At 71.1% G+C, this 112,613-nt stretch carries 117 protein-coding genes and 1 pseudogene (2 of these 118 running past the window's edge); 44 read left to right on the top strand and 74 right to left on the bottom strand.

Going from position 1 to position 112,613, the window contains the following annotated elements:
• The 3 genes in view from ABD401_RS04525 to ABD401_RS04515 are tightly spaced (at most 2 nt apart) and all read right to left on the bottom strand, a layout consistent with a single transcriptional unit that may run on beyond the window.
• Positions 1-143: the 5' portion of an acyl-CoA dehydrogenase family protein gene (locus ABD401_RS04525; RefSeq protein WP_344602056.1), read on the bottom strand. 1,009 nt of this gene lie to the left of the window's left edge; only the first 143 of its 1,152 coding nucleotides appear in the window; it begins with the start codon at positions 141-143; its stop codon lies off the left edge, out of view.
• Positions 144-1,340, bottom strand: coding sequence for a thiolase family protein (locus ABD401_RS04520; protein ID WP_344602054.1), 1,197 nt, complete (start codon positions 1,338-1,340; stop codon positions 144-146).
• Between the two features lie 2 nt (positions 1,341-1,342).
• The gene (locus tag ABD401_RS04515) at positions 1,343-1,732 is read right to left on the bottom strand and encodes a Zn-ribbon domain-containing OB-fold protein (RefSeq protein ID WP_344602052.1); all 390 of its coding nucleotides are present in this window, start codon (positions 1,730-1,732) and stop codon (positions 1,343-1,345) included.
• 94 nt (positions 1,733-1,826) lie between these two features.
• Here ABD401_RS04515 and ABD401_RS04510 point away from each other — a divergent pair, with 94 nt between their 5' ends.
• Together ABD401_RS04510 and ABD401_RS04505 are read left to right on the top strand one after the other, a co-directional pair.
• Complete coding sequence (locus tag ABD401_RS04510) at positions 1,827-2,702, top strand: alpha/beta fold hydrolase (protein ID WP_344602050.1); 876 nt, start codon at positions 1,827-1,829, stop codon at positions 2,700-2,702.
• Positions 2,699-3,436, top strand: a complete 738-nt coding sequence (locus ABD401_RS04505) for a tyrosine-protein phosphatase (protein WP_344602048.1) — start codon at positions 2,699-2,701, stop codon at positions 3,434-3,436. The genes ABD401_RS04510 and ABD401_RS04505 overlap by 4 nt, the downstream gene beginning before the upstream one ends.
• 19 nt (positions 3,437-3,455) lie before the next feature.
• Here ABD401_RS04505 and ABD401_RS04500 read toward each other — a convergent pair whose 3' ends face one another.
• Genes ABD401_RS04500 through ABD401_RS04490 form a run of 3 tightly spaced genes read right to left on the bottom strand, consistent with a single transcriptional unit; the run spans position 3,456 to position 7,345 of the window.
• Positions 3,456-4,772 carry a wax ester/triacylglycerol synthase family O-acyltransferase gene (locus ABD401_RS04500; RefSeq protein ID WP_344602046.1) on the bottom strand — a complete coding sequence of 439 codons (1,317 nt, stop codon included), beginning with the start codon at positions 4,770-4,772 and terminating at the stop codon, positions 3,456-3,458.
• Position 4,773: 1 nt separating this feature from the next.
• Positions 4,774-6,189 (bottom strand): wax ester/triacylglycerol synthase family O-acyltransferase, encoded by a 1,416-nt coding sequence (locus tag ABD401_RS04495; RefSeq protein ID WP_344602044.1) that lies wholly within the window; start codon positions 6,187-6,189, stop codon positions 4,774-4,776.
• Entirely contained in the window at positions 6,182-7,345 is a 1,164-nt protein-coding gene (locus tag ABD401_RS04490) for an acyl-CoA dehydrogenase family protein (protein ID WP_344602042.1), read from the bottom strand. The genes ABD401_RS04495 and ABD401_RS04490 overlap by 8 nt, the downstream gene beginning before the upstream one ends.
• 86 nt (positions 7,346-7,431) lie before the next feature.
• On the opposite strand from ABD401_RS04490, the gene ABD401_RS04485 reads away from it, so the two are divergent.
• The 12 genes from ABD401_RS04485 to ABD401_RS04430 all read left to right on the top strand — a co-directional run bounded on the left by ABD401_RS04485 (position 7,432) and on the right by ABD401_RS04430 (position 19,288).
• Positions 7,432-9,171, top strand: coding sequence for a PEP-utilizing enzyme (locus ABD401_RS04485; protein ID WP_344602040.1), 1,740 nt, complete (start codon positions 7,432-7,434; stop codon positions 9,169-9,171).
• Positions 9,171-10,388 carry an Rv3169 family protein gene (locus tag ABD401_RS04480; RefSeq protein ID WP_344602038.1) on the top strand — a complete coding sequence of 406 codons (1,218 nt, stop codon included), beginning with the start codon at positions 9,171-9,173 and terminating at the stop codon, positions 10,386-10,388. The genes ABD401_RS04485 and ABD401_RS04480 overlap by 1 nt, the downstream gene beginning before the upstream one ends.
• Complete coding sequence (locus tag ABD401_RS04475; protein WP_344602036.1) at positions 10,388-10,882, top strand: PaaI family thioesterase; 495 nt, start codon at positions 10,388-10,390, stop codon at positions 10,880-10,882. The genes ABD401_RS04480 and ABD401_RS04475 overlap by 1 nt, the downstream gene beginning before the upstream one ends.
• Positions 10,879-12,300, top strand: a complete 1,422-nt coding sequence (locus tag ABD401_RS04470) for an FAD-dependent oxidoreductase (RefSeq protein WP_344602034.1) — start codon at positions 10,879-10,881, stop codon at positions 12,298-12,300. Before ABD401_RS04475 ends, ABD401_RS04470 begins: the two co-directional genes overlap by 4 nt.
• A complete protein-coding gene (locus tag ABD401_RS04465; RefSeq protein ID WP_344602032.1) occupies positions 12,300-12,680 on the top strand; it encodes a nuclear transport factor 2 family protein in 381 nt (126 codons plus the stop codon). Before ABD401_RS04470 ends, ABD401_RS04465 begins: the two co-directional genes overlap by 1 nt.
• Positions 12,677-14,182 (top strand): AMP-binding protein, encoded by a 1,506-nt coding sequence (locus ABD401_RS04460; RefSeq protein ID WP_344602030.1) that lies wholly within the window; start codon positions 12,677-12,679, stop codon positions 14,180-14,182. Before ABD401_RS04465 ends, ABD401_RS04460 begins: the two co-directional genes overlap by 4 nt.
• Before the next feature lie 37 nt (positions 14,183-14,219).
• A complete protein-coding gene (locus ABD401_RS04455) occupies positions 14,220-15,059 on the top strand; it encodes a M23 family metallopeptidase (protein WP_344602028.1) in 840 nt (279 codons plus the stop codon).
• A gap of 16 nt (positions 15,060-15,075) precedes the next feature.
• Entirely contained in the window at positions 15,076-15,696 is a 621-nt protein-coding gene (locus ABD401_RS04450; protein ID WP_344602026.1) for a class I SAM-dependent methyltransferase, read from the top strand.
• A 209-nt stretch (positions 15,697-15,905) separates the two neighbouring features.
• On the top strand, positions 15,906-17,204 hold the full coding sequence (locus tag ABD401_RS04445) for a peptidase associated/transthyretin-like domain-containing protein (RefSeq protein WP_344602024.1): 1,299 nt from the start codon (positions 15,906-15,908) through the stop codon (positions 17,202-17,204).
• The gene (locus ABD401_RS04440) at positions 17,201-17,863 is read left to right on the top strand and encodes a hypothetical protein (RefSeq protein WP_344602022.1); all 663 of its coding nucleotides are present in this window, start codon (positions 17,201-17,203) and stop codon (positions 17,861-17,863) included. Before ABD401_RS04445 ends, ABD401_RS04440 begins: the two co-directional genes overlap by 4 nt.
• A gap of 31 nt (positions 17,864-17,894) precedes the next feature.
• Positions 17,895-18,599: a hypothetical protein gene (locus ABD401_RS04435; protein ID WP_344602020.1), complete on the top strand. Its 705-nt coding sequence runs from the start codon at positions 17,895-17,897 to the stop codon at positions 18,597-18,599.
• Positions 18,600-18,628: 29 nt separating this feature from the next.
• Positions 18,629-19,288, top strand: coding sequence for a hypothetical protein (locus ABD401_RS04430; protein WP_344602018.1), 660 nt, complete (start codon positions 18,629-18,631; stop codon positions 19,286-19,288).
• A 104-nt stretch (positions 19,289-19,392) separates the two neighbouring features.
• On the opposite strand, the gene ABD401_RS04425 is transcribed toward ABD401_RS04430, so the two are convergent.
• The 3 genes from ABD401_RS04425 to ABD401_RS04415 all read right to left on the bottom strand — a co-directional run bounded on the left by ABD401_RS04425 (position 19,393) and on the right by ABD401_RS04415 (position 22,063).
• Positions 19,393-19,518, bottom strand: a complete 126-nt coding sequence (locus ABD401_RS04425) for a nuclear transport factor 2-like protein (RefSeq protein ID WP_344602016.1) — start codon at positions 19,516-19,518, stop codon at positions 19,393-19,395.
• A gap of 130 nt (positions 19,519-19,648) precedes the next feature.
• On the bottom strand, positions 19,649-21,229 hold the full coding sequence (locus ABD401_RS04420) for a PEP-utilizing enzyme (protein ID WP_344602014.1): 1,581 nt from the start codon (positions 21,227-21,229) through the stop codon (positions 19,649-19,651).
• Between the two features lie 33 nt (positions 21,230-21,262).
• Complete coding sequence (locus ABD401_RS04415) at positions 21,263-22,063, bottom strand: SDR family oxidoreductase (RefSeq protein ID WP_344602012.1); 801 nt, start codon at positions 22,061-22,063, stop codon at positions 21,263-21,265.
• Between the two features lie 72 nt (positions 22,064-22,135).
• Here ABD401_RS04415 and ABD401_RS04410 point away from each other — a divergent pair, with 72 nt between their 5' ends.
• The 3 genes from ABD401_RS04410 to ABD401_RS04400 all read left to right on the top strand — a co-directional run bounded on the left by ABD401_RS04410 (position 22,136) and on the right by ABD401_RS04400 (position 24,567).
• Positions 22,136-23,416: a cytochrome P450 gene (locus ABD401_RS04410; protein WP_344602010.1), complete on the top strand. Its 1,281-nt coding sequence runs from the start codon at positions 22,136-22,138 to the stop codon at positions 23,414-23,416.
• A complete protein-coding gene (locus ABD401_RS04405; protein WP_344602008.1) occupies positions 23,413-23,892 on the top strand; it encodes a nuclear transport factor 2 family protein in 480 nt (159 codons plus the stop codon). The genes ABD401_RS04410 and ABD401_RS04405 overlap by 4 nt, the downstream gene beginning before the upstream one ends.
• 78 nt (positions 23,893-23,970) lie before the next feature.
• Positions 23,971-24,567 (top strand): TetR/AcrR family transcriptional regulator, encoded by a 597-nt coding sequence (locus tag ABD401_RS04400; RefSeq protein WP_344602006.1) that lies wholly within the window; start codon positions 23,971-23,973, stop codon positions 24,565-24,567.
• Between the two features lie 7 nt (positions 24,568-24,574).
• Here the strand turns inward: ABD401_RS04400 and ABD401_RS04395 are convergent, their stop codons facing one another.
• On the bottom strand, positions 24,575-26,173 hold the full coding sequence (locus tag ABD401_RS04395; RefSeq protein ID WP_344602004.1) for a PEP-utilizing enzyme: 1,599 nt from the start codon (positions 26,171-26,173) through the stop codon (positions 24,575-24,577).
• A complete protein-coding gene (locus ABD401_RS04390) occupies positions 26,173-27,192 on the bottom strand; it encodes a hypothetical protein (protein ID WP_344602002.1) in 1,020 nt (339 codons plus the stop codon). The genes ABD401_RS04395 and ABD401_RS04390 overlap by 1 nt, the downstream gene beginning before the upstream one ends.
• 107 nt (positions 27,193-27,299) lie before the next feature.
• On the opposite strand from ABD401_RS04390, the gene ABD401_RS04385 reads away from it, so the two are divergent.
• Genes ABD401_RS04385 through ABD401_RS04375 form a run of 3 tightly spaced genes read left to right on the top strand, consistent with a single transcriptional unit; the run spans position 27,300 to position 29,682 of the window.
• The gene (locus tag ABD401_RS04385; RefSeq protein WP_344602000.1) at positions 27,300-28,310 is read left to right on the top strand and encodes a hypothetical protein; all 1,011 of its coding nucleotides are present in this window, start codon (positions 27,300-27,302) and stop codon (positions 28,308-28,310) included.
• On the top strand, positions 28,307-29,149 hold the full coding sequence (locus tag ABD401_RS04380) for a MaoC family dehydratase (protein ID WP_344601998.1): 843 nt from the start codon (positions 28,307-28,309) through the stop codon (positions 29,147-29,149). Before ABD401_RS04385 ends, ABD401_RS04380 begins: the two co-directional genes overlap by 4 nt.
• Complete coding sequence (locus ABD401_RS04375; RefSeq protein ID WP_344601996.1) at positions 29,146-29,682, top strand: nuclear transport factor 2 family protein; 537 nt, start codon at positions 29,146-29,148, stop codon at positions 29,680-29,682. The genes ABD401_RS04380 and ABD401_RS04375 overlap by 4 nt, the downstream gene beginning before the upstream one ends.
• 8 nt (positions 29,683-29,690) lie before the next feature.
• Here ABD401_RS04375 and ABD401_RS04370 read toward each other — a convergent pair whose 3' ends face one another.
• The 12 genes from ABD401_RS04370 to ABD401_RS04315 all read right to left on the bottom strand — a co-directional run bounded on the left by ABD401_RS04370 (position 29,691) and on the right by ABD401_RS04315 (position 40,504).
• Positions 29,691-30,092, bottom strand: coding sequence for a type II toxin-antitoxin system VapC family toxin (locus tag ABD401_RS04370; protein ID WP_344601994.1), 402 nt, complete (start codon positions 30,090-30,092; stop codon positions 29,691-29,693).
• Entirely contained in the window at positions 30,089-30,322 is a 234-nt protein-coding gene (locus ABD401_RS04365; RefSeq protein WP_344601992.1) for a FitA-like ribbon-helix-helix domain-containing protein, read from the bottom strand. The genes ABD401_RS04370 and ABD401_RS04365 overlap by 4 nt, the downstream gene beginning before the upstream one ends.
• A 40-nt stretch (positions 30,323-30,362) precedes the next feature.
• On the bottom strand, positions 30,363-31,976 hold the full coding sequence (locus ABD401_RS04360; RefSeq protein WP_344601990.1) for an AMP-binding protein: 1,614 nt from the start codon (positions 31,974-31,976) through the stop codon (positions 30,363-30,365).
• A gap of 11 nt (positions 31,977-31,987) precedes the next feature.
• Complete coding sequence (locus ABD401_RS04355) at positions 31,988-33,640, bottom strand: methylmalonyl-CoA mutase family protein (protein ID WP_344601988.1); 1,653 nt, start codon at positions 33,638-33,640, stop codon at positions 31,988-31,990.
• Positions 33,637-34,029: a cobalamin B12-binding domain-containing protein gene (locus ABD401_RS04350; RefSeq protein ID WP_344601986.1), complete on the bottom strand. Its 393-nt coding sequence runs from the start codon at positions 34,027-34,029 to the stop codon at positions 33,637-33,639. Before ABD401_RS04350 ends, ABD401_RS04355 begins: the two co-directional genes overlap by 4 nt.
• Positions 34,026-34,343 (bottom strand): 2Fe-2S iron-sulfur cluster-binding protein, encoded by a 318-nt coding sequence (locus tag ABD401_RS04345; RefSeq protein ID WP_344601984.1) that lies wholly within the window; start codon positions 34,341-34,343, stop codon positions 34,026-34,028. The genes ABD401_RS04350 and ABD401_RS04345 overlap by 4 nt, the downstream gene beginning before the upstream one ends.
• A 4-nt stretch (positions 34,344-34,347) precedes the next feature.
• Complete coding sequence (locus tag ABD401_RS04340) at positions 34,348-34,683, bottom strand: hypothetical protein (protein WP_344601982.1); 336 nt, start codon at positions 34,681-34,683, stop codon at positions 34,348-34,350.
• Positions 34,684-34,782: 99 nt separating this feature from the next.
• Positions 34,783-35,787 carry a hypothetical protein gene (locus ABD401_RS04335; protein WP_344601980.1) on the bottom strand — a complete coding sequence of 335 codons (1,005 nt, stop codon included), beginning with the start codon at positions 35,785-35,787 and terminating at the stop codon, positions 34,783-34,785.
• A 12-nt stretch (positions 35,788-35,799) separates the two neighbouring features.
• A complete protein-coding gene (locus ABD401_RS04330) occupies positions 35,800-37,119 on the bottom strand; it encodes a cytochrome P450 (protein WP_344601978.1) in 1,320 nt (439 codons plus the stop codon).
• Between the two features lie 8 nt (positions 37,120-37,127).
• Positions 37,128-38,702 carry an ABC transporter substrate-binding protein gene (locus ABD401_RS04325; protein ID WP_344601976.1) on the bottom strand — a complete coding sequence of 525 codons (1,575 nt, stop codon included), beginning with the start codon at positions 38,700-38,702 and terminating at the stop codon, positions 37,128-37,130.
• A gap of 164 nt (positions 38,703-38,866) precedes the next feature.
• Positions 38,867-39,697: a hypothetical protein gene (locus ABD401_RS04320; RefSeq protein ID WP_344601974.1), complete on the bottom strand. Its 831-nt coding sequence runs from the start codon at positions 39,695-39,697 to the stop codon at positions 38,867-38,869.
• Between the two features lie 51 nt (positions 39,698-39,748).
• Positions 39,749-40,504 (bottom strand): hypothetical protein, encoded by a 756-nt coding sequence (locus tag ABD401_RS04315; protein ID WP_344601972.1) that lies wholly within the window; start codon positions 40,502-40,504, stop codon positions 39,749-39,751.
• A gap of 200 nt (positions 40,505-40,704) precedes the next feature.
• Here ABD401_RS04315 and ABD401_RS04310 point away from each other — a divergent pair, with 200 nt between their 5' ends.
• Positions 40,705-41,325, top strand: a complete 621-nt coding sequence (locus tag ABD401_RS04310) for a TetR/AcrR family transcriptional regulator C-terminal domain-containing protein (protein WP_344601970.1) — start codon at positions 40,705-40,707, stop codon at positions 41,323-41,325.
• Here ABD401_RS04310 and ABD401_RS04305 read toward each other — a convergent pair.
• From ABD401_RS04305 to ABD401_RS04280, 6 genes are all read right to left on the bottom strand, one after another.
• Positions 41,307-41,540, bottom strand: coding sequence for a transposase (locus ABD401_RS04305; protein WP_344601968.1), 234 nt, complete (start codon positions 41,538-41,540; stop codon positions 41,307-41,309). The two genes, ABD401_RS04310 and ABD401_RS04305, sit on opposite strands and share 19 nt — an antisense overlap.
• A gap of 3 nt (positions 41,541-41,543) precedes the next feature.
• Positions 41,544-42,968, bottom strand: a complete 1,425-nt coding sequence (locus ABD401_RS04300; protein ID WP_344601966.1) for an aromatic ring-hydroxylating oxygenase subunit alpha — start codon at positions 42,966-42,968, stop codon at positions 41,544-41,546.
• Positions 42,965-43,561: a TetR/AcrR family transcriptional regulator gene (locus tag ABD401_RS04295; protein WP_344601964.1), complete on the bottom strand. Its 597-nt coding sequence runs from the start codon at positions 43,559-43,561 to the stop codon at positions 42,965-42,967. The genes ABD401_RS04300 and ABD401_RS04295 overlap by 4 nt, the downstream gene beginning before the upstream one ends.
• Before the next feature lie 194 nt (positions 43,562-43,755).
• The gene (locus ABD401_RS04290; RefSeq protein ID WP_344601962.1) at positions 43,756-44,502 is read right to left on the bottom strand and encodes an SDR family NAD(P)-dependent oxidoreductase; all 747 of its coding nucleotides are present in this window, start codon (positions 44,500-44,502) and stop codon (positions 43,756-43,758) included.
• 1 nt (position 44,503) lies between these two features.
• Entirely contained in the window at positions 44,504-45,526 is a 1,023-nt protein-coding gene (locus ABD401_RS04285; protein WP_344601960.1) for an alpha-ketoacid dehydrogenase subunit beta, read from the bottom strand.
• Positions 45,523-46,515 carry a thiamine pyrophosphate-dependent dehydrogenase E1 component subunit alpha gene (locus ABD401_RS04280; protein WP_344601958.1) on the bottom strand — a complete coding sequence of 331 codons (993 nt, stop codon included), beginning with the start codon at positions 46,513-46,515 and terminating at the stop codon, positions 45,523-45,525. The genes ABD401_RS04285 and ABD401_RS04280 overlap by 4 nt, the downstream gene beginning before the upstream one ends.
• A 58-nt stretch (positions 46,516-46,573) precedes the next feature.
• Between ABD401_RS04280 and ABD401_RS04275 the strand changes: the two genes are divergently transcribed.
• Both ABD401_RS04275 and ABD401_RS04270 read left to right on the top strand, forming a co-directional pair.
• Positions 46,574-47,854, top strand: a complete 1,281-nt coding sequence (locus ABD401_RS04275; protein ID WP_344601956.1) for a cytochrome P450 — start codon at positions 46,574-46,576, stop codon at positions 47,852-47,854.
• 47 nt (positions 47,855-47,901) lie between these two features.
• The gene (locus ABD401_RS04270) at positions 47,902-48,423 is read left to right on the top strand and encodes a MarR family winged helix-turn-helix transcriptional regulator (protein WP_344601954.1); all 522 of its coding nucleotides are present in this window, start codon (positions 47,902-47,904) and stop codon (positions 48,421-48,423) included.
• A 103-nt stretch (positions 48,424-48,526) separates the two neighbouring features.
• On the opposite strand, the gene ABD401_RS04265 is transcribed toward ABD401_RS04270, so the two are convergent.
• Positions 48,527-49,147: a histidine phosphatase family protein gene (locus ABD401_RS04265; protein WP_344601952.1), complete on the bottom strand. Its 621-nt coding sequence runs from the start codon at positions 49,145-49,147 to the stop codon at positions 48,527-48,529.
• On the bottom strand, positions 49,144-49,947 hold the full coding sequence (locus ABD401_RS04260; RefSeq protein ID WP_344601950.1) for an ABC transporter ATP-binding protein: 804 nt from the start codon (positions 49,945-49,947) through the stop codon (positions 49,144-49,146). The genes ABD401_RS04265 and ABD401_RS04260 overlap by 4 nt, the downstream gene beginning before the upstream one ends.
• A gap of 164 nt (positions 49,948-50,111) precedes the next feature.
• Here ABD401_RS04260 and ABD401_RS04255 point away from each other — a divergent pair, with 164 nt between their 5' ends.
• Positions 50,112-50,393 carry a hypothetical protein gene (locus tag ABD401_RS04255; RefSeq protein WP_344601948.1) on the top strand — a complete coding sequence of 94 codons (282 nt, stop codon included), beginning with the start codon at positions 50,112-50,114 and terminating at the stop codon, positions 50,391-50,393.
• A gap of 117 nt (positions 50,394-50,510) precedes the next feature.
• Positions 50,511-51,449, top strand: a complete 939-nt coding sequence (locus ABD401_RS04250; protein ID WP_344601946.1) for an FAD-dependent monooxygenase — start codon at positions 50,511-50,513, stop codon at positions 51,447-51,449.
• A gap of 8 nt (positions 51,450-51,457) precedes the next feature.
• On the opposite strand, the gene ABD401_RS04245 is transcribed toward ABD401_RS04250, so the two are convergent.
• From ABD401_RS04245 to ABD401_RS04205, 9 genes are all read right to left on the bottom strand, one after another.
• Positions 51,458-52,045 carry a histidine phosphatase family protein gene (locus ABD401_RS04245; RefSeq protein ID WP_344601944.1) on the bottom strand — a complete coding sequence of 196 codons (588 nt, stop codon included), beginning with the start codon at positions 52,043-52,045 and terminating at the stop codon, positions 51,458-51,460.
• A 49-nt stretch (positions 52,046-52,094) separates the two neighbouring features.
• Positions 52,095-52,790, bottom strand: a complete 696-nt coding sequence (locus tag ABD401_RS04240; RefSeq protein ID WP_344601942.1) for an ABC transporter ATP-binding protein — start codon at positions 52,788-52,790, stop codon at positions 52,095-52,097.
• On the bottom strand, positions 52,790-54,463 hold the full coding sequence (locus ABD401_RS04235; RefSeq protein WP_344601940.1) for an ABC transporter substrate-binding protein: 1,674 nt from the start codon (positions 54,461-54,463) through the stop codon (positions 52,790-52,792). The genes ABD401_RS04240 and ABD401_RS04235 overlap by 1 nt, the downstream gene beginning before the upstream one ends.
• Positions 54,463-56,355, bottom strand: a complete 1,893-nt coding sequence (locus ABD401_RS04230) for a branched-chain amino acid ABC transporter permease (protein WP_344601938.1) — start codon at positions 56,353-56,355, stop codon at positions 54,463-54,465. Before ABD401_RS04230 ends, ABD401_RS04235 begins: the two co-directional genes overlap by 1 nt.
• The gene (locus ABD401_RS04225; protein WP_344601936.1) at positions 56,352-56,909 is read right to left on the bottom strand and encodes a hypothetical protein; all 558 of its coding nucleotides are present in this window, start codon (positions 56,907-56,909) and stop codon (positions 56,352-56,354) included. Before ABD401_RS04225 ends, ABD401_RS04230 begins: the two co-directional genes overlap by 4 nt.
• Positions 56,910-56,916: 7 nt before the next feature.
• Positions 56,917-57,231, bottom strand: a complete 315-nt coding sequence (locus ABD401_RS04220; protein WP_344601934.1) for a hypothetical protein — start codon at positions 57,229-57,231, stop codon at positions 56,917-56,919.
• Positions 57,228-58,595: a hypothetical protein gene (locus ABD401_RS04215; RefSeq protein ID WP_344601932.1), complete on the bottom strand. Its 1,368-nt coding sequence runs from the start codon at positions 58,593-58,595 to the stop codon at positions 57,228-57,230. The genes ABD401_RS04220 and ABD401_RS04215 overlap by 4 nt, the downstream gene beginning before the upstream one ends.
• Positions 58,596-58,810: 215 nt before the next feature.
• Complete coding sequence (locus tag ABD401_RS04210) at positions 58,811-60,181, bottom strand: FAD-dependent oxidoreductase (RefSeq protein ID WP_344601930.1); 1,371 nt, start codon at positions 60,179-60,181, stop codon at positions 58,811-58,813.
• A 16-nt stretch (positions 60,182-60,197) separates the two neighbouring features.
• Positions 60,198-61,217, bottom strand: coding sequence for a hypothetical protein (locus ABD401_RS04205; protein ID WP_344601928.1), 1,020 nt, complete (start codon positions 61,215-61,217; stop codon positions 60,198-60,200).
• Between the two features lie 94 nt (positions 61,218-61,311).
• Between ABD401_RS04205 and ABD401_RS04200 the strand changes: the two genes are divergently transcribed.
• The 8 genes from ABD401_RS04200 to ABD401_RS04165 all read left to right on the top strand — a co-directional run bounded on the left by ABD401_RS04200 (position 61,312) and on the right by ABD401_RS04165 (position 69,762).
• Positions 61,312-61,758, top strand: coding sequence for a limonene-1,2-epoxide hydrolase family protein (locus tag ABD401_RS04200; RefSeq protein ID WP_344601926.1), 447 nt, complete (start codon positions 61,312-61,314; stop codon positions 61,756-61,758).
• Positions 61,758-62,201, top strand: a complete 444-nt coding sequence (locus ABD401_RS04195) for a nuclear transport factor 2 family protein (protein ID WP_344601924.1) — start codon at positions 61,758-61,760, stop codon at positions 62,199-62,201. The genes ABD401_RS04200 and ABD401_RS04195 overlap by 1 nt, the downstream gene beginning before the upstream one ends.
• Before the next feature lie 85 nt (positions 62,202-62,286).
• Positions 62,287-63,183 (top strand): TIGR03619 family F420-dependent LLM class oxidoreductase, encoded by an 897-nt coding sequence (locus tag ABD401_RS04190; protein WP_344601922.1) that lies wholly within the window; start codon positions 62,287-62,289, stop codon positions 63,181-63,183.
• Positions 63,184-63,200: 17 nt separating this feature from the next.
• Positions 63,201-63,632: a hypothetical protein gene (locus ABD401_RS04185; protein WP_344601920.1), complete on the top strand. Its 432-nt coding sequence runs from the start codon at positions 63,201-63,203 to the stop codon at positions 63,630-63,632.
• Positions 63,633-63,733: 101 nt separating this feature from the next.
• Entirely contained in the window at positions 63,734-65,956 is a 2,223-nt protein-coding gene (locus ABD401_RS04180) for a molybdopterin-containing oxidoreductase family protein (RefSeq protein ID WP_344601918.1), read from the top strand.
• A gap of 53 nt (positions 65,957-66,009) precedes the next feature.
• On the top strand, positions 66,010-67,344 hold the full coding sequence (locus ABD401_RS04175) for a polysaccharide deacetylase family protein (protein WP_344601916.1): 1,335 nt from the start codon (positions 66,010-66,012) through the stop codon (positions 67,342-67,344).
• A 76-nt stretch (positions 67,345-67,420) separates the two neighbouring features.
• The gene (locus ABD401_RS04170) at positions 67,421-69,130 is read left to right on the top strand and encodes an L-lactate permease (RefSeq protein WP_344601914.1); all 1,710 of its coding nucleotides are present in this window, start codon (positions 67,421-67,423) and stop codon (positions 69,128-69,130) included.
• Positions 69,131-69,135: 5 nt separating this feature from the next.
• Complete coding sequence (locus ABD401_RS04165; protein ID WP_344601912.1) at positions 69,136-69,762, top strand: DUF2461 domain-containing protein; 627 nt, start codon at positions 69,136-69,138, stop codon at positions 69,760-69,762.
• Positions 69,763-69,765: 3 nt separating this feature from the next.
• Here ABD401_RS04165 and ABD401_RS04160 read toward each other — a convergent pair whose 3' ends face one another.
• Positions 69,766-70,437, bottom strand: coding sequence for a CBS domain-containing protein (locus ABD401_RS04160; protein ID WP_344601910.1), 672 nt, complete (start codon positions 70,435-70,437; stop codon positions 69,766-69,768).
• A gap of 269 nt (positions 70,438-70,706) precedes the next feature.
• Positions 70,707-71,348, bottom strand: coding sequence for a phosphatase PAP2 family protein (locus tag ABD401_RS04155; protein ID WP_344601908.1), 642 nt, complete (start codon positions 71,346-71,348; stop codon positions 70,707-70,709).
• A 74-nt stretch (positions 71,349-71,422) separates the two neighbouring features.
• Between ABD401_RS04155 and ABD401_RS04150 the strand changes: the two genes are divergently transcribed.
• From ABD401_RS04150 to ABD401_RS04135, 4 genes are all read left to right on the top strand, one after another.
• Positions 71,423-72,016: a TetR/AcrR family transcriptional regulator gene (locus ABD401_RS04150; RefSeq protein WP_344601906.1), complete on the top strand. Its 594-nt coding sequence runs from the start codon at positions 71,423-71,425 to the stop codon at positions 72,014-72,016.
• A gap of 111 nt (positions 72,017-72,127) precedes the next feature.
• Positions 72,128-73,354 (top strand): acetyl-CoA C-acetyltransferase, encoded by a 1,227-nt coding sequence (locus ABD401_RS04145; RefSeq protein ID WP_344601904.1) that lies wholly within the window; start codon positions 72,128-72,130, stop codon positions 73,352-73,354.
• Positions 73,354-73,716 (top strand): DUF4267 domain-containing protein, encoded by a 363-nt coding sequence (locus tag ABD401_RS04140; protein WP_344601902.1) that lies wholly within the window; start codon positions 73,354-73,356, stop codon positions 73,714-73,716. Before ABD401_RS04145 ends, ABD401_RS04140 begins: the two co-directional genes overlap by 1 nt.
• Before the next feature lie 121 nt (positions 73,717-73,837).
• Positions 73,838-74,200 (top strand): MmcQ/YjbR family DNA-binding protein, encoded by a 363-nt coding sequence (locus ABD401_RS04135; protein ID WP_344601900.1) that lies wholly within the window; start codon positions 73,838-73,840, stop codon positions 74,198-74,200.
• Positions 74,201-74,206: 6 nt separating this feature from the next.
• Here ABD401_RS04135 and ABD401_RS04130 read toward each other — a convergent pair whose 3' ends face one another.
• From ABD401_RS04130 to ABD401_RS04085, 10 genes are all read right to left on the bottom strand, one after another.
• A complete protein-coding gene (locus ABD401_RS04130; protein WP_344601898.1) occupies positions 74,207-74,704 on the bottom strand; it encodes a hypothetical protein in 498 nt (165 codons plus the stop codon).
• Between the two features lies 1 nt (position 74,705).
• Entirely contained in the window at positions 74,706-75,506 is an 801-nt protein-coding gene (locus ABD401_RS04125; RefSeq protein ID WP_344601896.1) for an enoyl-CoA hydratase-related protein, read from the bottom strand.
• Positions 75,507-75,737: 231 nt separating this feature from the next.
• The gene (locus ABD401_RS04120; RefSeq protein ID WP_344601892.1) at positions 75,738-76,247 is read right to left on the bottom strand and encodes a hypothetical protein; all 510 of its coding nucleotides are present in this window, start codon (positions 76,245-76,247) and stop codon (positions 75,738-75,740) included.
• Positions 76,248-76,527: 280 nt separating this feature from the next.
• Positions 76,528-76,953, bottom strand: a complete 426-nt coding sequence (locus ABD401_RS04115; RefSeq protein ID WP_344601890.1) for a hypothetical protein — start codon at positions 76,951-76,953, stop codon at positions 76,528-76,530.
• A gap of 64 nt (positions 76,954-77,017) precedes the next feature.
• The gene (locus ABD401_RS04110; RefSeq protein WP_344601888.1) at positions 77,018-77,863 is read right to left on the bottom strand and encodes a GNAT family N-acetyltransferase; all 846 of its coding nucleotides are present in this window, start codon (positions 77,861-77,863) and stop codon (positions 77,018-77,020) included.
• Positions 77,864-77,908: 45 nt separating this feature from the next.
• Entirely contained in the window at positions 77,909-79,027 is a 1,119-nt protein-coding gene (locus ABD401_RS04105; protein WP_344601886.1) for a glycosyltransferase family 4 protein, read from the bottom strand.
• Positions 79,028-79,075: 48 nt separating this feature from the next.
• Positions 79,076-81,190: an amylo-alpha-1,6-glucosidase gene (locus ABD401_RS04100; protein WP_344601884.1), complete on the bottom strand. Its 2,115-nt coding sequence runs from the start codon at positions 81,188-81,190 to the stop codon at positions 79,076-79,078.
• Between the two features lie 92 nt (positions 81,191-81,282).
• Positions 81,283-83,391: a glycogen debranching protein GlgX gene (gene glgX, locus ABD401_RS04095; protein ID WP_344601882.1), complete on the bottom strand. Its 2,109-nt coding sequence runs from the start codon at positions 83,389-83,391 to the stop codon at positions 81,283-81,285.
• A 31-nt stretch (positions 83,392-83,422) separates the two neighbouring features.
• A complete protein-coding gene (locus ABD401_RS04090; RefSeq protein WP_344601880.1) occupies positions 83,423-85,000 on the bottom strand; it encodes a GMC oxidoreductase in 1,578 nt (525 codons plus the stop codon).
• Positions 85,001-85,146: 146 nt separating this feature from the next.
• On the bottom strand, positions 85,147-85,437 hold the full coding sequence (locus ABD401_RS04085) for a UBP-type zinc finger domain-containing protein (RefSeq protein ID WP_344601878.1): 291 nt from the start codon (positions 85,435-85,437) through the stop codon (positions 85,147-85,149).
• Positions 85,438-85,551: 114 nt separating this feature from the next.
• On the opposite strand from ABD401_RS04085, the gene ABD401_RS04080 reads away from it, so the two are divergent.
• Positions 85,552-86,073: a helix-turn-helix domain-containing protein gene (locus ABD401_RS04080; protein ID WP_344601876.1), complete on the top strand. Its 522-nt coding sequence runs from the start codon at positions 85,552-85,554 to the stop codon at positions 86,071-86,073.
• A gap of 9 nt (positions 86,074-86,082) precedes the next feature.
• Here the strand turns inward: ABD401_RS04080 and ABD401_RS04075 are convergent, their stop codons facing one another.
• From ABD401_RS04075 to ABD401_RS04045, 7 genes and pseudogenes are all read right to left on the bottom strand, one after another.
• Positions 86,083-86,490 carry a lipocalin-like domain-containing protein gene (locus ABD401_RS04075; RefSeq protein WP_344601874.1) on the bottom strand — a complete coding sequence of 136 codons (408 nt, stop codon included), beginning with the start codon at positions 86,488-86,490 and terminating at the stop codon, positions 86,083-86,085.
• 32 nt (positions 86,491-86,522) lie between these two features.
• Positions 86,523-87,257, bottom strand: a complete 735-nt coding sequence (locus ABD401_RS04070; RefSeq protein WP_344601873.1) for an MgtC/SapB family protein — start codon at positions 87,255-87,257, stop codon at positions 86,523-86,525.
• 40 nt (positions 87,258-87,297) lie between these two features.
• Positions 87,298-87,978 (bottom strand): LmeA family phospholipid-binding protein, encoded by a 681-nt coding sequence (locus ABD401_RS04065; protein WP_344601871.1) that lies wholly within the window; start codon positions 87,976-87,978, stop codon positions 87,298-87,300.
• 47 nt (positions 87,979-88,025) lie between these two features.
• Entirely contained in the window at positions 88,026-89,603 is a 1,578-nt protein-coding gene (locus tag ABD401_RS04060; RefSeq protein ID WP_344601869.1) for a GMC oxidoreductase, read from the bottom strand.
• 50 nt (positions 89,604-89,653) lie between these two features.
• Entirely contained in the window at positions 89,654-90,208 is a 555-nt protein-coding gene (locus tag ABD401_RS04055; protein WP_344601867.1) for a TetR/AcrR family transcriptional regulator, read from the bottom strand.
• Between the two features lie 29 nt (positions 90,209-90,237).
• The gene (locus ABD401_RS04050; protein WP_344601865.1) at positions 90,238-91,626 is read right to left on the bottom strand and encodes a cytochrome P450; all 1,389 of its coding nucleotides are present in this window, start codon (positions 91,624-91,626) and stop codon (positions 90,238-90,240) included.
• A gap of 247 nt (positions 91,627-91,873) precedes the next feature.
• Positions 91,874-92,320, bottom strand: a pseudogene (locus ABD401_RS04045) (hemerythrin domain-containing protein); the annotation flags it as partial.
• 186 nt (positions 92,321-92,506) lie between these two features.
• On the opposite strand from ABD401_RS04045, the gene ABD401_RS04040 reads away from it, so the two are divergent.
• Positions 92,507-92,932 (top strand): acyl-CoA thioesterase, encoded by a 426-nt coding sequence (locus tag ABD401_RS04040; RefSeq protein WP_344601863.1) that lies wholly within the window; start codon positions 92,507-92,509, stop codon positions 92,930-92,932.
• 7 nt (positions 92,933-92,939) lie between these two features.
• Here ABD401_RS04040 and ABD401_RS04035 read toward each other — a convergent pair whose 3' ends face one another.
• From ABD401_RS04035 to ABD401_RS03985, 11 genes are all read right to left on the bottom strand, one after another.
• Positions 92,940-93,803 carry an SDR family NAD(P)-dependent oxidoreductase gene (locus ABD401_RS04035; RefSeq protein ID WP_344601861.1) on the bottom strand — a complete coding sequence of 288 codons (864 nt, stop codon included), beginning with the start codon at positions 93,801-93,803 and terminating at the stop codon, positions 92,940-92,942.
• 161 nt (positions 93,804-93,964) lie between these two features.
• Entirely contained in the window at positions 93,965-95,029 is a 1,065-nt protein-coding gene (locus ABD401_RS04030) for an Rv3169 family protein (protein WP_344601859.1), read from the bottom strand.
• Positions 95,029-96,225: a cytochrome P450 gene (locus ABD401_RS04025; protein WP_344601857.1), complete on the bottom strand. Its 1,197-nt coding sequence runs from the start codon at positions 96,223-96,225 to the stop codon at positions 95,029-95,031. The genes ABD401_RS04030 and ABD401_RS04025 overlap by 1 nt, the downstream gene beginning before the upstream one ends.
• A gap of 62 nt (positions 96,226-96,287) precedes the next feature.
• On the bottom strand, positions 96,288-97,769 hold the full coding sequence (locus tag ABD401_RS04020; RefSeq protein WP_344601855.1) for an ABC transporter substrate-binding protein: 1,482 nt from the start codon (positions 97,767-97,769) through the stop codon (positions 96,288-96,290).
• A gap of 7 nt (positions 97,770-97,776) precedes the next feature.
• Positions 97,777-98,508, bottom strand: coding sequence for an ABC transporter ATP-binding protein (locus ABD401_RS04015; protein WP_344601853.1), 732 nt, complete (start codon positions 98,506-98,508; stop codon positions 97,777-97,779).
• Complete coding sequence (locus ABD401_RS04010; protein WP_344601851.1) at positions 98,505-100,439, bottom strand: branched-chain amino acid ABC transporter permease; 1,935 nt, start codon at positions 100,437-100,439, stop codon at positions 98,505-98,507. Before ABD401_RS04010 ends, ABD401_RS04015 begins: the two co-directional genes overlap by 4 nt.
• Complete coding sequence (locus ABD401_RS04005; RefSeq protein ID WP_344601849.1) at positions 100,436-100,888, bottom strand: hypothetical protein; 453 nt, start codon at positions 100,886-100,888, stop codon at positions 100,436-100,438. Before ABD401_RS04005 ends, ABD401_RS04010 begins: the two co-directional genes overlap by 4 nt.
• On the bottom strand, positions 100,885-101,172 hold the full coding sequence (locus tag ABD401_RS04000; protein WP_344601847.1) for a hypothetical protein: 288 nt from the start codon (positions 101,170-101,172) through the stop codon (positions 100,885-100,887). Before ABD401_RS04000 ends, ABD401_RS04005 begins: the two co-directional genes overlap by 4 nt.
• Positions 101,172-102,455 carry a hypothetical protein gene (locus tag ABD401_RS03995; protein WP_344601843.1) on the bottom strand — a complete coding sequence of 428 codons (1,284 nt, stop codon included), beginning with the start codon at positions 102,453-102,455 and terminating at the stop codon, positions 101,172-101,174. The genes ABD401_RS04000 and ABD401_RS03995 overlap by 1 nt, the downstream gene beginning before the upstream one ends.
• 230 nt (positions 102,456-102,685) lie before the next feature.
• Positions 102,686-103,456, bottom strand: coding sequence for an SDR family oxidoreductase (locus tag ABD401_RS03990; protein WP_344601841.1), 771 nt, complete (start codon positions 103,454-103,456; stop codon positions 102,686-102,688).
• Positions 103,453-104,808: an aldehyde dehydrogenase family protein gene (locus tag ABD401_RS03985; protein ID WP_344601839.1), complete on the bottom strand. Its 1,356-nt coding sequence runs from the start codon at positions 104,806-104,808 to the stop codon at positions 103,453-103,455. Before ABD401_RS03985 ends, ABD401_RS03990 begins: the two co-directional genes overlap by 4 nt.
• Positions 104,809-104,967: 159 nt before the next feature.
• Between ABD401_RS03985 and ABD401_RS03980 the strand changes: the two genes are divergently transcribed.
• Together ABD401_RS03980 and ABD401_RS03975 are read left to right on the top strand one after the other, a co-directional pair.
• Positions 104,968-105,678, top strand: a complete 711-nt coding sequence (locus ABD401_RS03980) for a TetR/AcrR family transcriptional regulator (protein WP_344601837.1) — start codon at positions 104,968-104,970, stop codon at positions 105,676-105,678.
• Positions 105,679-105,701: 23 nt separating this feature from the next.
• Positions 105,702-107,441: a PEP-utilizing enzyme gene (locus tag ABD401_RS03975; protein WP_344601835.1), complete on the top strand. Its 1,740-nt coding sequence runs from the start codon at positions 105,702-105,704 to the stop codon at positions 107,439-107,441.
• Positions 107,442-107,462: 21 nt separating this feature from the next.
• On the opposite strand, the gene ABD401_RS03970 is transcribed toward ABD401_RS03975, so the two are convergent.
• The 3 genes from ABD401_RS03970 to ABD401_RS03960 form a co-directional block, all read right to left on the bottom strand.
• Complete coding sequence (locus tag ABD401_RS03970) at positions 107,463-108,287, bottom strand: mycofactocin-coupled SDR family oxidoreductase (protein ID WP_344601833.1); 825 nt, start codon at positions 108,285-108,287, stop codon at positions 107,463-107,465.
• Positions 108,288-108,304: 17 nt separating this feature from the next.
• Positions 108,305-108,745, bottom strand: coding sequence for a VOC family protein (locus ABD401_RS03965; RefSeq protein ID WP_344601832.1), 441 nt, complete (start codon positions 108,743-108,745; stop codon positions 108,305-108,307).
• Between the two features lie 68 nt (positions 108,746-108,813).
• Positions 108,814-109,332: a nuclear transport factor 2 family protein gene (locus ABD401_RS03960; protein WP_344601831.1), complete on the bottom strand. Its 519-nt coding sequence runs from the start codon at positions 109,330-109,332 to the stop codon at positions 108,814-108,816.
• Between the two features lie 57 nt (positions 109,333-109,389).
• Here ABD401_RS03960 and ABD401_RS03955 point away from each other — a divergent pair, with 57 nt between their 5' ends.
• On the top strand, positions 109,390-110,370 hold the full coding sequence (locus tag ABD401_RS03955) for a hotdog family protein (protein ID WP_344601829.1): 981 nt from the start codon (positions 109,390-109,392) through the stop codon (positions 110,368-110,370).
• Positions 110,367-111,584, top strand: coding sequence for a CoA transferase (locus tag ABD401_RS03950; RefSeq protein WP_344601827.1), 1,218 nt, complete (start codon positions 110,367-110,369; stop codon positions 111,582-111,584). Before ABD401_RS03955 ends, ABD401_RS03950 begins: the two co-directional genes overlap by 4 nt.
• On the opposite strand, the gene ABD401_RS03945 is transcribed toward ABD401_RS03950, so the two are convergent.
• Positions 111,562-112,191 carry a TetR/AcrR family transcriptional regulator gene (locus ABD401_RS03945; protein WP_344601824.1) on the bottom strand — a complete coding sequence of 210 codons (630 nt, stop codon included), beginning with the start codon at positions 112,189-112,191 and terminating at the stop codon, positions 111,562-111,564. The two genes, ABD401_RS03950 and ABD401_RS03945, sit on opposite strands and share 23 nt — an antisense overlap.
• 133 nt (positions 112,192-112,324) lie before the next feature.
• On the opposite strand from ABD401_RS03945, the gene ABD401_RS03940 reads away from it, so the two are divergent.
• Positions 112,325-112,613: the 5' portion of a hypothetical protein gene (locus tag ABD401_RS03940; protein ID WP_344601822.1), read on the top strand. The gene runs 452 nt beyond the window's last position; only the first 289 of its 741 coding nucleotides appear in the window; its start codon is at positions 112,325-112,327; its stop codon lies beyond the right edge, outside the window.

Below are 112,613 nucleotides of genomic sequence, written 5' to 3'. Positions count from 1 at the left end.
CGCTGGGCGGTGAACGTCGCCGCGACGTCCTGCCCCGGCGCGCACAGCTCCCGCAGGCGGTCGGAGTTCTCGTGCAGCCACACCCCGAACTGCTCGCGGACGTCCGCGATCGTCCCGGGGATGGTGTCGGCCGTGAGAGTCATTCAGGCGCGCTTCTCGAGGATGTGCACGCCGCACGCGGAGGCGAGGCCGATGACGTGGGCGAGCCCGACCTTCGCGCCCTCGATCTGCCGGGCGCCGGCCTCGCCGCGCAGGTGCGTGACGATCTCGTAGATGTTCGCGACCCCGGTCGCCCCGAGCGGGTGGCCCTTGGAGAGCAGACCGCCCGAGACGTTCACCGGGATCCGGCCGTCGCGGTAGGGCGCGCCGGAGTCGATGAACTCCCCCGCGCCGCCCGGCTCGCAGAGGCCGAGGTTGTCGTAGTGCAGCAGCTCGGCCGTCGCGAAGCAGTCGTGCAGCTCGACCAGGTCGAGGTCAGCCGGGCCCACGCCCGCCTTCTCGTAGGCCTGCGCGGCGGCGTTGCGGGTCAGGGTGTTGATGTCCGCCTGCACCTGGCCGCCGTCGACGTACGGGTCGGAGGTGAGCACCGACGCCGAGACCTTCACCGCGCGGCGGCGGACGTCCGGGTCGAGCGTCGCGAGCTTGGCGTCCGAGCAGAGGATCACCGCGGCGGCGCCGTCACCGGTCGGACAGCACATCGGCAGCGTGTTCGGCCAGGCGATGACCTCGGCGGCGAGAATCTCCTCGAGGCTGAACTCCTTCTGGTACTGCGCCAGCGGGTTCAGCGTCGAGTGCAGATGGTTCTTGTGCGCGACCTTCGCGAACTGAGTCTGCGTCACACCGTGCTGGAGGGCGTACTCGGTGCCGGCCTGCGCGAAGACGCCCGGCATCAGGTTCGTGCCGAACGTCCCCTCGGTCTTCACCACCGATCCGTAACGGCCCTTGGGCGTGTAGACCTTCTTCTCGTCGCGGCGCTTGCTGCCGCCGATCAGGCCCATCTTGCCCATCTGCTCGACGCCGACCGCGAGGCCGAGATCGGTCTCACCGGCGAGGATGGACATCATCGCCACGCGCACCGCGGTCGCGCCGGTCGCGCAGGCGTTCACGACGTTGTAGACCGGGATGCCGGTCTGGCCCATCTGGTTCTGCAGCCGCTGGCCGTGGTGCGAGTTGGTCTCGTACACGTTGCCCAGCGCCAGCAGGCCGATCTGGCCGAGGTCGAGGTCGGCGTCCTTGAGCGCGCCCGAGGTGGCCTCGACCGCAAGGTCCATGAGGTCCTTCTCACCGAAGCGCCCGAACCGCGTCATCGAGGTTCCGATGACCCACACGTTGTTGGACATGCTCAGCTCCCCACCGGCTCGAACGCGAACGCGACGGCCTCGGTGCCCTCGTCGTCGGTGCCCACCACGTAGGTGAACATCCGGACCTTGAAGTCGGGCGTGATCAGGTTCGGGTCGTCGACGCCCCGCAGGTTCGCCTTGACGTGGACGCCCTCGCCGAGGTCGACGACCACCGACGTGAACGGCTCCTTCGCCCCGCGCTCGACGCGCGTGAACGCGCGGACGACGCCCTCGCTCGCCACGGGCTGCCGCGTGAACGCGGTGCCGAAGCAGCGGGCGCAGCCGTTGCGGCGGTCGAAGTAGGCCGCGGAGCAGTCGTCGCACCGCCAGACCTGCAGGTGGGGCTCGTTGCCGAGGACCAGGTAGTCCACGGCGGGGATCTGAGCGGGCACGAGGCGGCTCCTCGGAAGATCTCGCAGCGACGATTTCGTCGTCTACTGAATGATAGATTACTAGAGTATTTTCCGGGCGAGGGCAAGGAGCCGGATGAACGTCGCTCGGGCCGCCAACGGCCGTGTCGAGCTGGCCTGGGAGCGGCTCGGACCCGGCACCGGGGAGCCGTTGCTGCTGGTCATGGGCTTCGCGGTGCACCGTCAGTTCTGGCCCGACGGGCTGTGCGAACAGCTCGTCGACGCCGGGTTCGACGTTGTCCGATTCGACAACCGCGACGCCGGGGAGTCGACCCATCTCTCCCACCTCGGGGCGCCGGCCTGGCCCGCGGTGATGACCGTGCCCCGCATGGTCGCGGTCTACGGCCTGGAGGACCTCGCGCACGACGCCGTCGCCGTGATGACCGCCGCGGGCTGGGACTCCGCGCACGTCGTGGGCGTCTCGATGGGCGGGATGATCGCCCAGAAGCTGGCGATCCGGCACCCGGAGAAGGTCCGGTCGCTGACGTCGATCTCCTCCACGCCCGCGCCCCGGATCGGCCGCCCGACGCTCGCGGCCCGGCGCCTGTTCCTGCTGCCGCCGCCGCGCACGCCCGAGCAGGCGGCCGACCGCATCGTGAAGCAGTTCCGCATCATCGGCTCCCCCGGCTTCCCGCTCGACGAGGCCTGGCTGCGCGAGTACGCCGCCTCCGCGTTCCGCCGCAGCCACGACCCGGCGGGGCAGGCACGCCAGCTCGCCGCCGTCATGGCCGGCGGCAGCCGGGTGCGTGCCCTGCGCGGGGTGAAGGCCCCGACGCTCGTGGTGCACGGCGCCGACGACCCCCTGATCCGCGCCGAGGGTGGCCTCGCGACCGCCCGCGCCGTGCCGAACGCCCGCCTCGTCGTGCACACGGGGATGGGGCACGACCTGCCCGAGGCTCTGTGGCCGACAATCACGGCAGACATCGCCACCCTCGCCCAAGGAGCATCGTGACGGGACGCGAGCTGACCTTCGAGCGCCTGTTCAACGTGCGCGACCTCGGCGGTCTGCGCACCGCGGACGGCCGGACCGTCCGCCCCGGCCTCGTCTACCGCTCCGACGACCCGCACCGCGCGACCGAGGCCGACGTCGAGGCCCTGCGCGCGCTCGGCATCACGACGGTGATCGACCTGCGCCTCGACGTCGAGGTCGACGCCCGCGGCTCGCACGTCTGGACCACGCTCGGCCTCGACCCGGTCCGCTGCTCGATCATGTCCAAGGAGCCGGTGCCGGAGAACCTCGCGCGCTACATCGAGCCGGAGTTCGTCCGCGACGAGTACCTCGCTATGATCGCCGACGACGACATCGCCCGCCGCCTCTGGCGCGCCCTCGCCGCCGCCGGCGACCAGCCGCGGCTGATCCACTGCGCGTCGGGCCGCGACCGCACCGCGGTGATCGCCGCGTTCCTGCTCGAGACCCTCGGGGTCTCCCGTGAGGACGTTCTCGACGACTACGAGGCCAGCGGCACCGGCATGGAACGGATGCTCGCCTACATCGACGAGCACGTCCCCGACGCCGTCCCGATGAGCGAGGGCAACCGCTACGCCTTCACCCGCACGCCGCGCGCCTGCATGGCCGCGTTCCTCGACGCCGTCGACGAGCGCTGGGGCTCCCCCGTCTCCTACCTGGAGAAGCTCGGCGTCGGCCCCGAGCTCGACCGCCTCCGCGCGGACCTGCTCACTGACTGACTAGCTGACTGACTGACCGTCAGCCCGAAACGGCGACGAGCGCGGCGAGCTCGGCCCGCATCAGCTCGGCCAGCCGCTCGACGTCGAGGTCGAGGGCCGCGTCGGCGAGGAGGCCGACGTGGAGGGCCCCGGCGTAGCCGAACATCGTGACGTTCAGCCGCTGGCCCTCGGCGACCTGGGAGAGCGGGTAGTACGCGGTGAACGGGACCCCCGCGCAGGAGAGGGTCTCCCGCGGTCCGGGGACGGTCGAGAGCATCAGGTTGAACGGCCGGAGCCGGGAGACCAGGCCGAGCCGCGCGGCGAGGCCCAGGCCCGGGCCGGCGAGGGCCGGGACCGCGAGGGCGGTCAGGTCGGTCAGCGTCGTCGGGGGCAGTGCGCCCTGAGCGGCGCGGGCGGCGCGGATCGACTCCGCGGCGGCCAGGGCGCGGCCGCGAGGGTCGGCGACGTCGGTCGGCAGCGGCGCGACCAGCAGCGTGAAGACGTTGCCGCCACTGCTCTCCGCCGCGCGCAGCGACATCGGCACCGCGGCCACCAGTGGCTCGACCGGGAGTGCGTCGGCCTCCCCCAGCCAGGTCCGCAGCGCCCCCGCGGTGACCGCGACCGCGACGTCGTTCACCGTCAGCCCGAGCGCCTCGCGGACCTTGCGGATCTCCGCGAGGTCGAGCGGGACCAGGGCGAGCTGCCGGTGCGGCGAGACCGGTCCGGAGAGCGGCGTGGCCGGAGCCCGGCGGAGCAGTTCGGCGCCCACGTCGGGCAGACGGCGCACGACGCCGGCGACGGTGCGGACCGTCCGCCCAGTGCGGCCGGGGATCGAGGCGACGCTGCGGACCAGCAGGTGCCGCGCGGACGGGCTCGAGAGCAGCGGCGGGGCGGGCGGCGGGGCGTCGGGCCCGAACAGCGCGAGCAGGAGGTCGTTGCCGCCGACGCCGTCAACCATCGCGTGATGGATCTTCAGATACAGCGCCTGCCGACCTTCGACGCCCGAGATCAGCGTCAGCTCCCACAGCGGCCGGGAGCGGTCGAGCCGTTGGGCGTGCCGGTCCGCGACGAGCGCCGCGAGCTCCGGCAGGCCCGCCCCGGCGGGCAGGGTCTCCTCCTGCACGTGGACGTCGAGATCGGGCACGGCCGCGACCCAGTACGGCAGGTCGAGGCCGAGCGGCACCGGCGCGAGCCGCCGGCACAGCGCCGCGGGCAGCCGGGCCTCGACCTGCGCGACGACGTCGGCGCGCGTCAGCGTCCGGCCCGCGCCGAGGAGCGCCACCGACCCCGAGTGCCCGCTCGAGTTGCCGGTGTCGAGCGCGAGGAACGTGGCGTCGTGTCCGCTGAGCTGCTGCATGTCAGGTGTTCAGCACAGCGGCGCGTTCGAGCAGCTCGTCCATCGAGCGCTGGATGCCAGCCGCGATCCGGTCGACGTCGGGCAGCGACTCGCGGTCGGTGGTGATGCCGAAGACGAGTTCGCCGTTGTAGCTGTAGACGGTGACGGACGACCGCGCCCCGACCGGGAACGGCGGCGCGTAGTTCGCGATCCGCCGCAGCGGTCGGCCGAGCAGGAACAGCGGGATCGTCGGCCCGTGCACGTTCGTCACCGTCGTCTGCAGCGAGCGCTGCGGCATCGCGGAACTGGCCCGCAGGTAGATCGCGTTCAGCGTCCCCGGGAGCACGGCCTGGATCTCGTTCATCGCGCTGACGGCGTCGGCCTGCGCGGTCTGCTTCAGCTCGGCGAGGTGGCCCCGGACGAACTCCAGGCGCTGCACCGGGTCGTCGACGTCGAGCGGCAGCCGGGGCATCAGCGCCGAGGCCTTGGTCTCCATCGTCCCGTCGCCGAGCGGGCGGCCCTCGGCGTCGCGCTCGCGCAGCGCGACAGGGTTCATCAGCCGCAGGTGCTTGCCCGTCACCTTCAGGCCACGGGACTCCAGCAGCTCGCGGAAGCCGTCGAGCACGATCGTCAGCACGACGTCGTTGACGGTGCCGCCGAACGCGCCGCGCACGGTCTTCACGTCGGAGAACGGGATCGCGCAGAAGTCGAACGAGCGCGTCGCGCCGATCGGTCCGGTCAGCGGGCTGCGCAGGTCCGGCATCAGGTTGCGCCGGGTCAGCGCGAGGCCGGCCGCGCCGACCCGGGCGGCCTTGGTCACCGTCGAGGGACGCAGCGAGCGCACCCGGCCGACGGCGTCCTTGCCGAGGCCGGTGACGGCGTCGGTCGTCGAGCGCAGGCGCGAGCGGGGGGCGACGTCCGCGCCGGCGGGCAGGGGCGGCAGCTCGGTGGTCGGGCCGTCCGGGGAGTCGTCGAAGAGGATCGTCAGCAGCTGCGTCCCGGAGACCCCGTCGACCATGCTGTGGTGGATCTTCCAGAAGATCGCGAACTGGCCCTCGGCGACGCCGTCGATCACGACGACCTCCCAGAGGGGCCGCGACCGGTCGAGCTGGACGGAGATCAGGTCGCCCACGACGCGGCAGACGCCGACGTGCCCCGGCTCGGGCGCAGTCACCCTGCGGACGTGCTCGGTGATGTCGAAGTCGGGCGCCGGGACCCACTCCGGGCGGTTCACGTGCAACGGAGCCGGCCGGGCGAGCTGGGTGTACCGCGGGATGCGCGCGATCTTCGGCGCGAGCGCCTTCGCGACCTCCTCGGCACTCGGCGCGGTGCCGTCGGCGAGCGCGAACCCGCCGACGTGCATGTGGTTGCGCCCGTCCTCCTCGGTGTAGAAGAAGAACGCGTCGAGCGCCGACATTCGGTCGGGACCCTCAGGCATGCCGATTCCTCTCGATCAGCTGACGCACGATCACATTCTTCTGGATCTCGTTCGTGCCCTCGCCGACGATCATCAGCGGGGCGTCGCGGAAGTAGCGCTCGACGTCGAACTCGGTCGAATAGCCGTACCCGCCGTGGATGCGGACCGCGTCGAGCGCGATCTTCATCGCCGCCTCGGACGCGAACAGCTTGGCCATGCCGGCCTCGAGGTCGACGCGGTGCCCGGCGTCGAAGCGGCGCGCGGCGTACAGGGTGAGCTGACGCGCCGCCTCCAGCGAGGTCGCCATGTCGGCGAGGTAGTTCCCGATCGACTGGTGCTGCCAGATCGGCTTGCCGAACGTCTCGCGGACCTGGCTGTACGCGAGCGCGTCCTCGTAGGCCGCGCGGCCGACGCCGAGGGCCCGGGCCGCGACCTGCAGGCGCCCGGTCTCCAGGCCCTTCATCATCTGCGCGAACCCGCGCCCGGGCTCGCCGCCGAGGACGTTGGTCGCCGGCGTGCGGTACCCGTCGAAGATCAACTCGCACGCCTCGACGCCCTTGTAGCCGAGCTTGGGCAGGTCCTTCGAGACCGTCAGGCCGGGTCCGGGCTCGCAGAGCAGCACCGAGATCCCCCGCGCGGCGGGCTGGGCGGCCGGGTCGGTCCGGCACAGCAGGGCCGTGAGCCCCGCCCGGCGGGCGTTGCTGATCCACGTCTTGGCGCCGTCGACGACGTACTCGTCGCCCTCGAGTCGCGCGGTCGTCGTCAGGCCCTGCAGGTCGGAGCCGCCGCCGGGCTCGGTGAGGGCCATCGTCGCGCGGACCTCGCCGGTGGCCAGGCGCGGCAGCCACGTCTTCTGCTGCTCCGGCGTCCCGAACTGCGTGAGCAGCTTGACCACGACGGTGTGCCCGCCCATCGCGCCGGCGAGGCTCATCCACCCGCGCGCGAGTTCCTCGGTGACGAGGACGTAGCAGGGCATGCTCACGTCGGTCCCGCCGAACTCCTCGGGCACCGCGAGGCCGTAGATGCCGAGGCGCTTCATCGCCTCGATGAGCGCCTCGGGGTAGGTGTTCGCGTGCTCGAGGTCCCGGACCGCCGGCCGCACCTCGCGGTCGACGAAGTCCGCGACCGTGCGGACGATGTCCCGCTCGGGCAGATCGAGGTCGTCGAGTGAACTCACGCAGTCACTATCTCGGGACGGGGCCTGGCGGAAAAAGCACGAGTGCTCAATGATATATCCCTAGACTAATTTCCCGGGGAGGAACCGTGGTCGACATCGCGCCGCCGTGGGTGGTCGACAGCCCCCTGAGCACCCGGTTCCCGGTCTACACCCGCGCCAACGCGGGCGAGGTCACGCCCTCGGTCGCGACGCCGCTGTTCTGGTCGCAGATCGGCGGCCCGCCCGCCGAGCAGGTGTGGAAGCGGGTGCTCGCCGACTTCGGCGCGTTCGACCTCGACGAGTTCCGCGACGACGCCATCGACATCCAGGGGATGCTCCACGGCTACGTGTACCTGAACCTGTCCAACCTGCGGGTGTTCGGCGCCCGCATGCCCGGCGCCTCGCCGGAACTGATGGACCGCACCTACCTCGGCGAGCGCTCCGACGTCCCGCCCTACGAGCCGCACCCGGACGACGCGAAGCCCGAGTACACCGAGCGGATCCTCGCGACCGTCAACCGGGTCTTCGCGACCGAGCACCGGGGTGACCTCGTCGAGCTCGCCGCGGAGACCGAGCGGAGCCGCGCCGCTCGGCCGGACTACACGACGCTGTCGGACGCCGACCTCGTCGCGCTCCAGCGGGAGCGGATGCAGCAGTACAAGCCGTTCCTCTACGCGCACCTGATGCTGGTCTACGAGGGGTCGCTGGTCACCGGCCTGCTCGAGACGACGCTCGCCCCGCTCGGCGACCCGACGCTGGTCGCGCGCGTGCTCACCGGCCTCGGCAACATCGCCTCGGCCGCGCCGTCGGCGGCGCTCTGGCGGCTCTCCCGCCTGGTCACCGGTTCCCCCGCGCTGACCGCGGCCTTCGACGCCGGACTCGACGGCGTTCTCGACCGCATCGCCGCGCTCGACGAGCCCGCCGCGGCGGAGTTCCGCGCCGGGTGGGACCAGTTCCTCCACGACTTCGGCTCCCGTTCCGCGATGGAGTGGGAGGCGATGCCGCAGACGTGGGAGACCCACCCGCAGATCCCGCTCGGGCTCCTGGAGCGGATGCGCCTGCAGCCCGACGACCGCGACCCGGAGGCCCAGTCACGTCGGCTCGCCGCCGAGCGCGAGGCCCTGACCGCGGACCTGCGCGCCCAGCTCGCCGACCAGCCCGAGGCCGTCGGCTCCCTGGACCTGGCGCTGCGCCTGTCCGGGGTCTTCATGCCGGCGCGGGAGCTGTCGAAGTCGAACCTGATCCGCGTGCTGCACGAGGCGCGTCTGCCGATGCGGGCGCTCGCGCAGCGGTACGTCGCGGCCGACCTGCTTCAGCGGCCGGAGGACATCACGATGCTGCGCGAGGACGAGCTCGACGCGTTCGTCGCCGATCCGGCGTCGACGGTGCCGACGATCCGCGAGCGTTGGGAGTGGCACGCCGCGCTCTCCGAGCGGGAACCGCCGTACATCGTGATGGCGGGCGAGGTCCCGCCGGTGACGTCGTGGCCGTTGCGCTCGGAGCCGAACGTCGCGCCGGCGCGCTCGGGTGACGCGCTCACCGGCCTGCCCGCCTGCCCCGGGGTCGCGACCGGCCGGGCGCGGATCATCTCCGACCCCGCCGACGCGCGCGACCTGGAGCCGGGCGAGATCCTCGTCGCCCCGATGACCGACCCCGGCTGGACGCCGTTGTTCACCTCGGCCGAGGCGGTCGTGGTCGACATCGGCTCGACGATGTCCCACGCCGCGATCGTGTCCCGTGAGCTCGGGATCCCCTGCGTGCTCGGGGTTCAGCACGCGTCGGTACGGATCCCCAACGGCGCCCTGCTGACCGTCGACGGCACCGCCGGGATCGTGACGGTGCACTGATGGCGGACGTGTCGCAGTCGGGCGTCCCGCTCTCGCCCTACGACGAACTGCCGGTCCACCAGACGACCCGGCCACTCTCGGTGGTGGCGAACACCGACCCCGGCTTCGACGACGGCTACTTCTTCGGTGCGTTCTGCGCCGAGCTGCAGACGTTCCTGTTCTGCGGCCTGCGGGTGAACCCGAACACCGACCTCGTCGGCGGGTACGTCGGCCTGAACCGGGCCGGCCGGCAGCGCACCGCGCGGTTCTCGCGGACCTGGCGCGAGCTCTGCGACACCCGGATCGGACCGTTCGAGTTCCGCATCGTCGAGCCCTACCGCGAGATCGTCCTGACGCTGGATCAGAACCCGTCCGGTCTGGCGATGGAACTGCACTGGCTCGGCCTCTCCCCCGCCTACACCGAGGCGCACCATCTCGCGACCAACCGCGGCCGCCCGACCACCGACCAGACCCGCTACGTCCAGGCGGGCACGGTCGCGGGCTGGATCTCCGTCGACGACGAGCGGATCGAGGTCGAGCCTCGCCGCTGGTGGGGCAGCCGCGACCACGCGTGGGGCCTGTACTTCGAACGGCCACCGCTCGCCCCCGACGGCCGGTGGCTCCCGCCTCGCGCCGCGGAGGGTGTGTCGCGCGCCCTCCGGTTCTGGACGCTGTTCGGCGCGGCCGCCGAGGACGGCACCACGCTGTCCGGGTTCTACGCGATCCACGAGGACCCGGACGGCCGGCAGGTCCCGATGAACGACACCTTCGGCACCCCGTTCGAGGGCCGGTTCACGGTCGGCTGGGACGACGAGGTCGTCGACCTGGTCGCGGGCCGGCACGAGCTCACCTTCGTCGCCGGCACCCGCCTGATCTCCGGCGCGCGGATCGTGCTCACCGACGCCGCCGGCGGCGAGTGGGTGCAGACGGTGCGGCCCGCCGGCCCGCCGTGGGTGACGTCGACGATCGGGTATCAGGCCGGCAGCTGGCGCGACGGGGGGTCGATGCGGACCTACCACGGCCCCGGGGTCAGTCTGGAGTTCGACGAGTTCGACTTCTCCGTCCAGCCCGTCGACCACGAGCTGTACGACGGCACGAAGCAGCCGGGCCTGATCGGGAAGGAGTACGTCTCGGAGGTTGTCACCACCGCCCCCGACGGGCGGACCTGGACCGGCGGCGGCCACACCGAGCTGTTTCTGGACGGCCGCTTCTCCCCCTACGGATTCGAAAGTCGCTGATGAGCAACCAGACGCTGGAACCGCTGGAGCCCGAGCTCGAGCACCTGCACAACCGCCCCGGCCCGCAGGCGCCCTCCGCGGAGTGGGCGGAGTGGGCCAACGGCACGCCGCAGCTGCGCGGTCTCGGTATCGAGTGCACGGCGGCGGCGGACGGCACGGCGGAGTTCACGGTCTCGTCGGTGCCGTACGTCCCGAACCCGAACGGCTCGGTCAACGGCGGGATGCTCTCGGCGATCGCGGACCAGGTGATGGGCGTGCTCACCGCGATGGCGTGCCCGCCGGGGTACCTCGCGGCCACCGCGTCCCTGCACATCCAGTTCCACCGCCCGGCCCACGCGCCGCTCGACGTGCGCGGGGCGCTGCTGCCCGGCGGGAGCCGCGTCAAGTTCGTCGAGGTCGTTATCCGCGACCGCACCGGCGAGCACTGCGCGACGGCCCAGGGCACGATGATCGTCGGCGGCGCCGCCCGCCCGGAGTCAGGAGAGAGCCGATGACCGACGTCGACGTCCTCGTGGTGGGGTCCGGCGCGGCCGGGCTGTGCGCGGCGCTGGCCGCGGTCGAGCACGGCGCGCACCGCGTGCTGGTCGCGGAGGGTTCGCCGGAGGTCGGCGGCTCCTCGCGCCTCTCGGGCGGCATCGTGATGGGCAGCCGCAGCGGTGTGCAGCACGCGAACGAGATTTACGAGGAGGAGGACGACCTCTTCCACGACTACCGCTCGCTGATGCGGTGGGACATCGCCGCCGGACCGGTCCGCAAGTTCGCGCGCCGGTCGGGCGAGACCATCGACTGGCTCGCCGCGCACGGCGTCCCGTTCTTCGACCGGCTGATCTTCGGCGGCGAGGAGCGCCGACCGCGGTCGCACGCCGTCGACGGCGGCGGGCAGGCGCTGATCGACGCGCTCCACCGCGCCGCGACGGCCCGTCAGATCGACATCGCGCTCGGGCAGCGGGTCGACCGCCTGCTCGTGGAGGACGGCCGCGTCGTCGGCGTCGCCGTCGGGGACGACGAGATCACCGCGGCCGCCGTCGTTCTCGCCACCGGCGGGTTCGGGGCCGCGCCGGAGAAGATCGCGGAGCTGTTCCCCTCGGCGTGGGACCCCGAGCGCACCTGGTACATCGGGCACGACGGGGCCCGCGGCGACGCCCTCGACCTCGCAGGTGCGCTCGGCGCGCAGGTCACCGGCCACGACCGCGGGCTGCGGACGCTCGGCCCGGGCGGCACGTTCGTCAACGAGGCCCTGCTGCCGGGGTGGGTCGTCCTGCTCGACCCGAACGGCCACCGCTTCGCCGACGAGACCGCGCCCTACGGGATCCTCGACAACGCGGTGCGCGCGCACGGCAACCGGTGCGTCGCGTTCCTCGACGCCGCGGCCCTCGAGCCGCCGGCCGACCTCGCCGACCGCTACCGCGACGCGTACAAGCAGGTGTGGCCGAACCACGCCCCGTTCAAGCCGCGGCACTACAAGACCGAGATGATCGAGTTCCTGCTCGGTCAGAAGACCGCGTTCGTCGCCGACGACATCGCGTCGCTCGCCGTCGAGGTCGGCCTGGACCCGACCGCGGTCGTCGGCGAGATCGACCGCTACAACGCGTTCGCCGACGCGGGGACCGACGCCGACTACGGCAAGGCGGGCAAGTTCCTCGTGCCGCTGCGGACTCCGCCGTTCTACGCGGTGCCGCTGTACCCGATCGCGGTCAACCTCACCGGGGCCGGGCTGCGCATCGACGACTGCGCGCGCGTGGTCGGTGCGGACGGGCGCCCGGTGCCCGGTCTGTTCGCGGCCGGAGAATGTGTCGGCGGCCTGCTCGGGCCGCTCTACATGGGCAGCGGCAACTCGCTCGGCCTCGCGACCGGTGTCGGCCGGATCGCGGGCGAGGAGGCCGCGGCCCTGGCGACGGGAGCACAGCACTGATGACGTACGCGAGCCTTCCCCCGGCGATCGTCGGGTTCCTGGCGGCGCTGGAGCGCCGGGACCTCGACGGAGTCCTCGACCACTTCACCGCCGACGCGACTTACGCCTACGCGATGCCGCTGCCGGCCCTGGAGGGACGGGAGGCGATCGGCGCGATGTTCGGCAAGCTCCTCGTCGAGGCCGAGGCAGTGCGGTGGGACATCGTCGGCTATGCCGTCGACGGCGACCGGGTCTGGACCGAGCGCGTCGACCGCTTCACCTTCGCCGGCCGTGAGGTGCCGATCGAGGTCGCCGGCGTCTTCGAGTTGGAGGGCGAGAAGATCCGCGCCGTGCGCGACTACGTCGACATGGCGACCTGGCGGGAGCGGAAGGAAGCATGACGTTCGCCGCCCGCCTCGCGGCGGAGCGCCCCGACGAGATCGCTCTCCGGGCGCCCGACGGGGACTGGACCTGGGCCCAGGCCGACGCCGCTTTGCGGCCGATGGTGAACGGGCTGCTCTCCGCGCGGTACCGGCCGACCCGGCGGGTCGCGGTCTACGCCGAGAACAGCGGGCGGACCCTGCTCTACTACGCGGCCGCGACCCTGGCCGGGTGCTCGGCGGTGGCGGTGAACTTCCATCTCACGCCTGAGGAGACCGCGTACATCCTGACGCACAGTCAGGCCGACCTGCTCATCGTGGACGACGTCACCGCGGAGCGCGGGATGACGGCCGCCCGGCTGGCGGGCGTCCCCGCCGTGGTGGGTGGGAGCGGCTCGGTCAGCGGCGTCATCTCCCTGGCCGACGCATCGGCGTTCGCGGGCGACGCCGAGCCCCCGACGTCCCAGGAACCCCGGCCGACGATGGTCTACACGTCCGGGACGACCGGGACCCCGAAGGGCGTCGAGCTTCCGCTGACGTCCTGGGTCGGCGGGGCGAACATCGACGAACACCTCGAGCGGCTCGCGCAGAACTCGATGGTCGCGCACGGGCGGCACCTCGTCGTCGGGCCGATGTACCACTCGGGGCCGATCACCGGCACGCGCCTGTTCCTCGGCGGGGCACCCGTCACGGTGCTCGGGCGGTTCGACGCCGAGAACCTGCTCGCGACGATCGAGCGCGACCGCATCGGGTCGTCGATCGTCGTGCCCACACACCTGCAGCGGGTGATGGCGCTGCCGCCCGAGGTGCGCGACCGGTACGACCTGTCGTCGCTGAAGTTCCTGCTCCAGGTCGGCGCGAAGTTCCCGGAGCCGGACAAGCGCGCGACGATCGAGTGGCTCGCCTCGCGGGGGCTGCCCGACGTGCTGTGGGAGTCGTACGGCGCGTCCGAGGTCGGGACGACCTGCATGATCAGCGCCGCCGAGTGGATGGAGCGGCCGGGCTCGGTGGGCCGCGCGATCCCGCCGTTCGAGGCGAGCATCCTCGACGACGACGACAAGCCGGTGCCGCCCGGCACCGAGGGACGCCTGTTCTTCCGGGCGCCGCCCGGCCACGGGCTGCGGTACGTCGACGGGCAGGGCACCGGCGACGGTGAGCCGTTCACCCTCGGCGAGATCGGCGTCATGGACGACGAAGGGTACGTCTGGATCACCGACCGCGCGTCGGACATGGTCGTCTCCGGGGGCGTGAACATCTACCCCGCCGAGTCGGAGAAGGTGCTGCTCGACCACGAGGCCGTCGCCGAGGTCGCGTGCATCGGCGTCCCGCACCCGGACCTGGGCGAGGCGCTGCACGCGGTCGTCGTCGCGACTGCGCCGGTGAGCGCCGACGACCTGCTGGCGTACTGCCGCGACCGCCTGACGCTCTACAAGTGCCCGCGCACGGTGGAGTTCGTCGACGCCCTGCCGCGCACCCCCGTCGGGAAGCTCGACAAGAAGGCGTTGCGAGCCGCACGGCAATAGGTGTTTGCATCCGGCCCCGGTGTGTCAGGGGTTAAGGATGTCGACGACCACGCGATTCCGCCCCGGCCCCCGGTGGGGCGTCGCCGTCGCGCGGCTGCGCATCCCGCTCGCAGCGTTCGCGATCGTGGCGATGCTGTTCGACGCGCTTGTGGGGCTCCCGTTGCCGCGGTTCACCAGCCTCGTGTTGGTGCTCGCCGCTCTGGCGCTGTACTTCCGCGGCGGGCGGGTGCACGCGACGCCGACGCTGCTGGACGCTCCGGTGACCGGTCGCTGGTTCGCGGTGAACAGCCCCGCGGACAAGGTGCCGAGCCACGGGCTGCACGCGTACGGACAGACCTACGCCGTCGACCTGATCAGCCGGCCGACCGGCGAGTGGAAGCTCGACCTGCACTGGCGCGGACCGCACACGCGGCCGCCCGAGGAGTACCCGGGTTTCGGGGCGCCGGTGCTCGCCCCGGCCGACGGGGTCGTGGTGCGGGCGAAGACCTCCCAGCGCGACCACGGGGCGCGGACGTCCTGGCCCGGCGTCCTGCTGATGACCGCCGAGGGCGCGCTGATGGAGGCGACCGGGCGGATTCTCGGCAACCACGTCGTGATCGACATCGGGGAGGGCCGGTACGTGGCGCTCGCGCACCTGCGCCGCGGGTCGGTGACGGTGCGTCCGGGCGACGCGGTGCAGGCCGGTCAGCACATCGGCGAGTGCGGGAATTCGGGCAACTCCAGCGAGCCGCACCTGCACGTTCAGGTCATGGACGCGCCCAGCATCTTCTTCGGCGCGGGCCTGCCGATGCGCTTCCGTGGGCTGGTCACGGAGGCCGGCGACGAGGTCGACGTCCCGGCGAATGAGCAGGCGGTGCTGGCGAGTCCGGTCCACTGACGGCAGGGTGGCTCCCATGAAGGAGCACCGGATCTTCGCCGCGTCCTACGACAGCATCATCGCCTCCGTCGAGAAGAAGGTGCTCGGCCGTCGGCGCCGCGCGCTGCTCGGCCCGCTGACGGGCCGTGTGCTCGACGTCGGCGCGGGCACGGGCGTGAACATCCCGTACTACGAGGCGGCGGCCCGGGTCGTCCTCGCCGAACCCGACGGCGCGATGCGGGCGAAGATGAACGCCAAGCTCGGCTCGGCCCCCGTTCCGGTCGAGGTCTCCGACGCCCCGGCGGAGGATCTCCCGTTCCCCGACGCCTCCTTCGACGCGGTGGTCTGCACGCTGGTGCTGTGCACCGTCGCGGACCCGGAGCGCGCGCTGGCCGAGATCCATCGCGTCCTCGTCCCGGGCGGGACCCTCGTGGTCCTCGAACACGTCGAGGCTTCCCCCGACGCCCGGCTGCACCGCTGGCAGCACCGCATCGGCCCGGTCTGGACCAAACTCGCCGCCGGCTGCGTCCTCACCCGCGACACCGCCATCTCGGTCGAGAAGGCGGGGTTCACCTTCACCTCCCTCGACCGGCTCCGCGAGCTCCCCGCCTGGATGCCCATCAGCCCGATGATCTCCGGCGTCGCCACCAAGCCGTAAGTACGCGCCTCGCCCGGGGACGCGCTTCACTCGCTGGGAACAGCCCTCACTCGCTCGGCCGGGCGAGTGAGGCCTGGCTGCGGCGAGTGAAGCGAAGATCGACTTCCCAAGAAGTTGCTGAGGAAGCGTGACAATTCGGACATCCCGCCGATAGCTTTCAGCTCCGCCGGTCGGGGGGCCGGTGGTTGTGAGATCCGGGGGGATCCGCTGTGAAGCTGCGTGCTCGCAAGTCCGTCGTCAGCACCGTCACCGCCTCGCTCGCTCTGGTCCTCGCCGGACCGGCCCTGTCGGCGAACGCTTCCGCGGAAGCGTCTTCGGCCGTCACCGGCGCCGCGTTGCTGCGGTTCCCGGAGTTCGCGGGCCTGACCGACAGCCGGGCCCTTCAGGACCCGCTGATGCTGCAGGGCCGGCTGACCGACGTCGCGGGCAAGGCCCTCGGCGGGGCGCAGGTCCTGATGGCCGCGTGGCCCTCGAACGACGTCGTCGCGAAGCTCCCGGTCGGCGGCTCGTTCTCCGTCGTCCCCGTCGCCCGCACCGTCGCCGGCAAGGACGGCTCGTACCAGCTGCGGTCGCTCATCACCCCGCTGCTGGCGTCCCTCACCGGCCGCGACGGCCTCGACGTCGAGCTCGACGTCTTCCACGGCGGCCGTCACTACGTCTACCTGACCCAACTCAAGTCCGACCGCGGCACGGCCTGGATCCACGACTTCGTCCGCGGCGTCGACGGCCAGGCCTCCGAGCTCCGCTCCTCCGCCACCAACGCCCTGAATCTCAGTTTCGACCCCGCGCACGGGGAAGGGGTCGAAGACGCCGCTCGACGCGGTTCTCACCTTCGGACTTCCGACAAGCCCATTCCCGGCGGGCCGGCGTGCACCCACTGGAAAAACTTCGCTCTGACCGAGGCCTGGACGACGGCCGCGACGGCGGTAGCCCGGAACAACACGAAGGCCTCCGTTCTCTTCAACACGGGCGCGACCATCACGACGAGCACCGGCGTCGGCATCGGTAACGGCCAGTTCGCGATCAACGGGTCGCGGACGCGAACCTCGGGCGGCGGAGTCGAGTTCGAGTCCTACACAGCCAAGAAGGGCAAGACGATTGCCCGCGACTTCCTGGTCGAGGTTCAGCACCAAACCCTCGAACGCGTCTGCATGGGCGACCGAGTCGGCGAGTACCGCCACTACTACGTCACCAATCCCGTCGAGTTGACCGGCGGCTTCACCGACGCGCCGTCGAAGTACCCGGTGTGGAACTGCCAGCTTCACGACGGGAAGACAACCCTGGGACATGGGAAGGTGTGGACGGAGAACGCTAAGGCCGCGACCTACGAACGAGCTTTCAAGCTGACGCCGTTTGACGGCGCCTCGTTCACCGGCCGCGCAGTCAGCGGCTACAACGAACAGGTGAAGGTCACCTTCGAATTCGCCGGCAGGCATAAAGGCCAGTGGTGCGGCCACACGAAATTTCCGCTTTCGAAGGGGCAGCGTGTGCAAGGGTTCGAGGCATGACGCTGGTCGACCGGCAGAGCCGCCGCGGTCGTTGGCTCGCTCTAGGAATCGGTGCCATCGTGCTGGCCGGAGCCCTCGCCGGTGGGCTGGCTCTGACCGGTATTGAGGAGACACCCGATTTCGGCCCGGCAAGGCCGGAGGCGGGCTACACCATGGAACTCGAAGGACGCGAGCGGGCCTTCACCCTCAGCGCGCTCTATCTGGAGCACCCCGGCGCCGAGCTGCAGGTCCTTGAGGTCGAAGCCCTTACTTCGCCGAATGTGGATTACATCGGCGGAGTCAATGTCTGGCCGCGCGACCACGCGTTCAACGCACTATCAGTCGGCCCCGGATATCCGGCCCCGGAAATCAAACAGCATCACCCGCTGACCGAGGTCATCCCGTCCACGGAGACCGACCTGGAGCCGCTGCCCGGTACGTCAGACCCGCAGCCGCTGTCGCTGGCGCTCGGCTTCCGCCTGACCTCCGGTGAGCTCGGCGCGGTCAACGGCGTCCGAGTCGTCTACAAGGCCGACGGCAAGAAGCGGGAACGCATCTTCCGCTACGCCCTGATCGTGTGCACGAAGACGGCGCTCTGCGAGCCGGCCGGCGGCGAGAACGAATCCGACTACAACAAGCGAGTCCTTCGCCAGTTCGGGTTGTTGCCCGACGGCAACTGACAACGTCACCACGTCGATCCGGGGGGATCACATGAACACGCTCATCGGCATGCCGGAGCCGGCGGTCGACAACGTCGTTGCCGAGGATCCGGTCCGGGCTTGGACCGACCGCTGGCTCGGGTGGGTCTCAGGGGTCAGCGCACTTCTCGTCCTCGTGGCGGCCACCGTCGGGACGACGCTCTGGCTCACCCGGGACACAGACGTTCACCTCGGCATCGAACCGGAATGGCGCTTCGACCCGGTCATCGTGAGCCGAGCTGCTCCGGAGTTCAGCTCAAGCGCGTTGTACCTCGACGAGACCGACCGCGAGATCTCCATCATCAGCGTCACGCCCCTCACCACTGCCAACGTGCAGTACATCGGTGCCCGCGCGATCTGGCCGAACCAGGACGTCTACGGGAACTGGCAGGTCCCCGGCCGCGGATTCCCGCGCCCGCAGGTGAAGGTCAGTCACCCCGTGACGGAGCGCATCCCTGCCCACATCACGGACTTTCATGACGAGAACGGCCTCACCCATTCGGTGCGTCTGGTGGCCGGGTTCCGACTCGTGTCCGGCGACATCGGAGCGGTCAACGGCATCGAGGTCGTCTACCGCGACGGAGATTCCATCGTCCGCAAGGTCTTCCGCGTTGCGGCCCTCGCCTGCTTCGAGCGCGAACACTGCGTGGACGACAATGAGCAGGACCTCGTCTACACACCCACGCTCGATGAGCTCGGACTCGTCCGCTCCGGCTGATCACGACTCACGTCGTCGAACCAGGGGGGGTGACGGTGTACTACGACTATCAGTGGGACGCGCCGACGTGGCTGAACCGTCGGCTCGGCTGGATCGTCGTCGCGTTGTTCACCGCGGCGCTGCTCGTGGCGGGTTCGTCCTGGGCCTGGTCGCACACGCGGGCAGAGGCCTTCGGCCCGCGGAATCCTGAGGTCAGTTACGTCGGCGTGGGGATGGACAAACGCCAGCAGTTCCACGTCGCGTTCGAGTACGTCGAGGCTCCGGGCAAGACCGTCACGTTGCTCGAAGTTGAGCCACTGACGTCGAACAACGTCGAGTTCGTCGGAGCTGTGGCCGCCTTCCCACGTGAGGGCTCCGCCAACATCGGTGTCGGTCCCGCTTTCCCGCCGAGGGCGAAGGCGACATATCCGGTGGGCGCCACGATTCCCGCGACGGCGACCACCTATGTCCCGCGCGGTTGGAATCAGGAAGCCCCAGTCGCGCTCGTCGCCGGCTTCCGACTGACCAACAGTGAGATCGGTGCCCTCAACGGAATCCGCGCCGTGTACACCGTCGACGGCAAGCGCCACACCGTCGTCGCACGTCACGCGGTCATCGCCTGCCCCGGCTCGTGCCGGGCTTATCGGGACCGGGACACGAATTGGCCGAACCTCGTTCTCCGGCGCCTCGGCCTACTTCCCCACGACTGATCCCCCACCCAGCGACCCCGTTGCAACACCCGACGCGGTTACGACCGCCAGGTCGCCTCTTTCGTTGCAACCCTGTCGCTCGCTGGGGCGACGGCTGGCCAACCTCAGAGCTGGAGCCGGGTCCAGAGGGCGTCGAAGGCGTGGGCGTCGGAGAACGCGGTGCCGGCGGCGACGAGACCGTCCTCCATCCGGAGGAACCAGGCGTAGGTGTTCTCGTACGGGACGGGCACCGGGCCTCTGTAATACGCGCAGTGCCAGATTTGGTCCTCCCGCGGGGCGAAATCTGGTCGCCCGCGCATTACAGGCACCGCTCCACTCAGTAATGAGCACACAACGAGGGCGGCGGGGCGGGGCGGGGGGTCAGGCGCGGGCGAGGACGGTGACGGTGCCGGCGGAGCCGTCGACGCGGACGAGGTCGCCGGTGCGGAGGTCGCGGGTGCCGGTGCGGGTGTTGACGACGCAGGGGAGGCCGAGCTCCCGGGCGACGACGGCGGCGTGGGAGAGCGCGCTGCCGATGTCGACGACCAGCGCGGAGGACAGGAACATCACCGAGGACCACGAGGGGTCGGTCGTCGGGGACACGAGAATCTCGTCGGGCTCGACGGCGTCGAAGTCCGGCGTCAGCAGCACGCGCACCCGGCCCTCGACCACGCCGGCACTGGCGCCGATGCCGTTCACGACGTCGGCCGCGGTGTCGGAGGCCGGGATCGGGACCGGGGTGCCCTTCCAGCTGCCCGGCAGGATCAGCTGCTGGTACTCCTCGCGGCGGGCGCGACGCAGCGACACCAGCTCCTTCGCCTCCGGCGGCGGGCCCAGCATCAACTCACGCCACGTCAGGTAGAAGGCGTCGTCGGGGTCGCCCAGCAGCCCTTCCTTCGCCAACAGCTCCCCCAGCCGCCGGGCGGCGGCGCGGGTGCCGTCGAGACCCTGCAGGAACGAGCGCTTGCCGACGCCCCGCATCGGGATCCGCTTCGCGGCCAGGTCGAGCACCGCGGCGACACCGGGACGCTGCCACCGCGGCACCGCCGCCAGCACCTCCGCGCGGGCGGCGCGCTCCTCCTCCACCCGGCGCCGCTCCAGGTGCGCCGGGGACGCCGACTCCGGCTCGTCCGCGTACCGGGAGACCAGCGCGACGAGCGGGCTGCAGTCCTCCCGCCACACCCGGGACGAGATCTCGCCCTCCGCCGGGCCGTGAAAGCCGTGCCGGGCAGTGACCTGATCCAGCGTCAGCTCGTTACGCGACGCCCGCCAGAGATCCGACACCACCGCCATCTCCGCCCCGCCGGAGCCGGACAGCGCCCCGACGTCACCCGCCCCCACCCGGCGGACCAGCGCCGCCAGCAGGTCGTACACCGGCGAGACGCACGTCATCAGGCAGAGCGTGTGCAACGTCAGCGTGCGGCCGAACCACTGCATGCCCGTCCGCAGACCGACGACGGCCTCGCCGCGGTCCCAGCTCGACGCCGCCGTCGTCTGATGCGCCCACCACGCGTCGGCCTCGGTCGCGAGCCGCCGCACCTGGGCCGGCGTCGCGACCGCGACGGCGGGGAGCTTTCCCGCCACCGCGGGGTACCGGCTCCGCGTCGCGGTGTAGTCGAGGTCGTCGGGAACGCGGCCGAAGATCTGTTCGGCGACCTGCTGCCCCGACGTCCCGGGCATGCGGTTGCCGACGGTGGCGAGGAACTGCACCTGCATCGCCATGCGGCCGCAGAAGACGCGCACGATCCGGTCGTGCACGTCCGCCGGCGCGGCCCGCTCCGCAGCGGTCAGCGCTCCGGCGCGGTACAGCGCCTCGCGCGCGGCCCGCTCACCGACGTGCCCCCACACCGACCAGCCCAGCGGGGACAGCACACCGGGCGCGGCCTCGCCCATGTTGTCGGTCGACCACCACAGCGACTCCGCGGTCGGGTCGTTCAGGGTGTCCCAGGGCTCGGAGCTCATAGACGCATTGTCTGGACTGAATGTCCGGTCTGTCTAGTCCCCCGGCCGCGCGGTCTGCCAGGGCATGAGTGACCGCATCTCCAGGCCGCCGTCCACGGGCAGCACGACGCCGGTGACGTAGGCGCTCGCGGGCGAGGCCAGGTACAGCGCGGCGTGCGCGACATCGTCGGGCGCACCCGCCTTCGGTGGCTCCGGACGTCGCCAGGCGTCGGGCCGGGGGTCCGGTTCGACGCCGCGGCGTCGCTCGCCGTCACCGTGGTCGACGCGGATCGAACCGACGCGCACGGCGTTCGCGCGCACCCCGAGATGCCCGTAGCCCGCGGCGAGGGAGCGCGTCATCGCCTCCAGGCCGGCCTTGCCCGCGGAGTACGCGTCGAAGCCCGGCATCGCCTGCGTCGCCGCGATCGAAGAGATGTTGACGATCGCGGACCGCCCCGCGGCGATCAACAGCGGCAGCGCATGATGGGTCGTCAGATAAGCGCCGGTCAGAGTCGCGTCGAGCAGCTTGGCCCAGTTCTCCGGCGTCATCTCGCCGATCGGCCCGTCGACGCTGCGGGTGTGCAGCAGGTCTGTCGGCCCCGCGTTGTTGACCAGCACCGAGAGTCGCCCGCACGCGGCGATCGCCGCCGAGACCTGGACCTCGCTGGTCACGTCGGCGGCGACGAACCGGATCCCCGTCTCGGCCTCGAACGCCTTGCCTCGGTCGACGTTGCGCCCGCACACCACCACCTCGGCGCCGCGGTCGCGGAACAGCAGGGCGACGGCCGCGCCGATCCCGCTCGTTCCCCCGGTGACCAGGGCGGTCTCGCCGTCGAGACGGAAGGGATCACTCACGGGCCCGACCCTACGCACAGAAACTCGCGCACTCAATGGTCTAGTGCCAGACTATTGGGATAACCTCGGGGCGTGACCGAGACCTGCCCCCACGACGGCCTGTTCGCCGCGGCGACGCCCGAGTTGGTCCGCTGCCCGTACCCGGTCTACGAGCACCTGCGCGGCGAGCACCCCGTCCAGTGGATCCCCGCCCTGACGGCGTACGCCGTGACCCGGCACGCCGACATCCTCGACGTCCTACTGCGCCCGGAGGACTTCTCCTCGCGCAAGCAGTCCGGCCCCGGCGCCGCGACCAGCCTCGCGGTCGCGGCGGCCGAGGACCCGCAGTACTCCGACCGCGTCCGCGCCGCGGCGGTGCGCCGCATCGGCATCGCCGAGAAGGGCGCCGCCCTCGTCAACTGCGACCCGCCCCGCCACGGCGAGCAGCGCAAGATGATGAACAAGGTCTTCACGCCGCGTCGCGTCGCGCTCCTGGAGCCGCCGATCCGTGAGCTGGCCGAGGGTCTCGTCGACGCCTTTGTCGCCCGCGGCGAGGCCGATGTCGTCGCCGAACTCGCGACCCCGCTGCCGATGACCGTCATCGCCCGCGCGCTCGGCATCGAGGGCACGGACATCCCGACGCTGAAGCGCTGGTCCGACGCCTTCGTCCGCGCGAACGGCCGGCCGAACCTGTCGGTCGAGGAGATCTCGGCGCTGATCCTCTCCCTCGACGAGTGCTACGACTTCTTCGAGGCACGCATGTCCGAGCGCCTCGCCGACCCGCGTGAGGACCTCGTCACCGACGTCGCGCAGGCCGATCTCTGCCACGAGGAGCGGCTGCAGATGCTGACGCTCTTCCTGATCGGCGGCAACGAGACGACGAACAGCCTGATCGCCTCGTGCATCTGGATGCTCTGCCGACGCCCGGAGCTGCAGGACGAGCTCCGCGCGGACCCCGAGCTGATCCCGCCGTTCGTCGAGGAGACGCTGCGCGTCGAACCGCCGGTGCAGGGCCTGTTCCGCCAGGCGATGCGGGACACCACCGTCGGTGGCGTGCCGATTCGGGCCGGCGACTTCCTCTGGCTCGTCTACGGCTCGGCCAACCGCGACGAGGCGCAGTTCCCCACCCCCGACGAGATCCGGCTCGACCGCGGCGCCGAGGGCCGACGCCACCTCAGTTTCGCGCAGGGGCCGCACTTCTGCCTCGGTGCGCCGCTGGCCCGGGCGGAGGCGCGCATCGCTCTCGAGACCCTGCTCGCGCGCACCCGCAACCTCGCGCTCGCCCCCGACGAGGACGCCGGCCAATGGGCGCCGAACCTCGTCCAGCACAATCTGACGCGACTGAACGTCGTCTTCGACCCGGTGAGCGTATGAGCGAGAAGGTCCGCGCGGACATCACCGAGGCGCTGCACCGGTACTGCCGCGGCATCGACCGGATGGACGCCGACCTGATCCGCTCGGCGTACCACTCCGACGGTTACGACGACCACGGCGACGTCTTCCGCGGCTCGGTCGAGGACTACATCACTTGGGTCCTGAACGTCCTGGCCGAGCGCTTCGACTCGACGATGCACACGCTCACGAACATCACGATCGAGCAGGACGGCGGCGTCGCCCACGTCGAGAGCTACCTGATCGCCTACCACGTCACCAAGGGCGGCGGCTCGCTCAAGGTCTTCGGCGCCCGCTACGTCGACCGCTTCGAGGACCGCCCCGGCGCCGGCTGGCGCATCGCCCACCGGACGCTGGTCTCCGAGTGGCAGACCGAGCAGACCGGCTTCGTCGCCACTCCCCCGGGCACCGCCCCGGCCGCGCGCGACCGCACGGACCCGTCCTACCGCCGCGACTGAACCCGTGCGTCCGGCAAAGTGGGGCCTATAACCCACCGTTGGCCGGACGCAACGGGATGTGCGTGCCACGATGGCCGGGTGACCGTCACGGACCGGCCGTATCGGGGCGTCAGCGCCGACAACCGGCGCAGCGAACGCCGGGAGCAGCTGCTGCAGGCGTGCCTGGACGTCGTCGGACGGTCCGGGGTCGCCGGGACGACCGTCGGCGCGATCTGCGAGCAGGCCGGACTCACCAAGCGCTACTTCTACGAGGCGTTCGCCGACCGGGACGCGATCCTCTGCGCGGCCCTGGACGACCTGCACGTCGCGCTGCTGCAGCGGATCCGCACCGCAATCGCGCACGAACCCGACGCCCGCGAGCGCACGCGCCTCACCGCGCGGATGCTCGCCGACACCATGGACGACCCGCGCCTGGCCCGTCTCTTCGTCGAGGCCGCCGCGCTGCCCTCGCTGCACGACCTGCGGCGCCGCGCCTACGACGTCTACGCCGACCTCGTCGCGCACGAGGTCCTCGGCCTGACCGAGCCGAGCCCCCGGGCCCGGCTCGCCACGCAGGTCCTCGTCGCCGGCGCGACCGAGGCCGTCTCGCGTTGGGTCGAGGGCGGCACCGGTCTGACCCGCGACGAGTTCGTCGAGGTCCTGACCGAGCTCGCCAGCGGGGTCGACCAAGGCTGACGGAACGTCAGGCCAGCACGCGCACCACGTTGTTCTCGCCGTCGACGAGGATGCGGTCGCCGTCGCGGAGGACGCTGGTCCCCCGCTCGGTGCCGATCACGTAAGGGATCCCGAGCTCGCGGGCGACGACCGCGCCGTGCGAGGCGGAGCCTCCGACATCGATGACGAGCGCCTCGGCCAGCGACATCAGTGGCGCCCAGCTGGGGTCGGTGAACCGGCAGACGAGGATGTCACCGTCGTCGAGTGCGATCGCGTCGTTGACGTCGAGCAGCACACGCGCCCGGCCCTCGACCTGACCGCCGCCGGAGGCGGAGCCGGAGATCTCGACCGCACCCCGGTCACCCTCGACGGGTGCCTCGGGCACGATCGGCTCGGGCATGCCGCGGAAGAACACCGGCAGCTCGACCTTGCGGTGCGCCTCCCGGTACCCACGGCGCGCGACGACGATCTCGGCGACGTTCTCCAGCCGCCCGGCGGCGAGTTCCTGGCACTCCTCGATCTGCAGGTAGAACACGTCGTCGACCTGCGCGAGGCGGCCGGCGGCGACCTGTTCGGCACCGAAGTCGCGGGCGGCGCGACGAACTCCGTCGATGCACATCAGGTACGCGGCCTTGCCGACCTGCAGCGTCCGCACGATGTTGCGCGTCCGCTTCATCAGCCAGCGCATGGCCGGACGCTTGGCCGCGGGCGTCGCCGCGAGCAGCGCCTTCTCGGCCTCGGCGCCGGCGGCCACCGAGCGCCCCTCACGGTCGCGGGGCCGCTCGACGTCCGCGCGGCCCTGGTACGACTTCACCAGCGCCCGCACCGGGGCCGGGTCCTCGCGCCAGACGCGCGCGTCGGCGTTGCCCTCGTTCGGGCCGTGGTAGCCCCAGAGGCGGAGAAACTCCGCCTCCTCGAGCTGACCCTGCGCCACCTTCCAGAGGTCGTCGGCCATCTTGGTCTCGAAGACCTCGCCGACCCCGGACATCAAGCGCGTTCCCAGCGCGGGATCGCCGGCCTTCTTCGCCAGGTCGGTGATGGCGCTCTGCGCACCGGAGAAGACGAAGCGCCAGGCGCAGTGGTCGGCGAACACCTTCTCGAACCGGTCCCGCGCCGCGACGAGTCGCTCGATGGCCGGGGCCGTGCCGCCGTCGCCGTAGACCTCGCGCTCCCACCACGCCCGCGTCTCGGCGTAGTTGGCGTGCATGACCTTGCCCTGGCGCAGCAGCGCGCGGGGCGCCTTCACGGCGATCACCGGCAGCCGCGACTTCTTGCCCTTCACCGGCGGCGCGTCGGGGCGAACGCTGCCGCACAGGTCGCGTTCGAAGTCGTCACCGGAGACCCCGGGCAGGCTGACGACGATCCCGCGGATCGCGTCGACGTTCAGCGCCGGGCGGCCGTAGAAGATCGACAGGCCCCAGTCGTTGACGTCCGGCGACGCCTTCGCCGACGGCGGCAGGACGCCGAACACCTTCATCGAGTAGAGCCAGCCGCGTTCGGCAGTCTCGCCCCAGATGCTCATGTCCAGCGGGGAGAGAACGTCGGGCGCCGCCTCCCCGAGGTTGGTGGTCGTCCAGTAGCGGCCCGGCTCGCTGGTGCCGAGCGTGGGGTCGGAGATCTCGGGCACTAGACGCCGACCGTCTCGGAGCGGGCGCTCGGGACGTCGGTGTCGGCGTTCTCCGACAGGTCCCACGGGCGGCTCTCCGGGTCGAAGGGCTGGTAACCGAGGAACAGGTTCATGATGACCGCGATCAGGCCGATACCCAGCGCCCAGGTGCTCAGGCCGGCGAGCTCGGTGAGGAACCAGTTGTAGTCGCCGTTGACGACGATCCAGCTCGGCATGCCGATGAGGGCGTAGACGCCGCCGACGGACGCGGGGACCGCCACGAGCATTGCGCTCGCCTTCCAGCCCTTGAGGTGGTGTTGGTAGCGGTAGGCGAACGCGGCCGGCAGCAGGGCGCAGCCGATGGTGTTGCACGGGGTCCACCAGATCGGCAGCTCGTTCCACCACATGGGCTGGTTGCCGTAGTAGTGGTAGATGCCGTTGGATCCGACCAACAGCTCCTCGAAGATCGTGTAGCTCAGGCCGGTGAAGCCGAGCATGATCCAGACCTGCTTCGCCGTGGGCCGCGTCAGCAGGATCTTGAGCATCGTGACCGCGAACGCACCGGCGCCGAACCAGCCGGCGACGATGAACCAGCCCATCTGACGGCCGAACAGCGTGAACGCGTTGTCGGCGTCGTCGACCGGGTAGTAGACCATCCCGATCACGTCGAGGAAGACCTCGGGCACCACGATGATGACGGTGCCGATGCTGGCGCAGAGCGGCAGCCAGTCGCCCTTCTTGATCAGCTCGCGCAGGCACACGAGCAGGCCGGCGAGGCCGAGGCCACCGAGCAGGACGATCGCGATGACGTTGTGCGTCCGGTCGTACGGGAAGTCCGCGTTGGTCGGCACCGGCGGGACGCCGGTGTTCTCGTCCATCACGAGGTCCGGCACCGCGGCCGGCGGGTCGGTGAGCCCGGTGATCAGCAGGTCGAGCACCGCCAGCACGGCGAAGAACCCGAAGATCGTCAGCGCGAACGCGCGGGTACGAGCCCGTTCCTCGGGCGATCGAACCTTGCGAACGGGCATGGGTGTCGACATCGCGGAAGACCTCGCCATCGTGGTCCAGCTCACGGAATAGTTGCGTGGCAAATAGTTGTAACACAGACTTTTATTGGTGCCCAGCCCGCAGCCCGAGGGGAGACGCTGTGCCCAGGTTCCTGTTCGGCGACTTCGACCACCGCGTCACCGTCGGCGCCTTCCGGCCCGACCCGCAGACCATGGCCGTGCAGGAGATGCAGCACGGTCTCCCGCTGCAGGCGACGTGGCTGTACGGCTTCTTCCGGGAGGAATCGGGCCTGGTCTCGGCCATCGAGCGGAAGTTCGTCGGGTCCCTGACCAGCGGCTGCTTCGTCATGACTCAGGACGGGGACGCGGGCAACGAGCTCAACGTCCACCCCGACTCCGGCCGCAGCGCGCGGGGTGAGCTCCGGCGTGTGCTGGAGGGTCCGGAGCGGCGCTGGCACGAGCCGGTGTTCCAGCGCCTCCCCGCCGGCACCGTGCCCGCCGGCGAGCAGCCGATGGACCTGCGCTGGACGGGCGACGCGATCAGCTACCGCGAGGGCGACATCCTCGACCTGTCCGGCCCCCGCGCGGGGCTGGGCGTGCAGTTCTACGTCGCCTCGCGCGCCAACCCGATGCTCTACACGTCGACGTGTCACTGGGTCTCCGGGACGTTCCAGGGCCGCGCGGTCGCCGGACCGCTCTGGATGGACAACTCCTATTGGGTCCACGGCCTGGAATGGAAGGAGTACGGCTACTTCAACGGGCTGCAGGTGGCCTGGCACGTCTTCTGCAACAAGTTCGCGGACGGCACGTTCGAGTGGGGCCACCTCGTCATGGGCCGGGAGGGGTTCACCCCCGGCATCGTGGTGAGCTCCGACGACATCGTCGCGTCCACCCCCGATCTGCACGCGAAGTTCAGCGTCGACGACGGGGCCTGGCCAAAGGCCGCCTCGTTCGACCTCGGCTCGGCGCAGTACGAGTTCACCGGCCCGCCGACCGGCCGGATGACGCAGTTCTCCGCCTCGCGCTGGGCCAACTACCGCGCCCAGTTCGGGCAGACCCGCCTGGTCGGCGACTCCCGCGAACTCGTCGACGGCCTGACCTGGCTGGAGGCGTTCGCCGACCGCATCTCCGAGGACGGACTGATCACGTGACGCTCGACCCCACCTCCGTCGGCGCGACCGCCGACCCCCAGTCGATTCGCTGGACGTCGAAGGACTGCCTGCTCTACGCCCTCGGCGTCGGGGCCGGGACCGACGAACTCGCCTTCACGACCGACAACACCCGCGGTCTCGAGCAGCGCATGCTGCCGACGCAGCCGGTCGTCCTCGGCCTCGGCGCGACCGCGGCCTCGCTCAAGCTCGCGGGGAAGATCGACTGGGTGCGCCTCGTGCACGCCGCACAGGGCGTGGAACTGCTCGCTCCGGTGCCGGTCGAGGGTGAGGCCACGGTGGTCTCGCGCATCGCGGAGCTGTGGGACAAGGGCAAGGCCGCGCTGATCACCGCGGAGTCGACGGCCACCGCGCCCGACGGCACCGACCTGTTCCGCACCCGCATGACGGTGTTCATCGGCGGTGCCGGCGGTTTCGGCGGCGAGCGCGGCCCGTCGGTCGAGGAGGACGAGCCGACCGGCAAGCCCGACGAGACCGTCAGCTACGAGACCCGCCGCGACCAGGCGCTGCTCTATCGCCTCTCCGGCGACCGCAATCCCCTGCACTCCGACCCGGCCTACGCGGCGAAGGCCGGCTTCGACCGCCCGATCCTCCACGGGCTGTGCACGTACGGTTTCGCGGGCCGCGCGGTTCTCCACGCCGCCGCGGGCGGCGACCCCGACCGCGTCCGCTCCATCGACGCCCGCTTCGCCAAGCCCGTCTTCCCCGGCGACACCCTCCACGTCGATCTCTGGAACGTCGACGGCGGTGTGCGCTTCCGCGTCCGCACCGGGGAGGAGACGGTCGTCCTCAACGCCGGGCGCGCGACAATCGCGCCGTGACGCAACCCGGCTGGCAGCCCCTGCTCGACGCGATCGAGACCGCAACCGACGATCGCGTGAAGCACGCGCTGACGATGGTCGCGCGGCACGTGGTCGCCGAGGTGGAGGGCGACATCGAGGGCGTGCTCGCGACGCTGGTGCCGCACCCGACCTACCGGTTCTGGGGTGTCGGCACGAATCGCTCGGTGCTCGACGGCACCGGTCAGGTCCGCGGGTTCTACGACGCCCTGTGCGGCAGCGGGAAGAACCGGCTCGACTACGTGCTCTCCCGCGTCGTGGCGGACGCGTCGACCGTCGTCACCGACGGCGTCATCCACCACGTCCTCGACGGGGCCGACCTCCTCGGTCGCGTCTCCACCCCCGTCGAGCCGGGCCGCTGGTACCACGTCACGTACCAGTCGCTGATCGTCTGGCCGATCGACCCGGACACCGGCCTCCTCACCGGCGAGGAGGTCCACCTCGGCGAGGAGCACACCGTCGTCCGCGAGATCTCCCCGGACGAACTCCCCCACCTGGGCCGCGCCTCCCGCTGAGACTTACGTCAGGCCGTGGGCGGCACGAGGAAACCGCACCGCGGTCCGGTGGCTGAGGCCAGACGTCGGTCAAGTGTCGCGAGATCGGCGCCGAGCGCCTCCGCGACGGCGACGTACAGCGCGTCGTAGGCAGTCAGGTTGTGCCGGAGTTCCCAAACGCGATCCGCGAAGGGGTCGTAGGGGAATCGGGCGACCCGCAGCGCAAGCAGGTCGGCGTGAGCCAGCACCGCTGTGTCCTTCTCGACGGCACCGGTGATCTCACAACGGCGAAGAATGTTCGCGGCCTCGACCTGCATCAGGTGAGGCGCGGCGAGGTCGTCCCCGTCCAGCAGCGCGTCCGCCCACGTCCCGGTTGGACCGCTGTCGATCAGCGCGGCAACGACCACGGACGCATCGACGACCACCGTCACCGGCGATCGGCATCTCGCGCCGCGAGGATGTCCTCCGTGGACACGGTGCTTCCGGTGCGCCGCTTCCGCTCACGAACCGAAGCGGCGAAGGTCTCCGGGTCGGGGCGTCGACTGAGCGCGATCAGCTGAAGGCGCAGATACTCCTGCAGAGAACGCCCGCTGCGAGCTGCGCGCGCTGCCAGCTCGTCCCGCGCGTCGTCGGGAAGGTCGCGGACGGTGATCGAGGCCATGTCAGCATTCTAGCGACAGTTGCAGCACTTTGCTGCTGCCCTACGCGGGCCTCGGAGGTGTGACGTCGCGGGCGGCGGCGGGGTCCGAGAGGAGATCGGGGAGCCGGAACTTCTGGATCTTCCCCGACGGGGTCGTCGGCATCGCGTCGACGACGAACCAGCGGCGGGGGACCTTCGGGCCGGCGAGGGCCTCCCGGGCGAAGGCGCGCCAGGCCTCGGGGTCGGGCTCGGCGCCGGGGGCGAGGCGGACGACGGCGGCGACCTCCTCGCCCATGCGTTCGTCGGGGACGCCGATCACGGCGACCTCGCTGATCGCGGGGTGCTCGACGAGTCGGTCCTCGATCTCGCGGGGATAGATGTTCTCCCCACCACGGATGATCATGTCCTTCAGACGCCCCGTCACCTGACAGTAGCCACGGGGATCCATGACGCCGAGGTCGCCGGTGTGCAGCCACCCGTCGGCGTCGAGCGTCGCCGCGGTCTCGGCCGGCATCCCGAAGTAGCCGTCCATCGTCGTGTAGCCGCGGACGTGGAACTCCCCGACCTCACCGTGCGGGACGACCTGCCCGGTCGCGGGCTCGACGACGCGGACCTCGACCTGCTCCAGCGGCCGGCCTGCCCACGCGGACTTGTCCTCGGGGCTGTCGGTCGGCATCCCCTGCACGATGACGCCGCTGCACTCGGTCTGGCCGTAGCAGGGGACGAAGTTCGCGCCCCACTCCTTCTCCACCCGGCGGATCAGCTCGGCCGGGATCGTCGTCGAGCCGGCCATGATCACCTGGATCGAGGAGTGGTCGCGCTTGGCGAAATCGGGGTGCTCGGACATCGCGAGCAGCATCGTCGGGACGCTGGGGAGGAACGCCGGCCGCTCGGTCTCGATCAGCTCGAGCATGAGCGCGGGGTCGAAGGTCGTGATGATGTGCGCGGCCCGGCTCCACATCGACCCGATGGCCCCGAACGACGAGCCGCCGATGTGGAACATCGGCATCGCGTTCACCCACGATCCCGCGCCGTCGAGGCCGAGGCGGCGGTTGAACAGCCGCGAGTTGTTGCAGAGCGAACGATGGGACAGCATCGCGCCCTTGGGCCGGCCGGTGGTGCCGGAGGTGTACTGCATCATCGCCAGGCTCGACGGGTCGACGTCCGGGAGCGTCGCCGGGGGCCCCGACGCGAACAGGTCGCTGCCGGCGTCGAGCGTGAACGTCGCGCGCAGTGCGGGCAGGCGGTCGCGCACCTTCGCGAGCTCGACGGCGGGGTCGGTCCCCCGGTGCGGCGGCCCGAGGACGATCGCGACGGACCCGGACTGGCCGAGCACGTACTCCAGTTCCGCGGCGGTGTAGGCGGGGTTGATCGCGACGACGGGGATCCCGGCCAGCGCCGCCCCGAACTGGACCAGCTCCCACTCGGCGAGGTTCACCGACCAGATCGCGAGCCGCTCCCCCGGTTCCAGGTGTTCCAGCAGGCGGGCGGCCACGTTCTCCGCCGCCGCGAGGAGCTCGGCATAGGTCCAGCGCCGCCGTTCGGCCGGGTCCGCGGCCCCGTTCAGCAACGCCGGGGCGTCCGGCACCTCGGCCGCGGCCTCCCGCAGCACCCCGCCGACGGTGATGTCGCGCAGCTCCACCGACCGGTCGGCCTCGACGTACGACAACGGCATCTGAGGCTCCATCAATCAAGCGGGACGGGCGGTTCCGTCGCGCCGAACGGGTCGTAGGGGTGGCCGAGGCCGAGCCGGAACGCGCCCCACACCTCTCCGGTGGTGGCGAGGGCGGCGAAGGCGCGCACCATCGCGGGGACGGCGTTCTCCCCGGCCGCGGTCGCGCCGCGGACGTCGCGCAGCGCGGTTCGCACCGGTTCGAGGTCCCGCGCCGCCTTGCGCTCGCGGAACGCCGCGAGGTGGGCAGCGACCGCGGCGTGATCGACCTGGAACCGCGGCGGCGGGGTGAAGTGCGTCGGGCGGAACGCGTTGACCCCGACCTTGAGCCGCTCCCCGGCCTGCATCTCCCGCTCGACGCGGTGGTTGTGATCGTCGATCAGCTCCTCGAGCCGGCCCGACCCGACCGCCGGCAGCAGGCCCTGCGCCTCGATCTCGCCGAGCAGCTTGAGCGCCGCGGCCTCGAGCTCGTCGGTCAGCGCCTCGACGTACCAGCTGCCGCCGAGCGGGTCCGCGGTCCGCGCGGCCCCGACCTCGTGGGCGAGGATCTGCTGGGTGCGGATCGCGAGCTCACGCGCCTCCGGGGTCGGGATGGACACCGGCTCGTCGTAGGTGCACGTCTCGACCGACTGCACCCCACCGAGGATCGCGGCGAGCGTCTGGACCGTCGCCCGCGCCAGGTTGTTCAGCGGCTGCTGGTACGGCAGCGAACGACCCGAGGTGTGGCACGCGATGCGCAACCGCTGGCTGCGGACGTCCTGCGAACCGAACCGGTCCCGCATCGTGCGCGCCCACACCCGGCGCAGCGCGCGGAACTTCGCGACCTCCTCGAACAGGTCCACGTCCGCTGTCGAGACCCACGCCATCGACGGCGCGATCTGATCGACGTCGATGCCACGCACCGCGAGGTCAGCGAGGGTCTGGTTGACGATCGCCATCCCGACCGCGATCTCCGAGACCGGCGTCAGGCCCCGCTCGCGCAGGTTGTAGCACTGCGGGAACCCCGTCGCCCACCGCGGCGTGTACCGGGCGACGTGCTCCAACACGTCCACGGTCGCCCGCTGCGCCAGATCGACGGGCAGCAGCTTCTCGCCGTACCCGGACAGGGTGAGCGTCACGTGGTCGGGCATGTGCGACCCCTGAAGCCGCGTCAGGTCGTAGCCCTGCTGCTCGGCGTAAGCCAGAACCAACGGGTACAGCCCGACGGTGGCGTGCCACGCGATGTCGGTCGTCGTCAGGTCGATGCCGTCGAGCAGGACCTCCAGGTCCGGCAGCCAGGTCAGCGAGCAGCCCTCACTGCCGACCTCGGGCCCGAACATCGGGTGGTCCGGGTCGAGCGCCTCCTGGCTCAGCGTGTCGAGGACGACGTCGAGGCCAGTCGCGCCCTGGGCGCGGGCGGCCTCCAGCCCGGCGCGGGTGTCGGCGGGAGTCCCGTACCCGACGATCGTGCGCTGGGTCCACATCCGGCTGCGGTACATCTGCGGGTACGACCCGCGCGCGAACGGGAACTGGCCCGGGTCGCCGAGGTTCTCGACGTAAATCTCGTCCGGCTCCGCCGGCCCGTACGCCCCGTCGGTCTCCAACCCGCCCCAGGTGCGCGTGCGCGAGAGCCGCAGGTGGGCGTCGTCGACCTCGGGGAACGGCCGGCGCTCGTCGGGGCCGCTCACAGCGCCCTCGCCAGTCCGCCGACGTAGTCCAGGATCGCGTCTGGGGTCGAGTCCGGGCCGAACACCACCGCGACGCCGAGCGAGCGTAGGTGCTCGACGTCCTCGGGGTGGATCAGCCCGCCCACCATCACCGGGATGTCCTGCGCCCCGACGCGGCGCAACTCGGCCGTCAGGTCCGCGACGTAGTGCGTGTAGGTGCTGACGCTGAAGCTGACCCCGATCGCGTCGACGTCCTCGGCGACCGCGGCCGCCGCCATGCCCGCTGCGCTGTTGTGCTCGCCCAGGTAGATGACCTCGACCCCGGCGTCGCGCAGGATCCGCGACACCGTACGCAGACCGCGCGAGTGCACGTCGACCCCGAGCATTCCCAGAAGCACCCGCACCCTCATGACGCCGCCTCGTTCGGCCACTTCTTGACGCCCCGCTTGGTGACGACGACGTCGCCGGTCACGGTGGTCTGGCACGCGAGCCGTAGTCCGCCGTCCTTGGCCTCCTTGAGCGCGTCGAGACCTTCGGCCTCGAGGTCACCGATCGGGCCGCAGTTCTCGCGGCCGGACTCGACGGTCATGACGCAGGTCCGGCACGTCCCGTTGCCCCCGCAGATCGTCGGCCAGCGGTAGCCCTGCCGAGCAGCGGCACGAAAGACCGTCTCGTCGGGGTTCGGCTCCAGCCGGATCCCGGACGGACGCACCGTCACCGTCACGAACTCAGTCCACCGGGAGATAGAACGCGGCCCGGATCGACGCGAGGTCCAGGGTGGAGCTCATGCCACGACTCAGGTGCTTCGTCCGCCCCAACTGCGCCTTGATCGCCTCGACGTCCTCGGCCGTCTCGGCCTCGATCTCGTAGACGGCGACGTAGGTGGCCGGCTCCGGAATTCCCGCCGCCAGCGGGATCCCGCTCGCACGCAGGCGCCGGAAGGACACCGCCGCGCCGCGGTCGATCATCTCGGGAGCGTGCTCCTCGCTGTACCACCGGTTGAACTCGTCCTCGTCCGCCCCCGCCGTAGGCTCGCTGAGAACGATGAGCAGGCCCTTCGCCATTCCGCCTCCGCGCGCTAGAAAGTCGACCACCAGACTACTGAGAACTAGACTTTCCTGCCAGGGCGGATCTCGACCTGACGAGACATCAGATTCGAGCAGTCAGGCGAGGCCGTCCGCCGCGATACGGTCGGCGAAGCTCTCCAGCCACGTGTGACCGTCGGCGATCTCGCGCCGGTCGTTGAGGCGACGGGTCTGCCCGGTCTGCGCCCGGTACTCCGGGCCGCGGGCCGCGGAGAACTGCGTCATCCGCCCGCTCACCGGGCCACTGAACTCGTACTGCAGGTCACCCACGTCGTACGCCACCGAGGTGGGCCACCCGGCGTCGTCGAGGGCGTACTTGGTCCTAAGTCCTGAGGTCGAGGCCACCAGTCGATCGCCGTTGACCACCGCACCGGTCGTGAATCCGTCCCGCCCGGTGACGAAGTGGCCCCATTCGAGACTGCCGTCCGTGAACCGGTTGCAGAAGATCTGCCAGGAGACCTCCACCGACTTCCAGTAGACGTCGTCCTTGTAGTCCCGACCGTGCGCCCAGTAGGCGTTGTCCATCCACAGCGGGCCGGACACCGGTCGGCCGAGGACGGTGCCGGACGCCCAGTGACAGATGACGGTGTAGAGCATCGGGTGCGCCCGCGACGCCGAGAAGACCTGGATACCCAGCCCGGCACTGGGACCCGCGAGCGTCAGGATGTCGCCCTCCGAGTAGCTGATGGACTCGTGCCGCCAGCGCAGCTCCATCGACTGCTCGTCCTCGTTGCCGATCCCCTCGGGCAGCCGGGAGAACACCGGGTCGGACCAGACCCGTTCCGGACCGTCGAGCTTCCGACGGACCTCTCCCCGGGCGCTGCGCCCGGTCGCCGGCGACAGACCCAGCTCGCCGGTCTCGTAGTCCTCCCGCAGGACGAAGCAGCCGCTCGTGAGACCGCCGACGAACTTGCGCTCGACACCGAAGGTGGCGCCGTGGTCGTCCGAGAAGAAGCCGTAGATGTACGTGGCCTGCAGGGGTAGCCCGAACTGCGGGTCCTCGACCCGCATCGTCTCCGGGTCGGGCCGGAACGCTCCGACCACGGCTTGATGATCGAAGTCGCCGAACAGGTGCCGTGCCATGGTGCCTCCAGATCACGGTGCGGCGGTGAAACGGAGCGGTAGCTCCGGGTAGCCGTGCAGTACGAAGCTGCGGTGCCGTTCCAGCTCATGGGGTTCACAGGCCAGGCGGATCTCGCGAAGCCGATCGAGCAGCAGTTCACCCGCGACTCGCAGCTCCAGCCGCGCGACGCTCGAGCCCAGGCAGAAGTGCTCGAACCGGCCGAACGTGAGGTGCGGCGTGCGCCGAGCCTCCGACGACAGGAAGTCAGGGTCGGGGAAGGCCTCGGGGTCGCGATTCGCCGAGCCGAACACCAGCCACAGCAATGCCCCCGCGGGCACGTCCACGTCACCGATCCGCGTTGCGCGGGTGGCGGAGCGGAACATGCCCTGCACCGGCGCCTCGAGCCGAAGCATTTCCTCCAGCAGGGCCGGGAGCAGCTCCGGCTCGCGGCGCACCCGCGCCGCCAGGTACGGCTCGGTCGCGAAGCGATGCATCATCGACGTGATCATCAACGTGGTCGTCTCGTGTCCGCCGACCAGGAACTGAGCCAGCATCAGAAGGATCTCGTCGTCGGTCAGCGGCTCGACGCCGTCCATTCGCGCGTGCACCAGGTCGGTGAGCAGGTCGTCCTGCCCACGCGCCCGCCGACGGGCGATCTGCTCGGTGAAGTAGTCGTAGAACGCGTCGATGTCCGCGAACATCTGCGCGACCTCCGCGGCCGGCTTGTCGGCCGACCCGACTCCGGCCGTGAACGCATTGGCCCACCGCTTGAAGTCGGCCAGGTCCGAGGGCGGGACACCGAGCATGGTGGCGATCACCGTCATCGGCAGCGGGAGCGCGAACTCCCGCACCAACTCGACCTCGCCGCGCGCGGCGAACCCGTCGATCATCGTGGCGGCGAGCTCGCGGACCTCAGGTTCCAACGCCGCGATCCGGCGGGGACTGAACGCCGAGGCCACCAGGGCGCGCTGTCGTTTGTGCTGCGGCGGGTCGGCCAGCAGCAGCACCGGCGTCTCGGCCATCCGCAGCCGTCGGGCCGCCTGGTTCCGCAATCGCTCCGGACGGGCGGGGTCGTCCACGATCCGCTGCGCCAGACCCGTGATCGACGTCGGCCCACTGGCCATCGCCGAGGAGAAGGTCAGAGGGTCCCGCAGGATCTCCATCACGTCCGCGTACCGAGTCACCACGTAGGCGTCAAGACGAGCGTCGAACCAGACAGGTTCCCGGTCGCGGAGCACGTCGTAGAGCGGGAAGGGGCATCGGACCAGCTCCGGCTCCAACTCGTACAAGCGACCGAAGTCGGTCGGAGCGTACGGACACGTCGGTGCCGCCAACTGCTCTCCTGCACTCATTCGACTCCTCATGTGGGTTGTTCCTGACGCCCGAGCGCGGTGTCCGGCACCGGGGCCTGCGCCGCAGGTTTCTCCAGCCGCTTGCTGGCACCGAAACAGGTCGGCTTGCTGCCGCTCACCGCGGAGAATCCGTTCACGTCGAGCTTGAGCCCGTAGTAGCAGTCCACGTTCGCCGCGGGCTTGCCCTCGCTGAAGGTCACTCCGGGGCTGAGTCCGTCGAGCCTCTCCGTCTTCACCTTCCAGAGGCCTTCGAGGATCATCGCCGTGGTCACGGTACCCGCCCGCGCCTTGTCGGCGACGTTGGCCAGGGAAGCCTCGAACAACTTGCCGGCCGCCCACCCGAACAGCGCGTTCTGCTCCAGGACGGCACTGGGCGCGTAGCGACGCATCGCGTCGGTGAACGCCTTGACAGCCGGCGAATCGGTGACGGTGTAGGGAACGAGTTGCGTGCCGAGATACATGGTGTTCCGTCGCAGGCCGTTGTCGGCCGCGGCCGCCGCGCTCACCGCGATCGACCCCGTCGCGATGACCGGCGTGTAGTTCAACGACGAGCAGGATCGAACGGCGCGGATCGCGGCCGACCCGTCCAGCCCGACCCACAACAGGTTGACGCCCGCGGACTTGAGCTGCTGGCACTCGGCGGTGAAGTCCGGTTGGGTCAGCGACGTCGCGATGACCGGACCCAACTCGACGCCGGCTCGTTCCACACTCTTCGGGAAGTTGTTCCGCAGGCTCGTGCAGATCGAGGCCTCGACGCAGTAGACCATGCCGGCCTTGACCGCTCCGCCGATCGCTTTCGACGCGTCGATCACGCTGCCGTCGTAGGCGGTCAACGGCGAGCCGCCCGTGGAGAACAGGTACGGACTCTGCAGCCAGTCCACCGTCGTGAGGTCGCCGCCGACCACGGGAACCTTGTCCCGCTCCGCCGCCGTGCGCAGCGCTGCGTTCGCGACGGGAGCGCCGGAAGCGACGATCGCCACGGCGCCGCGGTCGTGGACCATCGAGTTCCAGTTCGCCGACACCCGAGCCGCGTCGGAGCCGTCGTCGAGCTGGATCAGCTGCACGGGGTGGCACTGCACGCCACCTCGAGAGTTGACGTCCTTCGCCCAGACCGCGAGCCCGGTACGCAGGCCGGCGATCGCGGCACCGACGAGCCCGGACGAGGCAAGCGTCTGCCCCAGGACGATCGGCGCCAGCGGTGCCGTGCAGGTCGCCGCCTGCGCCTGCGTGGCCACCGTCCGATCGGCGGCCGCCACGCTCTTCGACCCGGCGGGCGCGGCCACGCGGTCCGCCGTTCCCGGCGCGGTCACCACCGACGCGGTGGCCTCGGAGACATCGGCAGCGAGGGCCCCCGGAGCGGGGACGTCGGCCGCCACCGCGCCGGTCCCGGGCGCGGCGGCCCCCGGCACGACTGCACCCTGGTTGTTCCGGGCCGCGTCCACGGGGCCGTACCCGTTGCCGACCGCAACGACCCGTTCGTGATCCACCCGGTTCCCGCACCCGGCCACCAGGGCCAGGCAGACGCCGCACGCGACGAGAGCGGCGCGAGTCGACGCGCGGCGGGTCGACAGCACTCGAGACATCCGATCCTTCTTCCGGAAAAGGGCGCGCGGGGGCGCCTGACGTCGTGCTTGCGTGGGCGGCGCACGGCAGCGCGCCGCAGGCGAGCCATCAGTGCCCCCGCAGTGGAGCGGCGACGACGCCGGCGGCAGTCGCCGCTCCACTACTCCTCGGGCCAGAAGAGGCCTCAGGCCGGAACGGCCTCCCGCTCAGGTCGCGGAACCGCGACGAGCGCTTCGCGCGTCACCGGGCCGAACAGGTACTTGCCCATGAGGTAGGCACTGCTCGCCGCGATCGTGGTGCTGGTGAAGGCCGCCAGCACACGCCAGCCACCGGGGATGTCCAGGTTGATGGCCGCGTAGGTCGGCCAGCCGGCCCACAGTTCCCAGGCCGAGAAGCTGCACACGACGAGCGGGATGGCCGCGAGCCCACCCTTGGCGGGGCCCCAGTACTGGATCGCGAGGAAGAGCAGGAAGCCGGCCAGCATCTCGCCGTAGTTCACCGGCACCCACCACAGCGGGAAGTCGGTGCCGACGCGCCAGGGCTGCTCGCCGTAGTAGTCGTACAGGCTGGTGAGGAGGAAGCCCTCGAGGAAGATGTTGAAGACGGCCTGGCCGATCAACGCACCGACGAAGATCCGCCAGCTCCGCGTGGCGAAGGCCTTGTAGAACGCGTAGCAGGCGAGACCACCGAACGCGGTGTAGGTGCACATCGTCCACCACGGGTAGTGGATCGGCTGGGCCAGGTCGGGGAACTGCGTCCACGCGGTGTGGTTCCCGTGGAAGAAGCGAACGCCGCCGAGGGCGTCCCAGATCGGTTCGCTGAGACTGCATCCCAGACTGCCGACCAGGCAGAGCAGGAGGAGCGGAGAACGACGGCGCGCGAGTTCGACGAACGCGAAGAGCACGATCAACGCGGAGACGATCACTCCACCGGTGGTGAAAGCCTCCGCCCGCTCGGGCGAGATCGTCGGTATCTGGGTGATGTCCCGTTCTAGAGGTAGGGCAGCAACGATCATGGCCGACTTCCTGGGAGTAGGGAATCTTCAACTAAGCAATCTGAGGTGCCGTCAGTAGTTGACGGCATCGACCCGTGGCCGGACCGGGACCAGCTCCGCGCGGACACCCGGCTCACTGCCCTCGGCGATCTGGCGGTTCAGCGCCTCGTGCACGCACCAGGTCGTGGCAGCGATCCAGGCGCAGAAGGCGGCCAGCGGCAGGTAGAACCCGAGCAGTCCGTTCCAGGCGAACGGACCGTCCTTGAAGTACAGAACGGTGCCGGCCGGCAGGATCAGGACGGCGACCCACAGGTTCAGGTAGCCCAGCCAGCGCGGCAGGATCGGCTCGTCCCGACGGTCAATCAGAATCGCCGCTCCGATGGCGAGGATCTGCACCCAGGCCGACCAGATGACGGTCATGAACAGGATCCAGCCGAGGTCGTTCATGGCCCGGGTGACGTCGGGGGCGCGGCCGTCGAAACGGAACGCGGTCGCCATCCAGACACCGATGGGCGTGATGAACTCCAGCGAGAGCAGCGCACAGGACGCCATCTGCACGTCCGCCAGTCCGCGGGCGCCGTCGATCCGCTTGAGCTGGCCCGAGATGGCGATCGCCCACGGCACGAGCAGGGCCGAGCCGGCCATGGACACGACCATGCCGAGCTTGATGGCTCCGGTGTGGTCGGCGTACTTGCCGACGATCTGATCGGGGTCCAGGCCCGGGTCGTGCGGCGGGATGAACCCCGCGACCAGCACGAATGCGCCGACCCACAGCACCACCATGGCCGGTCCGGCCCAGATCAGAACCCGATGCACCCGTGCTTCCACGGCACAGCCCTCCTGCGTTCCGAGGCGCGCGAACGGGCGTCTTGCGGTGATTCCCCGCTCGCTCCGAGAGACGTACGTCGTACGATAGAGCTGTACGCTACGGCTGTACGTTACTCTTGTTCCGTACAGAGTCAAGGGGGTGGAACATGTCGGCGGAGCGTGCGGTCTCCCGTCGTTACAGACCGCCCCGGTCCACGTCGTTGCCGGCGGTACTGGACGCGGCGCTGCGCATCGTCGACGCCGAGGGCGTCGAGGCGCTGAGCATGCGTCGGCTCGCCGACGACCTCGGCATCGGCGCGATGACGCTCTACCGCTACGTCGCGACCAAGGACACGCTCTACGACGAGCTCGTCACCCTCGTCCTGGGTGACCTCGCGTCCGACCCGGCACCCGACGCCCCCTGGCGGGCGCAGCTGGAGGAGGTCCTCACCGGCCTCCACAACGAACTGCGTGCCCACCCGGGCATCACCGAGATCATCCTGACCCGGCGCGTCCCGACGCCGGCCTTCGACCGGCACCGCGAGATCGTGCTCGCCGTCCTTCGCGAGGCCGGGTTCTCGGTGGAGTCCGCCGTGGACGCCCTCACGTCACTGATCTGCTACACCCTCGGATTCTCCCACGTGGAGCGAATCCGCGGCGGGGTCGACCGCGAGGAGGAGGCTCGTCGGCTGAAGAGCCTCCCCACGGAGGAGTTCCCGCACCTGATCGAGGCGGCGACGTCCTATCCCGGCCACCTCAGCGACCGCGCGTTCTCCACCGGTCTCGGCGCGATGCTGGACGGTCTCGAACGAGCACTCGACGCTCAGACCGGCCGAACCTGAGCCGCTGAGTTCGCGCGACGGACGGCGAGGCGGCCGATCCAGCCGAGCAACTGGCGGTTGGCGTAGGTCAGATCTCCCTCGTGCCACTGGCCGAGGTCGTCGAAGATCCCGGTCTTCCCGGTGGCCGGGTCGGTGACGTCCACGCGGCCGTCGGGGCGGGCGGTGTAGACGTACCCGTTGATGGGGTCGACGAGCTTCTTCTGTTCCGCAGCCATGCCTCAGCGCTCCACATAGCTGGTCAGGGTCTGGTGGAACTGGCGGATCCGGCTCTCCTGGTACTGACCGAGCGTCAGACCGGACTTGCGGGTCGTCTTCATCCCCCGCTGGACCGACACCATGTTGTCGATGTCCTGGTCGAAGACCGGGCCGAGCAGACCGAGCTCGGGGACGTCGGTGAAGGCCGTGTCCTCCGGCACCCAGATCACCTTCGCCGGCGGCGGCTTCGGGCCGCCGGCGGGCGGGTCGGCCAGGATGAACGTCTCGAAGATGCAGGTGTCCGGGTCGAAGCCGTTGGGCCGCCAGCGGTAGCAGATGTTCGACTTCATCCCGCCCCACGGGTGGAAGTTCGGGAAGACCGTGTGCTGCACGGTGTCGAGCAGTTCGGAGTCCGAGAGCTGCGAGAAGTCGCGGCCGGAGATCTTCGAGAACTGCTTGCGGGTCTCCTCGGCGAGGACCTCACGAGCCGTCTTGCCGGGCGGGATCTCCGGCAGCCCGTTCTCCCCCGGCTGCAGGTCGCGGCCGGTGTCGGCGGAGTAGAACGTCCGCGCGGCGTAGAACGACTCGAGGACGTCCTCCTCGTCGACGAAGTCCGCGACGTGCGGGCTCGGCGCGCCCTGGACGTTGATCATCCGGTTCCAGTGCGGCTCGTCCGAGGTCGCGTCGTACTGGGTGTTGGCGTCGGCCGTCCACGTCAGGATCTGAGGGTGCGTCGCGATGACGTGATAGGTCTCCATGAAGGCCTCCTGCGCGGCCTTCCAGTTCAGCGGCAGGATCTTCGCGGTGTGGACCGCCTTGTAGCGCTCCTCGATCGGCCAGATCCAGAGCTCGTCGAACGTGCCGAGGAACTCCGCCAACGTCTGGGTCGAGGACTCGTCCGGGTTGAGAAAGACCCAGCCGCGCCAGGTGTCCACGCGGGCCTCGGGGAGCTGCATCCTCGACTTGTCGACGTGCGGGAAGTCCCACTCGCACGGGATGTTCTTCAGGCTGCCGTCGAGGTTCCAGGTGAACCCGTGGAACGTGCAGCGGAGCTCCGGCACGTTGCCCCCGCGGTCGCGCAGCATCCGCGCGCGGTGCAGGCAGGCGTTGACGTACGCACGGATCCCGTCCTCCGTCCGCATCACGATGTAGGAGAGGTCGCCGATCTCGTAGAGCACGTGGTCCCCGACGTTCGGGATCTCGTCCTCCAGGCAGACCATCTGCCACACGCGGTACCAGAGTTTCTCCATCTCGAGCTTCGCGAACTCGGGCGAGGTGTAGCGCTCGATCGGGATGTCGGTCGGGTCGATCTGGTCGTTGCGGTTGTAGCGCAACGAGGCCGGCACCGGCCGGCTGTCGCGGTCCAGGTACTCCTGGACGCTCGGGCCCGGCGACCGGGGGCGGTCGGTGCTGGGCCGTTCGGTGCCCGGCCGTTCGGTGGTGGTCATACGGCGCCTCCAGCGAGGACGGGCGGGACGACGAAGTCGGCGAACCAGGCGCGGACGTCACCGTCAGGGACGAGCTCTCCTCGTTCGGAGACGAGGACGTGTTGGGTGAGGAACCAGCGGACGATGCGCTCGTTCGACAGGTGGGCCGCGATCTCCCCACGAGCGCGGCCGTACTCCAACAGCGGCCCCCAGTACTCGTACTGCGCCGCGGCGAGCGCCTCGTCGTGACTCATCAGCTCGGCGGTGATCGCCGTCGCCTCGGCCACCAGCGTCACGTTCGCCATCCAGTCGTGGGCCAGGTCGTGGCCGGCGACGAGCGAGTCGAGGATCAGCGGCGCGACCGGGCCGGACAGCGTGATGCGGCTCCAGCGTTCCGCGTTGACCGCACGCACCTCGGCGATCATCACCTGCCGCACGAGCTCCTCGCGGCTCGCGAAGTACCGGTACAGGTTCGGCCGGGCGACCCCCGCGAGCGCCGCGACCTCGTCCAGCGGCGTCGCCGCGATCCCGTTCTGCCGGAACAACGTCCGCGCCGCGTCGAGGATCCGCTCCCGCGCCGTCCGCGGGGCCGCTTCCACCGACGCCTTCGTCATGGACCCGACGATACACATCTGCCGTAGTTGTATCAATACCCGCGCCGCGTGGACGCGCTTCACTCGTCGGCGCCAGGCCTTACTCGCCCGGTCGGGCGAGTAAGGGCTGTCGGTGGCGAGTGAAGCGCGATCCCGAGGGCGCGGGCAGGGCCGGCGCGATACGGCGGGCGGAGCGGTGTATCGGGGGAACGGGGTCAGATGCCGCCGGACTGGGCCGCCTGGAGGAGGGGGACGGTGTTGATGGTCAGGCCGCCGTCGACGCGGAGGACCTGGCCGGTGACGTAGGCGGCGCCGGTGGCGAGGGCGCAGATCGCCTCGGCGACGTCCTCGGCCAGGCCGGAGCGGCCGAGCGGGATCAGGGCGTTGGTGCGGGCCTCGCGGGCGGGGTCGCCCTGCCGGTCGGCGGTCATCTCGGTGCTGATGCGGCCGGGGGCGACGGCGTTGACGCGGATCCCGCGGGGGGCATACTCCAGCGCCGCGGCCTCGGTGTACGACGCGACGGCGGCCTTCGCCATCGAGTACACGCCGGTGCCCGGGACCGGCATGAACGCCGACATCGAGGCGACGTTGACGACGGCCCCGCCACCGTTGGCGGCGAGCGCGTCGGCAAGGTGACGCGTCATCAGCAACGGCCCGAGCACGTTGACGTCGAAGACCTTGTGGAAGTGCTCGGTGGTGACGTCGGCGAGCTTGCCCGGCAGGTACATACCGGCGTTGTTCACCAGCACCGCGAGGTCGGAGATGCCGGCCGCGACGGCCGCGACCGACGCCTCGTCGGCGACGTCGACCTGCGCGGCCTTGGCGCCGATCTCGGAGGCGGTGGTCTCGGCGGCTGCGCCGTCGAGGTCCGCCACGATCACCTCGTAGCCGGCGGAGACCAGCCGGGCCGCGGTCGCGCGGCCGATCCCCCGGGCCGCGCCGGTCACGAGTGCAAGAGCCACGTCAACGTCCCATCAGTTGGTGGACCGCCGCGACGAGGTCGTCGGAGGTCGGGTGGAAGTCGAGGCCCGCCGCGAACGGGACGGGCGAGTACCCCGCGCCGAGGCGCAGGACGGGTGCCAACAGGTCGGCCCACAGCGTCTCGGTGATCTGGGCCGCGAGCTCGGCGCCGGGGCCGCAGAACGTGTGGGCGTCGTGAAGCACGACCGCGCGCCGGGTGCGCTCGACGGACTCCAGCACCGTCTCCATGTCGAGCGGGACGAGCGTGCGCAGGTCGATCACCTCGGCCGAGATCCCCTGCTCCGCCAGGGTCTCCGCGGCCGCGACCGCGTTGCGCACCTGCGTGCCGTAGGTGATGACGGTGACGTGCTCGCCGGGACGCCGCACCGCCGCCTTCCCCAGCGGGACCTTGTGCAGCCCGACCGGGACCTCATCCTTCTGCGTGAAGACGAGGTCGAAGTGCTCGACGAACAGGCACGGGTCCGGGTCGTCGATGCACGAGGCGAGCAGACCCTTGGCGTCGGCCGCCGTCGACGGGACGACGACCTTGATGCCGGGCGTGTGCATGAACCACGCCTCGAGGTTCTGCGCGTGCTGCGCGCCGAAGCGCCGGGTGCCGACGCCCGTCCGCACCGTCAGCGGCACCGGCGTGTGCCCGCCGGACATGTAGCGCAGCTTCGCGGCGTGGTTGACGATCTGGTCGATGCAGACCGTCGTGAAATCCATGAACATGATCTCGGCGATCGGCTTGTAGCCACCCATCGCGAGCCCCACGGCCGCGCCGATGATGCCGGTCTCGGCGATCGGCGTCGGGCGCACGCGGTCGCGGCCGTACTTCGTCGACAGGCCCTTCGAGATCTTGAGGACGCCGCCGATCGGGTCGGCCACGTCCTCACCGAGCAGCAGGACCTTGGAGTCGGCGTCCATCGCGAGGTGCAGGGCGGAGTTCAGCGCCTGCGCCATCGTCATGACCTCGGTCTGCGCGGCGCCCGCGGCGTCGTCGGAGAGGAAGGCAGCGGTGGTCACAGCGCCACCCCCGTCCCCGCCAGCGCGGCGGTGTCGGCGAAGACGTCCCGGTAGCGCAGGTCCTGCTCCGGCGGCGCACTGGCCTGGGCGAAGGCGAAGGCGTCGTCGACCTGCGCGACCACCTCCGCGTCGATCGCCGCGAGGTCGGACTCGCTCGCGGCCCCGGACTCGAGGAGACGGCGCCGGAACGACGGCACCGGGTCGCGCTCGAGCGCGGCGGCGAGCTCGTCGGCCGGCATGTAGCTGTAGTCGGCGGACCCGCTGTGCCCGGTGAGCCGGTAGGTGACGGCCTCGACGAACGTCGGGCCCTCGCCGTTGCGGGCGCGGGCAAGGGCGTCGCGCAGCACCTCGGCCGTGGCGACCGGGTCGAACCCGTCGACGCGGACGGTGCGCATCCCGTACGCCTGCGCGCGACCGGCGAGGTCGGTGTTCGCGGCGTACTCGGCGATCGGCGTGTGCTCGCCCCACTGGTTGTTCTGACAGAGGAAGACGACGGGCAGCTTCCAGAGCCCGGCCATGTTCATGCCCTCGTGGAAGGCACCGATCGAGGTGGCGCCGTCGCCGAAGGTCGTGACCACTGCACGCTGCGCGCCGTCGAGCTGCGCCGCGATCCCGAGCCCGACCGCGATCGGGATGCCGGAGCCGACGATGCCGGTGCTCGTCATGAACCCGACCGAGGTGTCGTGCAGGTGCATCGGCCCGCCCTTGCCGCCACACACCCCGTCAGATCGACCGTAGATCTCGGCGATCACGCCTCGCAGGTTCGAGCCCTTCGCGAGCGCGTCGCCCAGGGAGCGGTAGGTGGAGACGAGCTGGTCCTCCGTCGTCACCGCGATCGAGAGCGCGCCGCAGACGCCCTCCAGTCCGCGCACGGGGTAGAACGCCGACTGCAGCGAGCCGGACTTCACCTCCGCGGACGCGCGATCGCTGGTGGCCGTGATCAGGGCCATCGTCCGGTACATCTGCAACATCTCGGCCGTCGTCAGCACCCGGCCAATTTAGTCGCGTACTAGACTTTTTGGCAATCTACGGTTTAACGTCGACACCGTGGTCGAGAAGTCTGATCTGACGCGCCTGATCGCCAACGACCCCGGGCTCGTGCGGTGCCCGTGGCCGCTGTACGACGTGCTGCGCACCGAGGCGCCGGTGACGTTCGACGAGACGCTCAAGGCGTTCGTCGTGACGCGGTACGCCGACGTCATCGAGGTCCTCAAGGACACCGCGACCTTCTCCTCCGCGATGGCGAGCGGCCCGAGCTCGGTGACCGGGCTCGCGAAGCAGTTGATCGCCGACCCCGCGACGCCGGAGCGCCTGCGCGCGCAGGCCGAGCGTCGGCTCAAGCTCGCCGAGTCGCCCGTCCTGCTCTTCACCGACCCACCGCTGCACAAGCGGCAGCGCCAGCTGGTGTCGGCCGCCTTCAGCCCGAAACGCATCAAGCAGCTGGAGCCGGAGGTCCGGCGCCTGGTCGACGAACTCATCGACGGCTTCATCGGCGACGGCAAGGTCGACCTCGTCCCGCAGTTCGCGATCCCGCTGCCGATGACGGTCATCGCGACGATGCTCGGCGTCCCGCCGGAGAACATGGACCAGTTCAAGCGCTGGTCGAACGCGTTCACCGCCGGCGTCGGCGCGGTCGAGCAGACCGGCGAGGGGATCGCCGAGATCTTCGACGAGGTCGACACCTTCTACGACTACTTCACCGCCGAGATCGAGCGCCGCCGCGTCGAGCCGCAGGACGACCTGCTCACCGACCTCGTCGAGGCTCGCATGGCCGGCGAGGAGCCGCTCACGCTCGACGAGATGCTCAACATGCTCGTCCAGTTCCTCGTCGCCGGGAACGAGACGACGACGAACTCGGCCGGGATGCTGGTGAACCGGCTCGCACAGGAGCCCGGCCTCGCCGACCGCGTCCGCGAGAACCACGCGCTGATCCCGACGCTGGTCGAGGAGATGCTGCGCGTCGAGGCCCCCGTGCAGGGCATGTTCCGCGTCGCGACGACCGACGCGACGATCGGCGACGTCGCCGTCCCCGCCGGTTCGGTCGTGTGGCTGGTCTACGGCTCGGCCAACCTGGACCCCCAGACCTTCCCCGAGCCCGGCAACCTCGACCTCGACGGCGACCGTGCGCCCCACCTGACGTTCGCCCGCTTCGAGCACTTCTGCCTCGGCGCGAACATCGCCCGGCTCGAGCTCCGCATCGCCGCCGAGCGCCTGCTCGACCGGCTCGCGGACATCCGCCTCGCCTGCGACCCGGCGGAGGTCCCGTACCACCGCAGCTTCGTCCTGCGCGGTCCCGCGCGCCTCCTGCTCACCTTCACCGCCCGCTGAGCGCGCCACCCGGATCGGCGGCGCACGCCCGCCGTTAGAGTTCGGGCATGCCGTCGCCGACCTCGAAGACCGCGAAAGCGGGCCAGCGGTCGGATCCGCTCACCCGGGCGCACAAGTACTGGCGCGGCGAGCACCTCGGCATCGACGAGGACTCGTTCATCGCGATGACCTCGGTCCTGCGGCTGCACCGGCTGATGACGACGAACATCGAGGCCGAGCTCAAGCGGCACGACATCAAGCTCACCGACTTCATGCTGCTGGTGACGCTGGAGATGTCCGACAACCACACCCGCTCGGTGTCCCGGCTCGCGAAGTCGCTCCTGGTCCACCCGACGACGGCGACCGTCGCGACCGACCGCCTCGAGGCCCGCGGACTCCTCGTCCGCACCCCGCACCCGAGCGACCGCCGCGCGACGCTGGTGACGATCACCGAGGAGGGCCGCGACCTGCTCCAGCGGGCGTCCGCCGTCCTCGACGCCGTCGAGTACGGCCTCCCCGGCGCCTCCCCCGCGGAGCGCGCCGCCCTGGTCGACGCGATCGACGCCGTCCGCGCCGCCGCCGGCGACTGACGCCTCCCTCGTTGAACAAGGGGTGACACCCCTTACTGCGCAGTAAGGGGTGTCACCCTTTCTGGCGCCAAAAGGGGTGTCACCCCCACTGGGGCAGAAGTGATCAGGCGGCCGGGGGCGGGGGCGGCAGGTGCGGGGTCTCGTTGACCGAGGCGACGCGGACGCCGCCGGCGGTGTCGGCGACGAGGCGGCTGATCCCGCAGTTGTCGGGGTGGAAGAACCACATCCGGTCGATCCCGACCGCGGCGCCGAGCAGGACGTTCAGCACCCCGCCGTGGGTGACGACGAGAGCACGGCCGCCGGCGTGGGTCGCCAGGATCTCGGCGAGGACCTCGGTGGCCTCGGCCCGGAAGGTCGGCAGGTCGATGCCCCACGGCGTGAGGTCGCCGGCCATGCAGGCGTCGAAGCGCGGGTCACCGGCGGCGCGGAGCTCGCTCAGCAGGACGTACTCGGTCGCGCGCCGGTCGAACTCGGCGAGACCGTCGCGGATCTTCGGCTCGAGCCTGAGCTCGGCGCACACCGGCGCCGCGGTCTCCCGCGCCCGCCGCTGGGGCGAGCAGTACACCGCCGCGAGGGGTTCACCGGCGAGCGCCTTGGCAACGGCGTTCGCCTCGTCGCGGCCGCGTGCCGACAGCCCGGGATCGGTCGTCCCGCGTTCCGCCTGAGCGTGGCGGACCAGGACGACCGTGGTGTGGGCGACGACCTCGAGGCCGCCGGGCCTCAACTCGCGAGCTCGTCGGTCTCGAGCTCGGGCGCCTCGGAGCCGAGGTAGGCGCTGCGGACCAGCTCGGACGTCTGCACCTCGCGCGGGGTGCCCTCGAAGATCGGCTTGCCGAAGTCGAGGACGTGGATGTACTCGCAGGTGCTCATGACCAGCGCCATGTCGTGCTCGACGATGAGGATGCCGAGGCCGCGCTCGGCGACCAGCGTCCGCAGGATCTCGCCGAAGCGCTCGGTCTCGGAGCCGTCCAGACCGGACGAGGGCTCGTCGAGCAGCAGCAGCCGGAAGTCACCGGCGGAGACGCGGGCGAGCTCGACCAGCCGGCGCTGACCCGTGGAGAGGTCGGCCGGACGCCGGTCGGCGAGGTGGGAGATGCCGCAGAGCTCCATCGCCTCGGCGGCGGCCTGCTTGGTTGCGCGGCGCTCGGCCGGACGCGCGGCGAGGTGCCGCAGCGGGTTCCGGCCGGCCATCGCGGCCTCGCGGCCCATGCGCACGTTCTCGCGCACCGAGAGCGTCTCGAACAGCTCCATCCGCTGGAACGTGCGGCCCAGGCCCTTGAGCGCGCGGGCCTGCGGCGGGGCGGAGGTGACGTCCTCACCGAACAGCACGACCTTGCCCGCCGCCGGGCGGACGACACCGGTGATCGCGTTGAAGGTCGTCGTCTTACCGGCACCGTTCGGGCCGATCAGGCCGGTGATCCGGCCACGAGGGGCGGTGAGGGTCTGGCCGTCGACGGCGGTCAGACCGCCGTACCGGACCGTGAGGTTCTCCACATGCAGACCGTCGACGGTTCCCTCGACCATACCGACCTCCACGATTGGGGTACGAGCGCAATTGTCTATTCCTAGAGTAATCCTCCGGCCCTGGCAACGGTCAGTCCTGACGGGGTGGACCGATTCGGCTGCGCCGGGCCCGAATATTGTTCACAATTTTCTGAACGACGTGAAGACTGAGCGGAAGGAGGGACGTGAGCTCCCCGCACCCCGAGGACCGACCTGAGACCCCGGAGGTCCCGGCCGCCCCCGAACCCGGGGTGATCGGCGCCCTGCTCGCCCGGGACCACGCGGCCTCGCTGCAGACCGTCGCCCGTGAGCGGGTGTGGCTGCTGGAGGCCCTGCGCAACGGCGAGGACATCGAGGATCTCGCCCGCCTCCTCAACGTCACCCCGCGCGCGATCCGGCACCTGCTCGGCGACGCCGTCGGCCGCCGCGACCTCGGGAGTGACGACCTCGGGAGGGACACGGCCTGACGCGCCGTCCGCGAGGAGCCGTCCCCGCGGAGCCGTCCCCGCGGAGCCATCCTTGACACGGCGGCGGCCCCCGGCCGAGGTTGGGCTCACCGCACTCGACCGAAGGGACCACCAGGCGTGAACTCCCCCGGCGGGGTGGTGGTCGTCGGCATCAACCCGGTCGGCCGGACGACGGCGCTGCTGCTCGCGCGGTGGGGCATCCCGGTGCTGCTGCTCGACGCCGACCCGCAGTGCGCCGCCGCGGGCTCCGGCCCGATCCGCCCCCACCCCGACACCCTCGACATCTGGGCCTGCGTCGGCGGGGAGGGGATCCCCGCGGACCGGCCTGAGGCGGTCCTCGACGCGCTGCTCGACCGCGAGGAACGCATCGAGGTCCGTCCCGGGTACCAGGTCACCGGAATCCGGCAGGACGCCGGCAGCGTGGTGCTCACCTGCGCCAGCGAACTCGGCCGCAGCGAGATCGAGGTCGAGCACGTGGTCATCGCCACCGAGCCGTGCCTGACCGCGCTGCGCGAGGCCCTCGGCGAGACCCCGGACGACGCGCTCCGCATGTGTGTGGGCCGCGTCCTGCTGGCCGGCGACGCCGCCGACCTCGGCGCACCGTCCCGGGCGCCCGGACTGGACGCCGGCGTCGCCGACGCCGAGAACGCGGCGTGGAAGCTCGCCGCGGTCCTCCACGAGTGGGCGCCCCTCGAGCTGTTGGAGACCTACCACGACGAACGCCACGCACCCCGTCCGGAGACTCTCGTCCCCGACGCGCCGGTGGGCGACCCGGCCCGGCCGGCGGTGACGCGGTTCCGCCAGTTGGTCCGGGACGGCTTCCTCGTCCTGACGGTGGATCAGGACGTCGATGCCGCCGCGGTCTCGGCTGCCGTGCAGGCTCCCGTCCGCGTTCTCGCCGCCGCGGACCTCACCGGGGGCGACGACGTCCTCGCCGCTCTCGGCGCGAAGCCCGGCGAGGCGTGGGTGATCCGCCCCGACGGCCACGTCGCTGCCGTCGTCCCCGGGGAGGCCGACGCCGTCACTGCCGCCCTGCGCCGAGCGCTGGCGCTCTGAGGCGAGCGTCAGTCCAGCGCGCGGAGGTGGCTGAACTCGTTGAGGGTGACGATGCGCATCCGGTTGCGCTGGTGGTCGACGGCGACGCGGCAGATGCCCGTGTGCTTCGGGTAGAAGAACCACATCCGGTCGAGGCCGAGGACCGCACCGAGAATTGTGTTCAGCGCCCCGCCGTGCGAGAAGGCGAGGACACGCTGGCCGGCGTGCTTGGTGGTGATCTCGGTGATCGCCTCCATCACCTCGGCCTTGAACGTCGGGTAGTCGGTGTTCCAGGCGGAGAGGTCACCGCGCAGACAGGCCTTGTAGCGCGGGTCGCCCGCCTTCTGGAGGTCCTCGAAGAACAGGTACTCGTCCGAGTGCTTGTCGAACTCGGCCAGACCGTCGAGCGGGACGATCTCCATACCGCGGTCGGCGGCGAACGGCGCGGCCGTCTCCATCGCGCGCCGCAGCGGCGAGGAGTAGATGGCGTCGAAATGCTCGGCGGCCAGGAAGTCGGCGACGGCGCGCGCCTCGGCGCGGCCCCGCTCGGAGAGGCCGGGGTCGCTGCGGTCGGAACCAGTCAGTCCGCGCTCGGGCAGGCCGTGACGGACCAGCACCAGCTCGCCCTGCGGGGCGACCTCGAGACCTCCGGGCTTGGGCTCGTCGCTAATGCCCGCCTCCGACGTACTCCGCCGCAATCGCGTCCGCATCCACCTCGGACACCTCGCCGGCGAACGAAACGCGGCCACGGTTGAGCAGATAGACGTAGTCGGCGACGTCGAGCGCGCGGGTGACGTACTGCTCGACGAGCAGCAGGGCGGAACCCTCCGCAGCCAGTCGACCGAGGAACTCGAAGATCTCGTCGACGATCTTGGGCGCGAGGCCCATCGAGACCTCGTCGAGCAGCACGAACCGCGGCTTCTGGATGTAGGTGCGGGCGAGGGCGAGCATCTGCTGCTCACCGCCGGACATGGTCCCGGCGAGCTGTGCGAGCCGCTCCCCGAGTCGCGGGAACGCGGAGACCGCGCGCTCGATCGACTCCTTCTCCTTGCCGGCCTTGCTCTGCAGGATCAGGTTGTCCCGCACCGTCAGGCTCGGGAAGATGCCGCGACCCTCGGGCACGTGGCACAGACCCCGCGCGCACAGGTCGTGCGGCGGCATCCCGAGCACCGACTCACCGCCGAGCACGATGTCCCCGCCCATCGGACGGATCAGCCCGGACGCGGCGCGCAGGAGCGTGGTCTTGCCCGCGCCGTTCGGCCCGAGCAGCGCGACGATCGACCCGTCGGGGACGATCAGGTCGACCCCGCGCAGGACCTGGGTGCCGCCGTAGCCGGCGTCGAGCCCGCGAAGTTCGAGCATCAGCGCCTCCGTCGACCTGCGGTCTGACGCGTACTCACTCCACCGGTCAGGACGGCGAACTGCTGGGCGGCGTCCGTCCGCGTGTCCGAGCGTTGCGCGGGGACCGAGGCCCCGGCGATCAGCGCCGCGGCGGCGTTCTCCAGCTTCTTGTCCGCGCCGTAGCAGACCGGCTTGCTGCCGTTCGGGGCGCCGAAGCCCTTGTCGTCGAGCCGCAGACCGTAGTAACAGTCGATCGACTTCGCCGGCGAACCCTTCGTGAACGTGGCGCCCGGCGAGAGACCGCCGAGCTTCTCGTTCTTCAGTTGCCAGAGTCCGTCGAGGATCATCTCGGTGGTGATGTTCCCGCCGCGGGCCTTGGCCGAGACCTTCTCGAGCGCGGCCTCGAGGAGCTTGCCGGCGGCCCAGCCGAGCAGGGTCTGCTGGTCCTCGGGCGCCGACGGCGCCCAGCGCTTCGTGGCGGCGTGGAACTCCTTGATGCCCGGGGTGTCGGTCGTCATGTAGGGCACGACGCCACTGCCGAGGAAGGTCTTGTTGCGCCGCAGGCCCGCGTCGGCGGCGGCCGCGGCACTGACCGCGATGGCGCCGGTGGCAACCGTCGGGAAGTAGTTCAGCGACGCGCAGGACCGGGCGGCGCGGATGCTGGCCGAACCGTCGAGGCCGAAGAACAGGACGTTGACGCCGGCCGACTTCATCGTCTGGCACTCGGAGGTGAAGTCCGGCTGCGTCAGCGACACGGCCTGGATCGGACCCAGCGCCGCCCCCGCGCGCTCGGCGCTCTTGGGGTAGTTGTTCTTCAGCGCAGTGCAGATCGAGGCCTCGACGCAGTAGAAGATGCCGGCCTTCAGCGAGCCCGACGTCACCTTCGCCGCGTCGACCACGCCGCCGTCGTAGGAGGTGAGCGGCGTGCCACCGGTCGGGAACAGGAACGGACTCTGCACCCAGTCGACGGCCGTGACGTCACCGCCGACCACCGGGACCTTGTCGCGCTCGGCCGCGGTCCGCAGCGCCGCGATGGCGATCGGCACACCGCCGCCGACCATCGCGACCGCGCCGCGGTCCTTCATGATCTGGTTCCAGTTCGCGGAGACACGCGCCGGGTCGGACGCGTCGTCGAGCTGGATCAGTTGCACCGGGTGGCACTGCAGGCCACCGCGGGCGTTGATGTCCTTCGCCCACACCGCGAGCCCGGTGCGCAGGCCCGCGATCGCCGCACCTACGAGTCCGGACGACGCGAGCGTCTGACCGAGGACGACCGGAGCGAGTTGCTGCGTGCACGCCGTCGACGCGGTTCCGGCGGTACCGCCGGAACCCTTGCCGCCGGTGGCGCCCGCGTTGGCACCGGGCTTGGCCCCGGTCCCCGCGGTCGTGCCCGGAGCGGTCGTGGCGCCCGCGTTGGCGCCGGGCACCTGCACACCCGGCGCGGCGGGGTCCGCACCCGGAGCGACCGTGCCCGGGTCGGCGCCGGGCGCGACGGCGCCCGGGTCCAGCGCACCGGGAGCCACGGCGGCGCCTTGGTTGTCGCGAGCGGCGTCGACCGGCCCGTATCCGTTGCCCACCGCGGCGACCTGTTCGTGGTCGATGCGGTTGCCGCATCCGGCGACGAGCGCCAGCGCCACGGCGCCGGCGACGAGCGCGGCGCGCGTGGACTTCTGACGGGACGACAGGCGAGACATCAGGCGGTACCTCCGAGGGACAGGCGCATCCGGCGCCCGGCGGGGCCTTCCGCGCGGGCGGCATTCCGCTGAGCGCCGCGAGCGAGCCAGTCGTCGACCCCGCCCTGGGACGCCGCGGCGGCGAAGATCGCGCCGAGACCGAACCCGAGCTGCAGCCAGGCGGCTGCGTTCTCCTGGGTGAAGTAGAGGGGGACGACGTACAGCAGGGCCGGGGCGACGAACGCCGCGGTGATGGTGCGGCTGCCGGCGATGGCGAGGACCGCGAGCGCGAGCAGCGACTGGACGTAGTTGAAGGTGTCCTGGGTGACGCCGCCGAACAGCGAGGCGTACAGGCCACCGGAGATGCCGGCGAGGAAGCCGGAGATGCAGAACACGATGACGCGGGAGATGTTCACCGACGTGCCGAGCGTGGTGAGCGCGAGCGGGGAGTCCGACATCGCGCGCAGCAGTCGGCCGAGGCGGGAACGTTCGACCGCGAGGACCACGAGCACACCGGCGATCGCCATCGCGAGCAGCAGGTAGTAGTAGTCCTTGTCGTCGGAGAATCCGTCCGGACGGCGGGTCAGCAGCTGACCGCCACCGAACATGTACGACTTCGAGTACGCGAACTGGCTGAGCACGATGCCGAAGCCGAGCGTCGCGAGCGCGAGGTACAGCCCGGACAGACGGATCGCGGGCACCGAGACGATCAGCGCGAGCGGGATGCACCACAGCCCGCCGATCAGCAGCGCGAGGAAGAACGGCGCCCCGCTGTTCGCGGAGTGCCCGAAGCCGGCGGCGCCGACGGCGGCGAAACCGAAGTGGCACAGCGAGATCTGGCCCGAGGTCCGCACCAGGAGGTGGAGCGAGACGAACAGCAGGACCTGCGTCAGCGCCACGTTGTAGCCGGGGAGCTTCGCGCCGACCACGTGCGGGATGACGAGCAGGACGGCGAGGCCCACGCACAGCACGCCGATCCGGGCCTGGGGCGGCAGGATGCTCGCCGCCGGCGGACGGGCCCGCACCATGCGGCCGACCTCGACCAGTTTCTTGCGCGGGATGACCAGCAGACCGACGAACAGGACGAGGAACGGCACCGTCAGGCCGAGGCCCTGCAGCTGCTCGTTGCTACCGGTGGCCTTGCCGATCACGGCCTGCAGGACACCGACGATGATGCCGCCGACGAAGGCCATCGGGAGGTTGGTGAACCGGGCGATCGTCGCGGCACCGAAGGCCTGGACGACCAGCAGCGAGAGCACGTTGATGTCGAGCTGCGACTGGTTCTGGGCGAACAGGATGCCGGACACCGCCGCGAAGGAGGAGCCGATCATCCACGACGCCCGACGGACCCGCGCCGGCGCGGTGCCCGACATCGAGAGCAACTGCGGGTCGTCGACCACGCCGCGCATCGCGACGCCGAGCCGCGACACCCGGAAGAACAGGAACAGCGCGACGGCGGCGATCGTGCCGAGACCGAAGGTGTAGAGGTCGTCGATCGAGACCGTGGCGTCGAAGATCGTGAACGCCTCGTCCTGCGACAGGAACGGATTGAAGACCAGACCGACGTCACCGAAGCTCAGGTCCAGCAGCGCTCGGATCGCGACGAGCAGACCCACGGTGCCGACGATGCGCATCGCCGTCGACACCGGCGCCAGCACGACGGCCAGGCGTTCGAGGACCAGACCGGCGATCGGGCCGAGGACGAAGACGACGATGAGGAACGCGAGCTGCCAGGGCATGCCCTGGTTCTGCCGCAGCTCGTAGAAGCCGTAGGCCGCGGCGGCGCACACCGCGCCGTGCCCGACGTTGAACACGCCGGAGGTCTTGTAGGTGAGCACGAGACCCATCGCGGACAGGCCGTAGATCGCGCCGGTGATGATGCCGAAGACGATGAACGGGGAGTAGTCACTCACGAGTTGCACACCCCGCAACGGCCGTAGTTCTCGATCTGATCGGCCGGCACCGTCGTCGTCTGCTTGCCCCGCAGGAGCAGGCAACTGGGCCGGTGGACCCGTGTCATCTGACCGGACGTCACCAGGTCGCCGGTGGCGATCGGGCCGGTCTCGTCGGCCCGGTCGGTCGCGCGGTGGTCCGCGCTCCCCCGCACCCGGCTCAGGCCGAGGGCGGCGCGTTGGTCACGGCGCAGGTCACGGAAGCCGTGCCGGACGCGGCGCAGGCCGATGAGCACCCACAGGACGCCGGCGACGCCGACGAGCCCGGTGGAGAAGATCGCCCCGACGAGCCAGCCGCTCTGCTGCCGCCAGACCGCTTCCTCCGTGGCGCCGAACCAGCACACGGCGACACCGACGATCCCGAGCAGCGCGAGCAGCCCGCAGATCAGCATGTCGCGCCGGCGCCAGGGCGACGGGTCGCGGCGGTAGGAGACGTGACGGGCCGGGGTGTCCGGCGGCGTCGCAGCCTTCTCCGGGACCTCGGGAATCTCCGTCTGGTCGATCGTGGCGGTCAAGGTCGTCTCAGCCGTTCCGCCGCCCGGGCGCCTGACCCGACTTGGCGGCCTCGCTCTCGAGGAACGCGCGTAGGTCGTCGCCCTGCGCCGCGAGCTCACGCCACTCGTCGCGCAGGTCGGCGGACAGCCAGAGCACGCCGGCGACCACGAACAGGATCACGGCGGTCAGGCCGCCGGAGATCACGTACGGGATCTGCTCGGCGATGTACTCGGTGTCGGACGTGCCGAGGTAGCCGAAGATCAGCACGATCAGGCCGAGGACAGCCGCCACGACGGCGCCGGCGCGGTCCCACTGGACGCGGGCGTACTTCAGGAGGTTCATCGCGAACGCACTCCCAACCAGGAGAGACCGCCGACCGACAGCAGGCCCAGCAGGCCGAGTGCCGCGACGGAGAGATAGATGCTGTCCAGACCGAGGCCGATCTTGAACCCGGCCAGCGAGATGCTCGGCGCCCCACCGGCGCCGGCGACCGGCGACAGCGGCACGGTCGGGACCGCGCCGGCGTCCCCGAGGCTCGGCAGGCCGGCCTGGTCGATCGGCGCCAACGAGTCCGGGGCCGCGACGCCGTCGACCGCGTCGCTCGGCCCCACCGGCGTCGAGCCGGTGCCGTCGGTGACGACGGGCTGCAGGTTCACGCTCGCGAGCGCGTAGGCCGTGCTCTGCGTGATGTCCGTGGCGCCGTTGTAGTAGCCGTTCGGCGGGGGCTCGGCGATCTTGTACTGGAAGATGTACGCGCCCGCGATGACGCCGGTCGCCGTCTCCTGCGGAGCCTGGAACCGCATCGTCACGCCGAGCGCCTTGAGGCCCTCCAGCACCGGCCCGGCCGGGACCGCGTACTTCTGCACGGTGCCGTCCTGAGGCTGCGTCACCACGAAGAACCCGTCCTGGATCCCGAGCTCCGGGTTGTGGAAGGTCTGACCACCACCCGGGAACGGGAACGGCGGGACCTCGATCGGAGCCTGGTTCGGGATGCCGGGGATCGGCACGGGGATCGGGATCTGACCCGGGCTCTCCTTCGGCACCGTGAAGCTCAGGCCGGGGAACGAGATCTTCCCGATCGAGCTCGACGTCGTCCGGGTGAGCTTGCCGGTGAAACCGTCCGCCCGCACCGTCGCGACGCTCTTGACGTCCGAGAGCGTGCCGTACGGGCCGATCTTCACCGTGTCCGCACCGGTCGTCGCGGTGGCGACGACGTCACCGGAGCGCGCCTCGTCGATGCGCGCGTTCGCGCTCGCGCCCGACCCGGCCTGGCCGAGAACCGAGGACGCCTGCGTCGTGAAGTCGCCGCTCTCGGCATGCAGCGAGACGCCGGGGTACGAGACCGACTGCGGGGGCGACCCGGCGTTGGACGACGCGATGAACGGGTACGGCGGCGCGGTGAAGCCGAACAGGCCGGCCCCGATGCCCGGCAGACCCGGGACGGTGTCGCCGGCGTACGGCAGCTGAGCGCTCGCGTCGGAGATCCCGACGCTGTCCTGCCGGACGCTCGCGGCCGGGCCACCGCCCTCGATGTCGATGCCCGTGGGGATCGACGGGTTGGCGATGTTGAGCGTGAAGGTCTCGGTCCGGGCGATCGCGTCGTAGCTGGCCTCGGCCCCCGCCGAGCCGGCCGGCAGCACGACCATCCCACCGGTGGTGACCAGAGCGGCCACCCCGAGGGGGATCGAGTAGCGCCGAAGGTTCATACAGACCTTCCGAAGGGGGACGGAGGGTGATCGGGCGGTGAGCCACATCACCAATTAGTCAAGTTCACGACTTTTGTAGCACAGGACTCGGGTGCCGGACAGGGATTGACGAACCCGGGCAGAACGGGCGGCGCAAACGTGATCTGGACGTCCTGTCCGGACGACGTGACGCAAGCGATCACTGGCTAGCGACGACACGGGCCGAAAACCCCCTCTCACCTGGTCGTTTCGATCAGAGCAGGGGGAATGACCGTGGGATCCTGGGCGGCCGGTGTGCGTCCGTCGGCGAGCCAGGCCGCGACCTTCTCGGCGATCCCCGGGGACCGCAGCGGGGCGGTGTCGAAGAAGTGGCCGGCGGTCTTCAGCGCGAGCGCAACCTCGGGGTCCTCGGTGGCCAGTTGGCTCAGGGCGCGACCGAACCTGACCGCCTCGGGGTCGGGCGCCGTGACGCCCTCGAGCTCGGCGCCCGGGTAGTGGGCGTCAGTGCTCACGACCATTCCGAAGACCGTGTCGACCACCGGCGTGAACGCCGCCTGCGCCCGCGCGGCGAGGCCGTGGTCGGCGACGCCGGCCCGCGCGTCGTTCTCACGCAGGATGTCGTGCAGGATGCGCGCCTCGCTCGCCGCCACCGACATGCCCTGGCCGTAGAGCGGGTTGAAAGACATCACCGCGTCACCGATCGCGAGGAAGCCCGGCGGGTGTGCCGGCAGCTCCTCCCACATCCGGCGCAGGCTGCCGCGGACCTTGTAGACCGTCGGCTCCTCGACGAACTCGGCCTTCGCCGCGACCTCGGCGACGAGCCGGCTCGGCGCCGCCTCCAGGTGTGCCTGGAAGCCCTCGCGGTCCTTGGGTGGGTCGGCCTTCATCATCCCGAGCGCCGCGACCTGGTAGAGCCCGTTGTCGCAGGGCACGACCGCGGAACCGCGCAGCGCGCCGGGGTGCGGGTGGCTGAGGATCCCGACCACGCCGGGCGGGAAGACGCCGTCGGGCAGGCGCACGGTGGCCGTCGCGTACCCGACGTAGGAGCGCAGTTCCTTGGTCGCGGGCGCGGGGAAGCCGAAGTCGGCGAGCCAGTCGGTGGCCTTGGAGTTACGGCCGGTGGCGTCGACGACGAGGTCCGCGGTCAGGGTCTCGCCGCCCTGCAGGGTTGCGCCGGTGATGCGGTCGGAGCCGCCCGTCAGGCCGGAGACGACGCCGGTCACGACCCGCACGTTCGGCAGGGCGAGCACCCGACGCCGCACCACGGTCTCGAGCACCGGCCGCCGCATGAACACGACGTGGGCCTCACTCGGGACCCGGCCGGCCCAGCCCTGGGCGCCGTAGATCGCGACCTCGTGCGGGGAGTCCACGAGCCGGCCACCCGCGGTGACGAGGTCGTCGACGATGCCGGGCAGCAGCGCCGCCATCGCCCGCTGGCCGGCACCGAGCAGCGCGTGCACCTGCGTCCCCTGCGGGACGCCGCGGCGGTTCGGGTCGAGCAGGTCCTCCCGCTCGACGAGCGTGACCGTCTCGACGTGGGGGGACAGCGCCGCAGCCGCGAGCAGGCCGGCGATGCTGCCACCCAGGACGAGGGCAGAGCCGTTCAACGAAGTTGACGTCCCGTCAGTCGAGAGAGTCGAACGCCAGCCCGGCGTCGCGGATGCGGTGGTCGAACGACTCCAGCCAGGTGATGCCGGAGACCAGCTCCCGCTCGTCGCCGAGTCGACGGGTGACGCCGAACTGGGCGTGGTAGCCGTTCCAGCGGGAGGCGGAGAACTCCACCATGTTGTTCTCGTCCTTGCCGCGGAACTCGTACACGTTGCCACCACCCACGTCGTACTGCGCGTGGCGGATGAACCCGTTGTCGTTGAGGACGTAACGGCCGGAGACGATGTTGCTGCCGGCGGTGAGGCGGTGGTCGTCGACGACCATCGCGGCCTGGAAGCCGTCCTTGCCGATCACGATCTTCCCGTACTCGATCGAGCCGTCGGCGTAGAGGTTGCCGAAGATGTTCCAGGAGTACTGGATGTCGGTGAACATCTTCGTCTCCTTCCACTCCGTGCCCGGCTTGAGGTGCACCCGGTCGAAGTAGACGAGCCCGGTGGTGGGGCGACCGAGCACGGTGCCGGTCACCCAGTACGGGATCGAGGTGAAGAACAGGGGCTCCTCCGCGGACGCCGCGTAGAACTGCACGCCAAGCGTCTTGATCTCGCCCTCGAGGTGGCACAGCTCGCCCTGGTCCCAGAGGAACTTGTCGCCGTCGAGCTCGAGCAGATAGGGCAGGTCACCCTCGCGCCGCGCGGACTCCGGGAGCCGCAGCATCACCGGGTCCGACCACTTGCGGTACTTGTCCTCGATCGTGCGCCGGACCTCGCCGCGGTAGCTGCGCGTGGTCTCCGGCTGGACGTTCATCCCCCCGTGCCCGTCGGTCCGCATGACGAACGTGCCCGTCGAGACCGAGCCGACGAACTTCTGCTCCAGGCAGATGATCGTCCCGTCCTCGCCCACGAAGAACCCGTAGACGTACTCGATCTGTTGCTCCAGACCGAAGTGCACCGCACCCGGATGCAGCTGCGACAGGTCGTTCACGAAGCCGCTGACCACGGTCCGGTAGTTGAAGTCGCCGTAGGTGTACGAGTCCATGCGGACCTTCCTGGCACAAAGTCGGGGCCCGGAATATGTTGCCACTCAATAGTTTGTACTGCGACTATTTCCGACGCAACCCCTGGGAGGCGTGGTGCTCATTCATCCGGGCGCGGAACCGCAGAACGACGACGAGAAGGCGGTCGTCGGTTTCCTCGACGACTGGGGTCCGGGCGCGTGGCCGCACATGCTCGACTGCTACGACCGGTGGCTGACCGACGACTTCCTCTGGGAGAACACCGGGTCCCCGCCGACCCACGGGAAGGTCGCGGCGATGGAGTTCCTCTCGAAGCTCCACGACACCCTCGAGATGGAGTGGTGCACGGCCGAGCTGCGGAACATGGCCTCACGCCGGGCCGCGAACGGCGACGGCATCGTCCTCACCGAGCGCGTCGACCGCATCTTCCTCGCCGACGGGACCGAGGCGATCGCGATCCCGATCATGGGCTGCTTCACCGTCCGGGACGGGAAGATCGCCCGCTACGCCGACTACAACGCGGACTCCCCCATCCGGGAGCGTTTCCCGCGGCATCGGCACTGATGGCCACGCTGGAGGAACGCATCGCGCGCCTCGAGGCGATCGAGGAGATCCGCCGGCTGAAGGCGCGCTACTTCCGGTGCGTCGACCTGCGGGAGTGGGACGAGTTCGCGACCCTCTTCACCGAGGACTTCGTCCCGGACTTCGGTGAGTCGACGTCAGGTCCGGTGGACAAGGCGACCTTCGTGGCGTCGGTCGCGCGGCACTTCGCGTCCGGGATCTCGATCCACCACGGGCACGAGCCCGAGATCGACATCCTCGACGAGACGAACGCGCAGGGTCTGTGGCCGATGTACGACCTCGTCGAGTCCCCCGACGACTCCGGGTACCGCAACCACACCGGTTGGGGCCACTACGCCGAGACCTACCGCAAGGTCGACGGCCGCTGGCTGATCGCGTCCACCCGGCTGACCCGGATCAAGTACGTCGAACTGCCCAAGGGATGACGTCCCGCAGCGAAGCTTGTCGGCCCGCAGGAGGGCTGACAAGGGCGCGCCAGGGACGTCATCCCGCAGAGAAGGGAGCGCGCAGATGACGACGGTCGGGCTGTGCCTGCCGCAGCTGGGGCCGGCGGTGGACGCCGGGCTGGTCCGGGACTTCGCGCAGACCGCGGAGGGGATGGGGTTCGACCACCTCTGGGTGCAGGACCACTTCCTCTACGCGCTCGTGCAGGAGGGCGAGTACGGCGGGAGCGCGCAGGCGCAGCCCGAGCGCTACCAGTCGGTGTGGGCGCCGACCGAACTGCTCGGCGCGGTCGCGGCGTGGACGTCGACGATCAAGCTCGGCACCTCGGTCCTGGTCGGCGGCAACCACTACCCCGTGCAGCTGGCGCAGCGGCTCGCCACGATCGACCAGCTCGCGGGCGGCCGGCTCGACGTCATCGGGCTCTCCGTCGGCTGGTCGGTCGAGGAGCACCGCGCGATGGGGGTCGACCCGAGCACCCGCGGCAAGCGCATGGACGACTTCGTCCCGACGTTGCGCGCGTGCTGGGGCCCCGACCCCGTCGTGTACGCGGGACCGTTCTTCGAGGTCGGGCCCTGCCTGATGCAGCCCAAGCCGGTGAGCGAGTTCCGGCTGATGTCGGGCATGTGGTCCGGCCCGGGCCTCGCCCGCACCGCCGCGCAGTTCGACCTGTGGAATCCCGGGTCGCTCCCGATCCCCGCCGTGCTGGAGATGCTCGCGACCGTCAACGCGCAGCGCGCCGAGGGCCGGCCACCGGTCGACGTCATCTACCGCGTCGCGCTGGAGAACACCGCCGGCAAGCGCCTGACCGTGGACGAGGTCGCCGAACGCACCGCCGAGGTCCGGGAGGCCGGCCTCGAAGGCGTCATCGTCGAGACCAACTTCTGCTCCGAGATCGACTCGCCCGCCGCGTGGATGTCCCTGCTCTCCGGCCTCGAGCCCGTGCTCAAGGCCGCCCGATCCTGATTCCCCGGAGGACCGACATGACCCGTGGACTTCGCCGCAGCGCCGCCGCCGTCCTGACCGCGGCCGCCCTCACGCTCTCCGCCGCTCCGGCGGGCGCGGCGTCCGATCCCAAGGCCGCGGCCTCCGAGGCCCTCGGCCGGGGCGACGGCGCCGCCGCGGCCGCCGCGATCCGGGACGCGAACGCCGCCGCGGACCCCGAGACCCTCGCGGAGATCATCTACGACGGCGGGGTGATCGCCGTCGACTCCGGCCAGGGCGACGCGTTCGCCGACGCCGTCCCGGTCGCGTTCGTCGACGGTGGAGTCTCCTTCGTGACCGCCAACGAGGCGTTCCGCCACGCATTCGGGATCGTGATGGCCAACGGCGTCACCCCCGAGCAAGGCCGGGTCGGCGGGCTCGCGATCGTCAAGACCGAGGCTGCGTACGTCAGCACCGGCAAGCTCGGCTGACCAGCGGCGGAGCGCCGGGGGGCGCGAGATTCGGGTCTGGGCCGCCACCCCTGTCTCCATTAGGTTTGTCGGATCGCCCAATTGCTGCGTAGGGATCCCCCATGACCACTGTCGACCGCCCGGAGACCGCGCCCGATCTCGGCCTCACCGACGTGAGCCCGGCCCGGACCGTCCACACCTTCTGCCGCTACTGCCTGGCCGGCTGCGGCCTCGAGGTGACGGTCGCCGACAACCGCGTGCTGAAGATCGCGCCGGACAAGCAGAACCCGCACACCTGGCACGACTTCTGCGCGAAGGGTCGTACGGCCGGGGAGATCGTCGAGCACCCGCGACGCATCCTTCAGCCGATGCGCCGGGTCGGCGACGGCTACGTCGAGGCGACGTGGGAGGAGGCGATCGCCGACATCTCGTCGCGGATGAAGAAGCTGATCGCCGAGGACGGGCCGGACGCGATCGCCACCTACTGGGGCAACCCCGCCGGGTTCTCGTCGTCGAACGTCATGTTCCAGCTGGCGTTCCTGGACGCCATCAAATCGCACAGCCGGTACTTCGTCGGGTCCGTCGACCAGAACGCGATGCACGTCGTCGCGACGGCGATGTTCGGCTCGCAGCTGTTTGCGGCGGTGTCCGACATCGACAACTGCGACTACTTCCTGCTGTTCGGCGCGAACCCCGCGGTCAGTACCTGGGGGTGGATCGAGACCGTCCCCGCCGGGTGGCGGCGGTGCCTGGACCGGCAGAAGGCGGGCGCGAAGCTCGTCATCGTCGACCCGGTCGCGACCGAGTCGGCCCGCAAGGCCGACGAGCACCTGCGGGTGCGCCCCGGTCAGGACTGGGCGCTGCTGCTCGGGCTGGTGAAGGTCATCCTCGACGAAGGGCTGGAGCACCGGGGGGACTGCGACCCCACGTCCGGCATCGCCACCGGCATCGAGGACCTCCGCCGCTTCGTGCGGACCGCGGACCTCGACGACCTGGCGGCGCGCTGCGAGATCCCGCGCGCGGACATCGAGCGCATCGCCCGCGAGTTCGCCGGCGCCCGCACCGCGATGGCGATCACCCGGACCGGCGTGGCTCTCCACGAGGCCGGAACGATCGGCGAGTGGCTCGGTCAGGTCCTGAACATCCTCACCGGCCGGATGGACCGCCCGGGCGGCCGCCGGTTCGAGGCCGGCTACGTCGACAGCATCCGGCTCTTCGACATGATGGCCAAGCCGATGACCCACCGGTCGCGGGTCCAGGGTCGCGACATGGTCGCCGGCCACCACGGCCTCGACGAGCTGCCGGGTGAGATCACGACCCCCGGCAAGGGCCGCGTGCGGGCGATGATCATCAACGCCGGCAACCCGGTGGTCTCGGGTCCGAACGGCGACCAGCTCGACGAGGCGCTCGCGCAACTCGACCTGCTCGTCGTCCTCGACCTCGTCCAGCGCGAGAGCCACCGGCACGCACACTGGCTCCTGCCCGTGCCGCACTGGCTGGAGCGCGACGACCTGCACGCGCTGACCTCGCAGCTGCAGGACGAGCCCTACTTCCAGCTCGGACGCCGCGCGGTCGACCCGCCGCCCGGCGTGCGCGAGGAGTGGCGGTTCTGGACCGACCTGACCCTCGCGATGGGCAAGCCGCTGTTCGGCTACCGGGGCGTGAACACCTTCGTCAAGGCCTCCCGCAAGCTCGCGAAGCGCACGGGCAAGCCCGGGATCGAGTTCTCCCCGCACTGGATCGACCGGCTGCTGGTCGCCAGCGGTCGCAAGGTCAAGTGGAAGGACATCGTCGCCCACCCGCACGGCCACGTCTTCGGCAAGCGCGAGTTCGGCAACCTGCAGAAGGCACTGAAGACTCCGGACAAGAAGATCCACGCGGCACCGCCGGAGTTCTTCGCCCGCACGCGCGAACTGATGACCAGTCAGCGTGACGAGGCACCGGCCGGTTACCCGTTCCAGCTCGGCAACCGCCGCAACCGGCACGCGATGAACTCGTGGCTCAACGAGCTGCCGAGCCTGCACCGCTCGGGCAAGCGCAACGAGGCCGTGATCCACCCCGAGGACGCGGAAGCCCTCGGGGTCGCCACCGGCGACCTCGTGCGGGTGTACTCGCCGACGGGTTCGATCGAGGTGCCCGCGGTGGTCAGCGACGAACCCCGCCGGGGCCTGGTGATCGTCGACCACGGGTGGGGCTCGCGCGTCTTCGACCCCCGCGGTGGGGCCGAGCCGATCGCCTTCGGCGCGAACCGGAACAAGCTCGTCGACGGCTCCAAGCTCGACCCGCTGTCGCAGACCCCGGCCCTCAGCTCCTCGTGGGTTGCTGTGGAGAAGCTGAATCCGTAACGGTTGACCGAAAGTGGCCCGGTCCGCGCGCCGGGGCGTGGCACGCTGAGCTCATGATCATCCGGGGGGCTCGGCGTCGCCGCGCGCTGGGCGCGGTCGCGGCCCTGCTCGCCCTCGCGGCGTGCTCCTCCGACACCGACTCCCCCGTCGGCCTCGAACCCGTCGGCGGCGGGCCCGTCGGCGGACCGATCGGCGGGGCGTCGGCGGAACCCACCGGCAACCCGACGCCGTCCGGGATCACCCGCGTCGGGCCTGAGGCCCTCGGCCCGGTCGCCCCGGGCGAGCGGCCGCCGCAGGTGGTCGCGGTGGCGTTCGACGGGGCCGGCGTCGCGGTCGGGGGCAAGTACCCGCAGTTCCAGTTCTGGCGGGACGTCAGCCGGGACGCGAACGCGCGCTTCACGTACTTCCTGTCCGGGCCCTACCTGCTGACCCACGACAACATCGACAAGTACACGGCCCCGCAGCTCGGGACCGCGCGGCAGTCGATGCCGTTCCAGGTCTCCGGCGTCCTGCCGCTGCCGGGCCAGACCGAGACCGACGCCGTCCGCTACGAACTCGAGCAGCTGCGCGACGCGCACGCCGAGGGCAGCGAGATCGGGACCCACTGGAATGGGCACATCTGCGGTGACCAGAAGGGTTCCGTCGCCCGGTTCAGCGCGGAGGACTGGCAGCTCGAGCTCGACCAGTTCCGGTCGATGATCGACAACGCCAACTCCAACAACGGGATCGACCCGCCCGTCGAGCTCGGGTTCACCGGGGCCGACGTCGTCGGCTCGCGCACCCCGTGCCTGGAGGGGAACTACAAGGCCCTGTACCCGGTGCTGGAGAAGGCGGGCTTCCTCTACGAGACCAGCCCGACGCCGGACGCGTCCTCGCCGACGGCGTGGCCGCAGCGCGGGTGGCCCGAAACCGGCCCGACGTCGATGTGGGTGTTCCCCCTGCCCTACGTCCCCTCCTACGGGACGGGCCGGCGGATCCTCGCGATGGACTACAACTTCTGCTTCCAGCACGACCGCTGCAACACCAAGGCGGCGTACCCGACGTCGACGACCGACGCCTGGGGCCAGCAGGCCCTCGACACCTATCGGCAGTACTTCCAGCGCAACTACACGGGCAACCGCGCGCCGGTGATCCTCGGCAACCACTTCGCGATGTGGCACAACGGCGCGTACTCCAACGCCCTGGCCGACTTCGTTACCGAGACCTGCCGCAAGCCGGAAGTACGGTGCGTCAGTTATCGCGAGCTCGCGGAGTGGCTGAATGCGACGCCCGAGGACCAGCTGAAGTCCTGGCGCCTTGGCGAGTTCGACAAGTACGTGGACCCGAACCCGCCGGCGTACGGCCAACCGGTGCCGAACGCGCCGCGTCCGCAGGCCGCCGAGGGCTGACATTTCGGGGTAACGGCAGGTAAGTTCCGCGCCATCCCACCCGTCCCGGGGACTCTCGGCGCTCCTGGAGCTCAGCATGCTGCTGGCGACCTACCAACCCGACATCCGGTCGATCAACGACTCCCTCACGGCCTCGGCGCTGATCGCGGCACTGCCGCTGGCGACTCTGTTCTTCCTCCTCGGCGTCCTGCGGATCACCGCGTGGGTCTCCGGCCTGGCCGCGCTGGCGGTGGCGTGGGTCGTCGCCATCGGCGGCTTCGACATGCCCGTCGACCAGGCGGCCGCGGTGTCGACCTGGGGCGCGGCGTTCGGCTTCTTCCCGATCATGTGGATCGTCATCAGCGCGATCTGGGTCTACAACATGACCGTCGAGACCGGGCACTTCGACGTCCTGCGCCGGTCGTTCGCGACGATCAGCGACGACATGCGCATCCAGGCGATCGTCATCGCCTTCTGCTTCGGCGCGCTGATGGAGGCGCTGGCCGGGTTCGGGACGCCGGTCGCGATCAGCGCGGTCATGCTCATCGCGCTGGGCTTCCCGCCGATGAAGGCGGCGGTGCTCGCCCTGGTCGCGAACACCGCCCCGGTCGCGTTCGGCGCCCTGGCCACCCCGGTCGTGACGCTGGCGAAGGTCACCGCCCCCGCGAACGCGGACCCCGAGCTCGCCGACCACTTCACCGAGGATCACCTCGGAGCGCTCGTCGGGCACCAGACACCGGTGCTCGCGGTGTTCGTCCCGCTCGTGCTCGTCGCGATCGTCGACGGCAAGCGCGGCGTGCGGCAGTGCTGGCTGCCGGCGGCGGTCGGCGGTCTCGCGTTCGCGGTCGCGCAGTGGCTGACGTCGACGTACTTCTCCGTGCAGCTGACCGACGTCGTCGCCGCCCTCGTGAGCGCCCTCGCCATCGTCATCCTGCTGCGGGTGTGGCGGCCGGCCGAGACCTACAGCGAGGCTGCGGACGACCAGCCGACCGGCGGGTCCGGCGGCACGCGGGCGGCGAAGCCCGAACCGACGGGCGGCGGGACGATCACCCTCGAGGACACCCGCGTCGAGATCGCCCGGGCGTACGCGCCCTACCTCGTCATCATCGCGATCTTCTCGATCTTCCAGATCGACGGCGTGAAGAAGGAGATGGCGAAGGAGCCCTGGACGTACCTGTTCCAGTGGCCAGGTCTCGACCTCGTCACCGCGAGCGGCAAGCCGCCGGCCGACTTCACCCTCAACTGGTTCACCGCGGCCGGGACGCTGACGATCATCGCCGGCCTGATCACGATGCCGATCATCGGCATCAAGCCCGGAGCCGCGCTGCGCGCCTACGTAAAGACCTACCAGCAGCTGTGGCGCGCGATCGTCACCGTCATGGCCGTCCTCGCGCTCGCCTACATCATGAACAACTCGGGCCAGACCGGCGCACTCGGCAACTGGCTCGCGGACACCGGGGACGCCTTCGCACTGATCTCCCCGATCCTCGGCTGGCTCGGCGTCGCGGTCACCGGCTCGGACACGTCGTCGAACTCGCTGTTCGGCGCTCTTCAGGTGACGGCGGGTCAGGGAGCCGGCCTCGACCCGGCGCTGATGGCCGCCTCGAACTCGTCCGGCGGCGTCCTGGGCAAGATGATCTCGCCCCAGAACCTCGCGATCGCCGCCGGCGCCGTCGGCCTCACCGGCCGCGAGGGCGACATCTTCCGCAAGGTCGTCGGCTGGAGTCTCGTCCTGCTCGCCGGGATGTGCCTGCTCGTCTTCCTCCAGACCAACGTGCTCGAGTGGATGTTGCCTGAGGCAGGCTAGGACGCGTGACGTTCGAGGGCATTCCGACTGCAGCACTGGACTTCTACGACGACCTGGAGGCCGACAACTCCAAGACGTTCTGGACCGCGCACAAGCACGTGTACGAGCAGTCGGTCCGGGCGCCGATGGAGGCCCTGGCCGCGGCGCTGGCGAAGGAGTTCGGCGAGGGCAAGCTGTTCCGCCCGTACCGGGACGTCCGGTTCTCCAAGGACAAGACGCCGTACAAGACCCACCAGGGCGTCTGGTTCGAGGAGACGCGGGTCTACGTGCAGGTCTCCGCGGCCGGGCTGTTCGTCGCCGCCGGCTACTGGCGGACCGAGACGTCCCAGGTCGAGCGGTTGCGCCGCGCTGTCGACCACGACCTGCACGGGTCGGCGCTCGAGGCCGCGATCGCGAAGGTGACGAAGAAAGGCTTCCGGATCGGCGGGAACCAGCTCGCGCGCGTCCCGAAGGGCTACGACCGCGAGCACCCGCGCGCGGACCTGCTCCGGCACAAGACGCTGACCGCCGCGAAGGATCTCGGCTTCCCGGACTGGCTCTCGACCCCGAAGGCCAAGACCCAGGTCGCGAAGGAGTGGCGCGCGATGGCGCCTCTCGTCGAGTGGCTGGACCGGCACGTGGGGCCGGCCTGAGAGCTACAGCCGGCCGCCCGGGTTCGGGTCCCGCGGGAACAGCTGCGCGTCGACCGCGACGACGCCCGGGATCCGCGCGACGGCGGTGAGCACCGGCGGCAGGTCGGCCGGCACGCGCACCGAGCCCCACAGGTGGACCACGCCGTCGGTGACCTGGCAGAGCACCGCGAGCTCGGTCGGCAGGTCCGGGTCGGCGAGCGCCGCCTCGACGTCGACGGCGAGGTCGGCGTCACTGCGCTCGAACGGGCGCAGCAGGTCCTGGCGCGCGACGATGCCGACCACCCGTCCCCCGTCGAGGACGGGCATGCGTTTGAGCCGGCGCTGCAGCATCCGGCGGGCGACGGCGCGCAGGTCGTCGCTGGGCGCCACCGCCTCGACCTGGGGGGTCATCAGATCCGCAGCGGTGCGGCCCGCGGCCTTCGCGGTCCAGTTCGTCTCGCGCCGGCGGAACCGGTCGAACATCCGGCGGCCGCGGCCGGACGCCCGGTAGGCCTCCTTCGCGATGAGGTCGGCCTCGGTCACCATCCCGAGCAACACCCCGTCGGCGCCGACGACGGGCAGTCCACCCACGTCGTGTTTGAGCATCGCGGCCCGGATCTCGGTGTAACCCGCATGCGGGCCCACCGAGACGACCTCCCGCGTCATGACGTCCCCGACCGACCGCGGTCGCGGCACGTCGCCCGATTGACGCCGAAGATTCGCGACCGTCACGGCTTCCCCTCCGCCCGGTCGGACAAGTCCGCCCATCCCCAACACTGTGCTCACCCCCGGGCCCTCGGACCAGGGACCAAAGACCTCTTCAGCCCGGGTCCCACCCGGGCCGGCGCACCCCCGACCCGCCTGCACAAGAGATGTCATCTCCAGTGCAGATGTCATCTCCAGTGCAGATGTCATCTCCAGTGCAGATGTCATCTCTTGTGCAGATGTCATCTCTTGTGCAGATGTCATCTCCACCGGGGAGGGGCGAGGCGGCGCTCGAGGGCGGGGAGGGCGGGCTGCCACGCGGCGACCCAGGCGACGGACCACAGCACCCCGGCGACCACGTCGGACAGGAAGTGGGCGCCGAGGGTCAGGCGCGTCCAGCCCGAGAGCAGCGGGATCACCGCGACGCCGGTGACCAGTGCGACGTGGCCGACCCGGCCCGGCCGGGGCCACAGCAGCACCGCGAGGGCCGCGCAGATCAGGCCCGCGCTGGCGGCGTGGCCGGACGGAAAGCTCAAGCCGGAGAACGTGTCGACCGGCTCGGGCACGACCGGGCGCTCACGGTCGAACAGCACCTTGAGCACGGGGTTGACCACCGTGCCGACACCGACCACCGCGGCGAGCCACACAGCGGCGGCCGGGCGGCGCGCGTCCGCGAGCCCGAGCGCGACGACGGCGGCGTAGAGCAGGACCAGCTGGGAGTGCAGCAACCACGTCGCGGTCTTCATCGCGTCCCGGTAGGTCTCGTGGTCGCGGGCGAGGTCCACAGCCGATCGGGTGACGTCCCGGTCCAGATCCAGCAGGGGCGAGAACTCGGTACGAACCAGTACTGCGATGACGGCGAAGCAGACACCGGTTCCGAGGGCCACCCGCCGCGCACGCACGGGGTCACCGTAGAGGCAAGGACTGTGTTCGCAGCCCGTTGACCTGCGCGACGACAGGGCTAACCTGACTCCCAGTGAGTTCGCAGTTGAGGCAGGACCCGGAGACGCGCACGGCCTCGATCCTGGCCGTCGCGCGAGAGTTGTTGCGCGAAGTCGGGTACGAGCACTTCCTGCCGGCCGAGGTCGCCCGCCGCTGCGGGATCTCCGAGGGCCTCGTCTACCGCTACTTCCCGACCAAGCGGTCGCTGCTCACCCGCGTCGCCGAGGACTGGTTCGCCGAGATCCTGACGCTGGAACCGGAGCTGGAGAGCGTCGAGGGTCCACGGGCCCGGCTGCGGTACGTCATCGCCTACTCCCTCGGCGTGGTGCGCAAGGAACCGAAGCTGACGCGCTTCGTCTACCTGGAACTGCGGCCGTCGTCGGACTACCGCGAGACCCGCGCGTACGAACTCAACCGCCGGTTCACCGGCATCCTCGGCCAGGCCGTGAGCGAGGGCATCGCCGCCGGTCACTTCCGGGCCGACGTGGACCTGCGTCTGCTCCGCGACCTCGTCTTCGGCGCGATCGAGTACCAGTCCTGGGGTTACCTGCGCGGCGAGGACGCCCCGTCGGTCGAGGAGACCGCCGACGCGATCACCGACCTCGTCTACCGCGCCATCGCGGCCTGACGATCGTCCTGACGCCCCGTCACGACCCTCGTTCGGACGGCTGGCCCCGACGGGCCAGGAGCAGCCTCCTAGGCTGAGGCGGAGTCGGTCCCCCGCTTCCGAGGAGGAGCAATGCCTGAGGCCGTCATCGTTGCCACCGCCCGCAGCCCGATCGGGCGCGCGTTCAAAGGGTCGCTGAAGGACATCCGTCCCGACGACCTGACCGTCCAGATGATCCAGGCCGCGATGGCCAAGGTCCCCCAGCTCTCCTACGACGACGTCAACGACCTGATGCTCGGCTGCGGTCTCCCCGGCGGCGAGCAGGGCTTCAACATGGCCCGCGTCGTCGCCGTGCTCCTCGGGCAGGACCAACTGCCGGGCACGACGATCACGCGGTACTGCTCGTCCTCGCTGCAGACGACCCGCATGGCGATGCACGCCATCCGCGCGGGCGAGGGCGACGTGTTCATCTCCGCCGGCGTCGAGACCGTCTCCCGGTTCGCCAAGGGCAACAGCGACTCGCTGCCGGACACGATGAACCCGGTCTTCGACGCCGCGCAGCAGCGGACCGCGAAAACCGCCGAGACCGGCGCCGCGTCCTGGGACGACCCGCGCGCCGGCGGCGACGTCCCCGACGTCTACATCGCGATGGGGCAGACCGCCGAGAACGTCGCCCGGCACGCGAACGTCTCCCGCGAGGACATGGACGCCTTCGGTGTGCGCTCGCAGAACCTCGCGGAGAAGGCGATCGCCGACGGGTTCTTCGCGCGCGAGATCGTGCCGGTCACGCTGCCCGACGGGTCGGTCGTCTCGACCGACGACGGCCCGCGCCCCGGCGTGACGCTGGAGGCCGTGCGTGAGCTCAAGCCGGTGTTCCGCCCCGACGGCCGCGTCACCGCCGCCAACTGCTGTCCGCTGAACGACGGCGCGGCCGCGGTGGTCGTCATGTCCGACACCAAGGCCCGCGAGCTCGGGATTACGCCGCTCGCGCGCGTCGTCGCCACCGGTGTCTCCGGGCTGTCGCCGGAGATCATGGGCCTCGGCCCGGTGGAGGCGTCCAAGCAGGCCCTCGCCCGCGCGGGGATGTCGGTCTCGGACATCGACCTCGTGGAGATCAACGAGGCCTTCGCCGCGCAGGTGATCCCCTCCGCGCGCGAACTCGGCATCGACCCGTTCGGTGACCAGCTCAACGTGCACGGCGGCGCCATTGCCGTCGGGCATCCCTTCGGTATGACCGGTGCCCGCATCACCGCCACGCTGATCAACGGCCTGCAGACCCGCGACAAGCAGTTCGGGCTGGAGACGATGTGCGTCGGCGGCGGGATGGGCATGGCAATGATTCTCGAGAGGCTCAGCTGATGGCGTTCCCGATCCCCCTCACCCTTGCCGCGACCCGCATCGGCGCCGGCATCCTCACCTACGCCGCGCCGGAGACCGCGGCGAAGATGTTCGGCATCCGCGACGCGGAGAACTCCTCGGCGTACCTCGCTCGCCTCTTCGGCAGCCGCGACCTCGTCCTCGGGCTCGCGCTGCTCTCGGGCAACTCCGCCGTCCGGCGCAACACCCTCCGCCTCGGCCTGATCGTCGACAGCTGCGACGCCGTCGCCGGAATTCTGGAGACCAAGCGCGGCAAGCTCACCCCCGTCGGCTCCGCCGTCCTCGTCGGCGGCGCCGTCGCCTTCGCGGCCCTCGGCTACACCGCCCTCCGCGACGCCGACTGACCGCCGCGGCCCCGCTCTCGTGAAAAAAGGGTGACACCCCTTACTGCGCAGTAAGGGGTGTCACCCTTTTGTGACGCCGCGGCTTGGCGGGGTGTCGGTGGGGCGGGCTAGCCTGCCCGCCGTGGCGAGCGCGGAGGATGTGCGGGCGATCGCGCTGCAGCTCCCGCACGTGGTGGAGATCCCGAGCGACGGGTTCGACTTCCGGGTCGCGAACAAGGGCTTCGTCTGGTCGTACCCGGAGAGCGTGCCGGGGAAGCGGCGCGTGATCCGCGACGACATCGCGGTGCTCTACGTCGGCGACGAGGCGGAGAAACAGGCCCTGCTCCTCGGCGAGCCCGAGCTGTTCTTCACGACCCCCGCCTACGACGGGTGGCCGCTGGTGATGCTCCGGCTGCCGAAGGTCGGCAAGCGCCGGCTCACCGAGCTCGTCACCGACGCCTGGCGCATGCGCGCGCCGGCGGAACTGCTCGCCGACGCGGAGTGACCCGGTTCAGGGGGCGAGCGCGGCGTGCACCTCGGCTGGCCAGTCCCCGTGGACCGTGACCCGGGTGGCGGCGGGGTCGACCACGAGCACCCCGTCCCCGGCGACCAGGACCACCTCCGCCGCGAGCGTCGGCAGCGCCGTCGCGACCGCGCTCAGCAGGACCCCGGCGGAACCGGCCTCGATCCACCGGGCCTCGGGCTCGTCGCGGAAGGTCGCGGTGGCGGTCCCGGCGGGCGCGGACTCGCTCGCCGCACGCAGGGCGGCCGCGAGGGCGTCCGCCCCGTCGAACCGCTGCTCCGCCCCACCGGCGAGATCGGCGATCCGCTGGTCGAGCTCGTCCGCGGTGGGCGGCTCGCACCAGCGGCGTTGGAGGCGCTGGAACCCGGGGCGGGCGTCGATCTTCTGCTGCGCCGCGACCATGCGGCGCATCCGGATCGCGAGCGTCAGCTTGTCCGGCCTCGCGGACGGGTCGGCCGGCTTGGGCCGGAAGATCTTCCACGCCATGTCAGCGCCCGCGGAAGTTCGGGGCGCGCTTCTCCATGAACGCGTTGACGCCCTCGACGTGGTCCGCCGTCTCGGCGTTGCGCTGCTGGAGGTCGGCCTCATGGTCGAGCTGGGCGGCGAGGTCGGAGATCACCGCGTTGAACTGCTCCTTGGCGCCGGCGTGCGCGACCGTCGGGCCGGCCGCGAGCTGCGCCGCGAGGGCCAGCGCCGTCGGCATCAGCTCCGCGTCGGGGTGGACGGCGTTGATCAGACCCCAGTCCAGGGCGCGGTCGGCGGTCAGGCGCTCGCCCAGGTAGACCAGCTGCGCGGTGCGGGTGATGCCGATCCGCGCGGCGCAGTGGGCGACGAGGCCACCGTCCGGGCTCAGGGCGACGCCGGAGAACGCGCTGACGAACTTCGCGGACTCGGCGGCCAGGATCACGTCGCAGGCGAGCACCGTGCTCAGCCCGATGCCGGCGGCAACGCCGTTGACCGCGGCGACCGCCGGCTTCGGCATCTCGCGGAGCGCGGCGATGATCGGGTTGAAGGTCTCGAGCAGGCGCGTCCGGTAGTCGGGGGCCTGGCCCTCGGCGATCGTCTGGCCGGTGAAGTCGGCCCCGGCGCAGAACCCGCGGCCCGCGCCGGTGACCACGACGGCCCGGACCTCGGGGTCCTTGCCCGCGGCGACCAGTTCGGCAACCAGGGCGTTGCCGAGGTCGACGGAGAGCGCGTTGAGGACGTCGGGGCGGTTCAGCGTGAGCGTGAGCACACCGGCGTCGCGGGTCACCAGCAGTTCGGGCTGGGCAGTCACGTCGTCAGTCACCGGCGCATCGTATGCGCGCCCGAAATGCGGAACCGCCGTGCCCCTTCACGGGTGGGGCACGGCGGTTCCGGTGCTTCCGGCGAGGGAGGACGCCGGACACATCTGGTGTTCTGCTGCGCCCGCGGGGGCGATGAGGTCGGAGCGAAGACCTCACCGCCGCCCCGCGGACAGACCCGGCCGTTGCGGTGCACCGTCTCTCCCCCCGAAGAGACCCGCAGACCGGGGGTGGGACTAGTGGATCCCGATCCCTCCGGCGAACTGCCCGGAGTGAACGGCGTCCTTCGCGCACTTGTACTCCGCGCCGGCGGCATAGCGCCCCCACGCCATGCCAACGTGACTGCCCGTCAGGGCCCCCTTCGTCACGGTGCCGTAGGACCCGGTCCCGTACGTGAAATCGCCGGACTTCATGACGATCTCGCTGACCTTGCCGTTGGACCACTCGATCTTGTAGACGGCCTCGCTGAAGCCGCCGAAGCAGCCGAGCAGGCCCTTGCCCTTGCCGGTGAGCACGCCGTGGGAGAACTCCTCCGACGTGCAGTCGAGGACGCCCTTGACGTCGTACGTGCCGTCGGTCGGCTGGTACTTGACGCCCTGCGGGCTGGAGAGGCTGCCGGCGACGGAGCAGGCGTTGCCGTGGTCGCCGCCAGGCGAGGCCCAGGCCGTGCCGGCCGGGATGAGGGCGGCAGCCGCGAGGACCGCGGCGGTGCCGGACGCGCCGGCGAAGGCGATCAGGCCCTTCATGGGAACTCCGTTCTGCGGGAGGGACGTTCCGGAGCGGTGTCTACGCCGAATCGGTTTTTCCCCGGTGTCCGGAGAATCGCCGACCCTGCGCGTAATCCCAGGTCAGAGGATGTGGAACCGCCCCCGAGCGACATCCTCACGACCCATAAGCTACCCGATGTCGGATTTATTGTGCGGCCAGCATGCGCCACCGGGCGCGCGATGTCCAGAGGGTTGTCCGCAGAATTTCTCAGGGAGCGCGAACGCGCAGGTCAGCCCGGCGTGGCGCGGCGGGGAACGGTCAGCCGCGCAGCGCGGCGACACCGAGAACGACGAGCGCGACGACCTTGACCACCTCGGCCGCGACGTAGACCAGGTGCACGCGGGAGCCGCCGGCATCCTCGCCGGCGAGCACGCGGTTCGAGCGCTTCGTGAGCGCGGGCCGGACGAGCAGGAGCTGGGCGATCAGCACGCCGATCGGGACGCACGCGGCGGGCAGCAGGCCGTCCGCGGTGTCGCCGAGGGCGAGCGCGCCGGCGATCAGGACCGCGAGAACGAGCTCGACGAGGTTCAGCGCGCGAAAGACGATGCGCCCGATGCCGAGGCCGAGGCGCAGGTCGACGCCCGGGGCGCGGAACTTCAGCGGCGCCTCGAGGAACGAGATCGCGAGCACCATGCCGAGCCAGACGAAGGTGGCCGCTGCCACCGTGCCCTGTCCGCCGCTCATCTCACCTACCTGGTGCTGCGTCGCCGCCCCGGTCTTACCTCAGTTCTAGCAGTGGTGGCGAAGGTCACCGGGTGAGGACGAGCCATTCCTTCTGCACCGTCAGGCCGACGGAGCGGTAGAGCCCGATCGCCCGGTCGTTGGACGCCTGGACGGTGAGGCCGAGGTGCTCGGCGCCCTCGGCGACGAGCCCGGCGAAGGAGTGCAGCAGCAGTGCGCGACCGAGGCCGGCCCCCCGCTCCGAGGTCGCGACGGCGAGCTGGTGGACCCAGCCGTACCCGTCGTCCTGGACGCGTCCGACGATCCAGCCGACGGGGCGTCCGTCGCGGTGCACGACCCAGCCACGGGTGTTCTCCGCAGTGTGCATCTGCTGCCACATCTCCAGCGGGCGGTCGTGGTGCCCGGGGACCGAGGCGTAGTCGGCCTCGACGTAGATGAGGTGGTGCACGGCGGCGTCGTCCGGCCCGCGGTCGTAGGGGCGCAGCGCGACCCCGGCCGGCCAGACGGGCTCGGTTCCGAGCAGGGGCGCATCGGTCGGCATCGTCAGGTCGAAGACCGAGCGGGTGTGGGTCCAGCCGTCGGCGACCAGCCACGCGATGCGGTCGGCGTCGCGGGGCTGCACCTCGAGGTGCCGCGCCCCGTTCTCCCGCACCCAGGCGTAGACGGCGGTGAGCGGGGGCGCGGGGTCGGCCGGGTCGAGGATCACGACGCCCTCGGCGGTCGAGGTGACGAGGGCGAAGGCGCGTACCCGCCCGTCGTCGACGACGACCCCGGACTCGACCCCGCCGCTGAAGCGCAGGTAGTGCGCGATCTCCTCGTGGCTGCTCTCGGCCACCCCGAACCAGGCGACCTCCTCGGCGTGGGCGAGGGCGACGACGGCGTCGGTGTCGGCAGGGGTCGCGGGACGCAGCACGGCGGCCACCGTAGCGGCCGCCGTGCCCGCGGATTTCATGGCTGCTCAGGCGACCGACCGGACGGCCGGGACCGCCGGCTCCTGCATCGGGGCCAGGAGCTTGCGGTAGGCGGCGACGTACCCGTGCGCCATGCGCTCGGTGGAGAACGACGTGGCGACGTGGTCCCGGCAGGCCTGCGGGCTGAGCACCCGCGCGGCCTCGATGGCGGCCGGGAGTTCGTCCGGGCTGTCGACGACGACGCCGGTGACGCCGTCCCGCACCACCTCGGGCACCGACCCGCGGCGCAGGGCGACCACCGGGGTGCCGCACGCCATCGCCTCGACCATGACGAGACCGAACGGCTCCTCCCAGCAGATCGGGAACAGCAGGCACGCCGCCCGCCGGTACAGCTGACGCTTCGCGACGGCGTCGGCGACGCCGAACAGCGAGACGTCCGGCCCGATCCGCGGCGCGATCTCGGCCTCGAAGTACGCCTTCTCCACCGGCTCCTGGCACTTGCCCGCGAGCGTGATCGGCATCCCGGCGGCGCGGGCGGCGTCGATCGCGAGGTGCGGCGCCTTCTGCGGGTGGAAGCGGCCCATGAAGAGGGCGAAGTTCTCCTTCTTCGGCTGGAAGGGGAAGGTCTCGACGCGGATGCCGTTGTGCACGGTCCCGAGCCAGGGCAGGTCCGGCGCGGGCCGACGCTGCGCGTCGGAGATGCCGATGAGGTGCACCGTGCCGCCCAGCGCGCGGTAGTACTCGAGCGGGTCGGGCTCGAGCGGGCCGTGCATGGTGACGACCGTCGGCGCGACCGTTGCGCGGGCGAGCAGCGGCCCGGCGAGCGTGTGGTCGTGGACGATGTCGAAGTTGCCCCGCTCGACGATCTGCGCCACCCGCGCCGCGTGCACGACCTCGGGGAGCGGCTCGCCGAGCTTGCGGCTCGGGGGCTCGTCGAAGGTCGAGACGTACTCGGTCGCCTTGGTGCCGTGCGGGCCCGCGCCGATCAGCGTCACGTGGTGTCCGTCGGCCACCAGTTCGTCGACGAGGTCGGCGACGACAGCCTCGATGCCGCCGTAACCTTTCGGCGGGATCGAGAAGTACGGCGGCGCGACCATGGCGATGCGCAGGGGCCGGTCCGGTGATGGTGTCGGCAGCACACGGGTGGAGGTGCTCGTCGTGGGCACGGTCCTTCCTCCTGAGGGTACAGGCACCGATCAATGCCTGATGGTGGGTCAGTTCGTCTGTACGAGTTGGATTTCCGGCGAGAGGCCGGTGAGAGTCCAGGTGTCGGTGTCGACCTCGACCGTCACGGGGGTCCCGGCGACGACGAAGCCGGCGACGCGCAGCGGCGCGAGGTGCGGTGGCACGGCCGGGTCGCAGCGCACGGTGCCGGCCGGCACGTCCGGGTCGAGCCGCAGCAGGGTGCGCAGGACGAGCAACGGCGCGGCGGCCGCCCACGCCTGCGGGTAGCACGAGGTCGGGTAACCGACGGGCGGGTCGAAGTCCGCCCGGTCGAAGCCGCAGAACAGCTCCGGCAGCGCCCCGGCGAAGCAGTCGGACGCGGCGAGCAGACCGTCGATCACCCGGTGCGCCGCGTCGACGAAGCCGTAGCGCATCAGACCGGCGGCAACGATCGCCGAGTCGTGCGGCCACACCGAGCCGTTGTGGTAGCTGACGGGGTTGAAGGCACCCATCCCCGCAGCGAGGGTCCGGACCCCGAAGCCACTGAACAGCGGCGGGGACACCAGCGCCTTCGCGGTCTCCTCCGCGTGCTCGTCGGCGACGATGCCCGTCCACAGGCAGTGGCCGAGGTTGGAGACCAGCGCGTCGACCGGGCGTTTCGCCGCATCCAGCGCCGCCGCGAGGTGACCGACCTCGGGAAGCCAGAACACCTCGGCGAAGCGGGCCTTCAGCTCCTCGGCCTTCGCGCGGTACCGCTGCGCGCGCCAGGTGTCGCCGACGCGGTCGGCGAGCCGGGCCCCGGCGAGGTAGGCGGCGTAGGCGTAGCCCTGCACCTCGGCGAGCGCGATCGGCGGCTCCGCCATCTCACCGGACCGGAAGTTGATCGCGTCGAAACTGTCCTTCCAGCCCTGGTGGCGCAGGCCGCGCGTCGTCGCCCGGCGGTACTCGACGAACCCGTCACCGTCGGCGTCGCCGTAGTTCTCGAGCCAGTCCAGTGCGCGCCAGACGTGCGGGGTCAGACCGCTGAGCCGCGCCGGGTCGACGCCCCACCGGTGGAGCTCGTCGACGAGCAGAACGAACAGCGGAGTCGCGTCGACCGAGCCGTAGTAGATGTTGCCGTGACCGAGGGCGAACTCGGCCTCGGGACCGGAGCGGACCTCGTGCAGGATCCGCCCGGGCTGCTCCTCCGAGCGCGGGTCCTCGCGCTCGCCCTGCAGCTCGGCGAGGGTGAGTGCGGTGCCGAGCGCCAGCCCGGGGTCGACCGGCAGCATCATCCAGCTCGTCAGGATCGAGTCGCGACCGAACAGGGTCATGAACCACGGTGCACCGGCCGCGACGACCGTCCGCTCCGGGTCGGTCGGGTGGAAGATCCGCAGCGCTCCGAGGCTCGCCAGGCTCTGGACGAGCAGCGGTTCGAGACGCTCGTCGGCGCTCGTGACGACCGGAGCCGCGTCGCGCCAGGCCGCGAGCCGCGTCGCCGGTTGCGACTCCTCCAGCGCGGCGCCGGGGACGAACCGCGGCACGACGTCGACGCCGTTGATCGAGACGGTGACGCGCACCGTGACGGTCCGCGTCTCGTGCGGCCCGACGACGAGCGACCAGCGCAACTCCTGCCCGGACGCCCGGGCCTCCCCGTCGCCCTCGACGCGGACTCCACGGCTGTCCGCGCCCGCCTCGTGCTGCAGCCAGACGACCGACCCACCGGCCTGCGAGCGGATGTTCGGCCGCGGCTGGACTCGGCCCTCCTTGACCTCGAAGAGCCCGGCGAAGTCGCTGTCCAGCACCAGGCGCAGGTCGACCGCCGCGGCCTCCCGGCCGTGGTTGCGGACGCCGATCTCCTCGACCATCCCGTTGCCGACGTGCCGCCGCCGGGTGACGACGAGGGTGCTGTCCGCCAGGTGCGGCGCCGGGGGCCGACGCCCGACGAACGACACCGAGTACGGCGTCAGGGTGTGGTGCCCCAGCGGGCTCACGGGTGCCCCGTCGACCTCGAGCACCCACCGCGAGAGGAACCGCGTGTCCCGGTAGAACAGGCCGTGCTCGCGGCCGGACTCGATGTCGCCGCCCGTGCCGGCGAGGCAGAACGTCACCCCTTCGAGCAGGGTCACGGTCCCGGAGGCAGCTCCGATCTGCGGCGCCCCCTCGTACGCCCAGCCTTCGACCATCGCCCGGGAAACATCCTTCCGCCTCGACCCACTACCTGCTGCCGTGACGACAGGTTTCTTATAGTCAATGAGGCCGATGGGCGCAAGTTTCGTCAGCCGGTCCGGCGCAGCACCTGCATGCTGTGGGCGGCGACCACGACCCGCTCCCCCGCGGCGTGCGCGGGGCCCGGCTCGGACACCCCGCCGTCGGGCACCCGGGTGTCGAGCTCGCGGACCCACGTCGCGGCCCACTGCGGCCCGGGCAGCTGGAACACCACCTGGTCGTGGTGGGCGTTGAACAGCAGCAGGAAGGTGTCGTCGGTGATGCGCCGACCGCGGGGGTCAGGGTCGGGCAGGGCCTCGCCGTTGAAGTAGACCGCGAGCGACTTCGCGTACCCGGCCTGCCAGTCCGCGGGTGACATCTCCACCCCGTCGGCCCGGAACCAGGCGATGTCCGAGACCTCGGAGCCGAAGATCGGGCGGCCCTCGAAGAACCGGCGCCGACGAAACACGGGGTGCGCGCGGCGGAACGCGATGAGCCAGGAGCAGAACTCCGCGAACTCGGTGTCGGCGGCGTCCCAGTCCAACCAGGAGATCTCGTTGTCCTGGCAGTAGGCGTTGTTGTTGCCGGACTGGGTCTGCCCGATCTCGTCGCCGTGGCGGAGCATCGGGACGCCCTGCGACAGCAAAAGCGTCGCGACCAGGTTGCGCCGGCGGCGGGCCCGGAGCTCCGTCACGCGCGGGTCGTCGGTCGGGCCCTCGACGCCGCTGTTCCACGAGCGGTTGTGGTCCTCGCCGTCGCGGTTGCCCTCGCCGTTGGCCTCGTTGTGCTTGCCGTCGTAGGAGACGAGGTCGGTGAGCGAGAACCCGTCGTGCGCGGTGACGAAGTTGACGCTGGCGTACGGCCGCCGGCCGGTGCGGCCGTACAGGTCCGAGCTGCCGGTGATGCGGTACGCGAAGTCCGCGAGCGTCCGGTCCGCGCCGCGCCAGTAGTCGCGGACGGTGTCGCGGTACTTGCCGTTCCACTCCGACCACAGCGTCGGAAAGTTGCCGACCTGGTAGCCACCCTCACCGAGGTCCCACGGCTCGGCGATCAGCTTGACCTGGCTGACGACCGGGTCGACCTGGATGAGGTCGAAGAACGCGGAGAGGCGGTCGACCTCGTGGAACTGGCGGGCCAGGCTCGCGGCCAGGTCGAAGCGGAACCCGTCGACGTGCATGTCGGTCACCCAGTACCGCAGCGAGTCGACGATGAGCTGCAGCACGTGCGGGTGCCGCATGTTCAGGGTGTTGCCGGTGCCCGTGGTGTCGAAGTAGTACCGCGGGTCGTCGCCGAGCCGGTAGTACGCCTGGTTGTCGATGCCCTTGAGCGAGAGCATCGGCCCGAGGTGGTTGCCCTCCGCGGTGTGGTTGTAGACGACGTCGAGGATGACCTCGATCCCGGCCGCGTGCAGGGTCTTCACGAGATAGCGGAACTCGGAGACGACCTGTTCGACACCCCACGCGGAGTACGCGGAGTGCGGTGCGAGGAACGCGATCGAGTTGTAGCCCCAGTAGTTCCGCAGCCCGCGGTCGACGAGAATCTGGTCGTGCACGAACTGGTGAATGGGCATCAGTTCCACGGCGGTGACGCCGAGCTTCTGCAGGTGCTCGATCGCCGCGGGGTGCGCGAGGCCGGCGTAGGTGCCCCGCAGTTCCGGCGGGATGTCGGGGTGCCGCATCGTGAAGCCGCGGACGTGCACCTCGTAGAGCACGGTCTCGTGCCACGGGGTCCGCAGCAGGTGGTCGTCGCCCCACTCGAACCACGGGTTGGTGACCACGCCCTTCGGCACGAACGGGGCGCTGTCGCGGTTGTCGAGGACGCGGTCGTCGCCGCCGAGCGGGTACCCGTAGACCGCCGGGTCCCAGGCGACGTCCCCGTCGACGGCCTTCGCGTACGGGTCGAGCAGGAGCTTCGCCGGGTTGCACCGAAGCCCGCGCCCGGGGTCGTGCGGGCCGTGGACGCGGTAGCCGTACCGCTGCCCCGGACCCACCCCGGGGAGGTAGCAGTGCCAGACGAACCCGTCGACCTCCTCCATCACGACCCGGCGCTCGTCGCCCCCGTCGTCGTCGAACAGGCACAGCTCGACCCGCTCGGCCACCTCGGAGAACAGCGAGAAGTTGGTCCCGACCCCGTCGTAGGTGGCTCCCGACGGGTACGGACGACCTGGCCAGACCTCCACGGCGCTCCACCGTAAAGGGCCGCCGCGACGCCTAGATCAGGCGGCCGACGTCCTTCGCGACGATGTGGTCCATCGCCCGCTCGACGATCGCGGCGATCGTCCACGACGGGTTGCAGCCCACGGTGCTGCCCGGGATCAGGGCGCCGTCGAGGACGTAGAGCCCACGCTGACCGAGGACCCGGCCTTCGAGGTCGCAGACGTCCCCCATCGCCGCGCCGCCGAGCGGGTGCCACGAGACGGGGTCGAGCTCCGTCGTGTTCAGCAGCATCGCGTGCGGACCGGTGATGCGCCGAACGCGTTCGTGGATGGCGTCGGCCACGCGCGCGTCGCCGGTCCGCGGGAAGCGCAGCACGGCCTCCTCGCGGCGGGAGTCCCACACGAACCGGCCGCGGTCGGCGCTGACGCCGTAGCCGCAGATCATCGTCGAGCGCTCGTTGCCCGGAAGCGGCGGCAGGGCGGCCTGGACGACGGTGTTCGCCGTCTCCGCGTCGCCCCAGTCCTTGCTCGCGTAGATCACCGGGCCGCCCTGCGGCGAACCGAAGCGCTCCTCGGTGTCGGTCCAGACGTAGATGCGGTCCGCGTTCGAGCCCCAGTTGGTGCCGAGCTTGTCCGGCAGGTCGCGGATCGTTCCCGTGTTCGCGGCGCGCAGCAGCAGCTTGGTGGTGTTCGCGCTGCCGGCGGACATGATCAGCGTCCTCGTCGTGAGGACCTTGCGCTCGCGGACGTTGCCCTCGGTGTCGATGCGCTCGACGTGCACCTCCCACCGGCCGTCCCGCGCCTGGGCGACGTCGGTCACCTGATGCAGCGTCAGGACCTGGACGCGACCGGTCTGCTCGGCCTGCTTGATGTAGGTGACGTCGACGGTGTTCTTGCCGCCGTTGTTCACCCCCATCGCGCAGTCGCCGTTGGTGTAGGCCGGCTTCATCTCGCCGCGCAGCTCGGCGAGGGGGTAGTTCCAGTCGATCGGCATCGGGACCTTGGAGACGGCGTACCCCTGCTTACGGGCCCGCGACGCGAACACCCGGGCGGCGAAGTAGTTCCGGGTCTCGATCAGCTCGTCCGGCGCCGTGGCGAGCTTCAGCATCCGGGCCACGCGCGGGAAGTGCACGCGGTCGAGGCGGTCGTAGTCGAGCGCCTCCGGGAACGTCGTGTGAAACGTCTCGGCCGTCGGCTGCAGGCTCATGCCGTGGTAGATCAGCGACCCGCCGCCGACGCCGGCGGCACACATGATCGCCATGTGGTCGCCCTGCACCCGCTCGAGCAGACCGGTGTACCGGCGCTGCGGGAGCGGGAAGCGGAGGAAGGTCGGTGACCCGAGCCACGAGAGCCGGTGGTCCAGGCTCGCCGGGTTGGGGCTGGTGTGCGGGAACGTGTCGACGTTCGGCGCAGCCGGCCAGCGGATGCCCCGTTCGAGAACGGTCACGGGCACGCCGGCCCGGGCCAACCGGAGGGCGGCGATGCCGCCCCCGAAGCCGGAGCCGATGACGATCACGCGGTGGGACTCGCGAGTGGTGGGGATCCGCGCGGCGGACGCGGACGAGGCCTGGGCGAGAGCCAGGCCGACACCGGCGGTGCCGGCGAGGAAGGTGCGGCGGGAAAGGGCGGACATCCCGCGAACTTGACACTCTGACCAATTAGTGTCAACCGGAACGGCGCAGCTCACAGCTGGGCGCGGGGAGACCCCCGCGGCGCCGGGCCCGCCGGGTGACGGACGACACGTCCCCCCGGCGTCGTCTCGGACCCGCGGGCCGCGAGCTAGGAGTGGGACGGAGCCGGGGCGGCGCCGGGGAGCAGGAAGCCCATGTCCTCGGGGTAGCACCAGAACCAGTCCTCGCCGGGCTCGAAGGAGCGGATCAGCGGGTGGCCGGTGCCGTGCCAGTGGCCGGTGGCGTGCTTGCCGGGTGAGTTGTCGCAGCAGCCGACGTGGCCGCACTGCTGGCACATCCGCAGGTGGACCCAGCGGCCGCCCTCCGCGAGGCACTCGTGGCAGCCGTCGTCGCTGGGCGCGACGTCGGCGATGGTGTCGAGGTGTGAGCACGTCGCCATCGGGCGGCCTCCGGGAGGTTGTGATCTGCGCCGTCCGCAGTATGCGCCGATTCGTACCCGGGTAGGGCACCGACGTCGCCACGGTGGCGACGTCGATGAGTTCCGGAGGGCACCGTGTTGCTGCTGCTGGCGCTGGTGGTGTTCCTGCTCTTTGCCGGGCTGGGCTTCTTCGCCCACGTGTTCTGGCTGGGCCTGCTCGCGGCCGCGCTCCTGCTCGTGCTGCACATGTGGCGCGAGGGGCTGGCGCGGGAGACCCCCACGTCGCGCTTCAACGTCCGGCTGGTCGCCGCGTTCCGCGGCTTCCTCGACGACCTGCTGAGCTCCCGGGCCCGGCAGCGCGCCGCCCGGGTGCGCGAGTCGGCGGACGCCGGGACCCGCACCGCGGCCCCCGTCGGCACCCCGGCCCTCCCGCCCGGGGACGACCTCGACGCGGAGATCCAGGACGCGGAGATTGTCGAGGACGAGGCTCAGACGGCGGTCGCGAAGCGTCGCGCCAACCGCTGGCGCGCGATGACGCCGGCCAAGATCGCGCAGGCGCAGGAGATGGCGGACGCGGGTGCGACGCAGAAGCAGATCGCCCGCAAGCTCGGCGTCAGCCGCAGTACCGTCTCCCGACACCTGGCGGCGCGCAGCTGACGCTCCTCGTCAGAGGCGGGCCCAGACCAGGCGCTGGGACCGGCCGCCCGGCACCCGCGGCTCGACCGTGAGCGTCAGGCGGCCGTCGCGTTCGCCGATCGTCCGCTCGAGGGTGGTGCCGATCCAGTCCGGGATGAGCGCGACCGCGACCTCGTGGCGGACGACGTCACCCTCACGGGTCCAGGATCCGGCGTAGGAGACGAAGTGCTTCGCGATCGCGGCCCACGCCGCGTCGGTGGCCTCGCCGGCCCGGGTACCGAGCGCCGGCCGGTCCGGGGCGCCGAGCATCGCCGACATCGTCCCGTCGGCGGAGTACTGGATGCGTCCGATCGGCGCGTCCCCGAACGGCGTCGTCACCGTGCCGTCGCCGGCCACCATCTCGAACGCCTCGAGCGTCCACGTCCCGACCAGATCCATGCGTTGTTTCTACCGGGGCGCCGCGGCGCCGGTCAGTCCAGGTCCTCCGCGAGCTCCCGCGTGACCGATCCGACGCCGGGGACGTCCGCGACGCGGGCGAACAGGTCCTGATCGTTCCCGCGTCCCCCGAGGGCCAGCGTGACCGAGACCCAGGAACGGGAGTTCTCGTCGGTGGACGGCTGGGCGTGACTGAGGCGGCGCACCGTCCAGCCCGCCGCGGTGGCGTTCTCCAGGACGCGGCGCAGCACACCCTGACCATCGGTATAACGCACCGTCAGGTGCACGATCGTGGATCGACTTCCGGGCAGCTGACGGCTGAGCGCCGTGTACCCGAACACGACGACGAAGTGCAGCAGCGTCACGAGGCAGGCGAGCAGGGGCAGGCCCGCCCCGGCGGCCATGCCGATCCCGGCGGTCTCCCAGACGGAGGCCGCGGTCGTGAGGCCCTGGACCGCGCCCTGCCGGGTGAGGATCAGGCCCGCGCCGAGGAAGCCGACCCCGGACACGATCTGCGCCGCCACGCGCGACGGGTCGAAGGAGACGTGCTCGTCCGGCAGCACGTCGCCGAAGCCGTACTTGCTGACCAGGAGCATGAGCGCCGCGGTGGTTCCGACGATGGTCTGGGTGCGCAGGCCGGCGGCCTTGCCCCGGAGCTGTCGTTCGAGCCCGATCAGCGAGGAGAGACCGAAGGCGAGCAGCAGTTCGCCGACCTGACGCATGCCCTGGCCGTGGCCGGCCGCGCTCGCGGTGGCCAGCGCGGCGTTCATCCCCTGAATGTTGCCGGGCCGCGCCGGCCGGAAACCTGCGTCAGGAGACCTTGCAGGGGTCGTCGGGGAGCTTGACGTCCGTGCCGTCGAAGGTGAACTCCAGCCCCCGGTCGGTCGGGTTGAGCGAGACGTTCACCCCGGTCGGGAGCTCGCGGAGCGGGATGCGGATCTCCGGGAAGTCGGAGAAGTCCAGGTCGCCGAACAGCGGGGTCGAGATCTGCCCGGGCTGCAGGACGATCTCGCCGTTCTCGATGCGCGGGGTCGTCGTCGCGGAGCCGGAGAACAGGCCGATGCCGCCGGTGATCTTCAGCCGGCCGTCCCCGCCGTTCGAGATCGTCATGCCCATCGCCCGCTCGCTCATCGCCTCGAACGTGACGAGGCCCGAGCCACGGAGGGAGTCCATCTCACCCCCGGCGCCCTTGCGCTCGACGCCGGAGGCCTCGACCGCCAGGTCCGCGACCCGGACGCCCTCGGCGTTGGCGTCGTGGGCGGTCATCCGCATCCCGTCCAGGCGGCCGCGGATCAGATCGGTGAGCAGCGGGAAGCCGGAGATCTCGACGTCGGGCTTGTCGGGCGTCTGCAGGCAGTCCTGGACGCGACTCGCGACCATGCGCTCGACCACGATCTCGGCCCCGCGGTCGAGGCCGAGCAGGCCGAGCGCCCCGGCGAACACACCCACCGCGGACCAGGTGGCGATCTTGCGACGGCGTGACCAACTCATCGGTGACACCCTCTCAGATCGCCCCTGGCCATCGGATGCAGTGGTCGTCAGATGATCGTGCCGACGTCCTTCGCCACGATGTGGTCCATCGCCCGTTCGGCGACGGCCGCGATCGTGAGCGAGGGGTTGCAGGCGGCGGTGGTGCCTGGCATCAACGCCCCGTCGAGAACGTAGAGCCCCCGGTGGCCGAGGACGCGGCCCTCCAGGTCGCACACCTCGTTCATCGACGCCCCGCCGAGCGGGTGCCAGGTCGTGGTGTCCATCCCGGTCGTGTCGAGCAGGAACGAGGCACCACCGGCGATCCTCGTGACCCGCTCGTGGATGTGCTGCTGGATCCCGGCGTCGGCCTCCTTCGGCCAGCGCAGGACGGCCTCGTCGCGGCGGGAGTCCCAGACGAACCGGCCCCGGCCGCTGCTGACGCCGTAGCCCACGAGCATCGTCGCCCGGTTGTTGCCCGGGACCGGCGGGAGCGAGGCCTGGATGACCGTGTTCGCCGTCGCCGGGTCGTCCCACGCCTTGCTGGCGTAGATCACGGGACCGCCCTGCGGGGAGCCGAACCGGTCGTGCAGGTCGGTCCACATGTAGATGCGGTCGGCGTTCGAACCCCAGTTGGTGCCGAGCTTGTCCGGCAGGTCGCGGATCGTGCCGTGGTTGGCCGCACGCATCAGCAGCTTCGTGGTGTTCGCACTGCCGGCGGCCATGACGAGCGTCTTCGCCGTCAGGATCTTGCGTTCACGGACGTTGCCCTCGGTGTCGATGCGCTCGACGTGCACCTCCCACCGGCCGTCGCGCGCCTGCGCGACGTCGGTGACCTGATGCAGAGTCAGGACCTTGACGCGACCGGTCTGCTCGGCCTTCTTGATGTAGGTGACGTCGACGGAGAACTTGCCCCCGTTGTTGACGCCCATCGCGCAGTCGCCGTTGGTGTAGGAGGGCTTCATCTCCCCGCGCAGCTCGGCGAGCGCGTAGTTCCAATCGATCGGCATCGGCACCTTGGAGACCGCATAGCCGTTCTTGCAGGCCCGGGAGGCGAACACCCGGGCCGCGGTGTAGTTCGGGGTCTCGATGAGCTCGTCCGGCGCGGTCGCGAGGTGGAGCATCCGCGCGACGCGCGGGTAGTGGACGCGGTCGAGTCGGTCGTAGTCGAGCGCTTCCGGGAACGTCGCGTGGAAGACCTCGGCCGTCGGCTGCAGGCTCATGCCCTGGTACACGAGCGATCCGCCACCGACGCCGGCGGCACACATGATCGCCATGTGGTCGCCCTGCACCCGCTCGAGCAGACCGGTGTACCGGCGCTGCGGGAGCGGGATCGGCAGGAAGGTCGGCGAACCGAGCCAGGACAGGCGGTGGTCCAGGCTGCGGAGGTCGGGCTCGGTGTGGGGAAAGGTGTCGACGTTCGGCGCGGCCGGCCAGCGGATGCCCCGCTCGAGAACGGTCACCGGGACCCCGGCCCGGGCCAGCCGGAGCGCGGCGATGCCGCCCCCGAAACCGGAGCCGATGACGATCACGCGGTGGGACTCGCGGGTCGTGGGGATCCGCGCGGCGGACGCGGACGAGGCCTGGGCCAGCGCCAGGCCCACGCCGGCGGTGCCGGCGAGGAACGTGCGGCGAGAGAGGGCGGACATCCCCCGAACTTGACACTCTGGTCGAACAGTGTCAAGCGGAACGGCGCAGCTCACACGGACGAAAGGCCCAGGGCCGGGCGGAGGACCCGATTCAGGTAGCCCCGCAGGTCCTCGTCGGTGCGGATCAGGTCGCTGTCCAGGGTCAGGACGGAGAGCCCGAAGCGCAGCAGCGTCTCCATGACGTCGGCCCGCCGCTCCTGCAGGTGCGGCGCCCGCTCGAACAACGGGCCGACGAACGCCTCCGCGAACGGGACGGCCCCGGCCAGGACCTCCGAGTCGAAGATCGGGTTGTCCGTGTCCGGGAAGAGCAGCACGGCCAGGGCCGGCGTGTCCCGAAAGGCGGCGCGGCCCGCGACGAGGAGCTCGACGACGTACTCGCCCGGGTCCTCGATCGACTCCAGGTGCTCGATGATCTCCCCGAGCGCCCGCGAGCTCATCACGGCGATCGACTCGGAGATCATCTCCTCGCGCGTGCCGAACTGCGCGTAGACCGTCTGCCGTGACACGCCCGCGGCCGCCGCCACGGACGCGATGTTCACGGCCCGCAGCCCACCCTCGGCGATGAGGCCTTCGACCGCTTCCAGAACCCGTTCCCGTGCACTCACCGGCACATTTCTACCAGCCGGCGCCAAGATCAAAGCTGACGCGCCGTCACCTCGCCGAGTCGGGCCGGGACGTGGACGTAGCCCCGGAGCAGCGCGTTCGGCCCGAGCGTCGGCTCGCCGGCCTTGGCCAGGTTCGGGAAGCGCTCGAACAGCCGGCCGAGGCCGACCTCGCCCTCCATCCGCGCCAGGGAGGCGCCGAGGCAGATGTGGACGCCGGCACCGAGCGCGAGGTGCTCCTTGGCGTTCGCGCGGGTGACGTCGAAGCGGTTCGGGTCCGGGAAGGCCGCGGGGTCGCGGTTCGCGCCGGCGAGCAGCGTCGCCACCATGCGCCCTCGCGGGACCTTGACCCCCTGGATGACGACGTCCTCGACCGGGTACCGGGCGGTGATCTGCACCGGACCGTCGAGGCGGAGCATCTCGTCGATCGCGGTGCGCCAGTACTCGGGCTGGGCGCGGAGGATCTCGAGCTGGTCCGGGTGCGCGAGCAGGCGCAGGGTGCCCGAGCCGATCAGGTTCACCGTCGTCTCGAAGCCGGCGAACAGGAGCAGGCCGGCGGTCTGCATGAGCTCCTGCTCGCTCAGGCCCGCACCGGAGCGACCCTCGTCGTCGGACGCGGCGACCATGCGGCTGAGCAGGTTGTCACCCGGGTTGCGGCGGAGCTCGGCGAAGTGCTCGAGGAACCAGCCGTTCATCTCCCGCAGTGCACCCTCGATGTCGCGGTAGGTGCGGTAGGGAACACCGAGCGCGGCGATCTGCAGAATGCGGTCGCCCCAGGTCATGAACGTCGGCTGCAGGTCGGCCGGAACGCCGAGGATGTCGGCGATGACGAGCACCGGCAGCGTGCCGGCGTACTCCTCGACGATGTCGGCGACGCTGCCGTCACGGTGCTTGTGCTCCATGCGGTCGAGCAGTTCGTCGGCGATCTCCTCGGTGCGCGCACGAAGGGCGTCGATCGCCTTCGGCGTGAAGGCGCGGCTGGCGACGCGGCGGATCCGCAGGTGCGTCTGGCCGTTCTCCATGATCATGGTCGGCCGCTCGGTGAACGGGACCGCGAGCGGGTCCTCGGCCCACGCGAGCAGGCGCCGCAGCGGCTTCGGCAGCATCTCGTCGGGGATGCCGGAGCGGAACGACTCGTGCCGCAGCAACTGGTACGACACGTCGTGCCGGGCGGTGGTCATCATGTAGCGGCCGGGGACGATCGGCCCCTGCGCGCGGAGCTGGTCGTAGACCGGGAGGGGATTGCGCTGCAGGGCCCGGTCCACGTTGAAGCGGGCGAAGGTGTCGCCCGTCCGGGCGCCGAGCTTCATGCTGACGGCAGGGGCGGCCTGACGCAGCGACCAACGCAGGGCCGACTTCAGGTCCGGCCGCGGAATCGGCCGGGTCGCGGGGGTGGTGGCCCGCGGCGAGGTGAGGGTCATGCCGACATGGTTGACACTTTCGGACAAAAGTGTCAAGTGAACAGTTCGGGTCAGTGCTCGCACACTGACCCGAACGGCGTAACCGACCTGACGGGGCCTAACCGCGCGGCGTGGTCCTCGCCCCGTGGGCCGCGGCGACGACTCGGGTGCGGGTCGGACGGCGGGTACTGCGGACCTTCGCCGGAGCCGGCCGCTGGCCCGGGACCTGCGCGTTTGCCCGGTCCACCAGGCGCGGGGCGATCATCTTCGGCTCCCGCGGCGCAGTCTTGCGGAGCTCGATCATCTCGGCCCCGATCTCCTGCAACTGCTTGCGTCCGAGGGCCTCGCGGACGTCGGGGAACCAGGAGGACTCCTCCTCGTCAATGTGATGCTCGACGCTCTCGATGAGCACGGTCACCTTCGCCGTGTACCGCTCGTCGTCGGGATCCATCTCCGCCAGCTCGGCGCAGAGCAGGTCGGCGACGTGGTGCTCCTCGTAGGACTCGAGGATGTCCGACTCGATGTCCGGCACCATCTCGCGGACCTTCGGGTAGAGCCCCTCGTTCTCGATGTAGGTGTGCACCGCGAGCATCTCCAGGATCTGCCCGACGATCTTCTGCTTCTCCGCCGGCTTCTCCGCCTTCTCGAAGCGACGGAACAACCGCTTGATCTCCTTGTGCTCCTCACGCAGCACGACGATCGCATCGGTCGACATGGGCCTCTGTCCTTCCGGTACGGAGCGGGCGACTCCGGGAACTGTGGCCATTCCCTGCCCGGGATTCCGCTTCGCATGCGGGCGCCGCGGCGGGCAGAGTCGCGCTCGACCCTGCACCAGAGATGACATCTCCAATGCAGGGGTTGTCACGATGAACGCACGGCGGTGGCGGTTAAGGTCGGGCGCATGAGCGAACCGATCGTCCGGACCCCGATCCGCGTCCGGTACCACGAGTGCGACGGACAGAAGATCGTCTTCAACGCGTGGTACCTCGCGTACGCCGACATCGCGCTGACCGAGGCGGCGCGGGAGCTGTTCGGGAGCTACGGGGCGCTGGAGGCGACCGGGTCCGACGTCGTGGTGGCGGAGGCGAACGTTCGGTACCTCGGGTCGGCGGGGTTCGACGACGAGCTGATCGTCGCGGTGTGGACGCAGCGGCTCGGGAACACCTCGATGGTGCTGCGGTTCGACATCACGAAGAACGACGAGTTGATCACCCAGGTGACGACGCGCTACGTCTGGGTCGACACCGAGACCCACAAGCCGAAGGCCCCGCCGACCGAGGTCCGCGAGGCCTTCGCTGCTCACCTGCTCGTCGAGCAGGAATCCTGATTGCGGGTCAGCCCACCGGGTTGACGCCGACCTCCGCACCGTCGAGGTCGGAGATCTCGTTCCAGCGCCGGCCGACCTCGTCGATGGTCGGGACGTCGGAGAACGTGACGCCCTTGCTCTGGAACTGCGCGACCCGGTAGACCCGGCCACCGCCGACCACGAAGACGCTGCCGGACTCGGTGAGCTCGTCGGTGCACAGGTGCCCGACCACCGGCGCGACGTGCTTGGGGTCGAGCGCAGCGAGGACCTCCGGCGGGGCGACGTCCTCGGTCATGCGCGTCGCGGCCATCGGGGCGACGGCGTTGGCGAGGATGTTCGCCTTGCGACCCTCGATCGCGAGGGTGTTGATCAGGCCGATCATCCCGCCCTTGGCGGCTCCGTAGTTGGCCTGACCGAAGTTGCCGAAGATGCCCGAGGTCGAGGTCGCGACGACGATGCGGCCGTGCTGCTGCTCGCGCAGGTGCGGCCAGGCGGCGTGGATCGTGTGGAACGCGCCGTAGAGGTGGACCTGCAGGACGGCGTCCCAGTCCTCCGCGGTCATCTTGTGGAACGCGCGGTCACGCAGGATGCCCGCGTTCGCGATCACACCGTCGACGCGACCGAAGGCGTCGAGCGCGGTCTGCACGATCGCCGCACCCCCGGCCGCGGTGGCGACGCTGTCGTAGTTCGCGACCGCCGTCCCGCCCGCACCGGTGATGTCCGCGACGACCGCGTCCGCCGCGGCCGACCCGGCGCCCGTGCCGTCCCGCGAACCACCGAGGTCGTTGACGACCACCTTCGCGCCCGCCGCCGCCAGCGCGAGCGCGTACTCGCGCCCGAGGCCGTTACCCGCCCCGGTGATGACGATGACCCGGTCCTGCACTCCCGCCATGCCTGCTCCTCGTCCGACGCCCTCAACGACTACTCGGACAGACTGTACAGACAACCTGCACGCCCCACGGCCCGCGCTTCACTCGCTGCAACCAGGCCTCACTCGCCAGGCCGGGCGAGTAAGCGCTGTCGCCGGCGAGTGAAGCGCGTTCGGCAGGGGCGTCAGAGGCCGAGGGGGTGGTACCGGCCGATGATCAGGTGCTCGAGGAGGCCGCGGGCGGTGTCGGTGCCGGCGCCGCACTCCACGTCGACGTCGCAGCGGACCTGGCGGTGCCAGCGGTGGAGCTGCTGCGGGTCGGGGCCGGCCAGGTCGAGGACCTCGCGGGCGAGGCGGTACTCCCCGTGCGCGAGGCCGTGCGCCCACTCGGGATGGCGGTAGCCCAGACCCTGCATCTCCAGGTGCGCGGTCGGCCGGAATCGCAGTCGCAGCTGCTCGCCGTCCTCCGTCAACGCGGTGAGGGTCGCCGAGCGCACCCAGCGCGTCCCGGGCTCGAGGTCGAGGGCCATCGTCCCGGTGCCGTGGACGAACTTCTCCGGCCCGGACCCGTGCGGGCACAGGACCAGCTGGGTGTTCCACGGCCGCCCGTCGGCGTCCGCCTTCGTGTGCCAGAACAGCGTGCGGCCCGGAAGATGCACCGGCGTCCAGAGCCAGAAGTACTGCGGCTCGACCGGGGGCTGGAGCGGCTGCGGGTCCCGTGCTCCGACCGGGCGCACACCCCACGACCGGTCGCGCAGGCCATCGACCACGGAGAGCCGGTGCGTCCGGTCGGCGACCGTCACGGTGCCGCTGACGTCGCAGGCCTGCGACAGGCGCGTGTAGTCCATGAACGACCGAGTGCCGACGCGCTGGATGAACCTCGGTTCCTCGATCGGGAAGTGACGCCCGGTCAGCGTGAGGTCGCAGGCGAGCTCGTCGTCCTCGACGACGACGCGGATCTCGTGCAGCGGCTCGACGATCTCCAGCCGCACCGGCCCGATCGCCGTCGTCGCGCGGTCGGTGAGCGTCTGCGAGACGTGCAGGCAGTACTGCTTCCCGTCCTGCACCACGGACAGGTGCGCGTCCGCGACCCCGAGATTCGGGTAGAGCCCGAACGCCACGGTGACGAGCAGCCCGTCCTCGCCGAACGCGCCCAGGTAGGCGCGGTCGTAGAAGTTGCGGTCGGTGCCGGCGACGGCGAGGGGTTCAGGGGTCTGGTGGACGAACCACTCGTCGGCCCCGGTGAGCATCAGGAGCCGACCTTGACCGGCAGCTTCTTGATGCCCCGGAAGAAGTTGGACCGCAGCCGCTCGGGTTCCCCCACGACGTCGAGGCGCAGGTCGCGCCGGATCAGCTCCTCCAGCAGGATCTCGCCCTCCAGCTTGGCGAGATGCGAGCCGAGACAGAAGTGCGGGCCCCACCCGAAGCCGAGGTGCTTGTTGGGACTGCGGTCGAGGACGAGCCGGTCCGGGTCGTCGAAGACGCGCTCGTCCTGGTTCGCGGAGGTGAACCAGAGCACGACCTTCTGCCCGGCGCGGATCTGCCTGCCGTGGAGCTCGACGTCGCGGGTGGTGGTGCGGCGCATGCAGACGATCGGGGAGATCATCCGCACGAGTTCGTCGACCGCGACCCGGGGCTTGACCTGCCCGTCCTTCAGCCGCGCCCACTCGCTCGGGTTCTCGTGGAGCAGCAGGACGGTGCCGGTCATGAGGTTCCGCGTGGTCTCGTTCCCGGCCACCAGCATCAGCAGGTAGTAGGCGTCGAGCTCCTCCTGGTCGAGCGGGACGCCGTCGATGTCGGCGTGGGTGAGCAGGCTGATCAGGTCGTCCGTGGGCTGCGCGCGGCGCGCGGCGGTGAGCGTGTGGAAGTAGTCGAAGATCTCGGTCCGGGTCCGGGCGACCACCGAGGGGTCGGCGACGTAGTCCGGGTCGGTCTGACCCGAGATGACGTTCGTCCAGGCGATCAGCTGGGACGTGTCCTCCGGCTCGACGCCGAGCAGCGCGCCGAGGACGAGGATCGGGATGCGCGCGGTCGCGATCGGGACCAGGTCGGTCTCCCCCGCGGCGACGACGTCGTCGAGGTGGGCCGTCACGAGCTCACGGATCCGCGGTTCGAGCCGGAGCATCCGCGCGCGGGTGAACTCGGCGGCGACGAGCTCGCGCATCTCGCGGTGGCGTGGGGCGTCCATGTTGTGGATCGACGGCTTGCCGTGACCCTCCGCCCGCCGGCTCTGGATCTGCGTACCCTGCGCGCTGGAGAACGTCTCCCAGTCCGACCCGGCGGCCTTGACGTCCTCGTACCGCGTGAGCGACCAGAACCCTTCCCCGCCGTCGGGCTCGTCGTTCCAGTGGCACGGATCCTCGTCACGCAGGACGCGGAACAGGGCCCCGTCCTCGGCCCGGACGAACGGGTCGAGATCCATCAGGTCGATCTGCTCTGGCCGCACGTCAGTCCTCGGGTCCGTCGATGGCGTCACCGCCCGTACGCAGTCTCGCGTGTCCGTGTCGGTCATGTGAAGCAGACGGGCTTGCTGCTCGGCGACGTCCAGCCGCGCGAGTCCAGCTTCACCGGGTAGTAGCAGTTGTTCTCGGGTGAGCTCTTCTGCCCGGGCGAGAAGGTGACCGGCGCGCTCAACCCGCCGAACGTCTCCTTCTTCAGCTTTCCGAGCCCGTCGAGGATCGCGGCCGTCGTGAGAGGCTCGGCCGCCTTCGCGCCGAGTTTCTCGACGAGGACCCGAAGCATCTCGCCCGCGACCCAGGCCTGCGAGGTGGCGCCGTCGGAGTCGGCGTCGGGCGCGTACAGCTTCATCGCGTTCGCGTACGCCTGCTGAGCGGCGTTGTCGGCGCGCATCCACGGGAACACGATGTGCGCGACCGAGACCGTCGCCTTCTGCGCATTGGCGTCCTTGCTGACGACGCTGCCGGTCGCGATCGCGGAGGTCGCGATCGCCGGGAAGTAGTTCAGCGCCGCGCAGGAGCGCAGGAACCGCTGAATCGCGGAGCCGTCCATCGCGAGCAGGAGCTGGTCCGCCCCGGCGTTCTGGGCCGAGCGGCACTGCGCGGAGAAGTCGGTGCCGGTGATGCTCATCTGCGTCTCGTAGACGACCTGCGCGCCGGCCTTCGTCGCGCCGCCCTGCTTGAGCACCTGGTAGGCGTCCGTGCAGTTGTTCGCCTCGACGCAGTAGACGAGACCGATCTTCTTCCTGCCCGCCTCGACGTTCTGCTTCACCGCGCCGATGATCGTCGCGGAGAACGTGGTGCCCTGCGGGAACAGGTACGGCGACTGGTTCCAGTCGAAGTTCAGCGAGTCACCACCGACGGCCGGCACCTTGAGCGCCTCGACCGCGGCGCGGAAGCCCTTGATCGAGATCGGGACCGAGCTGCCAACCAGCGCGACCGCGCCCTTGTTCTGCACCAGGTCGCGGACGGCGGCGTTCGACTTCGACGGGTCGGACGCGTCGTCGGCCTGGACGAGCCGGATCGGGTGGCACGCGATGCCGCCGCGGGCGTTCATCGCTGCCACCCAGACCGGCAGACCGATCTTCGACCCCGCGAGGGTGTTGCTGACGATCCCGGTGAACCCGCCGACCTGGCCGATGGTGATCGGCGCCAGGGACTGTGTGCACCCTGCCGCCTTCGGGGCCTCGGCGGTCTGGGCCGCGCCCCCCGGTTTGGCGGCCTTCGCCGAGCCGTTGGACGCGGTCGCGACTTCGGTGCTGCCGGCCGTCGTGCCCGGCGCGGTGGTCGCCGAGCCCGCGGCGGGGGACGGGGCGGCCGCCGCGGATCCGTCGACCGCGCCGGGGGCGGTGCCCGGAGCCGGGAGCGCGCCGACGCCGCCGACGGCGTTCTCGACGGCGGAGACCGTGGAGCCGCCCGGGCCGTTGGCGGCCGCGATGGCCTCGATGCTCTGCCGGGTACCGCAGGCCGAGGTCGCCATCGTCCCGGCCAGCACGAGAGCCAGCAGGGCGTAACGGGACTTGTGCTGACGCATGTCGCTCCTAAGCGGAAACTCGATCGGCGCTGCCGACGCTGCCGCCGACGTAGCTGGTGAACAGGTCCTCGCCGTCGAGCTCGGACGGCTCGCCGGCGAAGGAGACCTGACCCTTGTTCAGCAGGTAGACCGCGTCGGCCACCTCGAGGGCGCGCTGGACGTACTGCTCGACGATGAGCAGGCTCGCGCCCTCCGCGGCGAGGCGACGCAGGAACTCGAAGATCTCGTCGACGATGCGGGGCGCGAGGCCCATCGACACCTCGTCGAGCAGGACGACGCGCGGCCGCTGGATGTAGGCCCGGGCGAGGGCGAGCATCTGCTGCTCGCCGCCGGACATCGTCCGGGCGAGCTGGTTCATTCGCTCGCCGAGACGCGGGAAGGCGGAGACCGCGCGGTCGAACGCCTCGGACTCGCTGCCCTTCGTCGCCTGGAGGCGGATGTTCTCACGCACCGTCAGACTGCCGAAGACCCCACGACCCTCAGGCACGTGGCAGATGCCGCGGCGCGCGAGCTGGTGCGGGGTCGCTGTGGTGAGGTCCTCGCCGTCGAAGGTCCGGCGGCCCGCGGACAGGCCGATCACGCCCGAGGCAGCGCGCAGCAGGGTCGTCTTGCCGGCGCCGTTCGCGCCGAGCAACGCGACGACGCTCCGCGGCGGCACGGTCAGGTCGACACCGCGGAGCACCGTGGTCGCGCCGTAGCCGGCCCGGATGCCGCGCAGGCGGAACAGTCCGTCGCTCATGCCGAGGTCACCGCCGTCCGGGCGCGGGTGGTCCGGGGACGCGGCTTGCGCCCGGGCAGGTTGCCGGCCAGGCCGGCGGGGCCGCGCCGGCGCTCGGCGGACGCCACGGCCCGCGCGCCGAACCAGCGGTCGAGGCCGCCCTGCGACGCCGCGGCGGCGACGATCGCGCTGAAGCCGAACAGGGCCTGGATCGCCGAGCCCGTCCGCTCCCCCTCCAGGTACGCCGGGACCACGTAGAGCAGGACGGGCGCGAGAAACGCCGCCGGGATCGTGGCGCGACCGGAGATGGTGAGGACCGCGAGCGCGATCAGCGAGGCGGTGAAGGGGAACGCGAACCCGCCGACCGAGCCGAACAGGCCCGCGTACATCGCGCCGCTCACGCCGGCCATCGCGGCGGAGAGACAGAAGACGAGGACCAGCGTCACCGTCGTGCTGACGCCGAGGGTGACCAGCGCGGTCGGGGAGTCCGAGAGCGCGCGCAGCAGACGGCCGAGGCGGCTGCGCTCGACGACCGCGACGACCAGCGAGCCGGCGACCGCCACCGCGAGCAGCACGTAGTAGTAGCGCTCCTCGGACTCGAAGCCGGCCGGGCGGTGCGTCTGCAGCTTCTGCCCGAAGCCGAACATGTAGTCCTTGGTGTAGAAGAACTGCGCGAGGAAGACACCGAAGCCGAACGTCGCCAGCGCGAGGTAGAGGCCGGACAGGCGGATCGCCGGGATCGCGACGAACGCGCCGACCGGGATCGTGATCAGACCCGCGACCAGCAGCGCCGGCAGCCACGGGACGCCGCGGCCGAGCAGGTGCCCGAACGCAGCGGCGCCGACGGCGGCGAACCCGACCTGGCACAGCGAGATCTGGCCGGAGACGCGGACCAGCAGACCGAGCGAGAGGAACAGCAGGACCTGAGCCATCGCCAGGTTCCACACCGGCTGCTTGGCGCCGACCAGCGTCGGGATCGCGAGAAGCACCGCGAGCGCGAGGCCATAACCGGCGACGTGGGTGCGCACGCGAAACCGGCTGACCGGGACGGCGCGCGACTTCACCGAGCGGCCGACCTCGACGAGCTTGCCGCGCGGGGTGAACAGCAGGATCGCGAAGAGCGCGAGGAACGGGACGTTCAGGTCGAGGCCGGTGAGCGCCGGGTAGTCGACGACCTGCTGGCTGACCAGCTTCTGCACGACGCCGATGCCGATGCCGCCGACGAACGCGAGCGGCAGGCTGGCGAAGCGTCCGATCGCGGCGGCGCCGAAGGCCTGGACGACGAGGAGCGAGAGGACGTCCACGTCGAGCTGGCCCTGCGCGCTCGCGAACAGGACGCCGGAGACCGCGGCGAAGACCCCGCCGATCATCCAGCTGATGCGGCGCACGGTGGCGGGGTCGTACCCCGTCATGTCGAGCAGCATCGAGTCGTCGACCGCGCCGCGCATCGCGACTCCGAGCTTCGAGACGCGGAAGAGCACGTAGAGGCCGACGGCCGCCGCGACCCCGACGCCGACGGTGATGAGGTTCTCGACCGTGACGCGCACGCCGTCGACGGAGAAGGCGGTGCCCTGCGGCAGGAACGGCGCGAGGGTCTTCGCCTCGGGTCCGTAGACCAGCTCGATCAGGCCGCGGAGGCCGACGAGCAGGCCGACGGTGCCGGCGATCTTGTACGTGACCGGGACGTCGGCGAGGACCGCGGCCATGCGCTCGAGCAGCAGGCCGGCGAGCGGGCCGAACACCGCCGCGACGACGAGCACGGCGAGCGGCCAGGGCAGCCCCTTCTCGACGTGGAGGCTGTAGAAGACGAACGCCGCCGCGGCCGAGACGGCACCGTGGCCGAAGTTGAACAGGCCCGAGGTCTTGTAGGTGAGGACGAGACCCATCGCCGAGAGGCCGTAGATCGCGCCGGCGGTGACGCCGAAGATGACGTAGGGCAGCAGGTCGTTCATGCCGCGCACACCCGGCACTCGGGGACCTCGGCGTCCGCCGGGACCTCGGCGACCTCCTTGCCACGGGCGTACTCGCAGTCCGGGCGGTGCACCTTCGTCATGCCCGGTCCGATGACGCGGACGTCAGCGGTGGCGACCACCTCGACGCGGCCGAGGTCCATCGCGAGCAGGCGGCGACGCAGCGCGACCCGCTCCGCGCGGATGCTCCGCAGCCCGCCACCGAGCCAGACCGCGCCCGCGAGACCGCCGACGGCGAAGGCCACGACACCGAGAACGAGGAACGGGACGACGTCGTCCATGTGCGTCCGCCCGCTGGCACCGACCCACGCCGCGGTGACGCCGACGGCGGACAGCGCCGCGAGCGCGACGGAGGCGACGGCGGTGCCGCGCGTCCAGGCGCCGGCCGGGCCCAGGTAGGGCGCGCGGTGCTCGGGAGGGAGGACGGTCACCGGTGCTCCGCGAGGTGCGGCAGGCGCTCGGCGTGCAGCTCGCGGAGGGCGCGGAGCTCGCGCCACTCGTCCCGCAGGTCGGCCGAGATCCACAGGACCGCGCCGAGCCCGAGCAGGAAGAGCCCGACGAGACCGCCGGAGATCAGGTACGGCAGCTGCTCGACGACGTAGAGGGCGTCGCTGATCCCCATCCAGCCGAGGACGAGCGCGACCAGCCCGGCGACGAACGCCGCGCCCGCGGCCGCGCGGTCCCACTGGACCCGCAGCCAGCTGAGGAACCCCATCAGACACCCTTTCCGCGGGAGACGCTCATCGATCGGACGATTCCGGCGGCACCCATCGCCACCGCCGCCGCCAGTCCGAGGGCCAGGTAGACCGGGGCGAGGTCAGGGTGCGCGTACGACGCGCTCGTGAGGGCGGCGCGGTCACCCGCGGCCGGGGCGGTGCCGAGGTCGACGGTCGGGACCGTCGCACCTGACGCAGCGTCAGGGATCAGACCGGGCAGCGCGGCGTTGTCGACCGCCGGGGTGGTGTCGGGAGTCGTGGCGGCCGGAGTGGTCCCCGTCGCCGGCGCGAGGGCGGGGATCGCGGCGGCCGGGCGGACGGTCACCGAGGCCGCGGTGCGCCCGAGCGTCACGCTGACGGGGGTCTCGCCGTTGACCTGGGGGTTCTCCGGCGGCGCGGGCAGGACGCCGGAGATCGTGAGCGACGGGGAGATGATCCCGGTGTCGGTCTCGACGGCCTTGGCGAACGTCATCGTGAGGCCGACCGCCCGGAACGCGTCCGCGACGGCCGCCGCGTCGACGGGCACGGAGTTCTTCGGTGCGCCCGGAACCTCGAGGAAGAACTGGCCGTCGACGAAGCCGAGGTCCGGGCCGGTGATCTGCGCGCCGGCGCCGAGCGGCGACTCCGGTGGGACCGTGATCGTGATGCCCCGCGCCGTCAGGCGGCCGATGCTCAACGTGCCGCGGCGGGTGCGGTTGCCGCTGTCGTCGGCGACGGTCTCGGCCGAGGACCGCAGACCGGAGATGAGGAGCTTGTCGAACAGCACGACGGTGTCGATGAGCGAGGAGGCGGAGGCGGACGTACCGCCGGTGACGCGCTCGACGCGGGCGTCGGTCGCGGCCCGGTTCGCTCCGGTGCCGAGGGCGGCCCGCGCGGCCGCGAGGTTCACACCGCTCTCGGCGTGCAGGTCGACGCCGGGGGCGGTGACGTCCTTCGGCTTGTCACCGGCCGAGGTGACCGCGACGAGCGGGAAGTCCAGGCCGCCCAGTCCCTTGCCGCCGGCCTGGCTGAACGCGATGCCGGTGGCGGAGTCACCGAGGTACGGACCGGCCGCGAGCGCCGAGGACTCCCCCAGCGACGTCAGCCGGACCCGCGACTCCGGGGCCGACTGCTCGAGGCTCAGACCGAGCGGGACAGAGGGGTTCGTCGCCGTGACGAGGTTGCCGTAGGCGACGGCGGTCCCGTCGTAACTTCCCCCGGGCGTGACGTCGGCCGCGGCGAGCGGGGCCACGCCGAACAGGGCGACCCCGGTGGCCACGGCGATCCCGACGAGCAGCTTCACGCGATCTCCTTTGTGACGTGACTGTCACAAACTAAGCCGGTGCGCTCCGGATCACAAGGGGTCGAACCGCCAAATTCGCGCCTGTTTCCGCGCACCCGCCACGCACAGCCCGAACAGTCGATGTGACTCCTGCGTCGCTGATGTCAAAAAAGGGTGACACCCCTTACTGCGCAGTAAGGGGTGTCACCCTTTCTTGACGTCGGCCGAGGTGGGCGGTCAGGCGGGGCCCGTCAGGCGGGGGCGGAGCGGGCGGCGAGGGCGCGGGCCGCGAGGAGGCCGCCGTCGAGTTCGAGGTCGACGCCGTTGACCCAGGACGCGGCGGGCGAGAGGAGGAAGGCGACGGCGGCCGCGACCTCCTCGGGGCGGCCGAGACGGCCGACGACGTCGGCGGACCCGTCCACGCTCGCGCCCATGGAGACACGGAAGTCGCCGAGGATCGGGGTCTCGATCGGGCCCGGGCTGACGGCGCTGACGCGGACGCCCGAGCCGAGCAGGGCCGCCGCGCGTGCACGGGCGTGCAGAACGAGCAGCTTCTTCGACAGGTCGTACGCCGCTGACCCGTCGACGCCCTGGGCCGCGGCGAAGGCGAGCACCTCGTCGTCGCCGGCGTCGACCAGAGACCACGCCACGTCGTCCTCGACCCCGGGCCGGCGCGCCGCCAGCGAGGTCACGTGCACGACGGAGGAACCGGCGAACATCCGGCCCGTCACCGCGTCGGTGAGCCGGCGCGCGGCGAGGAAGTTGACGCGCAGCACGACGTCCGGCGCCTCGGTGCCCGGTACCCCGGCGACGTTCGCGAGGCCGTCGAGCGCGCCGATGCCCGCGGCGAAGGCGTCGATGCCCGCGGTGTCGGTCAGGTCGAGCGTGACGCGCTCGCAGCCGGCCGGCACCCCGGTGACGTCACGGTCGACACCCACCACCGAGTGCCCCGCGGCGATGAGCGAGGTCGCGAGCGCCTGCCCGATCCCGGAACCCGCGCCCGTGACGAGATACCTGCTCACGCCAGCACCGCCTTGACCTCGCAGAACTCCAGCAGGCCCCACTCACCGAGCTCGCGGCCGACGCCGGACTTCCCGAACCCGCCGAACGGGGCGCCGGGACGGGTCCGCGTCCGGACGCCGTTGACCTTCACCTGACCCGCCCTCAGACGCGCGGCGATCGCGGCGATCCGCGCCGGGTCCGCACCCCAGATCTCCGCGGACAGGCCGTAGTCGGTGTCGTTGGCCACCGCGATCGCGTCGGCGTCGTCGTCGTACGGGAGCAGGACGAGCACGGGCCCGAACACCTCCTCGCGCGCGACCTCGGCGTCCCGCTCGACGTCCGCGAGCACGACCGGCGCACAGTACGGCGGCGCCAGTTCGGCGACCGGCCCGAGCGGGCGCGCGCCCGCCGCCATCGCGCGGTCGACGAACCCGCGGACCCGCTCGTACTGCGCGGCGCTGACCAGCGGCCCGAGGTCGGTCGCGGGATCGCTCGGATCGCCGACCCGGAGCGCGGACGCCGCGGCGGCCGCGAGCGCCTCGACCCGATCCGCCGACGCGCGGGGATACAGCAAGCGCGTCGGGGCGTTGCACGCCTGGCCGCTGTTCACGAACGCCGCTCGGACCGCGCGCGGGATCACCTCGTCGAGGTCGACGTCGTCGAGCACCACCGCCGCACTCTTGCCCCCGAGTTCCAGCGCCACGCGCCGGATGGCCGCACCCGCGAGCGCGCCGACCTTCGAGCCGACCGCGACCGATCCGGTGAACGACACGACGTCGACGCCGTCCGCGGTCACGAGGGTCTCCCCGACCGTCGGGCCGCGCCCGTGCACGAGGCCGAACACGGCGGCGGGGACACCGGCCGCGATCGCGAGTTCGACGAACCGCGTCGGCCCGGTCGGGGCGAGCTCACTCGGCTTGAGCACCACGGCGCACCCGGCCGCCAACGCGGGCGCGAGCTTGGTCGCGCACTGGTAGACGGGGAAGTTCCACGGAGTGATGGCGGCGACGACACCGGCGGGCACGTGGTGCACCTCGAAGCCGTCGTGCTTCTGCAGCCACGGGAAGTCGCGCGCCGCCGCAGCGGTGTTCTGCAGGACGGCGGCGACGAGTTCGACCTGCGTCACCCGCGCGAGCGCGAGGGGCATCCCCATCTCGGCCGACGTCACGGCGGCGATCTCGTCACCGGCGTCGAGGACGGCCTGGGCCCAGCGGTCGAGGATCGCCGCGCGGTCCGCCACCGGCACGTCGCCCCAGGCCGGGGCCGCAGCGCGCGCGGCAGCCACCGTCGTCCGCACGCCGGCGGGCTCCGTCTCCGCGACGGCGGCGACGACGGAGCCGTCGACCGGGCTGATCACCTGGATCTCGTCCACGGGACTCCCTTGTTTGCGACGAGCGAATCACATTGGTCGCCACCAGGCAAGACCAGTCCTGGAACCTTCCGGAAGGGGTTCCCCCGACCGGCTCCGATCCGTATGGTGTGACTCGGCAGTCGCATTCCGCGGCGCCGTCAGCCGTCCGGGAGGTGTCGCGTGGAGTCCGACGTCCTGGCGCTTGCGGTCTCCGATCCGACGCCGAAGCCGGGCAACGCCCGCGGCCGCCGCACCCGGGCCCAGCTGGTCGACGCGGCCACCGCGTGCTTCGGGGAGTACGGCTACGAGCGCACGCGGATCCAGGACATCGTCACCCGTGCCGGGGTCTCGCAGGGCAACTTCTACCGGCACTTCGAGTCCAAGCGCGAGATCTTCCTCGAGGCACTCAAGCCCGGTCTCGAGGACCTGCTGGAGGCGCGCGCCGGACTGCAGGACCACACCGACGCGGACGCGCTCGCCGCCGACACCGTCCTCTACCTGCGCACGTACAGCCGGCACCGCCACATCCTGCGCGTCATGCGTGAGGCGGCGGCGGTCCGCAGCGACGGCTTCGACGAGCTGTGGCTGCAGCTGCGCAGCAACTTCGTCGCCCGCACCCAGGGGTGGCTCGAGCGGCTGCACGCCGACGGGCGCATCGGTGACGGCGACTTCCCTCAGCTGGCGGCGGTGCTCGGCGCGATGGTCGAGCAGGTCGCCTACGTCCAGATCGGCCTGCCCGACCGGACGCCCCGCGACGAGGAGATCCAGCGGATCGCCCGCGTCATCGGCGACGTCTGGCACCGGGCGCTCCCGCCGGTCCCCCGCAAGGCAGCCAACACCAGGACAGCGAACCCCAAGACAGCGAACAAGAAGCCCCCCGCCAAGAAGTAGTCCGTCCCGTCCCAGGAGGACCCGTGCACGCCTGGCCGCTGAACGACACCGCGTCGACCGTCTTCCCGCTCACCTCGCGGGCCAACGTGGGCGAGATCTTCCCGGACCCCATCACGCCGCTGAACGCCTCGACCGGGTTCTTCGCGAACCTGGAGAAGGGCTGGCGCGACGCGTACGTCGCGACGGGCGCGTGGAACCAGGACCTCTACGACGCGGCGATCCCGCACAACCCGATCATCATGTTCGGCAGCTACATCTACATCAACATGTCGCTGATGCGGCTGTTCGGTGTACGCGTCCCCGGCTTCACGCCCGAGGCCGTCGACCTGCAGTACTTCGGAGACATGCCCGGCATCCCCTCGTACGAGTCGGAGAAGCGCGACTTCGACTCCGACGCTGCCGCCTCGGAGAAGGCCGGCGCGTGGCTGGTCGGGCAGGTCCTCGGGGCCACCGACCTCGCGCCGTTCGACGCCGACCGTGCCCGCGTGCTGGACATCCGCCGTACGCGCCCGGACCTGACGACGCTGTCCGACGCCGACCTCGCCGCCCGCATCACCTCGTTCAACGACGACCTGCGGCACTTCTTCTGCAACCACATCGTCGCGAGCCTTGCCTCCGGCGTCGGGCTCGGCGCGGTCGCGCAGTTGTGTGCGGCGATCGGGAAGCCGGAGCTCTCGCTGACCCTCGTCGCGGGCATCGGTGACGTCGACTCCGCGGGCGCCTCGCGCGGGATGTGGGCGCTCTCGCGCAAGGTCCGCGCGAACGCCGAGTTGACCGCCGCCTTCGACGCGGGTGTCTCCGGTCTGATGGGCCGTCTGCAGTCGCTGGACTCCGTGGACGCCAAGGCGTTCCGGGTCGACCTGGAGTCGTTCCTCGACGAGTGGGACTTCCGCGGGCAGAGCGAGTGGGAGATCCGCGCCGAGACGTGGAGTACCGACCCCGAACTCGCGCTGTCGATGATCGAGCGTCTGCGCCTGGTTTCCGACGACGAGGCTCCGGAGGCGAAGAACGCGCAGCGTGCCGCCGAGCGCGAGGCCGCGGCCGCCGGGATCCGCGAGGCGCTCGCCGGGAACGAGGCCCTGCCGCAGTTCGAGGCCGCACTGCATGCGGCCGCGCTGTGGGTGCGCGCACGTGAGCGGCAACGGACGTCGGCCGCGATGCTCATCCACGAGCTGCGGCTGGCGTCGCTCGAACTCGGCCGCCGGGGCACGGCCGCCGGAGCGCTGCCCGAGCCCAAGCGCATCTTCATGCTGTTCGCCGACGAGCTGCCCGCGTACGTCGAGAACCCGGCGGCCTTCACGGACACCCTCGCCGAGCGGGAGCGCGTCTACCTCGACCTGTTCAACTACATCCCGCCGTTCGTCGTCGCGGGCCAGCCGGCGGACTACACCGAGTGGGAGCGCCGCGACGCGCACACCGCCGCGCGCCTCTCGGCCGGCGAGGTTCTCACCGGCGTCTCCGGCTGCCCGGGCGTCGCTCGCGGCCGGGCCCGCATCGTGCTGAACCCGGACGCGGCCGACGACTTCGAGCCCGGCGACGTGCTCGTCGCCCCGATCACCGACCCGTCGTGGACGCCGTTGTTCGTCGGCGCGTCGGCGGTCGTCGTCAACGTCGGCGCACCGTTCTCCCACGCCGCGATCGTCAGCCGGGAGCTCGGCATCCCGTGCGTCGTCTCCGCGATCGACGCCACCGTCCGGATCCCGGACGGCGCGTTGCTCGAGGTCGACGGCACGACCGGCGCGGTGACGGTGATCGAGGCCTGACGCTGCCTCAGCAGTCCCGCCCTACATCACCATGAACCCGCCGTCCACCGGCAGCGTCACGCCGGTGACGTAGCGGGCCTCGTCGGAGCAGAGCCACAGGATCGCGTTGCTGATGTCGAGGGCCTCGAGCATCTCGACCGGCATCGCGTGAGCCAGCTTCGACAGCTCGTCGGGGTACGCCGCCGCGAGCTCGCCGAAGCCCTCGTTGACGATCATCGGGGTGTTGACCGCGCCGGGGTGGACGCTGTTCACGCGAATGCTGTGCGGGGCGAGCATGTTCGCGTACGTGCGCATCAGCCCGACGACGCCGTGCTTGGCGGCGATGTAGCCCATCATCCCGGCGTTGTCGGGGATGTTCAGCCGCCCGGACAGGCCGGCGACGGACGACGTGAGCACGATGCTGCCGCCCTGGCCCTGGCTGATCAGGGTCGGCATCGCGGCCTCGACCGTGTTGTAGACGCCGGTGAGGTTGACGTCGACGACGTCGTCGAAGGCCTGCCCGGTCTTCGACACCGCCCCGATGCCGGGGAAGATGCCGGCGTTCGCCACGACGATGTCGAGGCGGCCGAGCTCGGCGACGCCGGACTCGACGGCCTGTCGCAGGGCGCCGGCGTCGCGGACGTCGGCCTGGGTGGCGACGATCCGGGCGTCCCGCTCCTCCACGAGCTTCACCGTCTCGGCGAGATCGTCGGGCGTCGCCATCGGGTAGCCGACCGAGTCCATCTGCGAACACAGGTCGACGCCGAGAATCGACGCGCCCTCCTCCGCGAGCCGGAGCGCGTGTGACCGCCCCTGCCCTCGGGCGGCTCCGGTGATGAACGCGACCTTGCCGGTGAGACGACCCATCTGACGCTCCTTCGCAATCAGCTGACGCAGAACTCGTTGCCCTCGGGGTCCTGCAGGACGACGTAGTAGTACGGGTCGGCGGGGTCGTCGTCCCGGTCCCGCCACTGCACGGCGGCGCCGAGGGCGACGAGCTCGTCGACCCGCGCGTCCACCCTGGCGACCCGCTCGCCCTGCGTCAACGAGTCGTCGCGAGCGGTCGGGTACACGTCGAGGTGCACCCGGTTCTTCCCGGCCTTGGGCTCGGGCACCTGCTGGAACCAGATCGGGGGTCGTAGCCCCTCCGGATCGAAGAGCCGGTTGTCGAACGACTCGCCGGCACCGAGCCGCCCGCGGTAGTGCCGGTTCCACGGGGTGTCCGGCTCCGCCGGCGGGACCGGCGTGTAGCCGAGGGCCACGGACCAGAACCGGACCAGCGCCGGCGGGTCGAGGCAGTCGATCGTGATCTGGAAGAACGCCATGGGCCGACGCTAGACGCCGGCGTCCCGTCGCCACGGGAACTGGTGCGATCGGAGACCGCGGCGCGTGCCTACTTCTTCCGCTTCGCCAGGAGGCCCTTGACCCGCGTCTGCAGGTTGACCATGCCCTTCATGCCCTTGTCCGGCGGGCTGCCGGCCGGGGGCATGAGGCCGATCGCGCGGCCGAGTTCCATCGCGTCGAAGTAGGCGTCGTTGCGGACGATGAGGCCGTCCCGCACGGTGAGCTGGTCGAGGCCCTGGACCTCACCGCCGGCGCCGGTCGGGAGGAAGCCGTCGAAGCGGCCCGGCCCGGTGAAGGCCGCCTGGGCACGCCAGTGCACACAGACCCGGTCGTCCTGGGCTGTGGTCTCGAGGACCTCAAGCTTCCACTCGCCCATCGCGTCGAAGAGCGAGCCGAAGAAGCCGCGCAGGCCGACCGGCACGGGCAGGCCCCGGTTGCCGGGGACGGCCTCGACGCCGCCGGACGGCACCCAGCAGCGAACGGCCCGATCGAGGTCGCGATCATTGAGTGCCGAGAAGTACTCCCGAACGATCGCGATGTTCTGCTCCAGAGTGTCCACGGAAGTCATGCCCCCAGTGTGTCGGCCACGACCGATGCGGACATACTGTCCAGACAGCTTGGAGGATTGATGAGTTCCGAGGCCGAGGTCGGCCCGCCGTTCTTCGACGACCTGTCCGTCGGCGACGTCTTCTCCGCGCCCGGGCTGACCCTCACCCCGGGGCACGCCGCCCTGCACCAGGCCATCACGGGTGATCGCCTCCGACTGGCGCTCGACTCGCCGCTGTTCGAGGCCGTCACCGGGACGCCGGGGCTGCTGGCCCACCCGGCGCTGGTGTGCGACGTCGCGATCGGGCAGTCGACGGCACCGAGCGGCCGCGTCCTCGGCAACCTCTTCTACCGCGGCCTGGCCGCACGGCCGGTCCCCGTCGGCACGACGCTGCGGACGCGGACCGAGGTCGTCGCCCTCAAGACCGCCTCACGCGGGCGCGGCATCGCGGCGTTGCGATGCACGACGACCGACTCCGACGGTACCCCGGTGCTCGACTTCTGGCGCTGCCCGCTGCTCCCGGCACGCACGGCCGAACCGCCGCAGCACGACGCCGACCTCGACGCGGTCGGCCGTCCGGTGGACGTCGCCGCGCTGGTGCCGTCGTCGTGGAACCTGGCCCCGCTCCGGACGGAGCCCCTCGGGCCGCTCTTCGCCGACCTCACGCCCGGGACCCATCGCATCGTCGCCGGCGAGACGGTGACGAGCGCACCGGAGCTCGCGCGGCTGACGCTGAACATGGCGATGACGCACACCGACGCGACCGCCGGGGCGCACGGACGGCGGCTGGTCTACGGCGGGCACGTCATCGCGATCGCGCTCGGGCACGTGACGCGGCTGCTGCCGGACCTCGCGACGGTGCTGGCCTGGCACTCCTGCGACCACACGGGGCCGACGTTCGAGGGCGACCTGCTGCGGACCGAGGTCACGCTCGAGGAGCTGGAGCCCCTGGCCGACGGCGGGCTCGTCCACTTCCGGGCGCGGAGCGCGGCGCTCTCCCCCGGGGAGGAGACCCCGCGTGCGGTGTTGGACTGGCGAGCGGTGGGGTTGATGCCATGAGCGGGGTTCTGGAAGGTCTTCAGGTGATCGAGGGCTCGGCGTTCGTCGCCGCGCCCCTCGGGGGAATGACGCTCGCGCAGCTCGGGGCGGACGTCATCCGCTTCGACGACATCGGCGGCGGGCTCGACTACCAGCGGTGGCCGCTGGCGCCGGGCGGGCAGAGCCTGTTCTGGGCCGGGATGAACAAGGGCAAGCGGTCGGTCAGCGTCAACCTGCGCAGCGAGGCCGGGCGCGAGCTCGTGACCGGGCTGGTCGCGAAGGCGGGCAACCTGATCACGAACTTCCCGGCCCGCGGGTGGCTGTCCTACGAGCGGATGCGGGAGCACCGGCCGGACCTGGTGATGGTCGCGCTCACCGGCAACCGGGACGGCACGAGCGAGGTCGACTACACGGTCAATCCGGCGACCGGGTTCCCGCTCGCCTCCGGTCCGCGCAACCTGGCCGAGCCCGCGAACTCACTGATGCCGACGTGGGACGTCGCGATGGGCGGGCTCACCGCCACCGGGCTGCTCGCCGCCGACCGGCACCGCTCCCGGACCGGCGAGGGCCAGCTGATCGGGCTCGCGCTCTCCGACGTCGCGTTCGCGATGGTGGGGCACCTCGGCCGCGTCGCCGAGGCCCAGCTCGGCGGACGGGACCAGGACAAGGACGGGAACTACCTCTACGGCGCGTTCGGGCACGACTTCGCGACGGCCGACGGCCGGCGCGTCATGGTCGTCGCACTGACGAGCCGTCAGTGGAACGCGTTGCGCGAGGTGACGGGCCAGCAGAAAGCCTTCGACCAGATCGCGAAGGCGACCGGTCTCGACCTCGACACCGAGTCGGGCCGGTACGAGGGCCGCGACCTGATCGCCGCCATCCTCCGTCCCTGGTTCGGCGCGCGCACCCTCGCCGAGCTCCGTGAGCTCTTCGACGGCACCGGCGTCTCCTGGGGCCCGTACCAGACCTTCACCCAGCTGGTCGCCGACGACCCCCGGTGCTCCGAGGCCAGCCCGATGTGGGAGACCGTCGAGCACCCCGGCGTCGGGTCCTACCTGATGCCCGGAACTCCTCTGGAGTTCTCCGGCCTCCCCCGCCAGCCCGTCCGCCGCGCCCCGCTCCTCGGCGAACACACCGAGGAGGTTCTCTCCGAGGTCCTCGGCCTCACCACCGCCGAGATCGGCCGGCTCGAGCAGGAGGGCACGGTGGCGGTCAGCGTTCCACCAGACCGCTGACGACGAGATCAGTAATCTCGCGAAGCATGCGCGCACGGGCCGGGCGGCGGACGCCCGAGAACATCAAGTCCTCGTGCAGCACCAGGCCGAGCACCATCGAGATGATCGCGCGCACAGCCAACCGGGTGTCGGTCACGCGCAGTCCCAGCTCCGGCCCACGTCGGGTCAGCAACTGCTCCAGATCGACCAGCGCGAGCGCGAAGTTCGCCGCCGGGCCCGACGAATCGTCCGCGGCGAGTCGGTAGTAGTCCAGGTAGGACAGCACGATGCTGCGATTCTCGGTCAGAAACTTGGCGAACGCCTCGACGAAGCTGTGCACGAGGTCGAACGCGGTCGTGTACTGCTCGAGTTCGCCCTTCGCGACCTCCGCCATGAAAGCTTCGACGAACGCCTCGTAGCGGTCCATGACCGCGGCCTCGAACAATGCCGCCTTGGTACCGAAGTTCGTGAACACCAACGCCTCGGACACCTCCGCGCGCTCGGCGATCGCTTTGGTGCTGGTGCCCGGGAATCCCCGTTCGGCGAACAACTCCTCCGCTGCGGCGAGGATCGCAGTCCGCACCTCTGCGCTCGGGCGCCGGCGTCGAACTCGGGTCTGCTCAGCCATGAGCAGACCCTAGAAGACGTGCCGTATCCGGACCGCCACGCCGTCCACATCGTTCCGCCGTCCGGAACCACGACAGGTCAACGCCAGCGCCGCGCGCGTACCGTGCCGGGGCCGGGCTCGGGAAGGAGACTCCGTGGACCTGGACCGACGCACGCAGCAGTTCTGGCTCTGGGGCGGCGTGCTCTCCATTGTGGCGTTCTTCGTCGGCTGGGTGGGGTTCGCACAGTTCCTGCCCCCGTTCTCCCCCGGCCACTCGGCCGCCGAGGCCGCCGAGACCTTTGGAGAGCGACGCAACGCCATCCGGACCGGGGCACTCATCATGATCGTCGGAACGATGCTCTGGGTGCCGTTCGCCGCGGTAGTTGCCGCCCAGACGCGCGTGCGCGACGGTCGACGACCGGTCAATGAGTGGGTACAGATCG

Source organism: Sporichthya brevicatena (assembly GCF_039525035.1).
Taxonomy (GTDB): Bacteria; Actinomycetota; Actinomycetes; order Sporichthyales; family Sporichthyaceae; genus Sporichthya; species Sporichthya brevicatena.
Note: the sequence above shows the minus strand (reverse complement) of the source record. Positions and strands in the feature narration are given on the sequence as shown.

Excerpts from the sequence above, each read along its gene's own strand:
- ABD401_RS04520 (WP_344602054.1), bottom strand. The coding sequence starts at position 1,340 with ATGTCCAACAACGTGTGGGTCATCGGAACCTCGATGACGCGGTTCGGG.
- ABD401_RS04510 (WP_344602050.1), top strand. The coding sequence starts at position 1,827 with ATGAACGTCGCTCGGGCCGCCAACGGCCGTGTCGAGCTGGCCTGGGAG.
- ABD401_RS04500 (WP_344602046.1), bottom strand. The coding sequence starts at position 4,772 with ATGCAGCAGCTCAGCGGACACGACGCCACGTTCCTCGCGCTCGACACC.
- ABD401_RS04495 (WP_344602044.1), bottom strand. The coding sequence starts at position 6,189 with ATGCCTGAGGGTCCCGACCGAATGTCGGCGCTCGACGCGTTCTTCTTC.
- ABD401_RS04480 (WP_344602038.1), top strand. The coding sequence starts at position 9,171 with ATGGCGGACGTGTCGCAGTCGGGCGTCCCGCTCTCGCCCTACGACGAA.
- ABD401_RS04475 (WP_344602036.1), top strand. The coding sequence starts at position 10,388 with ATGAGCAACCAGACGCTGGAACCGCTGGAGCCCGAGCTCGAGCACCTG.
- ABD401_RS04470 (WP_344602034.1), top strand. The coding sequence starts at position 10,879 with ATGACCGACGTCGACGTCCTCGTGGTGGGGTCCGGCGCGGCCGGGCTG.
- ABD401_RS04465 (WP_344602032.1), top strand. The coding sequence starts at position 12,300 with ATGACGTACGCGAGCCTTCCCCCGGCGATCGTCGGGTTCCTGGCGGCG.
- ABD401_RS04460 (WP_344602030.1), top strand. The coding sequence starts at position 12,677 with ATGACGTTCGCCGCCCGCCTCGCGGCGGAGCGCCCCGACGAGATCGCT.
- ABD401_RS04455 (WP_344602028.1), top strand. The coding sequence starts at position 14,220 with ATGTCGACGACCACGCGATTCCGCCCCGGCCCCCGGTGGGGCGTCGCC.
- ABD401_RS04450 (WP_344602026.1), top strand. The coding sequence starts at position 15,076 with ATGAAGGAGCACCGGATCTTCGCCGCGTCCTACGACAGCATCATCGCC.
- ABD401_RS04440 (WP_344602022.1), top strand. The coding sequence starts at position 17,201 with ATGACGCTGGTCGACCGGCAGAGCCGCCGCGGTCGTTGGCTCGCTCTA.
- ABD401_RS04435 (WP_344602020.1), top strand. The coding sequence starts at position 17,895 with ATGAACACGCTCATCGGCATGCCGGAGCCGGCGGTCGACAACGTCGTT.
- ABD401_RS04420 (WP_344602014.1), bottom strand. The coding sequence starts at position 21,229 with ATGAGCTCCGAGCCCTGGGACACCCTGAACGACCCGACCGCGGAGTCG.
- ABD401_RS04405 (WP_344602008.1), top strand. The coding sequence starts at position 23,413 with ATGAGCGAGAAGGTCCGCGCGGACATCACCGAGGCGCTGCACCGGTAC.
- ABD401_RS04390 (WP_344602002.1), bottom strand. The coding sequence starts at position 27,192 with ATGTCGACACCCATGCCCGTTCGCAAGGTTCGATCGCCCGAGGAACGG.
- ABD401_RS04365 (WP_344601992.1), bottom strand. The coding sequence starts at position 30,322 with ATGGCCTCGATCACCGTCCGCGACCTTCCCGACGACGCGCGGGACGAG.
- ABD401_RS04360 (WP_344601990.1), bottom strand. The coding sequence starts at position 31,976 with ATGCCGTTGTCGTACGTCGAGGCCGACCGGTCGGTGGAGCTGCGCGAC.
- ABD401_RS04350 (WP_344601986.1), bottom strand. The coding sequence starts at position 34,029 with ATGAGGGTGCGGGTGCTTCTGGGAATGCTCGGGGTCGACGTGCACTCG.
- ABD401_RS04340 (WP_344601982.1), bottom strand. The coding sequence starts at position 34,683 with ATGGCGAAGGGCCTGCTCATCGTTCTCAGCGAGCCTACGGCGGGGGCG.
- ABD401_RS04335 (WP_344601980.1), bottom strand. The coding sequence starts at position 35,787 with ATGGCACGGCACCTGTTCGGCGACTTCGATCATCAAGCCGTGGTCGGA.
- ABD401_RS04330 (WP_344601978.1), bottom strand. The coding sequence starts at position 37,119 with ATGAGTGCAGGAGAGCAGTTGGCGGCACCGACGTGTCCGTACGCTCCG.
- ABD401_RS04325 (WP_344601976.1), bottom strand. The coding sequence starts at position 38,702 with ATGTCTCGAGTGCTGTCGACCCGCCGCGCGTCGACTCGCGCCGCTCTC.
- ABD401_RS04320 (WP_344601974.1), bottom strand. The coding sequence starts at position 39,697 with ATGATCGTTGCTGCCCTACCTCTAGAACGGGACATCACCCAGATACCG.
- ABD401_RS04305 (WP_344601968.1), bottom strand. The coding sequence starts at position 41,540 with ATGGCTGCGGAACAGAAGAAGCTCGTCGACCCCATCAACGGGTACGTC.
- ABD401_RS04300 (WP_344601966.1), bottom strand. The coding sequence starts at position 42,968 with ATGACCACCACCGAACGGCCGGGCACCGAACGGCCCAGCACCGACCGC.
- ABD401_RS04295 (WP_344601964.1), bottom strand. The coding sequence starts at position 43,561 with ATGACGAAGGCGTCGGTGGAAGCGGCCCCGCGGACGGCGCGGGAGCGG.
- ABD401_RS04270 (WP_344601954.1), top strand. The coding sequence starts at position 47,902 with ATGCCGTCGCCGACCTCGAAGACCGCGAAAGCGGGCCAGCGGTCGGAT.
- ABD401_RS04260 (WP_344601950.1), bottom strand. The coding sequence starts at position 49,947 with ATGGTCGAGGGAACCGTCGACGGTCTGCATGTGGAGAACCTCACGGTC.
- ABD401_RS04240 (WP_344601942.1), bottom strand. The coding sequence starts at position 52,790 with ATGCTCGAACTTCGCGGGCTCGACGCCGGCTACGGCGGCACCCAGGTC.
- ABD401_RS04235 (WP_344601940.1), bottom strand. The coding sequence starts at position 54,463 with ATGTCTCGCCTGTCGTCCCGTCAGAAGTCCACGCGCGCCGCGCTCGTC.
- ABD401_RS04220 (WP_344601934.1), bottom strand. The coding sequence starts at position 57,231 with ATGAACCTCCTGAAGTACGCCCGCGTCCAGTGGGACCGCGCCGGCGCC.
- ABD401_RS04215 (WP_344601932.1), bottom strand. The coding sequence starts at position 58,595 with ATGAACCTTCGGCGCTACTCGATCCCCCTCGGGGTGGCCGCTCTGGTC.
- ABD401_RS04205 (WP_344601928.1), bottom strand. The coding sequence starts at position 61,217 with ATGGACTCGTACACCTACGGCGACTTCAACTACCGGACCGTGGTCAGC.
- ABD401_RS04195 (WP_344601924.1), top strand. The coding sequence starts at position 61,758 with ATGGCCACGCTGGAGGAACGCATCGCGCGCCTCGAGGCGATCGAGGAG.
- ABD401_RS04190 (WP_344601922.1), top strand. The coding sequence starts at position 62,287 with ATGACGACGGTCGGGCTGTGCCTGCCGCAGCTGGGGCCGGCGGTGGAC.
- ABD401_RS04185 (WP_344601920.1), top strand. The coding sequence starts at position 63,201 with ATGACCCGTGGACTTCGCCGCAGCGCCGCCGCCGTCCTGACCGCGGCC.
- ABD401_RS04180 (WP_344601918.1), top strand. The coding sequence starts at position 63,734 with ATGACCACTGTCGACCGCCCGGAGACCGCGCCCGATCTCGGCCTCACC.
- ABD401_RS04175 (WP_344601916.1), top strand. The coding sequence starts at position 66,010 with ATGATCATCCGGGGGGCTCGGCGTCGCCGCGCGCTGGGCGCGGTCGCG.
- ABD401_RS04170 (WP_344601914.1), top strand. The coding sequence starts at position 67,421 with ATGCTGCTGGCGACCTACCAACCCGACATCCGGTCGATCAACGACTCC.
- ABD401_RS04145 (WP_344601904.1), top strand. The coding sequence starts at position 72,128 with ATGCCTGAGGCCGTCATCGTTGCCACCGCCCGCAGCCCGATCGGGCGC.
- ABD401_RS04140 (WP_344601902.1), top strand. The coding sequence starts at position 73,354 with ATGGCGTTCCCGATCCCCCTCACCCTTGCCGCGACCCGCATCGGCGCC.
- ABD401_RS04130 (WP_344601898.1), bottom strand. The coding sequence starts at position 74,704 with ATGGCGTGGAAGATCTTCCGGCCCAAGCCGGCCGACCCGTCCGCGAGG.
- ABD401_RS04120 (WP_344601892.1), bottom strand. The coding sequence starts at position 76,247 with ATGAAGGGCCTGATCGCCTTCGCCGGCGCGTCCGGCACCGCCGCGGTC.
- ABD401_RS04115 (WP_344601890.1), bottom strand. The coding sequence starts at position 76,953 with ATGAGCGGCGGACAGGGCACGGTGGCAGCGGCCACCTTCGTCTGGCTC.
- ABD401_RS04100 (WP_344601884.1), bottom strand. The coding sequence starts at position 81,190 with ATGGTCGAAGGCTGGGCGTACGAGGGGGCGCCGCAGATCGGAGCTGCC.
- ABD401_RS04090 (WP_344601880.1), bottom strand. The coding sequence starts at position 85,000 with ATGTCCGCCCTTTCCCGCCGCACCTTCCTCGCCGGCACCGCCGGTGTC.
- ABD401_RS04085 (WP_344601878.1), bottom strand. The coding sequence starts at position 85,437 with ATGGCGACGTGCTCACACCTCGACACCATCGCCGACGTCGCGCCCAGC.
- ABD401_RS04075 (WP_344601874.1), bottom strand. The coding sequence starts at position 86,490 with ATGGATCTGGTCGGGACGTGGACGCTCGAGGCGTTCGAGATGGTGGCC.
- ABD401_RS04070 (WP_344601873.1), bottom strand. The coding sequence starts at position 87,257 with ATGAACGCCGCGCTGGCCACCGCGAGCGCGGCCGGCCACGGCCAGGGC.
- ABD401_RS04065 (WP_344601871.1), bottom strand. The coding sequence starts at position 87,978 with ATGAGTTGGTCACGCCGTCGCAAGATCGCCACCTGGTCCGCGGTGGGT.
- ABD401_RS04060 (WP_344601869.1), bottom strand. The coding sequence starts at position 89,603 with ATGTCCGCCCTCTCTCGCCGCACGTTCCTCGCCGGCACCGCCGGCGTG.
- ABD401_RS04050 (WP_344601865.1), bottom strand. The coding sequence starts at position 91,626 with ATGACCCTCACCTCGCCGCGGGCCACCACCCCCGCGACCCGGCCGATT.
- ABD401_RS04040 (WP_344601863.1), top strand. The coding sequence starts at position 92,507 with ATGAGCGAACCGATCGTCCGGACCCCGATCCGCGTCCGGTACCACGAG.
- ABD401_RS04035 (WP_344601861.1), bottom strand. The coding sequence starts at position 93,803 with ATGGCGGGAGTGCAGGACCGGGTCATCGTCATCACCGGGGCGGGTAAC.
- ABD401_RS04030 (WP_344601859.1), bottom strand. The coding sequence starts at position 95,029 with ATGCTCACCGGGGCCGACGAGTGGTTCGTCCACCAGACCCCTGAACCC.
- ABD401_RS04020 (WP_344601855.1), bottom strand. The coding sequence starts at position 97,769 with ATGCGTCAGCACAAGTCCCGTTACGCCCTGCTGGCTCTCGTGCTGGCC.
- ABD401_RS04015 (WP_344601853.1), bottom strand. The coding sequence starts at position 98,508 with ATGAGCGACGGACTGTTCCGCCTGCGCGGCATCCGGGCCGGCTACGGC.
- ABD401_RS04010 (WP_344601851.1), bottom strand. The coding sequence starts at position 100,439 with ATGAACGACCTGCTGCCCTACGTCATCTTCGGCGTCACCGCCGGCGCG.
- ABD401_RS04000 (WP_344601847.1), bottom strand. The coding sequence starts at position 101,172 with ATGGGGTTCCTCAGCTGGCTGCGGGTCCAGTGGGACCGCGCGGCCGCG.
- ABD401_RS03970 (WP_344601833.1), bottom strand. The coding sequence starts at position 108,287 with ATGGGTCGTCTCACCGGCAAGGTCGCGTTCATCACCGGAGCCGCCCGA.
- ABD401_RS03965 (WP_344601832.1), bottom strand. The coding sequence starts at position 108,745 with ATGGCGTTCTTCCAGATCACGATCGACTGCCTCGACCCGCCGGCGCTG.
- ABD401_RS03960 (WP_344601831.1), bottom strand. The coding sequence starts at position 109,332 with ATGACTTCCGTGGACACTCTGGAGCAGAACATCGCGATCGTTCGGGAG.
- ABD401_RS03950 (WP_344601827.1), top strand. The coding sequence starts at position 110,367 with ATGAGCGGGGTTCTGGAAGGTCTTCAGGTGATCGAGGGCTCGGCGTTC.
- ABD401_RS03945 (WP_344601824.1), bottom strand. The coding sequence starts at position 112,191 with ATGGCTGAGCAGACCCGAGTTCGACGCCGGCGCCCGAGCGCAGAGGTG.